The sequence below is a fragment of the Paenibacillus sp. FSL L8-0708 genome, from assembly GCF_038009325.1.
Classification (GTDB): Bacteria; Bacillota; Bacilli; order Paenibacillales; family Paenibacillaceae; genus Paenibacillus_AQ; species Paenibacillus_AQ odorifer.
Genome location: NZ_JBBPBC010000002.1, coordinates 1 through 115343, shown reverse-complemented (window position 1 = coordinate 115343; position 115343 = coordinate 1). Strand labels below are relative to the sequence as shown.

The 115343-nt window shown below is 37.2% G+C and carries 105 protein-coding genes and 5 pseudogenes (1 of these 110 running past the window's edge); 52 read left to right on the top strand and 58 right to left on the bottom strand.

Going from position 1 to position 115343, the window contains the following annotated elements; genetic code table 11:
- A protein-coding gene (locus NYE58_RS36550) for a hypothetical protein (RefSeq protein WP_341004406.1) crosses the window boundary here: on the bottom strand, positions 1–611 show its 5' portion. Its footprint begins 76 nt before the window's first position; 611 of the gene's 687 nt are visible here — the first part of the coding sequence; the start codon lies at positions 609–611; the stop codon falls past the left edge of the window.
- Positions 589–1014 (bottom strand): hypothetical protein, encoded by a 426-nt coding sequence (locus tag NYE58_RS36545; RefSeq protein ID WP_341004405.1) that lies wholly within the window; start codon positions 1012–1014, stop codon positions 589–591. Before NYE58_RS36545 ends, NYE58_RS36550 begins: the two co-directional genes overlap by 23 nt.
- A gap of 1058 nt (positions 1015–2072) precedes the next feature.
- Here NYE58_RS36545 and NYE58_RS36540 point away from each other — a divergent pair.
- Complete coding sequence (locus tag NYE58_RS36540; protein WP_341004404.1) at positions 2073–2708, top strand: DUF3238 domain-containing protein; 636 nt, start codon at positions 2073–2075, stop codon at positions 2706–2708.
- Between the two features lie 931 nt (positions 2709–3639).
- On the opposite strand, the gene NYE58_RS36535 is transcribed toward NYE58_RS36540, so the two are convergent.
- From NYE58_RS36535 to NYE58_RS36480, 12 genes are all read right to left on the bottom strand, one after another.
- Positions 3640–4053: a hypothetical protein gene (locus NYE58_RS36535; protein ID WP_341004402.1), complete on the bottom strand. Its 414-nt coding sequence runs from the start codon at positions 4051–4053 to the stop codon at positions 3640–3642.
- A gap of 292 nt (positions 4054–4345) precedes the next feature.
- Positions 4346–4810 carry a BC1872 family protein gene (locus tag NYE58_RS36530; protein ID WP_341004401.1) on the bottom strand — a complete coding sequence of 155 codons (465 nt, stop codon included), beginning with the start codon at positions 4808–4810 and terminating at the stop codon, positions 4346–4348.
- Positions 4811–4896: 86 nt separating this feature from the next.
- On the bottom strand, positions 4897–5970 hold the full coding sequence (locus NYE58_RS36525; protein ID WP_341004400.1) for a hypothetical protein: 1074 nt from the start codon (positions 5968–5970) through the stop codon (positions 4897–4899).
- 2 nt (positions 5971–5972) lie between these two features.
- Positions 5973–6362 (bottom strand): DUF6573 family protein, encoded by a 390-nt coding sequence (locus tag NYE58_RS36520; protein WP_341004399.1) that lies wholly within the window; start codon positions 6360–6362, stop codon positions 5973–5975.
- A 47-nt stretch (positions 6363–6409) separates the two neighbouring features.
- Positions 6410–6934, bottom strand: a complete 525-nt coding sequence (locus NYE58_RS36515) for a hypothetical protein (protein ID WP_341004398.1) — start codon at positions 6932–6934, stop codon at positions 6410–6412.
- 45 nt (positions 6935–6979) lie between these two features.
- On the bottom strand, positions 6980–8524 hold the full coding sequence (locus tag NYE58_RS36510) for an AAA family ATPase (protein WP_341004397.1): 1545 nt from the start codon (positions 8522–8524) through the stop codon (positions 6980–6982).
- A 15-nt stretch (positions 8525–8539) separates the two neighbouring features.
- Positions 8540–9214 (bottom strand): RadC family protein, encoded by a 675-nt coding sequence (radC, locus tag NYE58_RS36505; protein ID WP_341004396.1) that lies wholly within the window; start codon positions 9212–9214, stop codon positions 8540–8542.
- A 321-nt stretch (positions 9215–9535) separates the two neighbouring features.
- Positions 9536–9787, bottom strand: coding sequence for a hypothetical protein (locus NYE58_RS36500; protein WP_076179572.1), 252 nt, complete (start codon positions 9785–9787; stop codon positions 9536–9538).
- A gap of 39 nt (positions 9788–9826) precedes the next feature.
- Positions 9827–10384, bottom strand: a complete 558-nt coding sequence (locus NYE58_RS36495) for a hypothetical protein (RefSeq protein ID WP_341004395.1) — start codon at positions 10382–10384, stop codon at positions 9827–9829.
- 7 nt (positions 10385–10391) lie between these two features.
- Positions 10392–11018 carry a hypothetical protein gene (locus NYE58_RS36490; RefSeq protein ID WP_341004394.1) on the bottom strand — a complete coding sequence of 209 codons (627 nt, stop codon included), beginning with the start codon at positions 11016–11018 and terminating at the stop codon, positions 10392–10394.
- 259 nt (positions 11019–11277) lie between these two features.
- Positions 11278–11514 carry a hypothetical protein gene (locus NYE58_RS36485; RefSeq protein WP_229696535.1) on the bottom strand — a complete coding sequence of 79 codons (237 nt, stop codon included), beginning with the start codon at positions 11512–11514 and terminating at the stop codon, positions 11278–11280.
- 223 nt (positions 11515–11737) lie between these two features.
- Positions 11738–12109: a DUF4258 domain-containing protein gene (locus NYE58_RS36480; protein WP_341004393.1), complete on the bottom strand. Its 372-nt coding sequence runs from the start codon at positions 12107–12109 to the stop codon at positions 11738–11740.
- A gap of 802 nt (positions 12110–12911) precedes the next feature.
- Here NYE58_RS36480 and NYE58_RS37610 point away from each other — a divergent pair.
- Positions 12912–13019: pseudogene (locus tag NYE58_RS37610) on the top strand (hypothetical protein); the annotation flags it as partial.
- A 449-nt stretch (positions 13020–13468) separates the two neighbouring features.
- Here NYE58_RS37610 and NYE58_RS36475 read toward each other — a convergent pair.
- From NYE58_RS36475 to NYE58_RS36460, 4 genes are all read right to left on the bottom strand, one after another.
- A complete protein-coding gene (locus NYE58_RS36475; protein ID WP_341004392.1) occupies positions 13469–13861 on the bottom strand; it encodes a DUF4365 domain-containing protein in 393 nt (130 codons plus the stop codon).
- A 137-nt stretch (positions 13862–13998) separates the two neighbouring features.
- Positions 13999–14904 carry a DUF4238 domain-containing protein gene (locus tag NYE58_RS36470; protein WP_341004391.1) on the bottom strand — a complete coding sequence of 302 codons (906 nt, stop codon included), beginning with the start codon at positions 14902–14904 and terminating at the stop codon, positions 13999–14001.
- 250 nt (positions 14905–15154) lie between these two features.
- Complete coding sequence (locus tag NYE58_RS36465) at positions 15155–15448, bottom strand: barstar family protein (protein ID WP_341004390.1); 294 nt, start codon at positions 15446–15448, stop codon at positions 15155–15157.
- A 460-nt stretch (positions 15449–15908) separates the two neighbouring features.
- Positions 15909–16733 carry a hypothetical protein gene (locus NYE58_RS36460; RefSeq protein WP_341004389.1) on the bottom strand — a complete coding sequence of 275 codons (825 nt, stop codon included), beginning with the start codon at positions 16731–16733 and terminating at the stop codon, positions 15909–15911.
- A 233-nt stretch (positions 16734–16966) separates the two neighbouring features.
- Between NYE58_RS36460 and NYE58_RS36455 the strand changes: the two genes are divergently transcribed.
- Positions 16967–18094 (top strand): hypothetical protein, encoded by a 1128-nt coding sequence (locus NYE58_RS36455; protein ID WP_341004388.1) that lies wholly within the window; start codon positions 16967–16969, stop codon positions 18092–18094.
- 220 nt (positions 18095–18314) lie between these two features.
- Here the strand turns inward: NYE58_RS36455 and NYE58_RS36450 are convergent, their stop codons facing one another.
- From NYE58_RS36450 to NYE58_RS36410, 9 genes are all read right to left on the bottom strand, one after another.
- On the bottom strand, positions 18315–18755 hold the full coding sequence (locus tag NYE58_RS36450; RefSeq protein WP_341004387.1) for a hypothetical protein: 441 nt from the start codon (positions 18753–18755) through the stop codon (positions 18315–18317).
- Positions 18755–20587 (bottom strand): glucosaminidase domain-containing protein, encoded by a 1833-nt coding sequence (locus tag NYE58_RS36445; protein WP_341004386.1) that lies wholly within the window; start codon positions 20585–20587, stop codon positions 18755–18757. The genes NYE58_RS36450 and NYE58_RS36445 overlap by 1 nt, the downstream gene beginning before the upstream one ends.
- A 22-nt stretch (positions 20588–20609) precedes the next feature.
- Entirely contained in the window at positions 20610–24959 is a 4350-nt protein-coding gene (locus NYE58_RS36440; protein ID WP_341004385.1) for a CD3337/EF1877 family mobilome membrane protein, read from the bottom strand.
- A gap of 3 nt (positions 24960–24962) precedes the next feature.
- Positions 24963–27599 carry an ATP-binding protein gene (locus NYE58_RS36435; protein WP_341004384.1) on the bottom strand — a complete coding sequence of 879 codons (2637 nt, stop codon included), beginning with the start codon at positions 27597–27599 and terminating at the stop codon, positions 24963–24965.
- 31 nt (positions 27600–27630) lie between these two features.
- A complete protein-coding gene (locus NYE58_RS36430; protein ID WP_076179056.1) occupies positions 27631–28032 on the bottom strand; it encodes a TcpE family conjugal transfer membrane protein in 402 nt (133 codons plus the stop codon).
- A 6-nt stretch (positions 28033–28038) separates the two neighbouring features.
- On the bottom strand, positions 28039–28350 hold the full coding sequence (locus NYE58_RS36425) for a hypothetical protein (RefSeq protein ID WP_341004383.1): 312 nt from the start codon (positions 28348–28350) through the stop codon (positions 28039–28041).
- A gap of 29 nt (positions 28351–28379) precedes the next feature.
- Complete coding sequence (locus NYE58_RS36420; protein ID WP_341004382.1) at positions 28380–29531, bottom strand: conjugal transfer protein; 1152 nt, start codon at positions 29529–29531, stop codon at positions 28380–28382.
- 15 nt (positions 29532–29546) lie between these two features.
- Positions 29547–29927 (bottom strand): hypothetical protein, encoded by a 381-nt coding sequence (locus NYE58_RS36415; RefSeq protein WP_341004381.1) that lies wholly within the window; start codon positions 29925–29927, stop codon positions 29547–29549.
- Positions 29928–30134: 207 nt separating this feature from the next.
- Entirely contained in the window at positions 30135–31112 is a 978-nt protein-coding gene (locus NYE58_RS36410) for a replication-relaxation family protein (protein ID WP_341004380.1), read from the bottom strand.
- Positions 31113–31912: 800 nt separating this feature from the next.
- Between NYE58_RS36410 and NYE58_RS36405 the strand changes: the two genes are divergently transcribed.
- The 4 genes from NYE58_RS36405 to NYE58_RS36390 all read left to right on the top strand — a co-directional run bounded on the left by NYE58_RS36405 (position 31913) and on the right by NYE58_RS36390 (position 38396).
- Positions 31913–33229, top strand: coding sequence for a ParM/StbA family protein (locus NYE58_RS36405; RefSeq protein ID WP_341004378.1), 1317 nt, complete (start codon positions 31913–31915; stop codon positions 33227–33229).
- Positions 33230–33284: 55 nt separating this feature from the next.
- A complete protein-coding gene (locus NYE58_RS36400) occupies positions 33285–33746 on the top strand; it encodes a hypothetical protein (protein WP_341004377.1) in 462 nt (153 codons plus the stop codon).
- Between the two features lie 1093 nt (positions 33747–34839).
- The gene (locus NYE58_RS36395) at positions 34840–35850 is read left to right on the top strand and encodes a hypothetical protein (protein ID WP_341004376.1); all 1011 of its coding nucleotides are present in this window, start codon (positions 34840–34842) and stop codon (positions 35848–35850) included.
- 107 nt (positions 35851–35957) lie between these two features.
- A complete protein-coding gene (locus tag NYE58_RS36390; RefSeq protein ID WP_341004375.1) occupies positions 35958–38396 on the top strand; it encodes a type IV secretory system conjugative DNA transfer family protein in 2439 nt (812 codons plus the stop codon).
- Between the two features lie 114 nt (positions 38397–38510).
- Here the strand turns inward: NYE58_RS36390 and NYE58_RS36385 are convergent, their stop codons facing one another.
- Both NYE58_RS36385 and NYE58_RS36380 read right to left on the bottom strand, forming a co-directional pair.
- Positions 38511–38846 (bottom strand): hypothetical protein, encoded by a 336-nt coding sequence (locus tag NYE58_RS36385; protein WP_341004374.1) that lies wholly within the window; start codon positions 38844–38846, stop codon positions 38511–38513.
- Positions 38847–38965: 119 nt separating this feature from the next.
- Entirely contained in the window at positions 38966–39610 is a 645-nt protein-coding gene (locus NYE58_RS36380) for a helix-turn-helix domain-containing protein (protein ID WP_341004373.1), read from the bottom strand.
- A 456-nt stretch (positions 39611–40066) separates the two neighbouring features.
- Between NYE58_RS36380 and NYE58_RS36375 the strand changes: the two genes are divergently transcribed.
- The 20 genes from NYE58_RS36375 (at position 40067) to NYE58_RS36280 (ending at position 59288) form a co-directional block, all read left to right on the top strand.
- Entirely contained in the window at positions 40067–40687 is a 621-nt protein-coding gene (locus NYE58_RS36375) for a hypothetical protein (RefSeq protein WP_341004372.1), read from the top strand.
- A gap of 102 nt (positions 40688–40789) precedes the next feature.
- Positions 40790–41266 carry a hypothetical protein gene (locus NYE58_RS36370; protein ID WP_341004371.1) on the top strand — a complete coding sequence of 159 codons (477 nt, stop codon included), beginning with the start codon at positions 40790–40792 and terminating at the stop codon, positions 41264–41266.
- Positions 41267–41270: 4 nt separating this feature from the next.
- Positions 41271–42116 carry a S1 RNA-binding domain-containing protein gene (locus NYE58_RS36365; protein WP_341004370.1) on the top strand — a complete coding sequence of 282 codons (846 nt, stop codon included), beginning with the start codon at positions 41271–41273 and terminating at the stop codon, positions 42114–42116.
- Positions 42117–42127: 11 nt separating this feature from the next.
- Positions 42128–43033 (top strand): replication-relaxation family protein, encoded by a 906-nt coding sequence (locus NYE58_RS36360; protein ID WP_341004369.1) that lies wholly within the window; start codon positions 42128–42130, stop codon positions 43031–43033.
- A 19-nt stretch (positions 43034–43052) separates the two neighbouring features.
- Positions 43053–44558 carry a hypothetical protein gene (locus NYE58_RS36355; protein ID WP_341004368.1) on the top strand — a complete coding sequence of 502 codons (1506 nt, stop codon included), beginning with the start codon at positions 43053–43055 and terminating at the stop codon, positions 44556–44558.
- Positions 44559–44599: 41 nt separating this feature from the next.
- Positions 44600–45289: a hypothetical protein gene (locus NYE58_RS36350; RefSeq protein WP_341004367.1), complete on the top strand. Its 690-nt coding sequence runs from the start codon at positions 44600–44602 to the stop codon at positions 45287–45289.
- Between the two features lie 9 nt (positions 45290–45298).
- Positions 45299–46366 (top strand): hypothetical protein, encoded by a 1068-nt coding sequence (locus NYE58_RS36345; RefSeq protein WP_341004365.1) that lies wholly within the window; start codon positions 45299–45301, stop codon positions 46364–46366.
- On the top strand, positions 46363–47826 hold the full coding sequence (locus NYE58_RS36340; protein ID WP_341004364.1) for an ATPase, T2SS/T4P/T4SS family: 1464 nt from the start codon (positions 46363–46365) through the stop codon (positions 47824–47826). Before NYE58_RS36345 ends, NYE58_RS36340 begins: the two co-directional genes overlap by 4 nt.
- A 10-nt stretch (positions 47827–47836) precedes the next feature.
- Positions 47837–48877 carry a hypothetical protein gene (locus tag NYE58_RS36335; RefSeq protein WP_341004363.1) on the top strand — a complete coding sequence of 347 codons (1041 nt, stop codon included), beginning with the start codon at positions 47837–47839 and terminating at the stop codon, positions 48875–48877.
- A gap of 141 nt (positions 48878–49018) precedes the next feature.
- Positions 49019–49762: a hypothetical protein gene (locus tag NYE58_RS36330; protein ID WP_341004361.1), complete on the top strand. Its 744-nt coding sequence runs from the start codon at positions 49019–49021 to the stop codon at positions 49760–49762.
- Positions 49763–49850: 88 nt separating this feature from the next.
- The gene (locus NYE58_RS36325; protein ID WP_341004360.1) at positions 49851–50063 is read left to right on the top strand and encodes a hypothetical protein; all 213 of its coding nucleotides are present in this window, start codon (positions 49851–49853) and stop codon (positions 50061–50063) included.
- Complete coding sequence (locus tag NYE58_RS36320; RefSeq protein ID WP_341004359.1) at positions 50060–50203, top strand: hypothetical protein; 144 nt, start codon at positions 50060–50062, stop codon at positions 50201–50203. Before NYE58_RS36325 ends, NYE58_RS36320 begins: the two co-directional genes overlap by 4 nt.
- A gap of 24 nt (positions 50204–50227) precedes the next feature.
- Positions 50228–50608, top strand: a complete 381-nt coding sequence (locus tag NYE58_RS36315) for a hypothetical protein (RefSeq protein ID WP_341004358.1) — start codon at positions 50228–50230, stop codon at positions 50606–50608.
- 14 nt (positions 50609–50622) lie between these two features.
- Positions 50623–51120, top strand: a complete 498-nt coding sequence (locus NYE58_RS36310) for a hypothetical protein (protein ID WP_341004357.1) — start codon at positions 50623–50625, stop codon at positions 51118–51120.
- Positions 51121–51182: 62 nt separating this feature from the next.
- Positions 51183–51464, top strand: coding sequence for a hypothetical protein (locus tag NYE58_RS36305; protein WP_341004356.1), 282 nt, complete (start codon positions 51183–51185; stop codon positions 51462–51464).
- A gap of 90 nt (positions 51465–51554) precedes the next feature.
- Positions 51555–52121 (top strand): AbrB/MazE/SpoVT family DNA-binding domain-containing protein, encoded by a 567-nt coding sequence (locus tag NYE58_RS36300; RefSeq protein ID WP_076179781.1) that lies wholly within the window; start codon positions 51555–51557, stop codon positions 52119–52121.
- A gap of 30 nt (positions 52122–52151) precedes the next feature.
- Positions 52152–52787: a hypothetical protein gene (locus NYE58_RS36295; protein WP_341004355.1), complete on the top strand. Its 636-nt coding sequence runs from the start codon at positions 52152–52154 to the stop codon at positions 52785–52787.
- A gap of 15 nt (positions 52788–52802) precedes the next feature.
- Positions 52803–55079, top strand: coding sequence for a PKD domain-containing protein (locus NYE58_RS36290; RefSeq protein ID WP_341004354.1), 2277 nt, complete (start codon positions 52803–52805; stop codon positions 55077–55079).
- Positions 55080–55096: 17 nt separating this feature from the next.
- Positions 55097–58900: a hypothetical protein gene (locus tag NYE58_RS36285; RefSeq protein WP_341004353.1), complete on the top strand. Its 3804-nt coding sequence runs from the start codon at positions 55097–55099 to the stop codon at positions 58898–58900.
- A 106-nt stretch (positions 58901–59006) separates the two neighbouring features.
- On the top strand, positions 59007–59288 hold the full coding sequence (locus NYE58_RS36280) for a hypothetical protein (protein ID WP_341004352.1): 282 nt from the start codon (positions 59007–59009) through the stop codon (positions 59286–59288).
- 404 nt (positions 59289–59692) lie between these two features.
- Here the strand turns inward: NYE58_RS36280 and NYE58_RS36275 are convergent, their stop codons facing one another.
- Together NYE58_RS36275 and NYE58_RS36270 are read right to left on the bottom strand one after the other, a co-directional pair.
- Positions 59693–60661: a copper amine oxidase N-terminal domain-containing protein gene (locus tag NYE58_RS36275; protein ID WP_341004351.1), complete on the bottom strand. Its 969-nt coding sequence runs from the start codon at positions 60659–60661 to the stop codon at positions 59693–59695.
- Positions 60662–60827: 166 nt separating this feature from the next.
- Positions 60828–61919: a tyrosine-type recombinase/integrase gene (locus NYE58_RS36270; protein WP_341004350.1), complete on the bottom strand. Its 1092-nt coding sequence runs from the start codon at positions 61917–61919 to the stop codon at positions 60828–60830.
- Between the two features lie 558 nt (positions 61920–62477).
- Here NYE58_RS36270 and NYE58_RS36265 point away from each other — a divergent pair.
- The 12 genes and pseudogenes from NYE58_RS36265 (at position 62478) to NYE58_RS36210 (ending at position 77911) form a co-directional block, all read left to right on the top strand.
- The gene (locus NYE58_RS36265; protein ID WP_076179548.1) at positions 62478–62891 is read left to right on the top strand and encodes a hypothetical protein; all 414 of its coding nucleotides are present in this window, start codon (positions 62478–62480) and stop codon (positions 62889–62891) included.
- 94 nt (positions 62892–62985) lie between these two features.
- Positions 62986–64080, top strand: coding sequence for a hypothetical protein (locus NYE58_RS36260; protein ID WP_076179547.1), 1095 nt, complete (start codon positions 62986–62988; stop codon positions 64078–64080).
- Between the two features lie 66 nt (positions 64081–64146).
- On the top strand, positions 64147–64380 hold the full coding sequence (locus NYE58_RS36255) for a hypothetical protein (protein WP_341004349.1): 234 nt from the start codon (positions 64147–64149) through the stop codon (positions 64378–64380).
- A 353-nt stretch (positions 64381–64733) separates the two neighbouring features.
- Entirely contained in the window at positions 64734–65726 is a 993-nt protein-coding gene (locus NYE58_RS36250; RefSeq protein ID WP_076179545.1) for a helix-turn-helix domain-containing protein, read from the top strand.
- The gene (locus tag NYE58_RS36245; RefSeq protein WP_076179544.1) at positions 65723–66190 is read left to right on the top strand and encodes a hypothetical protein; all 468 of its coding nucleotides are present in this window, start codon (positions 65723–65725) and stop codon (positions 66188–66190) included. The genes NYE58_RS36250 and NYE58_RS36245 overlap by 4 nt, the downstream gene beginning before the upstream one ends.
- A gap of 740 nt (positions 66191–66930) precedes the next feature.
- A pseudogene (locus NYE58_RS36240) lies at positions 66931–67101 on the top strand (sigma factor-like helix-turn-helix DNA-binding protein); the annotation flags it as partial.
- Between the two features lie 65 nt (positions 67102–67166).
- Positions 67167–69197 carry a hypothetical protein gene (locus NYE58_RS36235; protein WP_340901330.1) on the top strand — a complete coding sequence of 677 codons (2031 nt, stop codon included), beginning with the start codon at positions 67167–67169 and terminating at the stop codon, positions 69195–69197.
- A gap of 126 nt (positions 69198–69323) precedes the next feature.
- On the top strand, positions 69324–70790 hold the full coding sequence (locus NYE58_RS36230; protein WP_256715954.1) for a GBS Bsp-like repeat-containing protein: 1467 nt from the start codon (positions 69324–69326) through the stop codon (positions 70788–70790).
- Positions 70791–70924: 134 nt separating this feature from the next.
- Positions 70925–71159: pseudogene (locus NYE58_RS36225) on the top strand (hypothetical protein); the annotation flags it as partial.
- Between the two features lie 457 nt (positions 71160–71616).
- Entirely contained in the window at positions 71617–77100 is a 5484-nt protein-coding gene (locus NYE58_RS36220) for an RHS repeat domain-containing protein (protein ID WP_076179541.1), read from the top strand.
- Between the two features lie 13 nt (positions 77101–77113).
- Positions 77114–77437 (top strand): hypothetical protein, encoded by a 324-nt coding sequence (locus NYE58_RS36215; protein WP_076179540.1) that lies wholly within the window; start codon positions 77114–77116, stop codon positions 77435–77437.
- 261 nt (positions 77438–77698) lie between these two features.
- Complete coding sequence (locus NYE58_RS36210; protein ID WP_076179539.1) at positions 77699–77911, top strand: hypothetical protein; 213 nt, start codon at positions 77699–77701, stop codon at positions 77909–77911.
- 536 nt (positions 77912–78447) lie between these two features.
- Here the strand turns inward: NYE58_RS36210 and NYE58_RS36205 are convergent.
- The gene (locus NYE58_RS36205) at positions 78448–78675 is read right to left on the bottom strand and encodes a helix-turn-helix domain-containing protein (RefSeq protein ID WP_076179538.1); all 228 of its coding nucleotides are present in this window, start codon (positions 78673–78675) and stop codon (positions 78448–78450) included.
- Positions 78676–78877: 202 nt separating this feature from the next.
- Positions 78878–79117 (bottom strand): type II toxin-antitoxin system HicB family antitoxin, encoded by a 240-nt coding sequence (locus NYE58_RS36200; RefSeq protein ID WP_076179537.1) that lies wholly within the window; start codon positions 79115–79117, stop codon positions 78878–78880.
- Positions 79118–79256: 139 nt separating this feature from the next.
- Here NYE58_RS36200 and NYE58_RS36195 point away from each other — a divergent pair, with 139 nt between their 5' ends.
- The 3 genes from NYE58_RS36195 (at position 79257) to NYE58_RS36185 (ending at position 81440) form a co-directional block, all read left to right on the top strand.
- Entirely contained in the window at positions 79257–80042 is a 786-nt protein-coding gene (locus NYE58_RS36195) for a response regulator (RefSeq protein WP_081383699.1), read from the top strand.
- A 355-nt stretch (positions 80043–80397) separates the two neighbouring features.
- A complete protein-coding gene (locus NYE58_RS36190) occupies positions 80398–80991 on the top strand; it encodes a DUF4238 domain-containing protein (protein ID WP_081383698.1) in 594 nt (197 codons plus the stop codon).
- Positions 80976–81440 carry a hypothetical protein gene (locus tag NYE58_RS36185; protein WP_076179534.1) on the top strand — a complete coding sequence of 155 codons (465 nt, stop codon included), beginning with the start codon at positions 80976–80978 and terminating at the stop codon, positions 81438–81440. The genes NYE58_RS36190 and NYE58_RS36185 overlap by 16 nt, the downstream gene beginning before the upstream one ends.
- 461 nt (positions 81441–81901) lie before the next feature.
- Here the strand turns inward: NYE58_RS36185 and NYE58_RS36180 are convergent, their stop codons facing one another.
- Positions 81902–82627 (bottom strand): hypothetical protein, encoded by a 726-nt coding sequence (locus tag NYE58_RS36180; RefSeq protein WP_143766891.1) that lies wholly within the window; start codon positions 82625–82627, stop codon positions 81902–81904.
- Between the two features lie 153 nt (positions 82628–82780).
- On the opposite strand from NYE58_RS36180, the gene NYE58_RS36175 reads away from it, so the two are divergent.
- From NYE58_RS36175 to NYE58_RS36145, 7 genes are all read left to right on the top strand, one after another.
- Positions 82781–83062 carry a hypothetical protein gene (locus NYE58_RS36175; RefSeq protein ID WP_076179532.1) on the top strand — a complete coding sequence of 94 codons (282 nt, stop codon included), beginning with the start codon at positions 82781–82783 and terminating at the stop codon, positions 83060–83062.
- A gap of 110 nt (positions 83063–83172) precedes the next feature.
- Positions 83173–83802: an SEC-C metal-binding domain-containing protein gene (locus NYE58_RS36170; protein ID WP_143766890.1), complete on the top strand. Its 630-nt coding sequence runs from the start codon at positions 83173–83175 to the stop codon at positions 83800–83802.
- Between the two features lie 466 nt (positions 83803–84268).
- Entirely contained in the window at positions 84269–85099 is an 831-nt protein-coding gene (locus NYE58_RS36165; RefSeq protein WP_076179531.1) for a hypothetical protein, read from the top strand.
- Between the two features lie 660 nt (positions 85100–85759).
- On the top strand, positions 85760–85993 hold the full coding sequence (locus tag NYE58_RS36160; RefSeq protein ID WP_143766889.1) for a hypothetical protein: 234 nt from the start codon (positions 85760–85762) through the stop codon (positions 85991–85993).
- A gap of 131 nt (positions 85994–86124) precedes the next feature.
- Positions 86125–86754: a hypothetical protein gene (locus NYE58_RS36155; protein ID WP_076179529.1), complete on the top strand. Its 630-nt coding sequence runs from the start codon at positions 86125–86127 to the stop codon at positions 86752–86754.
- Positions 86755–87818: 1064 nt separating this feature from the next.
- Positions 87819–88718: a hypothetical protein gene (locus tag NYE58_RS36150; RefSeq protein ID WP_076179528.1), complete on the top strand. Its 900-nt coding sequence runs from the start codon at positions 87819–87821 to the stop codon at positions 88716–88718.
- Between the two features lie 1139 nt (positions 88719–89857).
- The gene (locus tag NYE58_RS36145) at positions 89858–90565 is read left to right on the top strand and encodes a hypothetical protein (protein WP_076179527.1); all 708 of its coding nucleotides are present in this window, start codon (positions 89858–89860) and stop codon (positions 90563–90565) included.
- 213 nt (positions 90566–90778) lie between these two features.
- Here NYE58_RS36145 and NYE58_RS36140 read toward each other — a convergent pair whose 3' ends face one another.
- Positions 90779–91201, bottom strand: coding sequence for an AlbA family DNA-binding domain-containing protein (locus tag NYE58_RS36140; protein ID WP_076179526.1), 423 nt, complete (start codon positions 91199–91201; stop codon positions 90779–90781).
- A gap of 244 nt (positions 91202–91445) precedes the next feature.
- Between NYE58_RS36140 and NYE58_RS36135 the strand changes: the two genes are divergently transcribed.
- Together NYE58_RS36135 and NYE58_RS36130 are read left to right on the top strand one after the other, a co-directional pair.
- Positions 91446–92585: a hypothetical protein gene (locus NYE58_RS36135; protein ID WP_076179525.1), complete on the top strand. Its 1140-nt coding sequence runs from the start codon at positions 91446–91448 to the stop codon at positions 92583–92585.
- An 89-nt stretch (positions 92586–92674) separates the two neighbouring features.
- Positions 92675–93814 (top strand): SIR2 family protein, encoded by a 1140-nt coding sequence (locus NYE58_RS36130; RefSeq protein ID WP_340901323.1) that lies wholly within the window; start codon positions 92675–92677, stop codon positions 93812–93814.
- 684 nt (positions 93815–94498) lie between these two features.
- On the opposite strand, the gene NYE58_RS36125 is transcribed toward NYE58_RS36130, so the two are convergent.
- The 23 genes and pseudogenes from NYE58_RS36125 to NYE58_RS36015 form a co-directional block, all read right to left on the bottom strand.
- Complete coding sequence (locus NYE58_RS36125) at positions 94499–94705, bottom strand: hypothetical protein (protein WP_076179523.1); 207 nt, start codon at positions 94703–94705, stop codon at positions 94499–94501.
- A 361-nt stretch (positions 94706–95066) separates the two neighbouring features.
- On the bottom strand, positions 95067–95402 hold the full coding sequence (locus NYE58_RS36120) for a YolD-like family protein (protein WP_076179522.1): 336 nt from the start codon (positions 95400–95402) through the stop codon (positions 95067–95069).
- Between the two features lie 12 nt (positions 95403–95414).
- Positions 95415–95723 carry a hypothetical protein gene (locus NYE58_RS36115; RefSeq protein WP_076179521.1) on the bottom strand — a complete coding sequence of 103 codons (309 nt, stop codon included), beginning with the start codon at positions 95721–95723 and terminating at the stop codon, positions 95415–95417.
- Complete coding sequence (locus tag NYE58_RS36110; RefSeq protein ID WP_076179520.1) at positions 95716–95937, bottom strand: hypothetical protein; 222 nt, start codon at positions 95935–95937, stop codon at positions 95716–95718. Before NYE58_RS36110 ends, NYE58_RS36115 begins: the two co-directional genes overlap by 8 nt.
- Positions 95934–96134 carry a hypothetical protein gene (locus tag NYE58_RS36105; protein WP_076179519.1) on the bottom strand — a complete coding sequence of 67 codons (201 nt, stop codon included), beginning with the start codon at positions 96132–96134 and terminating at the stop codon, positions 95934–95936. Before NYE58_RS36105 ends, NYE58_RS36110 begins: the two co-directional genes overlap by 4 nt.
- 342 nt (positions 96135–96476) lie before the next feature.
- Entirely contained in the window at positions 96477–96998 is a 522-nt protein-coding gene (locus tag NYE58_RS36100; protein ID WP_076179518.1) for a hypothetical protein, read from the bottom strand.
- Positions 96999–97166: 168 nt separating this feature from the next.
- Complete coding sequence (locus NYE58_RS36095) at positions 97167–97406, bottom strand: type II toxin-antitoxin system HicB family antitoxin (protein WP_076179552.1); 240 nt, start codon at positions 97404–97406, stop codon at positions 97167–97169.
- Positions 97407–97526: 120 nt separating this feature from the next.
- Entirely contained in the window at positions 97527–97910 is a 384-nt protein-coding gene (locus NYE58_RS36090; protein WP_076179517.1) for a hypothetical protein, read from the bottom strand.
- A gap of 20 nt (positions 97911–97930) precedes the next feature.
- Entirely contained in the window at positions 97931–98797 is an 867-nt protein-coding gene (locus NYE58_RS36085; RefSeq protein ID WP_076315870.1) for a phosphoadenosine phosphosulfate reductase domain-containing protein, read from the bottom strand.
- A 405-nt stretch (positions 98798–99202) separates the two neighbouring features.
- Positions 99203–100048: a Shedu anti-phage system protein SduA domain-containing protein gene (locus NYE58_RS36080; RefSeq protein WP_076315869.1), complete on the bottom strand. Its 846-nt coding sequence runs from the start codon at positions 100046–100048 to the stop codon at positions 99203–99205.
- A gap of 182 nt (positions 100049–100230) precedes the next feature.
- On the bottom strand, positions 100231–101088 hold the full coding sequence (locus NYE58_RS36075; protein WP_340901320.1) for a ThiF family adenylyltransferase: 858 nt from the start codon (positions 101086–101088) through the stop codon (positions 100231–100233).
- A 1-nt stretch (position 101089) separates the two neighbouring features.
- Complete coding sequence (locus NYE58_RS36070; protein WP_076315864.1) at positions 101090–102424, bottom strand: hypothetical protein; 1335 nt, start codon at positions 102422–102424, stop codon at positions 101090–101092.
- 61 nt (positions 102425–102485) lie between these two features.
- Positions 102486–103181, bottom strand: coding sequence for a hypothetical protein (locus NYE58_RS36065; RefSeq protein ID WP_076315863.1), 696 nt, complete (start codon positions 103179–103181; stop codon positions 102486–102488).
- On the bottom strand, positions 103178–103822 hold the full coding sequence (locus NYE58_RS36060; protein WP_340901319.1) for a hypothetical protein: 645 nt from the start codon (positions 103820–103822) through the stop codon (positions 103178–103180). Before NYE58_RS36060 ends, NYE58_RS36065 begins: the two co-directional genes overlap by 4 nt.
- A gap of 78 nt (positions 103823–103900) precedes the next feature.
- A complete protein-coding gene (locus tag NYE58_RS36055; protein ID WP_076315861.1) occupies positions 103901–104236 on the bottom strand; it encodes a hypothetical protein in 336 nt (111 codons plus the stop codon).
- A 263-nt stretch (positions 104237–104499) separates the two neighbouring features.
- Positions 104500–104958: a helix-turn-helix domain-containing protein gene (locus tag NYE58_RS36050; protein WP_179086906.1), complete on the bottom strand. Its 459-nt coding sequence runs from the start codon at positions 104956–104958 to the stop codon at positions 104500–104502.
- Positions 104959–105370: 412 nt separating this feature from the next.
- Entirely contained in the window at positions 105371–105538 is a 168-nt protein-coding gene (locus NYE58_RS36045; protein WP_179086905.1) for a hypothetical protein, read from the bottom strand.
- Between the two features lie 305 nt (positions 105539–105843).
- Positions 105844–105984: pseudogene (locus NYE58_RS36040) on the bottom strand (IS1595 family transposase); the annotation flags it as partial.
- Positions 105985–105988: 4 nt separating this feature from the next.
- Entirely contained in the window at positions 105989–106717 is a 729-nt protein-coding gene (locus tag NYE58_RS36035) for a metal-dependent hydrolase (protein WP_076315859.1), read from the bottom strand.
- Between the two features lie 19 nt (positions 106718–106736).
- On the bottom strand, positions 106737–108683 hold the full coding sequence (locus NYE58_RS36030; RefSeq protein ID WP_076315858.1) for an ATP-dependent DNA helicase: 1947 nt from the start codon (positions 108681–108683) through the stop codon (positions 106737–106739).
- 747 nt (positions 108684–109430) lie between these two features.
- On the bottom strand, positions 109431–111236 hold the full coding sequence (locus tag NYE58_RS36025) for a hypothetical protein (RefSeq protein WP_076179514.1): 1806 nt from the start codon (positions 111234–111236) through the stop codon (positions 109431–109433).
- 969 nt (positions 111237–112205) lie between these two features.
- The gene (locus tag NYE58_RS36020) at positions 112206–112877 is read right to left on the bottom strand and encodes a hypothetical protein (protein WP_076179513.1); all 672 of its coding nucleotides are present in this window, start codon (positions 112875–112877) and stop codon (positions 112206–112208) included.
- 557 nt (positions 112878–113434) lie between these two features.
- A pseudogene (locus NYE58_RS36015) lies at positions 113435–113791 on the bottom strand (transposase); the annotation flags it as partial.
- A 289-nt stretch (positions 113792–114080) separates the two neighbouring features.
- On the opposite strand from NYE58_RS36015, the gene NYE58_RS36010 reads away from it, so the two are divergent.
- A complete protein-coding gene (locus tag NYE58_RS36010) occupies positions 114081–115022 on the top strand; it encodes a DNA/RNA non-specific endonuclease (protein ID WP_076179511.1) in 942 nt (313 codons plus the stop codon).
- Positions 115023–115343: the final 321 nt, after the last annotated feature.

Below are 115343 nucleotides of genomic sequence, written 5' to 3'. Positions count from 1 at the left end.
CAGATGCCGTTCTTAATATGAAGGTATCGAGTTCTACCCGAACCTTTGCATCGTTCACACGGCTCTGCATCAAGAGAAGCGGTACGCACCATTTGAATACTATTCTTCTTCTTCTGGCTAATTGAGCTGAACGTACTCGAAGTAGGTTTCATGATAGGAAACGGCGTAGACCGCACTATGTTTTTCTGAGTTTTTGATGTCAGTTTCACGGCACTCTCCACCACGACCTCTGGATCATAAGCTGGTTTCCCAGCATACTGAAGTGCAGCTCTTCTTGTCTCAATTCTCACAACCACTTCTTGTCCGGCTGCTTCTTTACAGAGCAAACCCCATGCTAACCCTTCATAAGTTCTCAGAAACATCGCTTGCGTTACTTCAGTGTCCCAAAACCAAACTTGCTGGCTTTTTACGCATGTATACCGGCGATAGTACCATCCGCCTTCTTCTGATCCTCCAAATGCCCGAGTGACAGTATAGACGTTCACCCAAGGGATAAGTCCGAAAAAGGTAGGTGGGCGGAGCATAGGTAACGACTGTCCTGAAGATGCCTCCTGATAGGACTCTGAGTTCTTCTCTATGCGTTTTTCGCTAGATTTGCAGACTTGCTGCATCTTTAGTCATTAATCTCTGCTGAAAGAGGATCTGCAGGTTCTTTAAGCCCCTTTGAATACGTAATGCACTCTGATAACTCCACCGCTTCACAGCTGGAATGGTTTTGTTTATTCGTGCACTAGATAAACAAATGCCGGCTTCTTCTGACTTCATATTTTTAAGGTCTGTAGATGGATCGGCTGGTTTAATTGGATAATGAACAGTAAGGCTAGAGAAGATGAATGACTGCAAACGATTCAGGGAGCGGGAGCAGAACTTAATTAGCCGCTCCTTTTCCGAAAATATTCGTCTCACGATCACTCTCAAAAGTCCTTCTGACTTTGCTATGTCCGCTTCTACAGCAGCCATCGCTTCCATATCCTCTATATAGCTAAGAAGATCCATTTGTTCGTATTGAGTCATATTTAATCCTCCTCGGGCTCCATAATAGTAATAATTGCTTCTAAGTTATCTCCAGGACCAATGATCCTCGTGTAAGTCTGCTCAAAGATTTAAGTTTATCCAATGATAGCCAAAATCAGGGCTACTACTTTCCGGAAGGAAAATCTAATCAATTCTTCATTTTAGGAGGTAATGGTATTTCCTATTTCGAAATAGTTGGTAATCACAGCGAAGAACTCTGGACTTCAAAAATCGATACTTCTACTAAATCATCGAGCAAACTATTCTTCTTACCATATAAAATAATTAATCAGGACGGAAAGTTGCCCACTTTTAACAGTAGAGTTGTTTATTATCATCTCATGCTTCCAATTATGGAAGCATCATATGGTTTTATAGAAACGAATGGTCAATCCACATCATTAGGACAAAAGGAGATTCAACTGAATCAATTTTTTGAAATTCCTGAAGAACATTAGTTGAATTCATCAATATAGTTCAATGCCAAGCAACGTTTCTTTTGCTTGGCTTTTTTGTCATCTTATTAATTAAATTTCCCACAAATTTTTTTTTTTGGCGGTTGTCTGAAAAAGTATTAATAGACTGTAATCTGATAACCTAATTTTATCCATATTTTTATTGCTTATGTATAGTTAAGACGCTGTATTACATAGCTGGGATTATCTTATTAATAATCCAAACCATTCTTTCCCTACTGGTTAAATTACTGAACAACAATGCAATTAGTGCCGTCTTCTTTTGATTAATAATCGGGTCGAACGATGCTGTCGCATAGAGAACTGCTGTAACCAACTTAAATTATTCAACTTATTCTTTTGCAGATTTAGTGAACTAGAAAGTTTCTTTTGCAAGAATTGCTTCAGTATTTGAATAATTGGTATAAACGACTAGGAGCGTTGAGTGCATTGCTTAAAAATTAAATTTTCTCGGTTGTATTCTAACCCTTTAAAACTCCTATTTTAGTGAAGGCAAGAATAGAAGGTTTGATTAGGGGTACTCAAATCTTCTCATTTTACCCCCTTGCCTAATAATTTATTTTAGAAAAGGAGTTTTTTAATATGGCAGTTAACTTTAACATTCGATTGGTAACATTTATCCCTCATGATAAAGTAGATTCTCCAGTACAGTATGGTTTACCCGCCTACGTTGTATCATTTAAAGGAGATAATCGAGGTTTTGACAAGAATACTGCAAACACCGAAAACTTTCGTACCGCACAGCAGATAAATGTACAATTTACGAATACTGGTGGAAGCTGGACCTCCTTTAAGAATATCGGAACAACTACTGCATATCACTTTAATAATACGACTTTAACCACAACGACTCACACTGCAAAAGCTTCTGATGCAGGTTTGACTGTCACGCGAACCGATGCAAGCTTGACAGGTAGTAGTAGCGATTACATGAAGTTTGTTTGCTCATGTAGTGTAGGCAATCCCTTCATTCCAAGTCCAGAAGTCTTTAACGGTAACATTGATTATGAATTTACTCTCTACGTTTATAAAAATGGCACCATCTCAATTCAGGGAAGCCACGATGGTTTCCCAGCTTACGAAGTATATGCTGAGGCCAATTCAGGCGGTTACCAAAATATCTATCTTTTCGATCCCCGTGATCACGGAAAAAATCAGCTCTCCTTGTTGCCGCCAATGGATGTTACAGGTGTATACAACTCTCGACAAATCTTATAATAAAAAAAGGCCTACATCTTGTACAAAATCATTAAGTTAAGATACAGGCCCTAAAACTAAAGAAAAGCGTAGGTTATCAAAAAGATAGCCTGCGCTTTTTTTGCACGTAACAATAAATAGAGCTTGACAAGAAGGTAGAAATGTATTCCGAAGCCCCTGAAAAATGAGGAGGCTACGCCAATGAATGAGTATGCGAATACTTTAAAAGAAACTCTAATATCACTAATGCGAGAAATGTCACCCACACCAGCACCTATGTCAAAAAGCCCAATAAAGATTTTACATGAACGAAGATGTTGCTCTTTGAGACGGTTAGGCAGTTTCTCATCTCCATGGGAGGTAACAGCATATATAATGAACTCTTGGATTCACAGGGTTACGATGTAAACACTGCAACGACTTCTGCTTTTATCCAGCAGAGAAATAAAAGTCTCCCGTCTGCTGTAGAGTCCTTGTTCCACGAATTTACAGTGTCTTATATGAATATCAAGCATGACTGAGGTGATCGATTACTCGCTATTGAGGGTTCTGATCTAAATATTGCTACCGACTTTGTGGATACGGACACTTATTTTCAATGTCGCTTAAACTAAAAAAGCATAAACTTTTACATTTGATTGCAGTATATGACTTATGCAACAGACTCTATGTAGATACCCTTGTTCAGCAACGACGGTTATGCAACGAGGGAAGAACGCTGGCCATGATGATTGATTGTTCCACGCTCAAAGGGAAAATCATGGGTTCACATGAAGATTTTTTTTAGCGAATATTCTATTCGCTTGTTTACTGTGCTCTTTTATGTATGTGCTCCCCGAAAAAAGCAAACGCCACTGGGCTTCTCCCCATGCCGTTTTGAATTCATGTTTAATTTAAGTCTTGTCTTTGAGTTATCTTAATGATATTGACATCTTGTAGGGCCATTTTTAAATTAATGAGTTTGAAGATTTTTTTTGAAGAACAGAAGATTATAAATAAAACCTAGAATAAACGCTGATGGCATGAAGAAGCACAACAATAACTGTCCTTCAGGGGACCATACATGTCCGGCAGTGAATAGTAAAGGGAATATAAGACCTACAATAACGGAAATTAAGGCAGTAAGAAGCCATTTAAATATATTATTTAATGATGTTTCATTGATTACATAAGCGCCTAAAAATATCGCAGGCACCATAATGAGTAAATACAAGCCGAAAAAAGAAATAACAAGTCCTCTATATTCACTTTCATGGATGGTTTGATTGAAAAAAACTTGACTTCCTTTCTGATAAAGCCAAGCTCCCACGCCATAGGCAAGAATGATGCCAATTCCTGCAAGTATATACTTTATTATTTTGATCAAGTGCTTCACCTCAATTAAAGTTTATAGATATTACATAAGACGTAAAAATTTGAGAAAAGTTTCTGTTTTCTTAATTTTAGTCTGCTTCAGGAACGAAGTGGCCGTCTTATTCTGAGGCGTATTCAAGCCATGTTTAAGAAAGCCAGCCGACACAAACTCTCCGTGGCGGTTTTCTTATGGTCAGAAATAAACAATAAGATTTAACATATCCTTATACAAATAGATAGTAATAAGACCGGTCAACTGAGTCTGATCGGTCTTATAAAGTATTTAATAATCTATGTCTGGCAGCTTATGCCGCATTAATTTTACACAGCAGCACATCATTAATAACGAGTGCATATTTACAAATAGCCATCTGAGGTGTTTTCCCAACCCCAATATAAATATCATCATAGTAGATACTCCAAAAGAGCCCAGCACCAGAACCGCAAGGAACTAGCCGAGTCTTATCTGCGATAAGGGTATACTCAAATACTTGCAGGGTATGATTCATGTCTTGAGAAGGTTTGAATGAACCCCTACAATAATGCACATGAGATAAAAATGCTGGCACCTCAAACGTATGTGGCTCCCATCCCATTACTTCTGCAGTAATAACATGATCTCGCTCTTCCGAAGTCATCTCATCAAATCTAAGGATCTGTGGCTCACAGAGAAGTCTGGAATTCCGCAAGTCTTCCTTATTTATATTTTTTAAGTACTTGGAGCGGGCTAACTCATACGCTTCTATTTGTTTTTGAATCTCAGTGTTCATATTTATTGACCCAACAAAGACCAGGGAATTAATCCTGGAGTCTGTCAGGTCACCTCCTCTTCTTTTATTTTGTTCGTTATAGGTGCTTATTCGTTTTCATCACTACGTAAAGGATGGTTCCGTATTAAGAGCTCTTGTTTTTGTCTCGATTTTCCCCCGCTTCCGCCGCATAAAAAACAGATACCGTTCTTAATATGCATGTATCGAGTTCTCCCCGAACCTTTACATCGTTCACACGGCTCTTCATCAAGAGGAGCGGTACGCACCAGTTGAATACTACTATTCTTCTTATGATTAATTGAGTTAAACGTACTCGGAGAGGTTTTCTTCATAGGCAATGGCGTAGAACGCTGTAAGGCACTCTCTACCACGATCTCTGGATCATAAGCTGGTTTCCCAGCGTATTCTAGTGCAGCTCTTCTAGTCTCAACTCTTACAACTACTTCTTGTCCGGCAGCTTCTTTACAAAGCAGCCCCCATGCTAATCCTTCATAAGTTCTCAGAAACATCGCTTCCGTTACCTCAGCGTCCCATAGCCAAGCTTGCTGGCTTTTAACGCACGTATACTGGCGATAATACCATCCGCCTTCTTCTGATCCTCCAAATACTCGAGTGACAGTATAAACGTTCACCCAAGGGATCAGTCCAAAAAAGGTAGGTGCGCGGAGTATAGGTAACATCTGTCCTGATGATGCACCCTGATAGGACTCTAGATCCTTCTCTATGCGTTTTTCACTAGATTTGCACACTGCTGGAGCTTTAATGATTAATCTCTGCTGAAAGCGAATCTGCAGGTGCTTTACTCCCTTTAGAATACGTAATGCGCTTTGAGAACTCCACTGCTTCACAAGCAGAATAGTTTTCTTTATTCGTGCACTAGATAAACAAATGCTAGCATCCTCTGATTTCATATTTTTTATGTCTGAAGATGGATTGGATGGCTTAATCGGATATTGAGCAGTAAGGACAGAGAAGATGAAAGATTGCAATCGATTCAGAAAGAGGGAGCAGAACTTTATTAAACACACCTTCTTCGATAACTTTCGTTCCACATACACTTCTAGAAGCCCTTCTGACCTCTCTATATCCGCTTCAACAGTAGCCATTGCTTCCATATCCTCTAAATAGCAAAGTAGATCTATTTGTTCGTATTGAGGCATCTTTAATCCTCCTCAGGCTCCATAATAGTAATAACCGCTTCTAAGTTATCTCCAGGGCCAATGATCGCTTTGAGCTGAACATTCTCAATATTCCCATGCTTATCAGCCAAAGGGACGGTGAATAGCAGCTCGTGATCATTAGTTGTGGAGGTTCTTGCCACAGAAGCAAGCATGCTTAAACATCTCCACAAAGCTCCACGTGTTCTAATATCGAATGGCTTATCTCCATCGATATCTTGTATGGCTCCGATCCATACCGCACTCGTAATGGCAACAGGATAGATTATACCAAGTTGTCTAGCTGGCTCTGAAACGTCAATTAAGCCGCCATCCTGGATTTTATCTGCTCGTGAGTAGGCATGAATTAGAGTCGTGCCGCAAAGTTCATTCATCTGGACCATCCTTTTATATTTTTTAATGATTGAAAAGAAGATTCAAATCATTCTCTTGTATCATCATGTTTTTGTGCTTCATTTAAGCTGAGTATTACATACTGCATTGGAGTACTCACTCTGACCCGCCGCATGAGATGAATGAATTGCCATTCTCGCTGATTGCGTTTACGGTAATTTGCTAGATTCATCAAAATGAGAAAGTAGTTCATTCCAATACCGATTACTCGCTCTACTCTATTTTGCTGTACCGGTGTACCGCTCAGACCTAATTTTGCATAATAGCCTTGTAAGGTCGAAGTTTCAGAGTGTAACTCGATATCCGGATACCCTGCTTTAAACTTACGTATAGCATCTTCCTGCAGCCTTGAATACTTCTCCCGATGTGCATAGTAAAAGCCAAAAGCGGGGCTATGATGAAGGGTGTAAGCACCCTTTCCATTACGACTAACTACGAAATATCGGTTTAAATAACGTCCGAATACCATTGATTTAGCCGTAAATAACATAGATCCAAGGAGAATAGCGAAAATGAATACGAGTACAAACGTTTCTATAAGAATAATTATCATTTTTAAATACCTCCCCATAACAAATGAAGAGGATTAACGGTTGTATTACACCCGTAATCCTCCTTGTTTTTCTTTATATGCAACAATGATTTCGTGAGACAATTCGGCTTGGGGAAGGTAAGAGGTCACGAAGAACTGAGTGCGCTCTCCGATGACTTCTTCAATCGATTCACCGTTATCAATAAAGACAGGAATCATCATCCCTAGCGTCATGGCCACTAAATCAGCAAGCTCAAACGAAACTCGATTTTTATCAGCACTGGATAGTAAATAATACTCTTTCTCTTCATACCGTAGGCGGTAATGGAAGGTGTAGTCCCCCTCTTTCCCACGTCTTGGAATAAACAAGATCTCAGTATGAGTCAACGCACGATTTGATGCAATCACTTGCATCTCAGCATACCGGAGCATGAATTCTTGTACGGAATCGACCTCTAGCAAAAGATTGTCCCTTTGTATTTTCGCATCAGTTAAATGTTTCTGATGTAGCGGGGTATCTTTGATAGAATGTCCATTCTTTTGTTTTAGCTCTATTTTCGCCTCGAGCATCTGAAGATCAAATTGAAGTTGCTGCAGCTCCTGCTCATTACGTGCTATAAATTCAGCCTTCTCTTCCTCGTAAAGAGCACGATTCGCGTCTATATCCTTCCGTAGGGCAAACCCCTCATTTAGGACATCATTACAGCGATTTGCGATTTGATCTAGCTCAAATTTTCTATTAATAAGTTCTCTCTCTCCACCATTAATCGGTGTATTGTTTAACGTTACCCAGCTTGCAACTTCTGCATCATATCGCTTTCGCAGTTCTTTAGATTCCAGTTCCCATACATTGATGTGTTCCGGAAATGCAGGTCCCGCTTCCTGCTCAAGATTCTCAATTTGTTGACGTAGATCCGTCATTCTCCGTTCATCATCCTCGATGACTGCAGAAGACCCTCGTAGCGCATTCTTGAGAAGCAGTTGAGCTATTTCTTTTTCTGTATCATGAATATAGTCGTTCCATTCATTCAGTTCACTTTTTAAGGACTGTAGATATTGGAGTGGATCTCTCAATCCGTCTATATTCAGACGTGCCTGAGTCTCCGCTGGAAGACTTTTCATGACTTGAGCGACATCTTGTACTGGAAGCATGGAAAGAACTACATTGTTCGTCCTAGCCGCTCCGATTCCACCGATATACCCCGGAAGAAAGATACTAAGTAATGTATCTGTTTCTCCAAACCATTCATCAAAATCATCTTGGCTAACCTTTTCATTATCCAAAAATAGACGCATGGAGCGGGCAGTACTAATACGGCAGAATGAATGCTTAACAAGAAGTCCCTCAGGGGTATGAAACTCCCAAGTAGTAACGACTTTCATTTCTTTAGTATTGGGATTAGCCAAACGTTTCTTGACTCCCTTTACATTCCCCGTTAAATCGCACCCTTTCAGGCACCATATGATGGCTTCGCTAAGGGCAGTTTTCCCCTGTCCGCGATCACCGGTAATATGATTACCCATTCCAAAAGAAAAGGAGTGCTCCGTTTCATAGAGTTTGAAACCAGAGATCTGGGTAAGTACCAGTTTCATCTTATATGCCTGATACATATTTATATTCCCCTCTCACATGAGTCCTCTTAGTTTCATGCTCATATTGGATTGACTAGCGATGATCACATGATCTTGTAGCTCAATACCAATAAGTTTGCTAGCCTCCACTAATCGATTGGTTAGTTCAATATCCTCTTCAGAAGGAGTGCTATCTCCGGATGGGTGATTATGCGCTGCAATAATAGAAACTGCACCACGCCGGATGGCTGCTTTAAACACTTCTCTGGGATGAACAAGACCACTGTTCACCGTACCTATGGAGATCGTTTCTCTTCCTATCACTTTGTTTCTTGAGTCTAAGAAGAGCAGAACAAAATGTTCTTTGTCGAGAAATTTGAGATCATTCAGGAATTCGTAACAATCGTCTGGATAACGAATCACCGTGATTTCCTCTTTCTTAACTGCATGTACCCTGCGTGAAAATTCAAACAAGGCAACGATCGGAAGACTTTGTTTCTCGTTAATACCAAACAGTACCGAAAGCTCGAATTCGGAAAGAGAAGCTAAGTAGTTGAGTCCCTTTTCCAAAATTTGATCCACCAAAACTGATACGCTTCTATCTGTCACTAAAGGTTCTAAGATTAGAATGAGTAAATCTCTAGTGGACAGAGAGTTGGTATTGCACGATTGATAAAAAGAACTCCGAACTTCACGCACCGCATATTGATTGGTATCTGTAATAGACATATTTTTCGCCCATGCCAATTGAAGGGGCAAAAGCCCCAATGCACAATGGCAGCGGGGCTTTCCTCCTCACAATTTGGTTTTTATAGGCATCCTAAAGGCATGGAATCTAGCTTCTAGACAGCAATTTTCCGATCACTGTGCATTCTTTCAGCTTTTTCCGTCTTTCTGCCTCGAATTGTAGTTTCATCAGTTGTACCTTAGTCATGTTTTTTGCCCATATGTATGTACTGGGGCGAAGCCCCTAATTACAACATAGCGGGGCTTCCTCCTTTAAATTAAATTATTTTTATGGTCTCCAGCTTCTTGCTTAACTAAAACTAATTACACTGCCACTGCCAGGTGAAGATGTCTTTTTAGCAGTTGCAGATTCAAGGCTTGTTGAACGCTTAGAAAAGGTTGACGCTCATTACTAGCTTGGATATTCGCACAAACTTGCGCTGGATGCGGATACCCATGAGCGGTCTCCCCTTTCAACCATTTTTCTGTACAAACAGAAATGTTCCCTTGAATATCCACTGGCATGGATTGTAAATAGGTTTCAATATTGATCTCCTGCAGAGGAGTTAGTGTCATAATATAAGTCATCCTCTCAAGCGCCGCAGCGGGCGATATTTATACAACTAGATCGAAGCTGATTTGATCATCAGGCTTCTGCTGGCCTTTCAAATTATGTTTCAATTCATCAAGCCAATGCGAGAAGCGCTGATGCGGGATCGAATTCCGAATATCCTCATTCCGGACTTCAAAATAATAGTGGTCAAGAATGGGATAAAACGAGAAATACAGTTGTTTCTCCGCTTTTGACCAAATCCTTGGATTGCTCTCGACAAATCCATAGATTGGGCGAAACTGTTCAATATCAAGAGCAACCTGCATCCAATTCACTGAAGTCACAAAGTGCTGACTCATCGTAAAGTACCAATCGGATAGCACTCGAGCTAGTAACTCCTTATCGGTTGGCCCATTCTCATTAGCGAAACGAATCCAAAAGTAGGAACGTTCGGGCGAACACATGTTTACCCTGGCCTCCACGGTGAGTGAATGCGTACCTATGGAGCGGGTCCAGCGTTGTTTTTTACCAGGAGTCAGCTTGACTTGCTTCAGGACAGTCGCAACCGCTTCTAACGGTGCTTCTACGTGCCATTTAAAAGCAATATATCGAAGCTTCATTCCGTACTCACGCCCCAATCCGTACATTGTTCCCGATGTTCATGCCAAGTGGAAGCATACCGCGATAATTGCGACCAGCCGCCAGCATGATGGTGTTATCAGGATCAAAACCCGCTTCTATTAGCTGATCGTTGATCATAGAAGACCAGACTTGCAGCTCAGCCGGTGTAAGCGCCGTTATATTCACGGGAACGAGTTGAGCTTTATTTATATCGACGAGACCATCACCAGTAAGGGAGTAAACGAATTCACCATAGGTTTTAGCAATAAGTAGGTTTTCAGACATCCGCTTTTCAAATCCTCCCAAATTGACCAAGAGACAAACTTGTTTTGTCGTCAGCTGTTTCATTTCTATTTCCACCCTCCGGTTCGATTGGTTGATCTCCTCTGAAATGGCATAGGTGCCGATCTTTAGCGGTATGTTATGAAAGGTGAAGAGTTCGAACAATTCTCTTTCAAATTGATCCGCCTCTTCCATAGAGATTCGCTTTTTTCGGCCGCCAACAATCACATTCGTCTGAGGTGGTTTTACAACGTCAAAGTCAATGCAGACGTCGCTTCCATCCAGATCAACAATCGCAAGCCCACTGCAAAGGATACCTAAGTCGCCTTGAATCATTACCTTTTTAATCATCTGGAGATCCTCCCTTTTTTAGGCACAAAAAAAAGGACACCGCAGTAGCAGCCTCCTTTATGCCATCCATATTTGATTTTTTATACACGAGTTACACCAATAAGGTATATATCATGTCTCCATCCCTGAAGGGATCACAGAAGCTGTGGACGTCCGTTAGTTATGATCCTAAATGATTTACTCCTAAAGGAATCATCTAGAAAAACAACATCGTTGTTCCTCAATAACATCTGTGCTATTTATAACTTCTAGGAAAAAATTAATGTTGTTGAGCTTCTTTAGGCAGGAAATCTTGGATTGTGAATTTCTGCTTTAGATCCTGCATGGATACAGTAATCTCTCCAATAATACTGCGATCCACGAGCAATCTTACATAACCCGCAATCAGAGCACTATCATTAAGAAGCATTTGTTCGTCACATTCGCATTTTTGAACTGGAACATCAGTAACTACTAATGTTCCTCCATCAAATTGGCGTTTATTAGTAATCAACATAGTATTGATCTCCTTTTTACACCGGCCACATTGAGACATAAAGCATCCCTCCTATGACCTTATTTTATCATGGTTTACTAAATTCAACAAAAAATAGATGCACTATTTTTATCCAAAAACTGCTCGACTAATCAAGACAAGTGTTCCTACGATGTAGGTAAGGATAAGCAAGGCATGTACTTTGTTTGCATCTTTAGCAGGTATCATTTCTATTCCTCTTCTCTCATGATTTAGGGATATATTTGCTGTAACGCTCCCTATCCACAGGAAATACTGTTTTTACGATAAACTGATCACCAGTTTTCATCAAGATAATCACGACAGCCCAATTACCGGATACTGCAGGACCGATAATGGTCCGCTCCGGTTCAGGATTTCTTCCTCTCTCTCCACTATCGTACCCTTCTACGATCTCACCATTAGCAATTGCCCATACGATATCAAGTTCGTCGAACACACGATCCGGATAATCCGAATTATGATAACGATCTTGCATGTAATGTGGACTAATCGTAGTGACGTAACCATCAAGATAATTTACGCCTTTTCTTATGCATTCCAGCTCTTTAGGCCAGTATTTCTTCATATGGTCCATCTCTATCTCCCCCTTTTCATGTTTTTGGACATAAAAAAAGCCTTGAAATGAAAAAAAAGGCATAACCAAAAAAATGGCCATACTTTTTCAACCTCAAGGCATATTCTATAAGTTGTCAATTAAGACAACAGCTCCTTCTCCAGCTGAATATAAGACAGCGAAGAAAATGAATGTGTTTCGTAATGAGGTAATTATATCCTAATCTATGAAAAGGGGCAATAGAGTGGGCATATTCATTCAATCGCCTTATTTGTCCCAAGTTTGCGGATATATCCATCACGGTAACAGCAGCATCTACAGAGAGCCTAATTCAAAATTTTGATTTTGTTAATTAATATACTTTCATAATTCTAAGTCCTTCAGCGAGAGTAGGTTTATCTTTTCTTGTTTTTCTGCCAGACTACAACCTTCACCGTAGAAGGATACGCGAATCTTATGCGGCTCACTTTTAATGTCAATATAATGAGAACGCTGTAAGGAGACAATCGTCTACCGTGCATATTGTTCTGAGCCTATAATTAGTCTTCTTACTGACAGTCCTTCCCTCATATCTGGAGGCGATCATCTCGGGCAAGTGGATGTCAGAAGAGATAATGTCGTCTAAATCAGTGACATTTCTCTGATGGAATTTCTTTATATATAAACGCCCTTCTCGACTAGAATTGAAGCTTTGATTTTCTAATGACTACCTCTTTTTAGCTTGATAAGTCATTACTATAAAGACTATAAACGAACATACACCAGGAGTTACATAGAGAGGAAAATTTACAGTGAGTGAAACTGCTAGAAGAAAGAATGGGAAGAGAAGACTTATCAAAGTGACTATTGTCGGCTTTTTTATATCAAGAAAAGACTCCACCCAAGTAATATTTACCTTCACAATAAACGATATAAGAGATATCGCTATTGAAAAAGCTAGAAGTAAGACATCTATACGCCCAGTTATATCATACCAGTTATGAGGATGCTGAGTGTACACATGTTTCGCTGATTGGCTTAAGAGAAAAGAAAACATTGCAAAAAAGTATATCCATACTTTAAAAACTCTTTTATGCTTTACATGATAATCTTTCCTTAATAATTGAATCTCCCTCTTCCTTGACATATTCCCACTCCCTTCAATAGGATTCTACGTAATAAGTGTAAACCTGTTCCTAAAATTCAAAAAAAATCGGCACTACTTATGATACGGTTCACCGTATCGGTTATAGGACGAAACTTTGGGCAATAGTTGCTTTGTTTGCTAGGTGAGCAAAGCTGCTCTTAAGAGCAGGTAAGGGATTTGGTCCATCACAGTTACTCTCCCTCATATGGGAATCTGCGCGGGAATTTGGCGGGAGCGCTAAATGATGGAAGCGACTATAAAAAGCTTTGAATAGAACTTTCAAAATTAAAAGCTTGAAGAATGCTGTAGTTTTTTACAGATATGTTGATGCCATACTCAGGCTTGCTTGTTTGATCAGGTTTGCTGTAATCTCGATCAACAAAAATCGCATCAGGAATTGCCCATGTCTTTGCAGGAATTAAAAAGAAGTCCAGCATCATATCTTTTCTATAGATGAGCAGGGCCATATACAAATTGGGATTACAGATATTAAACTTACTCTTTCGAGCAAAAACATACCCTGTTCCTCTCAGTGATTTGACTTGAATTTCCGATAAGATTCCCGCCTTATTCTTCACAATAAAATCGATTCCCCGATCATCAACCTCCGATGAAAATACCTCAAGTCCATAAGAGGCAAACTCCAACTTAGCAAAATACTCAGCATATCGTCCAAGTTGCAATGAATTGAGAAGCGAAGCGCCCAGTTTTTATTAAGCATTTTAAGATTCCTCCTAGTTATGGTCACAAGACTCGACGCTTTTGCTTTATTATCTGTCGTCACTTAAATAATAACTTGATCAGGGACCCATGAAGGCTTGTCTATTTTGGAATTAGATACAACAAGATCGTGAGCATAGGCCCAATGACGTTGATTGAATAACTCTACCTGTTTTCTGGTGATATCAATATGTGGAGGTAGCTCTCTCCAGGTTAAGAGCAACAAATGTCTAGGGGTAATTGGGAGGCTGATTTCGACCGTATCATACCCTATACCGCCTCTATACAGCCAATGTCGCTTGCTTGATTCGGGGTCAAACAACACATAACGATTATCGGAAGTCAAGAATCTAGCTTTACTTATTGAGTATAATATGGCTAGGTTCATCTGTAATAGCACGGACGTTTGCACTTTGATCATCGGAATTAACGTCTCCTGAAGAGGTTTCTCAGCAATCCGCTGCACCTCCTTCATAGAAAAATTAGGTCTGTCCTCGTTGACACGTTCGATACTGCTCATTCCCTCTTTTTGTTCGGGGGTTGCATCTTGATACTGTCTTTGCATATCCTCCATCAGGGAATAAGCCTCGCCCCATTGATGTTGCATGTGATCTCGTTGAAAGGGCGTTCTCGCCTGCATCGCGACGATGAACACAGAGAGCACTTCTTGATCGTCTGTAGTAATTGGTTCATTTTTAACGATTTTTGATACGACCTGACTATATGAGGTTTCGAGTTTGGACAACCCATTTTCAATGTACAGATTTCGTATTCCACTTGGCATATCGATAGTATATAACTCATTTTCTGCAAAAATATTCGAGGGTGCCTTTCGTTTTTGTATACTCCAATCCTTTGAGAATAGCCACACATAAGGCGTTTGACCTTTAGGAATGTCAACATCGCACCATTGCCGAAGATAACACTGAGGAACCCAATGTTGAACCTTATTCTCGAATTGATTAGCCATATATAGTCCTCCTTACCTCGATGATCTTTTATATCATCGTACCATTTGCAAGACACTTCGCCCAACCGAAAAAAGCGAATGCATTGGCAGCCGCCTTTTTATTACCAAAATTGATCAAAAGGATTCTGTTCCGTCTGAATGAGCTTTTCAATGAGTTTCTATTTGATGTAGTGCAGATATCTTCGACGAACCAGGTCAAAGTTGCGGTTTAGCTTTAAATGAGTCCAATCCATCTGATAAGATCGTTCTTTCATTCGTATTCCACGTTACAACCCCAGGAAGGGTACTGCTTATTCAAGTCATCCAATAGTTCTTGCATTATTTGAGCGTCATCAGGAAGATTGTTTTTCAAATTATTCCACCCTATAAGTCTTAAATTTTTAGGCATCTCTATAAGTCCTGTTATCGCATCCCAAAATGCGTCCCAATTCATACCATAGAAATCGGGAAATTGAAGTTGCTTTTTAAGCAGTAAATGGAGTTCTTTGTAGGTTTCAATATCTGAAACATCTATTAGCACGAGTTCGTTTCTTTCATCTTCCATACGTTTCCCCCATTAAATCATTCTTTCATTAACGCAATAATACCTTATACTGGAATAATTATCTTTGCCGTATCGCTTCAAATTTAACTCATAGTCGAGCGGTGGAAGTGCTATGCCCTTTTTACCATTCAAATAACTTCATCAGTATGCCCCCCTTACTACAAAAAACATCAGAACTCCTAGACAGCCTTCTAAGGCATGTTTAAATACCACTCTTACGCTGTTGCGCAGCACTCTGATGCTCTCTATAATACTCCTTTATTTAAAGTAGAGTTTTATGAACTGGCTGTCTCAAAATGGTCATGTATTTATTGCTCTGAATGATTAAAGAAAGTGCCTCAGGTTTGGTACCTGCGGCTTTATATATTATTTAAGATGTTTGACCAGCCCACTTCTGAATGAACCATAATATAATTCTCATCAGTTTTATGGTTGTTGTTAAGCAGATTGCGGGGACAAATTATACAGCACGTTCTCTCATACAATTTCGTCCTGCATAATAACCATAAATAAATATCATTAAAAAGACTAGGATGCCTCTGAACCATGTTCCAGTAAAAATAACCATCGAAGGTGCCCCAAGTGCAAACATTAACAGTAAAATCCAGTTTATATAGGAATGTTTGAATCGTCTTTTAAGAAAGCCTTCAGAAATAATATAGTATAGAAACACAAGGTAGGACAGTGCAACAAAAATCAAAGAAAAAAAGAAGATTTGTTCCTTTACGGTAGAAGCGCTAACAATTAAAGAGGTGAGCAGTATAAGTAATAACAAAAACACCAAATTAAAGTAAGTATAGATTAAAGGAATTCCAAAAGGTTCAATCTTCGTTTTTATGTAGTATTCAATACTTGCTACTATATTTTTATCACTCTTGAATGTTACTGTATCGAATTGTTTTAATTTTAAACTATAGATTTCCTTTTCTATATCATTATGAAATTTAAGCAACAATTCCCTTTTTAAAGACTCTTCAGTTGTCTCTTTAAACTTAATAAATAATTTCAGTAAATCATAGGGTAAGAGAGACGAGGCTTTGGATATCTTTTCAGCAACTGTTAAAAGGTCACTTTTTTCATTAAGATATTTATATATTTCAAATTCAATGTCAGAGTAGATATCAAGAGCCTTATCTACCCGTTGTTGATTAGATTTACTGTTTTCAAGAAAGTTGCTTCTTAGCTCTTTATACATCCAAAAAACTAATACTGTAACTATAATTGATATTGCAGCGGATGTTGAATCAGGAAATAGGGTTCTTAAAAAATCGATAAAATAACTCATTAAATCACTCCTTTTATTTACAATTACGCTTGATATATCGTTTAGTTCCACTGATACCATACCGACTAAAAGAGCGTATTTTAATATTCCATTATTTTACAATCCAATATGTGGTATAATAGGAAACGTATTTGTCAGCTCATTTTATGAATGTTTGTCTAAGAATACTATTTTAGAACATTCTCATCGAATAGATTATTTGAATTATTTTCTTACCTATAAGGAGTGTGAACATGGATATAACTCAAACGCTTTTAAATAATTTATCTGGTGGTGAATTACAAAAACTTGCAGAAGAGCTTTTAACGAGGATTAATAATTGGAATCACGTCTCTCATTATGGAGGATGTGAAGGGGGATTCCGCACAAGGAAAGGAACTCCTGATATATGGGCTGAAAATAAAGATGAAGAAATTACATATATTTGTTCTACTGGTGATTCAACGAAGGGGAAATTGCTTTCAGATATTAACAATGGAGTAAATAAACTTGTCCAATTAGGTATAAATAATAATGCAACGGTAATCTCATTTTTAAATTATGACCCAGATTCTGAAGAAGTCTTAAAGTGTAAAGCGGTTTGCCAAGCAAATTCGTGTAAATTCGAATTCTATACCAATCACGATATATCTGAACTATTGAAAAGTAATCATCAGGATCTGCGGAAGAAATATTTGGATTTAAGTATCGAAGATGACACAACAAAAATAGTTGTTTATGACAATGCTATAAACTCGTTTAGACATGTCGATGTTCTAGTCAATGATATTAACTGGATGAATGATGAAGAGCAGTTAAACACTGCGGCATTATTCAAAGAGTTCGTCTACAACTCATTTTTGCATGGCAATGCGAATTATGTAGAACTCTCTGTTAGGAACGGAAGATTAACTTATATTGATGACGGTGATGCTTTTAATTTCCTTGATTACAAGGATACAGGTCGGGGTGGAAAATACACATTACTGGAATATACACGTACTCATGTGGAGTTTTTAATTACATATAGGCGAACTGATCAAGGGATTAATATTTATACAATAAAGAATAATAAACCAGGGCCGTTTATTTTAGAAGTGAAAGAAGATTGTTCCCTTAATATTGATAGTTGGAGTCGCACTGATGCACTGAAATTACAGGCTATTAATGTCCCTGCGCATTGTAATAGAATCACAATCTCTGTTAATCCAAGTTTCTTCATGATGAGTCAAATCATTTCTCTTGCTAAAACCATTGATCAGTATCTTGATATGAATGTTCATGTGGAGCTTATCATTCCAAAGCATCGTGCTCGCATGTTTGACCGGTGGATTGAAGATTGGTCGGAATTAAGAGGAAATATCATTATATCCCAAAAATAAGGATAAGTGCAGTCACGAAAACGGAGCTGCCTCTTTCATTGTTCTATTCTGATGGATTATACTTAAAATTTTCATGAAATTCTGCCCGTTAACTTAACATATCGCTGCCTAGCGGAAGGCAACTAATATGAATACGACTAACACAACACCCTGCCCTCTTCCTAAGGCGGGGTGTTTAAGTCTCTTTGCATGTAGGAATAAAATCATTACAATTACTGCACTATGCGGAAGCGGAGTTACCCCACTTCACATCAAACAGATGATGTAGCGTAGGATATAACGGTGTATCAGCTTGACGATCTTGCTGCAGTAGTAAGTAAAGGTCTAGCTTCGTATTATCTTCACCATTAAGTGTGCGGCTGTTCATCATGCGAAGCAATAACTGATGCACGCTGTTCATTGTTGCTGGATGTTCCGGATCCGTCCAGTTGCGATTTGTTTGAAAGAAAACATCCTCGTATCTGTGTAAGATAATCCAGCACAAATCGGTCTGTTGGTCCGAATCTAATGATTCTGGGAATAACAAAGCTCGAAAAAGGGATGCATCATCCATGTTGTGGCCAGCCATAGACAACCAGGATAGAATTTCTTGGAAAGTAATCTCGAAATTGACCATGAGGTAAGTATCACTGAACTGCAGATTAACCAATTGTGTATTCATTAATAGGTCCCCTTTATATAGTCTACATTCATCACATAAAATTCTCGTTCATTGGGCGCGTAAATCGTTACTCTAATGGCTTCTGGAATGTCTTTAATCGAGATAATTGGACTTCTCGCTTCAGACGAGTGTACCACGCGATCGTAATTTTCCAAATTAATTATTGGATTTCCTGTTGTGGGATCATGTATGGTGTCATAAACGGTGTAATACTTTCCGTCCATATAATGTTCCTGGCGTGTTTCCACAGCTGGGGCTCCAAAATATTGATTGATCCCAAAGGTGAATGTAATTAATCCCCCAGAAGCCTCGCTTCCCCCACTACCCGCCCCGCTGCCTCCACCACCAACAAATCCTACATCTGTAAAGGCTAGGCCCGTTGCGGGGTCAATTCCTTGATTCATGTCTAGTGAGGCTAGGTTTTGTTTTCGGATAATCGATTTAAGCTTATTAGCATACTGACTATCCGTAGCATAACCAGCCCTTTGGAGCTCGTTAGCAAATTCATAAGGATTTTCTTTGGACAATGCATATCGGTAGCGGCTGTTTTTAAGTAGAAAATTAGAGTGATCAGCAAAAGATCCTGCCACGCTTGAGTAGCTCCGAAATTTTGAGGTCGTTGGTACTCGTTCTCCGTTCACTTCCTCGTGAGTTTTTGCTAAGCAATAATCACCTTTATATGATTTCTCTGCTTTGATACCAAATAAATTATAATTGCATACTGCACGGGCTCCTCTTGAAGATTCAAGAGCGGCTTGAGCAAGGGTGATACTTGCCGGTACCCCGCTCCTGTGCTCCTCATACTGAGCCATTACAGCGTACTGGATGAAAAAGGGATCGGTTAATGATCCGAGAGATGGGGGGATGTAAACCTCTTCTTTTTCCTCCTCTTCGCTAGGGTCTGGATCGGTAGGAACATTACCGTAACTAGTAAAGTTTGAAGAAGCGCCCCAACCGCCCCTAAGTAAGGTCCGAATATAACCGACACCGTTAGTATTGAAAGGAGTTACAGAGGAATCTTCAAAGTTAATATTGCTTAGATATAGCATTTTCTTGGAAGTATATTTTGGGTAACTCACCGGAAGGTCCCAAGCTCCAGGCGTTTCCCATTTCACCTTTTTAAAAGCCTTAAATGCTTGTTCACTTGCAACATCTGTCAGTTTTGAAATAAGCATGACATAAGGCTTAGGGTCAGTAGCTTCTTCTCCATCCGGAATAAGTTCGTAATGTAAGTGAGCACCGGTTGATTGTCCAGTATTACCCGATAAGCCGATAATTTCTCCTTTTTTCACAACTTGTCCTGTTGTTACAAAAGCTTGGTTGAGATGTAAGTAACGGGTGCTCATTGCAATTTCCGGATCACTACTTTGTACGACAACGTAAATCCCAGCATTTTTGGTGGAATCGGCATCATAGTCGGTTGGATAACTAACAGTCTTTACGACTCCATCAAAGGAACTAGCAACAGGAGTACCCTCTGGGATGCCGATATCTATCCCAGAGTGAAACGATGATACTTCTCCTGTCACGGGATGAACCCGCTTCCCAAAGTCACTAGTGATTAAATCCTCCATATCGGATGCATATATCTGTGGTGGAAGGATCTGATCACTTATGACATTTTGACTGATTACAGCATTAGAGGAAGATACTGCACTGGCAATGATGAAAAATAAGAGAAAGATGGCAATACATAAAGCGATTGCACCTAAAAAATAAGGATTGGTAAGGAGCTGAATGGCTTGCTTTTTCAGCATATCCTTACCCTTTTTTTTGAGTTTCTCTACTACTTGGCGTTTAGCCATATCAGTTAAAATATTGGAATTACTCATGACTCGCTCCTTTAGAACCTATTCAGCTAGGTTTTCCGGGTTGTTGTAATGGTGTTTGTCGAGCGGTTCTAGCTTTTTGTTGAACAGACTGACTGATACTTTCAGCTGCTTTGCTAACTGGAGCGGTTTTACGAGCACGTTGCATCGTTTTTAAGTGTCTGAGCTCGTCCTCTAATCCGCTTGAAATATTTGGAGAGATTTTTTGTTTAACCTCCATAGCCACTTTTTGTACTTGTTCGGTATTGATTTGGATCTTCAGATCTTCTACAGGTCCGGAACGATTTAATGCGGTTTTAGCCTCTTCCATTTTTGTTTTAAGAGCAGAATTCTTGATGTTAACAGTCTTAATCTCAAGTTTTGGCGTTACTTTCCGGTTCACTCTCACATTCTGAACGACCTCTTGCTCAACGGTTCGGGTAGAAGAGTTAACTTTAGGTAACGTAACGGACTCTGAAACCTTAGTGTTCGCATGTTGTTCTTGTTTCTTGATTTCGACATGAACACCACTACGTTGATCAATCCTCACCTTGTGCATCCTACGCTGACGAAGGGATTGCTCAGATACATTACTTGTAGACTGGAGCGGTAATATAGTCGATTTTGCCTGTTCCAGCGTTGCCTTCAGGTCTGGATTTTTGATATTGACTTGTTTCATATCCACTTGAACATCTTTACTGCGCTTAATGTTCACTTTATTCAGTGAACGTTGGTGAACGGACTGCTGAGATACATTGTTTGTCGATTGAATTGGTATGGAAGTACGCTTACTAGGTTCCATTCCAGTTTCCGATTGTCGAACATTCACAGTTTCTGCATGTACTTGTGTGCCTTTATAGCGCTTGATGTTCACTTTATTCAGTGAGCGCTGTTGAACGGACTGCTGGGCCACATCATTCGTGGATTGGAGCGGCAATATAGTCGCTCTAGCTTGTTGCATTCTAGTTTTCAGATCGGATTGTTGAACATTTACGCGTCCAACTTCCACCTTAGTGCCTGAATTACGGTTAAGGTTAACCTTATGCAGCATATTCTGTTGAACGGACTGCAGGGATGTCTTTCTTGTGGATCGGAATGGTGCTAATGCTTCCGCTCCCTGCTCCATCTTCGTCTTCAACTCTGGATTTTTGATGTTAACTTGTTGCATATCTATCTGAGTACCAGATCTGCGCTTGATGTTCACTTTGTTGAGGAGTGTTTGTTGTACAGACTGGCTAGCTACACTGCTTATTGCTTGAAGCGGCACTACAGCGGATTTTGCTTGCTGTAGATTGGCTACAAGATCCGCAGGTCTAACGTTCATTCGTCCCACTTCCAATTGCGTCCCAAACTTTCTTTGTACCCGCACCTTATGAAGCTGGCTTAGCTGGGTTGAAGTAGTCGTAGTCATGTTAGCAAGGGCTGCTGGAGTCTTCCCTACGTTTCCTTCTACGGAAGGGCTAACGTTAACCCGATACTTTGCTCGTAATCGAGAAGGCATGATTGAGTACGTATCTTCTGATAGTTTTGGATCCGCTTGGATTCTTCCAGTAAATAACCGTTTAATCTCCATTCGCTGAGTAACTTGTCTCCGCTTAAGGGTAATTGGTTTAGACTGTTCCTTTTGATCCAAACCACCAATCAACGACTGGTCTACAATTGTGCGGCGTACTTCTTGCTTCTTCGCAAGGTTACTACTCACGGAACTGTCTGGAAGCTTCGGTAATTTTGTGAGAACAGAAGCCTGACTTACGGGACCTACGATATAAGAAGGCGGAGGAATAATGATCTTATCCTGTTTCGCTTTAATATGAGTGACATTACTATCGAGCGATTGTTTAATATTTTGGTGTAGCTGTCCTTTACGCTCCTTCATTTGCGATGCGATAGCACTTCCTGGGATTTGAGGAACGCTAGTACGGAATGATTCGGTACTGATAGGAGCGGACTTATACAATGGAGTAACTTTGGTTTGACGGTCAGCCGCATTTTTTTGCTGTTTCTGTTTAGATAGGTAACTCTCAGGTAAAGCCAGTACTTTCGTATTTTTGTTTGTGATTGGATCAATCTTTTGGCCAAGTGCGATTTTACGATCGTTCATCTGACTCGTTATATTGCCAGTCGGAAGCTTCGGCATCTGAGAAACAAGGAAATCTGTGCTCACGGGTGCAGCAAAATGAACAACCGGTTCAGGAATATAAATACCTGCTGCAGGAGGAGCAATTTTACGTAAAGCTTCGTTTTCCTGAAGGAGTTTCATTTTATACTCATTAAATTCAGGCATTTCATCAAATATCGGAGCGATAGAAGTCCGGCTATTCCGGTGCATCATGGTCTCATTTACCTTTTGAGTGGTATTCAGCCCAGCAACTTTAAAACGTGAGTCCATGTTTTTAACGAAGTCAGTATGTTCGACTGGATTGCCTGTTACTTGTGAAGTATCGATTGCTCGCTTGTACTCCACTTTATAACGCTCAAAAAGTTGGATCATACAGAAGTCGTTCACTGAAGTCTGTAACTTATGGTTCTTATTAAGGGACTTCACTCGAGCCATTTGATTAACGGCTTCTTTCGGACGATTAACCATATGGGAAGCAGCCTGGCGGATCGCATTCTCGTTTCCGTATACAGTAGCGGCTACTTCTTGGTCGTTCATGCTTTCTTGAACACCTTGTGTTAAGACAGCCTGTTTCATATCTCCGCCATCGTCTTTAATTTCTTTGAGGCGGTTCTTTTCTTCCTTCCATTCTTTGTCCATGCCACGGAACGGATTCTTTGTGCCGTTACGTAGGTTCTCATTCACTCTTTGTACATATGGAGTGTATTGAACGTCTTCCCCTGACTCGTTGGCAATACTCTCTGCTGCTTGCTTCTCCCGCTGATAACGGAGCATCATACTAGAGCTTGTAGCGTCATTAAGGACAGTGGAAGCTTTCGAAAGTGAGCTTGGATTAAAGGTACTAGGTACACCTTCCCGCTCCTTGCTGTTAAAGATTCCGCTGACTTTGTTAGCGGCAGTATTATAAAGAGTTCTGGTTACGTTACGCTGAAAGGCATCCACAATCGTTGACTTTGTTTTAGGTATTTGTGGGATAACACCTGTAGCTTTAGAGAACACACTACTAATCTCTTCTCGGTATTTAAAAATAACAAAGATCATCACGGATTCTAGTAGGAGGCCAGTGAACCAGCCCTTTCCTCCCTTAACCGCGACCACATCATAGGTTACGTGACCCATAACGAGAGATAGATCTAAGAAAAACATAGTCATGGTGGTCGTTACTGCATAGCCGATCAGTTTAATAAATTGAGAACGAATGACGGCAATACCGGCTTCTCTACCAGGAAGTAATGAAGCTAATAAAGTAACGGACATAACAGCTGCGTGAACGATTAACTTCAAACGCATAAATATGGTCATCACTGCCCAGAAACAGAAGAAACCTAATATAAAGAGAGAAAAGATAAAATACACAAGGATGATGATCATTTGCTCCGCTGATCGAGCGGCTCCCACGCCGGGATACTTATCGGCTGCTTCGGCTAAAGCTATATCTCTTTCTTCCGAGAATGGTTTTGACGTCAGTACCTTATCAAATAGGACGGGATCTTTTGTTGAAATTTCAGTGCTATCGAACTGTAACATCGAATAAGGACGAATGACGAGTTCATTCCAAACTTGCTCGGAGATCACAGTAACTCCGTTCTCAGCGTTTGTGTTCAACCCAGTGGCTTTTGCTAAGCCCTTGTACATTGTATTTCCAACAGAACTGACCATTTGATTGGCCGTTTTTAAGAATGCACCGGACTGTGAAAAGAATGCTATACAAATAACCAGTGCGATTAAGAAGGATAGGGATTGTTGTAATCCATCCAGGAAGCGGGTACGCACCATTAACCAAAGGATGTAGGAAACGGTAATCATTACAGCAATACCGCCTAAGCCATCGAATAGTCCTCCAGAGGTGATAACGGCTCCATTTACACCTGTAACATTTCGGATAATGTCAGATACACTGTCTATCAGAGAGTCCATGAAGGAGAACGTAAATGCTTCACGGGCTAGAAAGTTAAAGAAGCGGGTCAATTGTACGGATACTAGAAAGCACATAGACAACATTTGGTCAAAGGCATTGACTAGACTATCCTTCGCGGCAGCACTTACTTGCCAAAAGTGATGGTCTTCAGAGACGGTTTGAAACGAATAATGAGAAACGCCATATCTGTTATACAGTGCATCTTTGTTAGTATCGCTTGGTACCATCGTATCAAGGGAATTTGCGTAAATTATGCTTGCAGGGATAGAGGCTACGATAAAAAATACTAGAACTAGACCAAGGATGATCGACAGCTGCTTATTTTTTTTGAAACCGAGCGTCGAAGCCTTTATTTTCATTGACTAGTCCTCCTCTTCCTCTGAAGATGCTGCTTCATCCATATACTGCTGGAACTGTTCCAACACTGTGAAATCAGACTCCTCAGTATCAGTTCTTGGTTCAGCAGCAACTACAGGTGGACGTGTATCGAAGCAATCGAACAGATGCTGGAAGACAACATCGATTTGTACAAGCCCAATACGACCATAGAGATCTTGCATTAAACACTGACCATTCGCTAGATTCTTGATCATATCGATATTCTCTTGGGTATCTTCCAATCCAAAATAGGATAAGGTATTCTTAATCTTCTTCGTATCCTGGTCACGGAAGGCGAACTTAACGCCAATATTCCCTGCTAGATCCCCGGCAACGTCAGTTGCGTTTTGCGTGACTATGATGGCTCCGCCTTTTAAGCTTCGTCCCGTACGAACAACCATATCTGCCAGCGCCTTACCCGCTTGTGTAGAGAGTAGTGCCCATGCTTCATCCATCAGTACGAATTTAAAGATGGATCGATCATGATAGATGAATTTAGTAGCGAAGCGGGCTATAGCAAACATTAAAGCTACGCTCATCTTCTCTTCCAATGAGTAGTTTTCAGGCAGTTTTTCTGGAGAAGGCATCTTCAGGTTTTGAACTTGTAATATATTAATGGCATAGTCCATTTTAATTGTTCTTTCTCCACCCGTACCAAACAAGAGTTTTGCAAAGGAGAGGGAGTGAAAACTTTCTAGTATTTCACCCAAGATTAAGGCATCTTCACGTGTTTTTCCCATTTCAAATAAAACCGTAATACATTTCGCGAGATAAGGCTCAGGTTCACTTGCAACTTTGTTTACTGCTTGTGAGATATAACTGTAACCACGTTCATTTGTTTTCGTGGAAGAAAGATACGCTAAAATCTCAACAGCCGCTTCTTTTGCTGTTTCAATATCGTCAAAAAACATGACAAAAGGATCAAGTTTCCCCATATCTTCTTTCGAAGAGGATAGAGTGGCGACCTGAATCTGTCCAGCTAGTTCAGGTAAATCCTCTGGCCAATTGGAGCGTTCCCCTTTCGGGTCAAATATTAAAGTCTTTCCTCCCAGTATGGCTGCATTCTGATATGCAAGAAGGTTAGCTAGGACGGATTTACCCCCGCCCAGTGTTCCAGTTACTGTCATACTTGGACTGCGGTTTTCTTGACTCGCAAGAGCGGGGTCAAAAAATACAGGATGATCTAGAGTACCGGTAGTTCCAATATATAATCCCTTACCATCTCCCAGTACTTGAGTAGCACCTATCATTCCAGAAGCTAGTTTTTCGGGTGGTATACGCTGTATATAGTCCGAAACATAGCGCGGTGAACCGGGAATAAAGTCATTAAACAAAAGCCACTGATCGCCTGCAGGTAGTTCTACTTGTACGTTACCAAAATCTCGGTAATGGTCCTGAAGGATTTTACAATTGCTCTTCAGGATGTTTAAGTCAGTATGATAAAGGCCATAGGTAACATGCGTGATAAATGTAGGGTTTTTACGCTTCTTGTATTCATCCTCTAAATATAGCGCCCGCTCTTGCTTTTCTTGCAAATCGATCGGTATATTAGCGCCTGCTTCGTGGATATTTTTGACTTGATTATCGATATCCATTTTCTTCTTACTGAGCTTTTTAATTGCCTCAACCGACTCCATAACCTCAACTTTGATACTCATTTCTACAGGGAACGGTAATGTGGCTGCACTGTAGAGCCACTCACTACCTGGCATCTCTGCACTTTCCGGTAGATCAGAAAGGACCATATATGCATGATAGATATACTGATCTTTTCCATCACAAAGTTGCTGTATTTTAATGCGTCGTGGGTGAGAACAATCCATTTCCCCTTCTGTGAGTGTGATAACCTGTCTTGAATCATAGAAGAAGGTATTTAAGCCACTGCGTATACCCTTAGTTTTTTTCGGAGACCAATGTTGTTCATCTGTTGACCGCAAACTAGGGTCTGCAATCCCCCACCAAAAGTTTCGTTTTATGAGCCACTCCGTTGTCATTGGTGTACCTCGTGTGATTTTAAGACGGCGGGATAGACGATCAAAAATTTGTCGTTCTTTTACGAGATAACTCTGAAACTCATGTTCGAAAATTTCAGGTTCATTCATTCCTGATATATTCTCAATGGTCCGCATCGGATGGCGTATGAGTTTCTTGAGTTCTACTGCGATACTACCCACTTGTTCTAATAAATCTTTATCTTCACTTTTAGGGAGATACACGGCGATGTACGGACGATAGTCCGCATTATTGGCTCCATTCTCAGTATTGTAGTTCCCTTGTAGATACTCTTCCATTTCACTTACTATTTGAGTCGCACGTTTTTTCAAGGGGCCAGAAAGTCTTTTTTCTTTTAGTAGTTCATGATGTCGATGGATATCATGTGTTTTTGGCAACCAAAGGATATGAAATTGATGTGTTAATAAAGATAAAAAAGATGTTTGGCTAATTAATCTATCTATTTTTTGCTGGTCACTTAGATGGTCGTAAATAAATGAACTGATTTCATAAATTGCCCATACCTCTTTATTGCGGTTGAAAATTAAGTTTTCTTCAAAATATGCGATTGGAAATTCAATGCTGACTTTACTAGGTTTCTTCTTCGCTGGTGTTAAGAGTGATGACAAATTTTAGCCTCCTTTGAAAACGAGAGCGTGACTATCCACGCTCTCGTTTAGTTCGAAACACAACTTTGCTTCGGTACACGTATTTTTTGTTGTGCTCTATCTTACGGTACCTATGTAGATGCTTAGGACGTATTGAGAAGAGGATCATACTATATAGCCATTTATGGGGCGCTTTCCCATCTAGTTTTTGTTTTGTGATTATCCAAGTGGATAACAATGGGAGAAAAACATAGATGTACGCTCCTGGTATGAAGAATAGTATTTTACCGAGGATAATCCAAACCACTTCAATAGCACAAAAGGTGAGAACAACACGTAGATTTGCGGGAACGGGTAACTTTTTGCCTTCTAACGCATAGATAACCCAATCCAAGTTCCAAATCTTTGTATAGTTAGATACGGTGATCCGTGGTGGATCTTGTTTTTCATTCATGCTGCATTACCCGAAGAACATAGTGAAGAATTTCCCACCCAAAGTCTTCATGGATTCCCAGTTCATGATCATCGCAAGTACAAGGGTCATACCAAAAAAGCTAATCATTTTCATCCAATCTCTAACGAACATAAAATAAGCACCTACACACAATAAAATGCCAGGGATAACAGCTCCAACATTTTTTGTTAGCCAGTTCCCTATGTTTACACCTGGATCAGTAGCAGCAAAGGCTGGCATCGCAGCAAACATGGATACTACCAATAGGAGAGAAACTCGGAGAGCTATTCTATGACTCGCTTTATTCTTTTGAAGCATTAATAAAAACCCCTCTCAGCGCTAATTTATTAATTTGGTGTTGAAGTCGAACTTGGTTCAGGAGCGGGAATTGCAGATGATATAGGTAAATTAGTTGGTGTCTGATCTTCATTTAATTGATGAGTTCCTACTGACAACACGTAAAATTTTCCATTTGTATCAGTGGCGTTTAATGTCCATGTATTAACAAATAATTCGCCTAGATCGTTTTTAACAATGACAGAAGCCTCAATACGATAGTAATCAGGCATGCCATCTTGTTCTATAACCTTATACATTGCTATAGATTCGACGGTATCTAAGGTGAAGTCAGATGGAATTAAGGTATCTGGAGATGAAGCATTATCTGAGTAATAGTACTTAAGCTGGCTAACATTTCCCTCTAAATAAGTTTTAAGAAAGCTTTCTGACAGTTCCTTCCCTCTAGAAAGCAAGGACTTATCAGAAACAATATTACTGTCGTCACCATCGATTGAGGCACCCTTTTGCTGATTACCAATAAAACGTGGGTACGTTTCAATTAGAGGACCATTATCCGTCAGAGTAATTGGAACAACCATGTATGTTTTTTTGATAATGGTCTTTCCACTTGTTGAATCAGTCTGTGCAGCTGCACTATTAGGGACATTTGAATCTGTCCCTATTTCCAAAGGAGCTTTAGTGTTGCTGATTTCAACTTCTCTTCTAACCAAAGTAGTAATATCAAAATGTGTAGGATCGATCATTTTGGAATCATAGATCTCTGCTGAGAGTACTCGTGACTCGCCTTTAACTTCAAAAAACTTTAAGCCGGCATCTTGATCGATGTTAATTATGAATTTGCTAATACGATCGATGCGGTCATTTGCATTAGTGGTATTCCAGGTAAAATACTCTGTGGCAAAATCTGTTGCGAAGCCTTTTACTGAGTCAGAGATTGTGGGTGAATTACTTTCAACGTTGGTTACTTTTTCTATGATTTGTGGTCCTCGTGCGAAAGATACCACTCCTCTAATCAGTATAAAAAAACAAAAAGTCCAAAAGAGAATTCGTAAAGCCCTCTTAGGTGCCATAGTTTTTGGTGCACGTGGTTTAATCGACTTGTCTGATTTTAATTTCTTTTTTTTCTCTTCTTTTGAGGCTTCAAGAATCTCAGCCTCATCAGACTCTGCTTTTTTTTTGTTTTTTGAGAACAATCCCAAAACGAGATCACCTGCCTAAGAGGATTTTTTGTCTTTTTTACCAAAACTTAAAGAAATAATAAATATCACTACAAACACAAGGATTAAAGCGTGTTTTGTATCTAAGACCATCAACCAGCGCCAACTATCTTGAATTCTCGCCCACAACCCGGGGATTTCATTTACGATTGCGTTTGAGGAATAATCAATGATCTCTGCTACTTTTTCATGAGAATCACTTGGGGTCGTTGGCTGCTCCGTAACAGTTGGAGTTGGTAACGGCTTAGTTGTAGCAATAGCGGGTGGATCAGAAGCAGAATTATCCAATTTGCTAGGACTACGAATTAGTAGTACTGCAGCTATTAGAATGAAAAGTACACTCACACAGGCAACAGCAACTTTTTTGTTTTTTGTCATTCATTCACCTCCGATTATAGTATATATATTAATTAACTAATATGATATCTAATATATATACTAACATAATAGTATATTGTGTTGTACATGGTAAATATAAAAAAGACGAGTTTGTCAACTGTAGACAATTCTCGTCTTTTTTATATTTACTCTTTTCGAATGGTTTTTAAAAAAATCAATTAATTTTTAATAGGTATCATTGATCCCCTATTCAGATGGAATTAATTTTTCATAAGAAGAAATTATGTCACCAATATCTCTACCTGTAAAAACCCTGTGCTTCTCTCCAAACACTTTTTTTGCAGCTTTCTCAATGTTATGGAGCCGGGTGTTATAGATGGCATCGGGAACAACAAATGCAATGATCCCCTCTCTTATTATTTTATTGCTGGAGATTTTTAGAACGTTATTATATCGAGCAAGTTTGTTTTCAATTGAAACTTGATCTGAAAAAAAAGGAGATCGTTGAACTGGCTCAGTAGATCTGTCTAATTCTACATAGAATAATTGCTCCCCTATTCTCAACACTGCATCTGGACGAACTGTAATTGTCTCGGCATCATCTTGAACGGCCAATGATGGGTACCAGTCCCAGTCATGAAACTGTTTTAAATCGCTTTCTTCATTCATCCATTTATAGCGGAGGTCTAGATAGACCTTTGCTAATTCCCAGAAGTGTTGCTTTTTCGCTCTCTCCATATCTAATTCATGTTTAGAAAGCCTATTCTCTTCTAATATCCCTCTTTTCATTTCAACAACTTTTAAACCACGGGAACTAAGATAATACCAAGACTCACCTAGAATTTCGTTTTTTCTTTTATGTATAGGTAGATTAGAAGAATCAGGGTTGAAATTTGAAGATTCTATCAATCCTCTATCTTTCAAACGTTTAATTGTTCTTCTAGTAGCTATGAGGGCTCTTTTTTGATTTTTTATATCCAACTCATTCCTTACTTGATTTGTAGCTAATGTGTATTCAGGATAATGAAATTGAGTTGTGTCTAGAAAATATATATTTATCGCTGTTGATTGGGGCATGCATCTGCAAAAGTAGAGATCAGTTAAGAGATTCCATTCTCGTGCTGTTATTAGATCAATTACCTCTCCTATTGATAAATCGCCCTTCGGTGTCCTTTTATTTTTCTGCTCATCTTTTTTTCCTGAGGACTCATTATTAGCTGCCATAATCATCTCTCCTTTATTTATCCATGAGTGGGCTGGGGTTGAAAATCATAAGGGTGGTTAAACCGTATTAGTCGCGTTTTTAAAATTGAGTTAAACCCTTATATGAAAAGGAATGTTTAGAAAATCCCTTAATTTAACTTGCCAACATATTAATTAACATACAACACAACATAAAGCTTTACAAAAACGAATTTTAAAAACATTAAAGGTCTTTACATTTGGTGTTTGAAAAATTATACATAAAGCATTACGTACGACACTTATTGAAATTGGGAAAATTCCTTTAGAATAGGTGTCTGTTAGAGCCTATTAAGTTAATACAAAAATAATTGAATTCGACTACTACGTGTTGAGATCTATCAAGACAAATTAGTATGAATTACTCGAAATTACTAATCGAAGTCTTGGGTTATTAATAACTCGAATTAATAGTAGTTTCTCTTCAATTAGCTGTACCTAATAATAGGAATTCAATACTAAGTAGGAGCGAAAGGTTCGGTATCGATTGATACTTACTAATCAGATTATTAAAAGATTATTATATGATACGAATAATTCAGCTGTTTCAAAAAAGATTTAATTAAATATTCACCAAATCGGATTGTATTCTGGCGGAGAGATCGTTAAATTGTTGTTACTTGATAAGTATAGAATTAATAAAAGATTAGTATCTTATTATGATAAAATTATTCTTGTATATGTACATTGGTATGACAACATCGTTATTTAATTTGACTAAAGGTGAACTTACTACTATAATTTTCTTTAGAGACTATGTAAATTATGGGAGGAATGATTATATGAAATTTCAGTTCAATGTGGGTAATGATCTAGGTAATAGCGAACAAGATATTTATGTAGATGGAAAGCTAGTACAGCAGCCCAACGTTTTTTCTATAGCTGGACAAATCCCTTGGGTAGATGACGATACTGATGTTGTGAAAAATTTGAAAAATATCTATGATAATCTAGCTGTTTCTATTGTTGCTACTGCGGGCATCCCTACGGGCCTTTACCTTATTGGGAAACATGCTTTGAAAACAAATGGAGAAAATGTAACTAATCTCTACGTAAAAGGAAATAATTCTAAAGCAAATCAAACGGTGCCTTATGTTAATACATTAAGTGTTATTGCTGCTCGTGCTGTAGAAAAAGCTAATGAACAAGGTGAGTTACCTAATGAGATCAATGTGGATGTTGATATGGCAACAGCCCTTCCCGTTAAGCAACATACACCATCGAATATCCAAACACTTCAGAGTAACTTCTTAAGTAGTACGCACAATGTTACAGTTCATTTAGGCCTTACTAAAAAAGTTCTTGTAAAGATTAATTTTATCTATGTACATGTATTGCAAGAGGGATCACCTGCAGTGTTTTCACTTCAGATGAACTCGAGTGGAGCTTGGCGGACAGCTGGATATCAAGGTAATAATGATGATGAGAAAAACCCTATTTTTTCTGAATTCGGAAATACATATAGCATAGAAAATATCGATGGCAGTTACTTTGATGGGAAAAACATCCTCCATCTTGATTGTGGTGATGGTACTACTGATACACCATTTACTAGAGGTGATTCGGTAGACAAAGATTTTGGTAGTGGCGTGAATCATGGAGTAGGACATGCAATCGATCCTGCGACTAACGATTTATTAGCATTAGCACCTCATGCTTTTAACTCAGTATCAAGACAGCAATATAGTGAGATATTGAAATCTCAATTCACATCAAGAAAACATAAGTTCTTAAATGAAGCCCTTCAAGCATTCGGGCCACATATAGATAATCAAGTAGCGCAGATCATGAAGCATGTTAGTGATCAAACTTTAATAATTGGAACAAATGATATCGATATTATTGTCGTTTATGGTGGTGGTAGCATATTAATGAAGGATAAACTTTATCCTAAACTTAAGGAACTCGCTGATAGATTGAGAATTCAGCTACTATATGTACCGAAAGAATATGCAATTACATTAAATGCTGAAGGTTTAGACTTCTTCGTAAAGAGCCCTATTTATGCAGCTTTAAAAGAAGCAAATATGAATACAGTTAAAGGTCTTAAAACTAATACAAAGAAATCTAACAAGGAAGTTGCGGCTACAAACGAATAGTTTGGGGTCCTCCCTACTTATAACATTGATTACTTCTTGAGGGGGTGAACCAGAGATGAGGAAAACAGATGCACAGAGAGGCAAAGCTGCTGCATTTAAGCTCAGAGAGGACGAAGAAGAATTGGTTCTTCAATGGATTAATGCACAGTCAGTATATGGAGATTCGATGCGTTATCTTATTCAGAAAGATATAGCCGAAAATGGAATTAGAAATCTCCAGCAGTTCGTTCCTCGTTCAAGAGATATTGAATCGATTAAAAGACAGTTGATGGAAAACAATACGAATCAATCCGGTTTAAAACCTATTGAATTGCCTTCTATTGAGAATGAGAATAAGGGTAATAATAATAATCTCACTTTAAGTAGTGAAATTGATAAGAATAAAGATAGTGATTCTTTTATAAAGGATACAAATTTGAATGAACCTGAAATCATTCACTCTACTAATACAGAGATTGAAAATCGTCCTGCAAGAAAAACTTTCAGTAACGATGTAATAAGCTCATATCAGAGTTAGTTATTTTGAAAAAAAGCTCTTCATCATAATGATGAAGAGCTTTTTGCTTTTCTAAAAATAGAAACCTGGGATTAATTCTTAAGAAAAGTAAACTAGGCCAAAAGTAGAAAAAAGGTTCGTTGTTTCATCGTAATTGATTTTACATTGCTGGTATCCTAATAAGTATTTCATAGAGATATCATTATCATTTTTTGACTAAGCTTAGAAAACGGCGGCAGCCATGAACGAGAAAATAGATTTATAGATTAGCGCTGTGCTGTTAACCACCCTCTCTGTTAGCGAAGTACCCTGAAAGTGTGTCATTGTCATCGCCCTTTGGCTGTTGCAGCAGGAGCTTGAATATATGCTCATATCGCTCACGGACCTTCGGTATTTACTCCTCGTGTAACTTTTTGAGCCTCTCAGTTGACAGACAAATTTCATATTCCTGCTCCGGGCTGACCTTATAAAGTTTCGTCGTTTTGATATCGCCTATTTCATAAACCGTTCTCGATTTCTCTAGAACTTGGTTCTCCTTATCCCATGTTCGATACGTTCTCCTACCTCCCTTTGTTAAGGGGGACTTTGTTTCTCTCTTTTCTATTATTTCGTCTGTCGTGTCTTACTATTTTCAACTGAATAAATTCAAACATATAGTCTCTTGTTTAATAGAATATACTAATTTAATTAGAATATGATACTAATACGATTATTACTACGTTATAATAAAGTGCAATTGAGTATTTACATAGATTTGATTTGATTGTTTTTATAGGTGGGGCTTTCAATTACTTTGAATCAGCCCTGCAATTCAGGGTAATTCAGCAAAATGACAAAACCTATTAAACTGTACTGAAGTAAATTAATATGAATTGATTTGGTTTGATACGACTTGAACTGCATTTTTGCGATGAAAAGCTGAATTAGTGCTATAATTCAGAGTAATTCAGGTATGTTTCAATTCAAATCAATACGAATTGAAATGAATTAATTTGAGTATGGTTGAATTGAAACATACTAATTTACTTTGAAATCTATTGGAAGTACCTATTTATTTGTTAATGGATATTGTAAAATGAAGTTATGAGAATTTGGGGGAAGGAGTGTTGTGTGAATGGAGTACGAATATAGTGATATCCGGACAAAGGAAGAAGTAGAAGAAGCAAGCAAAGAAGAAATGAGAGAGCTATTAATTGAAACATTTGACAATGTATCAGTCCTCTATGAGATTTATAAAAGAAGATCATGGTTAGATAAATTGTTTACAGATAATATCTTAAGTATGGATAAGGATGCGCTCTATGTATCCAATCAAGTAGCAACTATTTGTGAAACTCAAACTTATATGATTAATAACAGACGACGAGAACTGTTAGATTATATCAATCCCATTTCTATGGGAGAAGGTAGTAGTAAAACCTTTAAGCATAATTACATATCTGTGTTTAAGATGAAAATGATTATAGGTCTTACAGGGGAAGGATCTGAATATACGGTCCCACAATTAAAAGAAATTATCTATAGTGGGGGGAAACCAACAACTACGACTAATAAGTCTGAAGAAACAACCAGTAGTGATCAAATGTTTCAAATGATGCAGAAAATGAAAAGGTTTGATAAGTTTTTAGATATGATTGAGTCAGATGAGTTTTTTAAAGAAATAGATAGAAGAGTCCAAGTTACTACTGATAAATTATTGAAAGAATCATCAAGTGATGATGAAGTGCATGAAAAGATAATCGAACTATTTGACAAAATAGCATACGGGAACGAGTCTATACCTTTTAAAGAAGAGCTTTTTAAAGAGTTCGACTCTCTTTTGGAATTATATCCGAAGCAATCGTACTCAATAAATATGTACAAAACTGCTGCAGATGAAAAAATCGCGAGATTTAAACAAGATGAACGAGAATTACATGTGCAAAAAGTTAAAGGAACTATTGCTGATTTAATTGAAAAATACTCAATATCCAATAGTGATAACGAAAGAGATACTATAAGGAATCAATTATCAAGACTATCAGAACAAAATCCAGACATGAGTTTTGATATTAGAATGTGGTTATCTACACTTTCAAAAGAAAAAGCAAAAAAAGGCTTGCTGAGCCGGTTCTTCTCTAAATAAAAATAGCATCTATCCGATCTCAAGTTGAGTAATTGGAAAGGTGCTGTTTTTATTATATATATTAATATTATAATTATGTATTATATATACTAATTAAGGAGGAATAAATGTTGAAGTTTTTTGGAATGATCCTCGGAGGGATATTATCAGCGTTCGGTCATATGTTTGGGTTTATATTCAAAAATGTTTACATTGAGATAAGAAGATTCAGTATGGATCCTGCGAACAAAAATACATTATGGAACATCCAGGCGTTTTTATTACTTGGATTCTTGATGATCAACTTCTTTTGGTTAATCGGTAAGTACCAAGATCAATTTTATGGGCTATCGGATCCCGTATTTTACAGAGCAATCCCACTTTTAATCCCATGTTTCTTGGGACATATCATTTACTCATGTCCAATTTTATTTAAGAATAACTACTCTAAACCAATTATTCAAACATTTCTTAATGGATTAAGCAGCCTGGCTTTAGGACAAATATTAATGAGATTTCTCCCCTATACAATGGGTCTTTTAATCGCTGTGGTGATATTTATTGTCGTAATTATTTTTACTTTGTATTACACCTTGCATTTTAATGTGAAATCAACAACTTTTCATAAATTAACAGCTGCAGTTGAACAATCTGAAATAAGCTCCTTAAAAAATAACAGTAATAAGTCAGTTTTGAACATGGTCAAGAGGAGAGACGGAATTACAGAAGAAGAATTATATGAATTTGACGGAATTGATTTGAATAAGGAAGGGTGTTTGTCTCACTTTAGATACTATTCTGAAGAATGTCGTTTAGATTTATTCCATACAATTCCTACCAAAGATCGCCAGAGTCAGCTGATGTCCCTTAATAGGAATGATCGAGCGCAACATGAGCAACTATTAGGGGGAACTGGTGCTGGTAAAACGGTACTAGCAACAAATCTAATCGTACAAGATTTGTTGAATGATTACATTGGTAGTACGATCATTGAACCAAAGGGATCTCTTATCAATCGTCTAGCAAACTTTTTGACACGTGTTGGAAGACCATTTCGTAGGTTAGACCCACAATGCGAAACTACAGATTGTCTGAATCCTCTTTTTGTTCCAGAAGGAGAAGATATCGAGCCAATGATAGAAGCAAATGTATCAGCTTTTCATGGTTATCTCGGACCAGACGCTGAAATATTTTTCAAAAATAGATCAACTAATTTAATGAGGGTATGTATAAAAGCTCTTAAGTTAGCCTATGGTAATAATTGTGGGTACAATGAATTAGACCGTCTAGTACAACCTATGAACGATGATTATAGAGCAGAGGTCTTATCAGTAATTATAGAAAAGGGTTTTGAGAAACAAGTTGGCTTACTAAGAGAATATACTCGTAATATGGCTGCTAACGAAAAGACTAGAGAATACACAGAAAAAACGAACTCAAATCTTTATGATTATCTTACGATGTTAACTAGTAACAGGCATATACAAAAAATTCTTTGTGGTCCGTCTACTTTTAATATTGACGATGCAATAAAAAATGGTGAGGTAATCTTGGTTAATGGGGCTTATGGAACCTTGCAAACTTTGACATATACGGTTGGGCGATTGTTTATAAATCTCGTAAGAGCAAGTACTTTTAGACGGGATATTAAAGGTGAAATTCGACCACATCAAATAACGATCGATGAGATTGAAATGTTCGCAGACGAAGAATTCTCAACATTCTTGGAAATGGCAAGAGAATTCGAAGTTTTTGTTCGAGTAATACATCAAGGTAATGAACAGTTAAATGATGTAAGCAAAAGATTAGGCGCAATGGTAAAACAAAATGCAGTGCAGAAATACCTTCTAGCAGGGTTAGAGAATGAAGATGCAGATTATTACGCTAGTATGATTGGTGAATTTTATGAGATAGGACAGAGTAGTGGGACCGATGAGATGTCTACAACAGGGTTTAAAACACAAATAAAAGAGGAAAAGCGATTTAAAGTTCTACCGTCTGAAATATTACATTTAAAAGGATATAATCCGGAAACAGGTGAAGCAGGCGAATGCCTCTTCCGTCAGGTACATAACAATGTACGGTTAGATCCAGTTAAGGGATTATTTAAACCACTTCCAAAGGTATTATTTAGCCCTTTAATTTCTGAAAAGATCGCGGATGATAATAATTTGGAAAGTGAAGAGCTTACTTCATACGATGATTTTGATAATTTAGAGGATTTAAATGATAATGAAATGCCAAATGAAGAAAATGAACAACAAATTATTTTAGAAAAACTTAAGAAGAAGGCCAGTGAAAAGAGAAGAAATGAAAGTGAAAGTGTAAAAATAAATAATACCTTAAACATTGATGGTACTGAGTTGATGAACAAAAATGTAATTAGAAATCCTTTATGGGATAGTGAAGATGATGTCACCGATTCAACGGGAGAAGAAATTGTAGTTGAAAGTATTACTAAACAAAATATGATATATAAACCAGCTGGTATTGATGATAAAACTCTGTTAGTAGCACAGAAAATTAGAAAGATATCTGAAAAGGCTAGGAATAAAGTAAATGAATAAATACAATAGAGGATTTTTTTAAAATATTTATAAGTTAATTGAAGATTAGATTTTAATATTTAAATTAGTGTTTATTACAATAAAAAAAGCAAAGCGGAGTATTACTCCGTTTTGCTAATCTCTAGTTTCCTCTTTTAATGTTGTAAACAAGTCATTGAATTTATTATATGCTTTTACACCAAGAGGTGTTAATTGGTACAGTTTTTGACGGCCACTAGTTGAATATCCTACGAGACCAAGAGATTCGATCCAGTTAAGAGCAGTATTCAAGTCACCACGTCTAACTTTTGCTTGGAGTGATAAATCCTCTTTATTAAAGCTTTTGTTTGCCAGTGTTTGCATTACTAATCTTGAGGCATTTGGTATTTGTGCAATCATACGACTCAAATAGTCTTCAAGTGGAGAGTTAAGTTCGAAGTCGATAGTCGTATTATATTCCGTATTATACACGAGAGTATCACCACCTATATTATATGATAAATCAGTATATATATATATTAACACACAAGACACAAATATATCTCTAGAATTTAATTGAAGAACAAGAAATTTGAAGGTGATAGATGTACTTAATGAATAATTAAATTGCGAATAGTTCGAATAAAGGGTTTTAATGAATAGTCAAAATTTTGGACATTATTTTGCTCAACTGCTTTTAAAATTTCTTTTTTTACTGAAATTGAAAGAATTTTAGGGATCCTGATGTTATTATCTTCAAAATCCTCAGAAAATGATAGTTCTCCAGTGAACTCATCATAACTCTTTACCATTTTAAGATTAACATACCAACCACTTTTAATACGTAAATAACCATTTTTTTCTAATGTATGTTCGAACAAGGAAAATTCAAATAAAGATTTAGATTCAAAAAAGGTTTGTGTGGAAGAGTGATATGTAACGGTATCATTGATGTCTATCCGAATAAACAGTACTTTATTAAAATCGAGATCTATAAATTCAAATTCATTTGTTGGATTTGAGACTATGTGGCCAGCTATCCGCATCAATTCATTAAATGATGCGCTATATCCTAATGCAAACTTTTTTAATGTATCAGGTTTAGGGATGATTTCGAAATTAGAGAAATTTTTTCTTCCAAGCTCTACATCTCGAATATAGCCATGACTTAAAGAAGTTTTTTTTGCAGCAAGCCTTAAGCTGTATCCGCATGAATGTCTTAACTTTTCTAAATATCCCCCAATAGTTTCATCCATATACAATATAATTCTCCTTATGTCATAGTCTTCTAATGTGTGATATTTATTGCTCAAGTTTTATGGATTAAATAAAAACTTAATTGACTTTACTAGTAACAAAAGAAATGTAATACAAATCCAAACACAAAAATAATTTTACACGTTTGTAATTTTTTTTTAAAGATACGAGGTGTATATTTATAAGGGAAAATTCATATCAATTAGAACAAAACGGATTTTTTTGATTTTTGAAATTTATTATTCGTAAAATTATTTCACTACGGTTATGGAATGATTTGATGAAGAGATGAAGAAGAATAGGTGAGAACCTTTCCTTAATCATAAAATTATCAATGAAATCTTGAATAAATACAGGAAAGCATTACAATCATATTATGATCTTATTATAATTCAATTATAATAAAATAATAATTAAATACTGTTAATGTTAGTGCATTTCAGAGAGGTGATAGAATGTATCAATTTTATGATCCATCAATTAAACCTATACTAACAACTGATTTAGAAGGTGGATTTATTAAAGTTCGAACATGTGGGCTTTTTAATTATGGATATCCAGATATAATACTTAATGAATATATTGAAAATTATGAAGAATTATTTTTTTCAATAATTGACAGAATCTTTAGAGTTGAATTCGACATTAACGGTACCTGGAGTCATAATGGGAAATTATTTAATCTAGAATTAGGGAAGGATAATTTAGCGAATTTAGTTCTTGCACCAATAAATGACTTTGTGAAAATTATTACGATTAATAATCCACTTAATGAAAAGCCAGTAAAATATATAACAAAAGGATTAACAAATATTTATGATCACCCTGAATTAGAAGTACAAGCATCAATAATGTTTTCAAGGGAAATATTGGCTTTTGCAGTTGAAGAAATTAAGAAAGTGGGACCAATCAGTGAGGAATTCAGTATTGAGTATGAGAACCATCTATACTCATTTCATTTAACATCAGATAGGTATGGTAAAAGTCTGTTTCAGGTAATACACAAAGATTGCGGGTTAACTCGCATACTAAATACGAACAGTAAAGATAGAAGTCACTTGCAACGTATAAAATAGTGGCTTCTATTTTTTCAATTAATATAGTAATATACTATTATATTAATTAGATAGTATATTAGATAGATAGAAAGTGACTCGGAAGTAGAAGGGAGCATTAGTTTGCCTCATGACAATTTTATTAAGGAATTAGATTTTGTCTTAACTCATCCGTCGTGCAGTGTTGAAAATATAGAATCTTTTTATAACCAATGCCTATTTATATACGAAACAGTACCGCTGTTTGTAATTATCAATCATATGAAGGAAACAAAGCCTAAACTCTTAAAAAATTGGTCGAATTCAAACAAAACAGTGAGTAAGCTGCTTGAAGAGATGGAAATACAGAAAGATGATCTCGATAAGAAAAGAAAAGAAGAAATTCTTGTTGAGGTTGAAGATAGCTCATTACAAATGATTCAGAACGGTTGTTATGTATTAATTTGGGATACTGAAATTGAGAAATCTAAAATAGAAAGATGTATTAAACGGAAGACGTTAAAGGTGGTCTCTAAGAGTTTTAATAATCTAAAATTAATAGGCTATAAACTTGAAAAACCGAACCAATATATTCTATATCTGAAAATAAAGGAGAATTGATTATATGAATATGTCCATCTTAGGGAACAATATGCTAGAATACAAAACCTCTCTCCGCCGAAAGATGATCCATCAAGGTGTTGTGAAAAGTATTGAAACGCATAGTCCATTTGGTGAACCTATGCAATGCGCGATCATTGAATTGAAGAATGGTCTTAAGGGTATGATTCACGAGAATCAATTCGATAAACATAAATTTCGATCACTTGTTGGTTTTTTGGATCATAAAATTGACTACATGATTTTAGATGTTACTAAACAAGGTCTGGATCCTAATCTTGTAAATGTATTTGATGAAGATAAAGGGATAGTTTTACTTTCACGAGTACAAGCACTTGAAGAACTGCAGGAAGATTTTTGGGAAAATGCTGAAGTAAATCATGTATGTCCTGCAGTTGTATCCGGATTCGAAGAAGAACGGTTTTATGTAATGATCAAAGGGGTATCATGTGTACTCCCGATCAGAGACTATGAATATGACTGGACGCCTTCTGCACGTAACGTAATTCCACTAGGTAGTGAGATTACTGTGAAAATAAAAGAGATTGACCATGAAAAAAAACGTGTTATTGTATCGCGAAAAGAGCTGATGGAAGATCCTTGGACTCGCATTCATGAAAATTTTAAGATTAATGATTTCCACACCGGTGTGATAACTAGTGTTGTAGAGAATATAGGTATTTTTGTGAAATTAGCACCTGGTATTGAAAGTCTGGCTTGGTTTCCTAACCGCGTCCCAAGTCATGGGGATTTGGTGGGTATGACCGTTTCAGTCATGATTAAAAATGTGCAAGCGAATGGCAAAAGAATTCGAAGTAAAATAATTAAATTCCCACATGTCTTATATTAGGAGGAGATTATATGGAATCCCAAATATCTCCTCTAATAATTACGAATCAACCAGGGATTCGAATGCAACCTACTTGGGACGATCCCTTTGCTTTCGTAGTTTCTTTGGATCCACTTACTAGACATGAATTTTTTTATATTAACGGAAAGATAAAGGATGGGTGGATCACAGATCGAGATATAGAAATCATTCAATTTCTCGCAGTACATCGTTGGATTACATTGTCTCAATTGACTCGGTTGTTCTTTTCAGGTAGCGATAATACTACGGTTCGAAATAGATTGAAAAAATTAATGAAATTGGGATTGTTGAGAAGGATTCAATGGAAAACCTACTGTAATCCACTTCAAAATCGTCCAACAATTTATGAAATGGGCTCAAGTGCAGCTGACATTTTGAAATTTAGGTATGGAGCATTTTTAGGAAATAGAGATCCACGAAGACCAAAGGAAGTCTCTATGTTGTTCCGACAAAAGTATATTGTTACTAACGAATTTTTCATATTACTAAGAAAATCATTTGATGTTAAGCATTTTGAATTTCATCCAGTTTTAAAGCATAAAGAGGATCAGGTAGTACCAACTGCTCACTTCATTTTGGGAACACCAAAAGGAAAAAAGTTAGATTTTCATTTACTTTGCCATCGTGAAGAAGAAAACTGGCTTAAAACCATTCGCTACCAAGCAAAATTTTGTAAGGAGTACTTTGATACAAACGGAATAAGATCAACCCTTGTTGTCCTTGTGTCATCCGATGAAAAGGCTGAATTAGCTAGTAAAATATGCGAACAAGAGGGAACCAGTGAATACACTTGGTTTATAACTGATCAAGAATTAGAAGAATGTGCAGACGATGGATTAACAAGTAGTTTTTTTGTCTTTAAAAACGGAGAAAAGAATTATTACGACCTTAGATGATGAAAAATGAGGTGATTAGTTGCATCGTCTATTTTTAGTATCGGACGACGAAGATTTTACGCAGTGGGTTGAAAAAGAACTTTTTGATTACGGGCGTTTTGTAAGGAAAATAGATGATTTTGAGTTTTTTATACAACAGTGGAGTACTTCAGAAGCTGAGATTATAATCGCGACAGAATACGCAATAGAATCGGAAGATTCATTCTTTAAAATACTTAATCAACTTGAAACTCAAGATCCTTTTATTACGATAATGCTAATTTACTTTCGTGAAGAAGATTTATTTATTCAGAGCTTAAAGGATAAAAATGTAGTCTGTATTTCATGGAATGACCTGGACTTTGGGCTAATGAAGAAACGATTAGAACAATCACGATCAATTAAAGAACTGCAAACAAGAGCTGAGTCTTATCCTGAAATGCATACAGATAGTAAAAGTGAGTATGCAAGTGACGAAACAGATTTTGAAAATAAGATTGAACATCCTGATCTAACTATACAGTTAAAATCGGAAGTAGTTGATAAAGAATTTCCTCCGGAAAATTCTTTGTCCCTTAATACAGAAAAGCAGCATGTAAACTCACATTCACCCATAGAAAGTGATGACGTATTAAATGAAAAAATAGAAAAAAAAGATGAATATATTGAAGAAACCAATATCGAGTCACACCAAGAATCCCCAGATGAAACAGATCAAGATGAATCCCCACAATTAAGAGTAAGTGAAGAAGAGGTTGTTTTATCAAGAAGAAATCAAACGAAGAAACGTTATCCCAAGCTTCCTAGTCTTCCTAAACATGAAAATCAGATTATTTATAAAGATAGAGTGATTATAAGTGAAAAGATAATCGGAACTGTTCTAATTGCAGTAGCCAGTACTAACCGTAGGGCAGGTTCATCACATAATGCAATACAGATTGCACGTTATCTAAGCGGAGACTCTTTTGAAGTAGCTTGTGTTGAGTTACTGGACAATAAAGTGAACCCATCGGTACTTAAATTTCTAGATGATGGAACAAAAAAATCTAAAAAAATGGACGATGGTTTTCAATCAGAAGGAATTGATTTTTATCCAGCAGCTAACTATGAGAAGTACATAAAAATTTTAAATGCAGAGTACCAATATGTTGTTGTTGATTTAGGTCAGATAGTTACGAATCAAGGAAGGAAAAGCAAAGAAGGCCGATTTTTTAAAGAATTCTTCAGAGCGAATATTTCGATAATCAGTACCTTTCCAGCAATATGGGACTTTCAGTTCTTAGTTAACCTAGTTGATAAGCTGCTAAACAATTCCTGGAATAAACCATTTAATGTGTTGGTTAATTTTACAGATGACAAGAGGTATAAGAAATTTACAGATTCATTTACTAGTAGAGAAAAAAGAAATCTTCAGCTTCAGTTTTTTCAAAACAACTTTCTACCTGATCCCTTGAATTTAGAAGATGATACGGTATCTATTGTTCCTGAGATTTTGAGTTCAGTTATTCCTTCTAGCAAAAAGAAAAAGAAGTTTTATTTTTTTTAAACACTCGTTTTAAATTCCAATTACTGTAGGAGGTTTTTCATTTGAAATTTAAGTTACATTATTTTCTTTCAATTTTAGTTTTATTAATTGGATTTGGAGGGCTTTTTGGATATGACCTATATATAAAACCTTATGTACTCTCTCAGAAAGTTGTTAAAGTGAAGGTTGCTTCTGGAGGGTATCTCCCTAAGAATTATGAACTATCTACAAAAGATGTCTATCTTGAAGCTGTCCAAACAAAAGATGTACCTATAAATGCAATACATAGCATCAAAGATGTTGAAAATAAGATACTCAACGTGAATTTAACAGATGGAGTTATATTAACTGAATCTTTGGTTGATGTAGATGATTTGGAGCCAGGTCCAAATGAAGGGATATATCCGATACCAAAAGAAGCGATTTACGCAATTAACGGCTCATTGCGAAGTCGAGATAAAGTAGACATTTACCTAGTAAAGGATCGTACAAAAGAACAAAAGAGCGCATCATCTGATGTAATAGAAGTTCCAAGTGTAGATTCTGCTTTTCTAACAGCAGTTACAGTAAATTATGTAAGAACTGAAGACAATAACGATGTTAAAGATACTGAAAACGGTAATATCACAAACCGTACGACATCAACTGGTAAGGTTTCGGTACCTGAACTAAAAATATCTAACGAGAACGCAAAACAACTCAAACAATATCTTGAACAAGGAGACAAACTTTGGATTGTCAGAGTTGAATAGGAGGAAAAGATGAAAACGATATTCACATACGGAATAGATCAAATAACGGTTAACACGTTACGAAACATAGGCTATACAGTGATTCCACAGAACTTAATACCAACTTCAGAACAACTACAAGACAACATTTTAATACTTACTAGTGAAGTAGTAGATATACAAAACCTCTCAACTATAAAAAATGAAAATAAGAAAGCAGAGGTAGTTTACTGGTACTTAACAAAAGGAGTAAGAGGCTATCAAGCAATTCATGCTATCTGTGAATTGCATGGTGTTTATTTTGTGCCACCACGAGCAACTACTGCTAATCTAATTGAAAAAATTAAATACATTCTAGAAGAAGATAATGATGTAAATGGAAATTTAATAGGTTTTTTTGGATCAGCTCCAGGAGTAGGGTGTACTAGTAACGCCAAGATCTTTTCAAAAAGAATCGCAGCCAAAGGAAAAAAAGTTATACTCCTTGGTCTTGATCTCTATGATCCGGGGAATGAACGTCAAACAAGCATTAGTTTGGATTTATTACGCCCGCGTATAACTGGGAAGGTACTCCAAACAGAGGATATTAACCTACTACTCAAACAAGATGGATATCTTTACTTACCTGGTAATCATGACACGCTCAGTGCACTAGATTACCAAGAGGATGAAATCGAATATTTATTATCATGGTGTGAAGAGCATGCTGATATAGTTGTTGCTGATTTTGGATCAATCCCAGAGAGCGCAGCTTGGTATGTGGGGATGCAAAAATCAAGCTTAAGAATGATAGTTGCACATATGCGACATGAATATCGCTTAAAACAATTCATGGAATTGGCAAAACAATTAAGTATTAACCCACATGAGTTCTCTTTAATAATTAATCGATCGAATGTTGCAGATGTAGTTACTCCTAAAGCGCTTGCTATGCAAATTGGCTCTGAAGTTTTAATTGATATCCCTCAGTATCCGAATTATCCAGAGAATTTACCTCTTGGGAAGAAAGAGACGAACCGAATTGATGAAATAGTAGATGGATTTCTAATTGCTCTCGGTTGGTCAGAAAACAAGCAAAAGAAAGGACTCTTTTCATGATTCTTGATAAGAAAAATTCAGAATCTTTGTCACCCGTCCCATTCTCTCTTAAAGAACGAATGATGAAAAACCGCAAAACAAGTACTGAAGACTTCTATTCATATCTAAATAAAATGAAAAAAGATATTACTCCTGAATTGCGGCGCGAAGATGAAGACTATTATGTCCTCAATGCAAAAGCATTAATGGGAGATTTGCAAGCTATATCGTACTTCATGAATGAGATTGAGAAATATGTTCGGAAAAATCCATATGGTGGGAAAATTCCTGATGCATACAGTAGTATTACTGAAGCATTGTACCATGAGTGGAAGGGCTATGGACCAGCGTTCAAATGGATCACTGATCGCTCCTATAGCGATTCAACAGGGCTACAAATCATTGGTGAACAGATCTTCTACAATAACAAAGGCATGTTTAGTAAGTATCCCTATAAGATGCCTTCGTTAGATCGGGTAGAGCAGCTTAAACGTACATTGATGAAGGGCGCACCAAGTGCAAAATTGAATAAGGACAAGCCTTCTGCAGAGTTTAAAATGGACGATCCACTGTGGCCAGGGCGATTTATCCGGATAGCGATATGGGTTTCTCCACGTGTCTGGGATGGCTTTACTACTATTACTATGCGGCGACAAGTTGTAGAGTATATGAATTTTGATGAACAAGCTGGTACTAGCTCTATCCCGGCGGAAAGCATAGACCTTCTTAGAGATCTAAGTTACCTATTTAGAAACACTGTAGTAGCCGGACCTGTAGGGTCAGGGAAATCAACATTTGCTAATACAATCGTAGGTGAACAATTACAAGGATCAACCTTTTGCATGGGTGTAGTCATGATTGAAAAACATCCAGAATCAATACTGCCTTATCAAATTAAAGGACATCGTATTATCCCAATTCAAGCTGAAAATGATGAACTAATGGAAGTAGGAATTGAGTCACTTCGTCATGATCCTAACATTCTCTTTATGACAGAAATGCGATTCCATGAGTGGGAATTTTACTTTTTCAGTGGAGAAAAGGGATATAACGGTATAATCGGCACCTTCCATACTGTTGATTCTGAAGATATTCCATATCAAGGTGCGTTCGCTGTATTTACTCGTTTGGGAGGTAGTTTGAAGGGTCATTTAATCTCAGCGATGAAATCCTGTGAGATAGTTTTCATCATGGAACCTACAGATGCAGGTGAGAAAAAGTTAACCCGGATTTCAGAGGTCTTCTATGATGAAGCAAAAAACTCTGTATTTGCCAGTGATATCATGCGTTACGAACAAGCTACCAATGAATGGACTTATAATGATCAACTTACAGTGAGTATTGTCAAAAGAATGCAAAAAAAGAATCCGGTAGTTACTCAGCGATTCCTTGAAGAGTTGAAAAGGTTGACCAAACTCAAGCCAATGAAAAATCCATTGAAAGAAAGCTTAAAGGCAAAAATTGTACTCAACAGTCAGTGAGGAGGACTTTATGAACAATATAAGCGATTATGCTATTCGTCTTTTTTTTCACTTTTTAGTTGTTCTGGGTATCTGGAAACTAGTAAAGCCCCTCATTGATGAACAACTTCGTTATATAACGAAGAAACGTGAATATAGGAAGAATGCAAAACATTTTAATGAAGCATCTAAAAGGAATAAACGATTTATCTATCGACATTTAGATAATCTATTGTATCTAACTCAGGATAAGTATGAACCTTTTGTTAGTGTAACAAAATTCATACTCCAAAGCGCATTTCTACTGGTCGGTGTGTTTATTATTACTCTATTAACAATGCAGGAGCTCCCATCTCTGTTCAGTTCAGATCCCTTGTTCGATGGAAATCTGCAAATCAGTAATATAGAAACAATTAAGTCTGTTTGGAAGTTACCAATGTTATTGGCATTATTAGCAGGAAGTATTCCATATATAGTTATGCGCTATAAGTACACTAGACGACAAACAGAAGGTAGCTATGACTTATTAGATGTTGTGAAAATATACGCCAAATATACTTACTTATCTGTGGACGCTGCCCTGTATGCAACGTCAGACTTCCTTATGGATAACAATGTATTAAAACGGCCGCTGAGAATACTTGCAGATGAGTTTTCAAATTATAGCAATGAAACGATGCTGCAGGGCGAAGCTCAAAGATTTGCTAGTACCGTCTCAACGACCTTTGCTCGTATATTCATCAGCGATTTATTAGATGCTGAGAAAGAAGGCAATGTTAATCTCAATCTTTCATTACTTGAATTAAACGATTCAATGGAGCAACAAAGAGAAACAATTTTTACTGTAAAAGCAAACAACAGTGATGCTATTAAACTAGGTCTATATGGAAATCTCCTTGTATTTGTATTATCCATCGGTACATTCATGTTTATGCTAAAACCGGGATTGTATTTTAAATTACAATTTCAAACTCCGATTGGAGTCACGTTTTTTATGATTATTGTCATTAGTTTTGTTATAGCATTTCTATTCAGTGTCCTTCTTTCGAGACCAAAACTAGATTACCAGTAAGTGAGGTGAGAAACATTGGATAAAATATTTACTATAGTTTCAACAATTGGAATAGCGTACTTCGCGTTCTTGGTATTTCTAAGTACTAGCAAGAGCCATGAACGAGATCTATTTCGCAAACAAATCAATGTTAGAGCAGTAATGATGAAATTTCAGAGTGATCAATTTCAAGAGAAATTAGACAATTCTGGATATCCGATTAAAGCCCAAAATGTTAACTTTATTCGTTACGCAACTGCCCTGATATTTCTCTTATTCTTGTTCCTCAGTTCATACGTTAGAGAAATAACGCTGTCTTATAAAGAGGTTTTAATTCCAATTGTCATTTTATTAATTAGCAGTCCAATGAAGTTTTTACCGCTAGGATGGATTTTAAATAGTAAGTCTCAGCAAAATATCCTCCATAAGGATGGGGAGATCGTTTCATTTTTGAAACAATATCAGAATAATCGACTTAGAAATAGAGGCTATATTGAGTTTGGAGCTTTCTGCGCTCAAGTTGCTTCAACATTTGAATATCTCAAAGATGATTTAAATGAACTGGCAGAAAAGGCTACAGATGATGGAGTAGAGGAAGCTATCAAACATTTTTGCGATAAGTTTCCTGTGAATCATCATTTCATGTCTAATGTTCGTTCGATCCTACTTGCAACAGAAGGTATGGCAGACAATGATGAGGCAATTGAATATCTAAAAAAACAAAATACTGCAATCTCTAAGATTTCTAGTGATCACTATCAAAAAAAATGGACAAGGATAGGTGATTGGGCAGGCATCATTAATGTAACCCCATCTATTAGTACATTTTTGATGATCGTAGTTTTGTCCTTGCAATACATCATGTTGCTAAGAGGGAATTTTAATGGAGTTAGTCTATTCCGTTAAAAATAAATATTTATATTACGATTAGGAGGGATCAAAAAAAATTTTGCGGGATCTAAAATAACTCAAATTAAAAGGAGAGAATTTAATAATGAAAGAACAAACTATGGGTCATGGGCTTTATATCGCAGTAGGTTTTGTATGTGTATCGTTGTTGATTGCGTTTCTTTTTCCAATTGTACGTAATGCAATTACGGATGCAACTAGTAAATTGCCTGTTGTACCTTCCGCTATGATTGTTACTCCTGCAGAACACACAAATTTGATTATTACTCTTCCTAATGATGCAACTCAAGCAGCATGAAGAGTCAAACTATAGGTATAGCGATTTTTCTTGGTTTGGCATTTGTTGTGGCTACAATATTTCTTGGGGCAGCAACAGAAATGATTGGTGATGGGCAAGATAATGTTATCTCTTACACAAAAAAAGTTGAGCATTATTGACTATTAGGAAGGAGTTTTTGTTAGTTGAAAGAGACCATCCTCCGGGCATTATTCATGTGGCTTATCCTGTTTGTTATACTCCAGCCCATTTTTACATATATTGACTACCTGCTGGATCTTCAGGTTAAGGCAAACACTTCTTATATCACTCAGAAGGCTGCAACAGAGGGGATGGTCACTTCATCAATGAAAAGTGAAGTGATCGCTAATCTCACCGCTGTAGGGTTCAGCGCTTCCGCAATTTCTATAAAGAGCACGACTGAAACGGTTCAAGATCGTAAATCAAGACTCGATGTTTACATCACTGCTCCACGGATAAATTTGTTTCCATATAATTTCTCATCGAACACGGCATCGTCAAATTACTATGGTCACGGATCCATTATGAGTGAATACCTCGACTAAGGGATGATACTAAAATGGACTATATTATTAAGCTGGCTTTCGCATTTTTAATATTTATGTTTACTTGGTTCTTTCAGGTGCAAAATCAAGAATGGGATGTTAATCGATCATTATTAAAAGATGCTAATAATATGGCTGTACATGATGCAGCGCAAGAAATTAATGAAGATCAGCGTTCTCACGGACTTCTTATTATAAATCCATCTGAAGCTTATGCCACATTTAAAGAGACACTACAGAAGAATCTTGGTTTAGACAGCGAGCTCTCTCCACTAGAAGGGAGCCGCTTCCATGATAAAGTGAATATATTAGAGTTTGTAATCATTGATGAATCTTCAAGTCTGAGTTTCCCGTACCTCTACGAGGATCAACGTTATGGGATCACAAAATACATACAAGGACCGTCTGTGATTGCAGTAATTGAGACTAAGCACCCTCAACTGTTAGCTACTGGTAAGGTGCAGGAGCCTATACAGGTACCTGCTGTGCAGGAATATAAATACAATGAATGATATGCGGGGAGTTGAATCAGTTGGGTATAATTTGCCAAGAAGATGCCACTTTTACAAAGACCATGACAAAGGATGTTTTAGTACGTGTGGTATTTTCTAGCGATATCGCATTGTCAATAGAAAGAGATAATGGGGGAATTGTAAAAAGACTCGTTATAATGATGGGGAATACCTGTCAGTTCCTTGATTTACTAGATCATAATAAATCAGAAAACGAAATTATACAATTTATTGAGACGCAATATATAGGACTGAAAAGATCATTTGAATCTTCTGTTTTCGAAAAAAAATTCAATATAATGATAGATTTATCCTGGAAAATAAAATCTTATATAGAAAATTGAGCAAAGTTATTTATTTGAAAATATTTCTTTAATTAACTTACATTTCGTCTTACAATATAAATATAAGATGAAATGTAAGGAGGTAAAAACGTGAAAAACCACTCTGCGACAGTATCATCGAAAGGACAAATTGTTATTCCGATAAAGATAAGGAATGAGTTAAAAATCAAAACAGGAGATACGATCGACTTCATTCTTCAAGGCGATGTCATCACCATTCAAAAGGGGATTCGTTTTACTTGCCCCGCTTGCAAAGGTAAGAAAGATATTAATGATAAGAAATGCTTTGTTTGTGACGCTACTAGTGAAATAAACCCAAATGTATCACTTTTCCATGAAATTGAAAGAGTAGTTAGATACTCTATCTCGGTAAATGTGAACAATGATAGGAGTGACGATGAAAATCTATCCAGCTCTTTTCCAAAGATTCAGGTACATACAAAACGATATCCAAAGAATGTAATCGCTTGGTATCAAGATTACTTGCAAGCGAAAGCTGTGGAACAATTTGTTAATCGTGATGATATCGAGAACAACACTCTTGATATAACCGATATTGTTGATAGTTTTAATTCAAAAGAGGTCAAAGCTGCTATTATCAAACATTTACCTTCTGTTAAGAAGTTATCTGAACTTGTCATCACAATTAATGACTAAAAACTACTATAAAAAAGGGAGATTTAACTAATGAAAAAAACAATGATGAAATCTATTTTGGCAACAACGATGTTATTTAGTGTGGTCTTAGGAAATGGGGCAATAAACGCAGCTGCAACGGTCAAACCAGCTAATACCGCCAAACCGACAGTAACGGCCAAACCAACTGCTACACCAGCACCTATTATGAGGGATAACCTTAGTAAATATGGATTGAAGAAGGATGTTGAACTGCCGGTGACTGTGACAGCAGGAGGTCTTAGCTATACTTTGGAAAAAATCATGATCTATGATGCAAAGTCTAAAGATGCACAAGCACTGATTAAGAAGTTCAACTATTCCGGAGAAGGAAAGTACTTTATTTGGACCAAAATTACAGTTAAAAATAATAGTGGTAATACAATTAAAAAAGATTACACGGATGTAAGCGAGAAATGGCGTTTAGGATTCGGTAGTCAACTCGGCGCGTACCCGACTATGCCACAAAGCAAAGATACTTCTGTAAACGATAAAGAGGCTTTATGGGGTTGGAATTTGAAGCCAGGGCAGTCAATGACTAGCTACCAAGCCTATTACTATAATGGGGATTTTAAGTCTTTTGTTATTTGGGTGGAAAACAAAAATAATTTGGTTTCACAATATATCGTTAATCCTCCAGAAGTTTAAGAGGGGATGCAGCAGATGAAAAATAATAAAAAAATAAGGAAGTTCTCAATTTTCTTAATGATTTGCCTATTCTTTGCACCAAATTTAATGTATTCTGCTCAGGCTGCAGACGTAAAATCTGGATCGGTAAGTATACCGATCACAACTGGATTAACTGGATCAGGGAATGCCGCAAAGACTTTTTACTTAGATCCGCCTAGTGGAGTAAACAGCGCTGCAATTAAAGCAGGAACTTTTAAATATTCAGGTAATAACAGCGTAATTGGGGCAATCACCGTAGAAAACGGAAAAATAAAGGTTACTCTTAAAGGTAATGAAAAGGTCGAAACGTTTAAAGTCACAGGTGCAAACGGTAATAATTCTACAAGTGTTTTTAGGACTACGCCGGGTAACTCTATTTGGCGATATGCAGATGGTCGAAGATGGCAGATTAATGATTATAATCAAGATCGTGGAACGAACACAACCAAAAACGTAAACGCTACAGATTATTCAACTCCATCTGGCGCACCGCCAAAAACAACTGTTACCACAAAATCTGATCCAGTTAGTCCGAGTCAAGCAACGTGGTTTAGGGACAGTGTAAATACTGTCCCTTACAGTAATATTATTCAGTCAAGCATTAAAATGATAGATATGGAGCTTGAAGGGGACAAAGGTAAAGTAGGTCAGAAAGATGGGAAATTCATTATTACTTACCAGGTCCCATCAGCGCAATACTTACCCGAAAATGTATCGGATGCATTTGATAAAGGTGAATGGGTAACGGGTCGACTATATTACATTACACTACCATATTATTTTACGGCTGAAGCGAAAATGACCTCATATAGCTATGCGGGAACTATCAATTTTGATTATGCTTTGCCTGACCAAGTTACTTTGAATGCTTCAGCTACATTAATTCAACCCAACCCGAATCCCACAAAAATGACTGGTGAAAAAGTAGCGGTGAAAATTAATGTTAAAGGCGAATTGCTCTCCTATACGGATGCCCAAAATATTTCTGAGTGGGTATTTTATGCAAGGGAAAAAGAAAAAACTGATTCGTCTATGAAGAAAGAATATTCAAAGGTACTTACTGCCAATAAGGATTTTGATTTTGAAATTCCGGAAACTAAATTAAATGGAAAAAATGATTATAAACAAGATTATGTTTTAAAAGTAGTTGTAAGATTCAAAAATCCAGTAATAACAAAAACAGGACCAATTTCATCTTTGGAAGTTGGGCTCGAAACTTCAGCTGGAGTATATAAGAAAGATCCTCCTAACGATCTTTTCCCTCCGCCACCAAACCCACCGGCTAAACCAGAAGGTAAACCACCTATCGCACGAATAAGTGCTCCTAAATATATTAAAGCGGGCGATGATATGTTAGTTAACGGGTCAGGATCTTCTGATCCAGACGGGTACATTACGGATTATGCTTGGGGTACACAAGGAGCGCAGGGGGGAATCGGTAATACATCGAGAGGATATGTATGGTATACGAGAGAGGACGTAGGGCAGACGTTTCCCATTGCGCTCACTGTAGTTGACAATGATGGCCAAATTGGTAGTACGAGTACAGAAGTCACAGTCATAGAACCTATTCCTTCTGCCATAATTGATATAACTGGTTCATTAAAACAAAATCGTAAAACAACACTCACAAACCGAAGTCAAAGCCCAACTCGATTCCCGTTGGTGCCTTCGAAAACACAAGTTACAATAAGTGCCGTTTCTGGTGGAACAAATGCTGATATTAAATATGACGGTACATTAGCAGAATTGGAAACGAAGGATGTTCTATTTAAAAGTCCGGGGACTTATAAAGCAACGATCTATGTGGAAAATACCATAGGGTATTCAGCAAGGAGTGAAATCACATTTGATATTGCACCGGATGAAGTACCATTTGCATATTTTTCGGTGCCAGGGAAAGTATACCGTGATCCTAGTAATGGAAATAAAGCAGTTATTTCTATAGATGACATGTCATTTTCTTCAGATAAGGATCTAATCAATCGTCGGATTTGGGAGTATCGCTACGATTCTAACAATAACGGAATTTTCACTGATGAATCTTGGGTTCTAATTAATGAAGAAAATAAAACTCGATTGAATTTAGAATTATACCACGTTGGTAAATATGAAATAAGAGTTACGGTGATCGAAGAGTTTGGTCAACCGACGATTGAGAGCTTTGTTGTTGAAGAGGACCGTAAACGGGTTAATTCAGGAACGACTCAGAATGTTATTGAGCGGATAGTAGATGTTGATAACCGAGCTCCAGAAGTTGACTGGCAGTAAAGAGAAGGAGGGTTAGAATGAGATTTACTAAGAAGTTATTAGGTATTATTTTATCTTTACTATTAACTATCAGTATAATACCGGAGCACCTTCTTTTAAACTTAGGGATAGGTACCATAGCTTCTGCAGGAGAAGGTGATGATATTATTTACTATAGAAATATCGTTATTGGTCCTAGATCAGACTCTTATGGGGACTTTCGTGGTTCCATTAGCTATAATATCCCTGACCTGACGTTGTATAATCTGCAGTATAACAAAACGACGATGAAATTCAGCTTTGATATCAAGCCCAATGGAACAACCTTCCAAGGGAATGTAGGAGTTCCTGTTTATGCGAGCACTTCTGCTGGTCGCTCAGTGGCTGCACGACTAACTATGAATTTTGATATTGTCGAAGATCCAAATGATTATTATGGCGCTTGGTACGGGATGAGAACAATAAAATGGTATAAATACTTAGGAAGTGTACCTGAAATCGGTTATGAATTTCATGGACAAGCTTTATTCAACTTAGGAGTTGATACTCCAGAAGAAGATGTTTACGCAAAACCGTACCGGCTTTTTGAGCCTAAGTTTTTAAACACTTATTTAATGTTCGACTCTTTAATTAACGCAGATAACTTTGAAAAATCTTTATTTAGTCAAACTAATTATATACCTTTGATTCCCAATCACGCCCCTAATCTGTCAGTATTAACAGCAAACAATCAATTGTTAATAAACCATACAGGACTTAGTGGGATGAATATTGAAGGATATGTGAATGATCCTGATAACGAGGATGTTACAGTTACTGCAGAAATTCCGAATGTTTTTTACAAAAAAACAGTTATACCTCAAGCACAAACCTCTAAGTATTTTTCTATACCTATTGATGTTATTGAGGATTCATTATCTCCAGGGAACTATACAATGAATATTACAGCCTCAGACCCTTCAGGTATGACGAAATCAGCAACTCTTAATTTATCAGTAAAGAATCGTCTGAGGAATAAAGCGTTTGTCTTGATAAATACACCTATAGAGTCAAGTACTAAATACTCAGATACGGAAGGAGACCCTATATACGATAGTAGATTTAGGTATGACCATGATCCATATTTTTATGATAATTCAATGGGGATAATTGGAGATTCTGGTTTATGGAGAACTTCTGTTTATAATTCTTTTCCTTATACTGGCGTGTACACAGCAACATTTCAATCTAGAGACAACCCAAAAAATGATGATCGTTTTGATATTTACCGGAAGTGGAGTCGGGATAATTTGTCTTCCATGACTTTTCATGTGCATCGTAAACCCATAGCTCTATTTAGTGCGAAACTGATGAACGGATATCTTCAGATTGATGATACTTCCTACGACCTAGACCACATTAATGCTTCTAATAAAGGTCTAGTAGATCGGCAATGGCAGTATAAGAAAACAGAAGCTACCGTATGGAATGAAGGCCAGCCACCTAATCCGCTGCCAAGTAATGATCAATATGATATCAGGCTAAGAGTAAGAGACATGGATGGTGAAAATGGATTAGGTGTATGGAGTGATTGGTGTCAGAGGACAATCGGAGCAGCTGGGAATTTACCTCCGGTAGCACTATTCACAGTTGAGCCTAATATTGTTTCCTATCGTAAGGCAACAACGATTATAGATAAATCCTTTGATCCGGATAATGATCCATTAGATGTTTATTATTGGACTGTAATCAAAGATGGTTGGAATAAAGTATGGGAACATTGGGGTGGGGCAACAACACCACCGAATATTGCAGCGTTTGGATTAGGAAATTATCAAATTAATCTACAAGTACATGATAATCGTGGTTTATGGTCGGAATGGTACAGTCAAAGTGTACAAGTTATGAATCACCCACCTGCAGCCGCTTTTAAAATGCCATCTGAAGTATATCGAGATACACTTATTACGATGCAAAATCTGACACCAGATCCGGATGAAGATGGAGATTCGCTGTCATATGCATGGTACGCCAGACTTAATAGCAGCCCTTATTATTATTCGGGTAGCAATCGTAATCAATCCATGACAATTGGTAGCATCATGGCAAGTAGTGGAGTTTCACCACAACAAGCAATCTCTGATGGATGGGAAATGCGACTTAATGTTACAGATATACCAGTAGTATCAAATATCACACCACTGACTTCGTATGCTACACGTATGTTCACTGTTAAAAACCATATACCAACAGCAGGAATTAATGGTCCAAGTAGTGTTTATCAGTATGATACTATAACATACTATGGCGTGGATTCAGATGAAGATCCATCAGATATTAGTAGCCTGCAGTATTACTGGAAAGTAACAGATAGTGATGGCGCAACTGAAATGTACCGAACTCCTAATATTAAGATTGATTTTCCGGAGTCAGGTATCTACACACTAGAGCATTGGGTTGTAGACCAGATCGGTGACAAGTCTAACATCGCTACCCTGAAGGTAAATGTAGATAAGAATCTAGCACCTACTTTAACTCTTACAACTCCTGCTGGGACCGCGACTAATCCGTCCGTAATTGATGCGGAAAAAGAAGGAGATCCACTCATTAAGTGGACGTATACAGATCCTGAAAATGATCCACAGGAGAAGTATAGACTGGAGTTTTATTCGAAGGATGATCTCTTAGTTAAGAGTGTTGAAAATCCGGATAGCACCGGACTACTGAGACAATATCAAATTCCAAACAATACATTTGAACGCTTCAAATATTTCACAGTTTATGGACGTGCCTATTCAAAATTGTCTTGGTCAGAAATCTCTAACGAAAAGACGTTTATCATTGATAATCCCCCTAAACCGGGATTTACATTAGTAACGGATACAGGTAGAGATGCGACAAAGGTGCCAATTTACCGGACAGACGTTCTGAACATTAAGAGTACCGCCTCTGATCCGGACGAACCAAAAGGAGATACAATAAGCCACAAGTATTTCTTAAAACCATCAAGTGGAACAGAAGCCCTAGCAAGCACTCAAAAGGACTTCACAAAGCAGTTTAGTAGTAATGGTGTATTTACCTTTAGACAGCTTGTAACGGATTCTCTGGGGCTGTACCGTGAAATATCCCATAGTATAACAGTTGTGAATAGAATTCCAACAGTTAATATTACGTATCCAACTAGTACGGACTCGTCAAAACCAACGATCGCAAGTACACTCACACCGATCATTAAATGGGATTATCAAGATGAGGACGGGGACCTGCAGCAACGTTATAAGGTGCGAATTATTAACTTGGCCACTGGTGCAGTTAAGGTCCAATCCGGTGAGCAAGTATCAAGTGCTAAGCAATGGCAGATTCCAGCTGGTTCACTGATCGAGAACGAGAAGTATGCTGTCGAGGTTGAAGTTTTTGATGGATATAATTGGAGTAACGTCTCTGCACGTAAATATTTTATGGTAAATCTATTAAGTATAAAAGGTGCAGTGAAGCACACCGAAGAGTGGAACAATAACCGCAAAGGCTACAACCTGAAACAGAGTGGTAACGAGGAAAGTCCGAGAAGTTATAACATCTTCTGGGCTGGAGAACGCTTTGTCTTGCAGGGGATAGCAACAGGTCTGCCAGATACTGTTGAGGTAACAATGACAGGTGGTTATACCACGCAACTCATTCCAACCAATAGCGATAAGACTCTTTGGACTGGAGAACTCTATGATAGCTCTTTTGAGAAACTCCCAGATGGACCGGTTACATTTACTTTTACTGCTAAGAATGAATACAACACAAAAGTTGATACAGTATCTGTTATTATTTCTGGTGAATGGACAGAGTATTTCAGGAGTCATCGGATCAAGTGATTTTGTTTGTAATATCCACTTATTGGAGCTGCTTAGTGCAGCTCCAATTTTAAAATAGAGGTTAGGTTTTCTTTCGTATACATAGAATTTGAGGAGAATAATGAATATGAGCATTATTTATAAAGAGATTTCACGATATCAAAAGTACCTAATTAAAATGAACAAGAAAGCAAAGTTTTGGTATATGGTGCAATTAGAGATTCGGATAACTCAAGATGTGAGTATAGTAGATGCCGTAACGATCCCTAGTGAGAAAGAATTGAGTATAGAAGAGATAGAGGGGAATTTAATGAGATATATTAAGTTAAATCCCAGACAAAAGTTTTTCGAAGAATATAGATTACATTCATTTTCTATTGTAGAAGCATATCAACTTTATGCAAGTTAAAGGAGATATTAGAAATAAAAGAAGAACGGTCTAGTTAGTACAATCGCTAGGCTGTTCTTTTTCTTATATTCTATAAAATTACAGTAACCCCTATAAATATATGTCTCTTAGTTAGAGAGAAAATAAAGTCATAGACTGAAATTGTTGATTTTATGGATTTTAAGTTTTGAAAATTGTCAGAAGGAAAGAAATAAGTATTAGACCGATCCAAAGCATAATTGCGTGAAAGAGTAAAAACTAATAAATAAAGTATTAGACTATTTGTACAGGGTACTGTAGCTTATACTGCAATAGCAGGCCCCCCCGCCTGTAGCGAACGTCCCGCCCGGCTTCATTTTAATTTACTCCTTTATATTGAGAATTTTGGGTATAGAAAAACCCACCAGGAGGTAGGTTTGGTCATTTTATTGTGTAATATCATAGTATATAGTAACTGTGAAATCAGGTTTAACAATTGAACCTGAATTTTTTAATTGTACAGATATGGAGACATCTCTATATTCAAAATTAGTTATTAATACTAGGTCTTTTTGAAGCAATGCAGTACCTATTTTAGTATCATAGTCATTACCATATAAATCATCATAGATTTCTTCTGTATAGTCACCTTTCCAAAGCTGGTCGTCAGCATAATAGTCAGTAGTGGGCTTAAACGTTTCATTCATATCGGAAACTATTTGATTATAAAGAGTATATTGATCACCTGGGTATTGATCACCTTCTGTAACATAAAACATATTCTCTAACTTTCCGCTGGAGTCATGCATGTACCACAGTTGAGCTGGTAACTCATCATTCCCGAGATAAACCCTATACATAAGCGTTTTTGCGCCATTCGTACCAGTTTGTGTTCCCAATAAGGTTTTATTTTCAGCTTTTTTAACATCTAATATATTTCTTCCCCACTCAATTTCTTTGTAAGGATCTTTGGTGTTATAGTAAAAGGGTCCTATGTATATCCTGCTAGCATTATTATCTAGAACGAAATTATTGTTACTTGCTGTGGTTATAAATTTCAGGGGAACAAATGTGTAACCATCAATTATTTTTGGTGCAATAGTTAATGCAGTCTTACTTCCATTTATATAACCTGTTTTGCTACCCAAAGTAAAAGAGAAAGAAGTATTGGTTTGCGGATTAGTTATCTTAGTTGTTTTAGTGTTTTTATCGTAGGTAGTTACTAAGGCAAGTGCTTTCAATAGTGGTCCAGTCTGTACAAGAAGCGTACCGTTTTCATAAACTGGATCTTTATCAAATACTACCCTCTTATCATTAACGAAAATTATTTTTCTACTTGAATCGGCTGACACAACAACATTAAATGAACAAAAAATCATTATTAAAGAAATCAAACCTAAAATCATTTTTTTCATGAAATCACTCTTTCCATATTTTCCATAATATTATCATGGTCTTTATTATGAGTCTATAGAATCAGTGGAATATATAGTTAGTGGTCTAAAAGTAGCTTATTTATGAAATGAGAAAATTTTTTTGAGTGTGTGCAAAATATCTTGCTCTATTATAGCGTACAACGCATCACATCTTCGGCAAATGAATATCTACAACCTCACTTACATCATGCTCCTTCTTAAGTGAATTACGGAGATAATTGACCTTAGTAGTACGATCGAGTGTATGCCCAAGAGTCTCCGCAATGTGGCTTATAGGTGCTCCTGCAGCATAAGCAGTTTGTGCAAAAAAATGACGTAAGTAATGGGGAGTGGCACGCTGATTAAGAGTTGTAGTAAGAGAAGCCGCGTCCATCTTTTTCGATAATGAAGATGACAAACTGCTTAATGAATAATGCTTACCATATCTGTTCGGATAAAAGGGAGTTTGATCTGTTGGATCAAGTTCGCTACTTAGTCCTAGTCGTTTTCGATACTCTATTAATTCTTCTAAAACGTAATCTTTAATGTTTGCATGTCTAATCTTTCCACGCTTAGTAAGTGTCCTAAGATAGTAGCGATCCCGCTTACTATCAAAAGACAAAGCTCCCCAGGATGGTACTCGGACCTCGTTTAAACGTAATCCGGTTGTCGCTAACAATAGTAGAAGAGACTTTATTTTCGGCTGATCATTGTAATACATTATTGCGTTCTTCAGAACCTCATCATCGAATTCACGCATTGGGATTTCTTCTTTATTGATTCTTACAGTAGTTAGGCCCCGAGATAACTTTTTACTTATGTACTCTTCCTCGTAACACCAATCCAAGAAACTCTGAACAATTCCTATTTTCTTTGCTCTAGTTGTAGTCTTTTCATATTTGCGTTCCATCAAATCCTGAAAGTTCTCAATATCGGAGCGGGATAAATCACGGATATCCATCTTTCCAATAGCAGCACTAAATGACATAAGGTTGAGGATTTCTCTAATATAATCCTTTTTAGTATTTTGATTGCGATTTGTACCTTTTAGATGAATAAAGAGATAAAGCATCCCGTAATTAGAAATTTTTTCATAGTCGTAGTTTCCCTTTTCATCTTCTCGCTGAGAGGCATAGGACATGAGTCTCGAATAGGAAGAATCATCCAGAAGTAGGTCGCGAGTAGAGGGAGAATCCATATTATTCAAATTATTACCATTAGAAGTTAAAATTAGATATTCGGTGCTTAAGCTATTCATTTATGTCTCACTCCAATAGTAAAGTTTAAAAAAATGAAACGAATATATTTTTCGATAACATTATTATATAAGAAATCTAGAATTAATCTACAATCGAAAATAATGGTCTATTCTTTTTGATTAACTAATAAAATCGAACATTATTAATTATATTAGTGAAATCTAAAAGTATATTTAATGAAAATGACGATAAACTATTTAATTAATATACTAATATAGTATTATATATATTAGATAAAGAATCGAAATAATTGAGAGGGGAACCTAAACTGCTAATCCTTATTTTATTGATTCAGGTGCTATTGATCTTAACTGCATTTAAAAAGTCATATAGAAACGTTGGAATCAGTTTTTCTGTTGGTTCTCTCATTTACGTAATGTTTTTAGTATTCGATCCACCTAGCACTGAGAAAGATCTCCATTTTGAAGGTGTGTTCTTTACAATCATCACCATACTCATTGTAATCCCAATTTATGTGATTGGATCTGTTTGGTGGATAAAGGCATATCTGCAGAGGAGAAAGTCTGTATTACATAAAGAGAATGGAGAGAATCTTAATGGATAGTAAAGGGTGTTTGGAACCTATGCCGCTCCTAGTTTCAGCAATAGAGTTATCATTGGGTGTTGTTTGCGATTTCAAACCGGAAAGTCTCAAAGTAATTGAAACTGAGATTAATAGAGTATATCCAATAGGAAATGAACCAATGTTATCAACGATAATTAGCTATGGTGTTTATCTTGGTGAAGTCTTTGTACGAAATGTACCTGGAGCATTCTGGGGGCCATATACAGGGGATGATTTATTAGATCTTGATATCCGGATCGATCGCAAAGAGCATTCTTTTGTAGGTTATCCGCTTAAGAGAGTTCTGGATTTTTGGTTTGACCGTTCCCTAGCCCTCTCAGTTTATTATCAGATGAATCTTGATATGTTGGATGGCGTTATTCAACCTGAAGCTAGCAGCGCCTAGAATAGTATTACTTTTCGAGAGTCAGCAAACAAGACGAGGTTTTTAGTAAGTAAAATGAAGGACTTTACCATCTATATTTAGAGAGGTGCTAAAAATGGAACGTGAGACTAGTACAATGCTCTATTTTCTATCTAACCTTCATCCATTCGGTTTTAAATTAACGGAATCATTTATTATCCAGACGATTTTAGAACGTGCGAAACGAGAAAGAAAAGACAAGAGTAATAAAGAAATCTATTCTCAAGGGCTTAACATCTTCAAAGATAAGAAGAACAAACGAGTTTCCGACCTGATCGAAGAGGCTTTACAAAAAGGGTATCTCACTATTATAGGATGGCAAGACGATCAACGTATATTCACCATGACTGAAGAGGGACTGTTAGAGCTTGCTGTATATTGGACAGATGGATTCTCAGAGCAATATAAATCATTCGCTATAGAGGTTAATAGACTATTTGAAAAAGCAAAATCTCCAGCCCCACCGATAATTACTATAATGAAGCTATACAAAAATAATTATACCTTAGATAAGGTTTATTCTAATTACATCCAAAAAGTTGATACTAGAGGTCATATATCTAGGGAATACCATTCACACTTGTTAAATGAATTTGCAGGCGCATCGGACGTCCCGAACAGCTATTATATGTTCCATTTAGCACCTAAACTATATGTACCTTGTGAGTTGCAAGGAAAGAAAGTAACGTTGGAAATACAAGGTATAGACACTCCTGAAAACCTTGTAATATCAAGCCCTTTTCCAAACAAATGTGCAGGTTTAAAAAAGGGTCGTAAGAAGAGTTCTTTTGGATTTTATCCGATTATTGCTAGTAAAGAAACATTTCCTGAAGAATTAGAAATTCTTTTGCGCTGGAGAATAGAAGAAGAGCTACTGTTAGATCATCAACTAAATATAAAGTTTGATTTTATGAATCATGAGGGCAATCTTTTCTCATCAGATCAACAATTTTCACGTAGTGCTAAGATGAACGAATTTTCTCTGGTGAGCTCTGCGATTAATAGTGATATATTTTCAAAAAACCGAACAACAGATCATGTAGTTAAAGATATTTTCAATCATTTTGAACTTCGTGAAAGTATTAGTCTATCGAATTTCCCCGTGGAGCTGCATTCACTTTCTTGGTCAGGGTCTCATTATGGAAAGTGGCATAAACAAAGAAATTTGTAACTAATTCAATATGAAATGGAAGTGTGCGGAGTGTATAGAAAGATATTTAGGAAACAGGGTAAACCGTTGAGATTTGGAGACCAAATCATCACCACTTCATCTTTTTTTGCTATTGTTAATCCTGTAAAAACCAATTTTAAGAATCGTGACAAATTTTTAAATAACTTCGCAAAGCAGGCATACATACACGGACTGAGTACCGTTAAAAAGCCAAGCCATATTGGTATGACGGACCTATCAGGAATCAAGGAGTTGACCTTTGGAATGATGGTGCATATCATCGCACTCGAAAAGGAGTAGTTGGAATTTCCGCATTATTTCTAGCAGATTCTGAAGAGACAATAGAACTGGCAAAAAAAGCAGTTCATGTGTTGATCGAGAATAACAATCTAGTACTGTTACTACCAGAGTATGCCGAAGAATTTGAAATGTACAAGATGATGTTCCCAGATGCAGTACTATTGAACGAAGAAGCTGGATTAATATAATGAACCCAATTCCAATAATATTAAAACGCTTAGGCAGAAATACAAATATTAACCCATCAGCTGTAACGTGAGATTGGCGTTTGAAGGTGTCCTAGATCGCCACTCTCTTCTTCAGATGGAATTTGTAAGTATAAGATATGCAATAAGAGAAGAGGAGTCGAATTAATGGGAGAATATTTAAATATCAATCAAGTGGCCGAAGAACTTAAAGTAACCTTGTCCACTGTATATAAATTAATTGATCATCCTGATCCATTAAAGAAGCTTGAACCGGTTAATCCAGAGTCTTATCGGGGTGAAGGAGGTTACCGTTTTCGCAAAGAAGATGTGGAGCGGATAAAACCTTTATATATAAGTAAAGATCTCACTACAACTCAAGCTGCTGCACGTATAGGTAGATCCAAAACTTTTCTTCAAAATCTGATGAGAAACGGTGAGCTGTCGTATTACGAAGCATATTTTCGAGGAAAGAATACATTCTTTATAAAGGAAGAGGATCTTCTAGAGTATGAACAGAGCAAACCCTCTAACGTAAAGTCTAATACCCTTTATGATAAAAAAACAGGTGCATTCTTGTTCCAGCCCTACTTAAACAAAGAAAACGGTAGGATCGCTCGAATTATGGAAATGGAGCGGATAAGTCCTATGAAAATAAAGGCTAAAATGATAGACGAAGGTGGAAAGGAAATCTCATATGAGGAAGCGATCGCTACATGGAAGCCGCTTATTCAATTAGAACGCAAAGAAACTAATAGCGCGTATGGGTATGCTTGTTTCAATTTCCCCATTCCTACTTTTTTAGATTCCATGATTTATACGATAATTGAGCAATTCTATCAGCATGTAGGGGCTGCTAATATGCGTATTTCAAAAGAAGAAGCTTCTCTAGTAGTGGAAGTGAAAAAATGTGTGTTGAAAGGTATTTCCCCTTTAACGTATCCAGACTTCATAGATAAGCTTAAATTGTATATTAGATCCGGAGAAATCATATCTGAAGGGGAAGATACGGTCATTAACACGTGCTTTTCACCGATAACGTTCTACCTTCAGGAAAGTCGGAAATCCTTGATATTAAAACAAGCGGCTGAAAAAGGCATGACAATCCAGGAATGGCTCGAAGATCATTTTAATAACTATGAAAGGGGAGAAGACGTGTGATACAAATAAGAGTTTCATACAACATATATCTGATCAGCTTGCTGGATGAACTTGTATCCGATTTACAAGTAAGCAATCCTGAGTATCGTATGGCAGGAGATATTGGTGATAATCCGATAGTTAATACACTAAGTCGTGAGGTTGGCCACAATCCTATGTATTATGCCTTACCCACGAAACGAGGGGTGACGTTTGATCTAACTAAGTTGAGGTCATTGAGACAAGAGTTAGTTCAAATGAAGGAAGAATCTATTCAAATTGCTTTAGAAGTTATTACTTTTGAATTAAGCAGGATTAAATTAGATATCTATATAAATTGTTCAATAAAAGATGATGAATTTGAGCTACAGTATAAAGATTTTTCCTGGAGCGGCTCTGCAGAAAGTATCATTGCTGCGACTCTAAAAGTTGATGAAACTTGTGATGCTTCTGATTTCTGGATTGGAATTACTAGAATTTCCTGAAGATGTTGACTTGATTTGATTTATTGAATAGGTCGAACGATATTAGCAGAAATACCACCAGCTGAATAAAGAAGAACTAATGTATAAGTAGAGGACTGATACTTTTTGATTTCTACAAATTAATTTAATTTCCGACAAAATACCACTATTCCATAATATAGAAGATTGTCGTATGATTTATCTGCATAGTATAACTATCTACTGAATTGAGAGGGATCAACAATTTTAAGTGGTTTTTAGAGAAGGAGTTAATATAAACGAGTGGTACATTGATTAAAAAGTGGTTTATTTCACATTGTTGGTTACTGTTGTACTGGTTATAACCTTAGTGTTTCCCTCTAGTGAGATCTTAGCAGAAAGTAACGATCGAATCGTTTGAGTCAGGCACATTTAATGGAGGTAATTACAAGCCGTCGTCAGATAGTAATCTCTTTTTTTATTTTCTGGCACGTAGCAGCGATGGCAGAGAAGACATGAGTATGACGACTTAGGATGATGGATCTGGAAGTAAGAGATTAAACCAATCAGTTTTACAACAGGATCTAAAGAAAACTTTTATTTGATTTGGGGAATACACGCAGGTGGGGCACTTTCCTTAGTATGATATTCGGGATAGATTCCAGTCGCTACTTTTGATGTACTATTAGTAATTGTCCCAGAACCCGGAAAAAAGTTCGTATTCGAATAGGTTTTCCTCAAATGATTCACTTTTTTTTCCGCAATAGTTTTGACAACGTGTGGAAGAGAGGATGCAGGGCGAGATTTTGAGAAAGTTGGAAATCAGCCGCAGTTATGTGTCGCGGATTGAGAAACGGGCGCTCATGAAGCTGTATCATGAGATTTATTATGCTATTAGTTTCCGACAATGTTTGATTAACTTAAAGATGTTTTGTCCCACAGTATTACAATGACAGAGACCACTTTTTTTGAAAATTTAGAATAAACTCTTTTGATAACAATTCATAATTTTATAATTTTGGAGCTGAGAGTACTGAAAAAAATCACATTGCTTATTTTCTTATTTGTTATTATCAGTGATTTTCCACAAAAAACCTATGCGAATGAATATTTTTATGACAAAAATGGTCGATTAGAATCAGTGAAATCATTTAATAATGCTGTCGATTTTTATTATGATTCAAATGGGAATTTAATGAGAAAAAAATCGAATGGCAATTTAATAAGAAATGGGAGTTTTGAAATATCTGACACGAGCAGTGCTACTGCGAATTACTGGAACACGTATTCCGGACCGGGTTTTCAACAACCAAAAGGTGAAATAGAAGTGATTACAGTGGCAAGTGGTAAACAGTCTCAAAAGATAATAACCAACGGTGTAGGAGGATTGTATCAGGATATACAGGTAAGTGAGGATACATCGTATGAGTTAAATGGCCAAATATACCTAAGTAATATGCTGAATGGAACGGTGATGCTGAGGGTTGATTATTATAATGTTTCAGGTAATTTAATTAGTGGAGAGACTCTCACAGAAATAGGTGTACAGAACGTATGGACAACCATTGGAGGAGCAATAAGAACGCCAAAGGAAACGATTATGGCAAGGATACATTTTCACTTGGCCTCTTCATCTGGAGGTACATTGTTGATAGATATGGTTTCAATGCAGAAGAGTACATACGGTAATTTGCTAGCAAACGGAGATTTTGAGTCATCTCAAATGAATGGCGTGGGGGATGGCTGGGGGAAATACGGGGCTTTTGGTGAATATCAACTCATATCCTCAAATGTGACTTCTGGAGCTCAGTCTCAAAAGCTTACGATGACTAACATAGGAGGGTTGTATCAGGATATAGCCGTGAGTGGGAATACTCTGTATGACTTGAATGGTCGAATAAATATAAGCAGCTTGTCGAATGGAAAGGTTCAACTGATCGTCAATTATTTTGATATATCTGGAAAAACGCTCGGTGGGGAGGATCTAGCGGAAGTAAGTGTGCTCAACACATGGACTACCACTGGTGGAACAATAGAGACGCCAGTAGGAGCTCGAATAGCACGAATTCATATTCAAGTGACCTCTTCATCTGGAGGCACAGTATTGGTAGATATGGTATCCATGAAAAAAAGTATCGACGGTAATATGGTGGCAAATGGGGATTTTGAAGCGTCCCAAATCGGTGGTGTTGCAGATGGATGGGGAAAATACGGAGCTTCAGGAGTATATCAACTTATAAGTTCGACAGTAACCTCGGGTAAACAATCCCAAAGACTTACGATGACTGGTTCTGGGGGCTTATATCAAGATATAGCTGTGAGTGGGAATACTTTGTATGACTTAAATGGCCGCATAAACATAAGTAGTCTGCAAAATGGCGCGGTACAGCTAATTGTTGATTATTTCGATCGTTCGGGAAAAGCAATCAGTGGAGTGACATTGTCAGAAATAAGTGCTTTAAACGTATGGACAACCGTGGGTGGCACTATTAATACCCCAATAGGAGCCGTGATAGCTAGAATTCATGTTCACATAGCATCCTCATCTGGAGGTACATTTGTAGTAGATATGGTTAATTTCAAGAAAAGTACAGATGGAAGTATGCTGGCAAACGGGGATTTTGAGGCTTCTCAAATCGGTGGTGTTGCAGATGGATGGGGGAAATATGGAGCCTATGGAGATTATCAATTGACAACCTCAACCGTAGCTTCTGGGACTCAAGCCCAAAAAATAGTAATGACCGGCGTAGGCGGAATATATCAAGAAGTAGCTGTAATTGCTGAATCATCGTATACTCTGAGCGGTCTGATTAATATAATCAACTTGCCAAGCGGAAAAGTAAAGTCCATCGTAAATTATTACGATGTATCCGGAAGGTTGATCAGCGGAGTGACATTGGCAGATGTAAAAGCTTTAAACATATGGACAACTGTGAGAGAAACATTAAAGCCGCCAGTGGGGGCTGTGACAGCGAGAGTTCATTTTCACATAGATTCTTCATCTGGAGCCACATTTGTAGTTGATAATGTTACCTTTAAAAAGAGTTGATAAGGGTTAGAGCAGTTATATTTGATAAATGTCAGGCAAAAAAGATGTCATCTAAATGGAACGTGTTGTAAGAGATTTGCGGATATATGAACTGAAAATTTATGAGAAGAGGAAGGAGATGATCCTATGAAAAGTGTACACTATGAAAATTTATTGTTCGGCAGATCTCTTGTTTGTGCGATAAAACACCACCTATTGTACATACATAGTATTTTTCTAATGAGTAGTCTTTTTGTCTGTCTAGCATTTACCCACATTTCAATAGCCTCAGCTCAGGAAGTAAGCACTAATTATATTTTGGTGGATATGCCAGGAACTTCTCAAAATGAGAATGTGTATATTTATAATCAGGGTAGGTTAGAAACCAAGATTATGTCAGATAATTCTATGATTAATTATTCTTTTGATGGAAATGGAAATTTACTCAAGCAAATTAAAGGGTATTCGGCAAAACCTTATCTATTTAGTTCCTCAGCAGTATCTTACGATATTTATATCAAAGGTGTCCCTGAGAATATTCAACAAGTACATTTTCCAACATGGAACGAACTAGATACACAAGCAGAATGGATTGTTGGTGAGAAAATTACTAAGGGGGTCTGGAAAGGTACAGTTGTTTTTGCTAGACATACCGGACAAATAGGTACATACACTACACATGTCTATGCAGACGGAAAACTTGTAACAGATTTATTAGCACAGGTAAAGGAAACCGTAAAAACCATCGCCCCACAAGAAGCTTCATTAGTGGATGGATTTTATGAAGTGTATGTAGAAGGCATAGCAAGAAATGTTAGAGAGGTTCGATTTCCTACATGGACGGAGAACGAGTGGCAAGATGACCTGGTAAATCCATGGATTATTGGAGAAAAGGTAAATGATACTACATGGAAAATACGGGTACTCTTCAGCAAACATAACTTTGAGAAGGGCAATTATATTACTCATTTCTACTCTTTTGATAAATACGGCACTATGACTTTGCTAGGAGGGACTTCAGTTAATGTAGAAGGTGGTACTGGAGGCGCAAAAGAAACGGACATTTCCGGTGTTTCATATGATGTATTCATATATGGACTTGATAGCACAGTACAGGAGGTACGCTTTCCAAGCTGGACCGCTAATCTAGGACAAGATGATATTGAGTGGATTGAGGGTGTTAAGGTTGCAAACGGGGTCTGGAAAGGTACAATTGTCTATTCCAAACATAATTCAGAAATAGGTAAATATATTACTCACGTCTATGCAGATGGCAAACTTAGTGGTTCATGGGAATTTGAAGTGAAACAGGAATTGAAGGTAAAAGCACCGCAAGAAATATATTTTAGTAGTGGTGGTTCCTATGAGATTCTGGTTGAGGGTATTCCTTCAAATGTTATCGAAGTTGAATTCCCAACCTGGACAATAAATAATGAGCAAGACGATTTAGTATGGGGTAAAGGAGAACGAATGAGCAAAGATTCATGGAGAATCCGAATTCCTTTTAGTGCACATAACAATGAGGGAGGGTCATATGTTACTCATATTTACAGCCATGATTCATACGGAAATAGTCTAAACATTGCAGGGGTTGTAGTGAATGTGAAGAAATAAAGAGAATTCAAAAAAAGATATTTATGAGATAGGGATTTATTCCAAGGTTGAATAGAAGTGATTTTACATCAATGGAAGGTGGGAAAATATTATGGGATGAAAGCGAACGTGGCAGTTTAGAGTTTTATCGTGTCCACAACCTCAAAAAATTCAACAATACAGGTGAAGACATGGATGATTCGATCTTCATTGAGACGATTGATTTAATCAAAGCTATTGAAAGTCATAGACCATGCTAAGGAACAAAATTAGATATTTTGCTCCTCGTCGTATAGAAAATGAAACTTTAATGCACCTTCGCTCATTGAAAAGACCAACAATGACGTATCCTTACACAATCCGATCGGAATGGATAAGGAAAGTAACGAATTTTACATTAAGTTTTGCTTATAAATCCATTGATATGCAGCCAACGGATAACAACCATTATTTTTATTTGTCTGCCCGTGGCATCGATAATACTGAATTTAAAGGTTGGACTAGTTGGAATGAATGCTCAAGCTACCAAAGAGATTAAGAACATAACATTTACGACCGGATCAGGATAACTATTACTTGTTCTGAGAAATTCATGAGGGAGGAGCCTAACGGTTGTCGGAAATGTAACATCTCCAGCAAAAGCGACCGCCACACGAGTGCGCATGCACTTTAAGCGCCATAGCAAATAATGGGCAAGGTAAGGTATTAGATTTGGTAGTCAAAACACCAGCAAGTTGTCCAGCTTTCGACCCGGAAACAGGTTAGCACTAATTATGGATTTGAGGCGTTTTTTAGATTTGAATTTTTATTTTTTTGAATGTTAAACAAACTTAAGGAGGAATTAGAATTGAGAAATAACCCAGTAATTCAGAGGCTATTAATTATTATATTATGTATAATAGTACTCTTACCTAATTACCAGATAAATGTAGCAGCTGGAAATCAAGTAAACACAATCAGTGATAGTACTGAATTAACAAGTTTGTCTGATGAAAATACGGAACAAAATAATACTGAATTTACAATACCAGCCCCAAAAGATATTGTTTCAGCGGCCAGTGCTGTTTATGATTCTCAAATACCAAAAGAATTAGCAGAAATAAAGGCATTGTCAATTCAAAGAAAGACCCTGAAGGGATATAGACAAGATCTTACCTTTACTCCTAATAGAGTTGATGATTTAAAAAAGGAAGAAATTGAAAAACTCGTTTTGGCTGGAGCAAGTATAGTTGATGTTTATTGGATTAATTTAATTGTTAAAGAGTCCACTCTATCTCCAATGGATATACTGGAATTTAAAAAAAATGGGGAGAAGCCTTGGGAAGACATTGAGATCCAAATACGAAATAATGTTTTCGATTTACCGTCCTCGGTTGAAGATACAGTATATCAGGATGCTCTTGCAACTGAGTTCTCTTTGAATCCACTAACGGTTACGGATGATGTATATGACAAAACAATACTTAAAGGTCAACTCGAAAAAAAATCAGGAAATCAGTTGATAACTAGTTTTGATTCCATTGTCAACAGTGTGTTTTATGGGTTAGCAACTCAACAACAAATTAATCAAACTAACAAGCAACAATATTCAGATAGAAATGCTTCTAGTGAATTGATTGACCCTGCTTCTGGATCTTTAACATGGAGAGAAAATGAAATCAGTCTGCCCGGAAGAGATGGTTTGGATCTTAATATAGGACTAATGTACAATTCCAATCAGTCATTTTCGTACATGAGAGACTATGAATCTTATGGGCAAATCAAAAAATATAATTATCTAATTTCGCGCTATGATTTAGGCATGGGTTGGTCCTTTCAATTTCCTTCCGTTCAGTTAGCCGACGGCTATATATACTACCATGATGGACAAGGGGCTGTGTACCGGGTTGATTTTAACGGAAGTGATTCTTTAAGCAACTATACACATTTAGTAGGATATCAAGGAAAAGACATGCAATTCATTCAAGATAATGGAACATTTAGTAATGGTCTAACAAGTTCAGCTTACTATTTACAATACAGCGATAAAAAGCGAGAGTACTTTGCTAGCGATGGTCGCTTGTTAGGAATTGTCGACCGATTTGGAAATACTATTAAGTTCGAACATATAGATCGACTAACCTATGATGGACAAACTAATAAAGTTATCTCTGCCATTACAGATAGCTTGGGGAGAATAGTAACATTCAATTATGAAAGTAATCTAAATACAACGGATACGTTTTATGGAGAAAAAATTGTTATACGTGTTCTTAATACCAATGGAACTGAAGCGCAAAAGGTTACCTTGACTAAAATGAGAAGCGCAAATACTTTTAATGGTACTCCAGATGGATATGCACCTTATTTATGGAAGATAACAGACCAAATAAGTAAAGAAACATGGTTTGAATATGATAGTGTAACTGCGAAATTCCACTATGACCAAAAAGAACCAAGTACAGGTTTTAATAGTTATTACAGATTAAAAGGAGTCCATTATCCTATCTCAACTACTAATTACCAATATGAACTAGTTACGAGAAATCTGGGTGTCTACGGCTTCGGAGAAGAGTTTCGCATAAAATCAAGAAACGATATATTGAAAACCACGTATAATCAGGTCAATTATACGTATTTGGGGGATTACACGGGATACTCTACTTATTCTGATCCAAATAATTTACCTGAAACATATGGATTTTCATCTACCTCTACAGTGCAGAGCACTTCAGCATCCAATGGATTGTCAACAACTACACACTTTAATGGACTACAGCAGAATATAGCTACCATAACGCAAGCGCCAAATGGTGAACGAAAAGAGGCACGTAATAAAGCATTTCATTCATTATTCAAATATTTACCGACACGCACAACTAGCGCAAACTTTGCAGTTGGTGACAATGACAGCACTGCAAATACCTTGTATTCAGATATCACATATACCGACTGGGGAGCAGTTCAGAGTCAGACTCAACCCTTAACATTAAGTCAAATCAACGACTCCAATACTAAAAGTAAATATACGACGTCATTAGACTATGAACCTAACTATCATTTTATAAAGTCAAAATCTTGGTACCAGAACGATTCCACTTATGTCACTGAAAATTATGAATACTATGATAACGGTCGAATAAAAAGCTATACAAATCCTAAAACTGAAATAACCAATTATACCTATGAATCAGTACCTGGTGATGCAGGGAAAATCAGTAAAATTATTGAAGAGAAATCCATAGAAAATGGTCTAGTATCTAGAGCGACAACGGTTTATGGACCTGAGAGCAATTATGCTTACCCCACTGAAATAACTAACAATTTCACTAACATTTCCACTAGTGGTCAGGCAACGCCTTCTTTCATCCAAAAAAAGATGATATATGATATGAGCTCAGGTGCACTGAAAGAAGAAACTGATATAGATGGTAAGTCAACGAAGTACACCTATGATCTATTAGGTAGGGTCAAAACCATTTCCTATCCAACAATAACCAATCTAAACGGAGAAAAGTATGATGTTGAAGATCAATATAACTACAAAAATGATATGTTTAATTCATTATTTGATTCAGAAAATCAATGGGTTTTTATGCTTCAGATCAATTCCAAGCGGAAATACACTCAGAAGTCAAATGGAGCGATCACGTATTTATCCAATCAAAATCAGTATTACGATGGCTTAGGTCTCCTGAGACTAGAAGAAACAGTGGATACAGGGGCGAAAACCGAATACCATGTGGATGATTTAGCCAGAGCCATTTATGTAAAAGATCCTGTAGAGAACGTAACTACCGCAAAGTATAATGCGTGGGGTCAGCAAAATGAAGTTGAAGATACTTATGGTAATTTGTACATTAGTGAGTATAATTTGAATCTTCGTAAAGAGACCAAATACACAGTGGCGGCTTCTGGAGTTGAAACTTATCGTAGAACGAACGGTGACATACTAAAGAGCAGTTATTTAGAACAAAATTATGATCAATGGGGTCAATTACTCTCCAACGTAACTTATAAAGACTGGCCCAATAAAGAGGTGCCTAGTAAGATTTCCGAAGAGTATAGTTATGATATTGTAGGTAATGTATTGACCTATACAGATCCGAACAACAACAAAAACAATGAGGGAGTGACAACGAAGTATACGTATGATAAATTGAATCGCTTAAATTCTGTAAAAGATTCGATGAATCAAATTACCAGGTACCAATACGATCGCAGCGGACAGGTCATAAATACAACCATGCAAAATGGTATTAATGGGCCAGTGGTCACCCTAAAGAGTAAAGCGAATAATGAATTGGGATTACTCTATAACAAGAAAGATGCCGCGTCGCTCAGCGAAAACCAATCCTATAATCAACTAGGATTGCTTGCACAAAAAACTGATCGCAATGGTACTGTTTTTAATTATCAATATGATGGAAGAAATCAGGTAGTAAATTCTTTGCTCACGGGAACTGGAGGGAATACACAGCAAAATAAGAGTATCTTTGGGAGTAGTGGAATCAAAAATGACACCAATGAACTTTATCTAAATGGGACAAAGGTATCCTTGCAAACAGAAACTATAGATAATTTGAAAAGAGTAACAACATTACTCTCTTCAAATACAGCAGACTACTCGGCTTCGACAGCTTATGCCTATGATAAAGCAAATCGAACCACGAGGTTGACAGGTACACAAAGCGGAATAGGTAGCTTTTATGTCAATTATCAATACAGTAAGCAGCGACTAAATAATGTTCAAACAAACGGAAGTTCAACCCTTAATACTGCGGCAACGGTGAATGCTACCTATGAGTATTTTCCAACAGGACAGGTAAAAACTATTACCTATCCAACCTTGGCAGATGGAACTGTATTAAAAACAGAGTATACGTATAATAGTTTAAATCAGTTATGGACAATGAAAAATTCAAAAGGCACACAAGTTCTCTCCTCATACACGTATCTTTACGACAGAAACGGAAATATAACTACAGTGACAGAAACGTTAATTGATGACACGACTAAGACGAGAATTTATGCATATGACAAATTAAATAGAATTTACAGTATTACACGTCCTAATGGAGGTGGAACTACAACCTATGCTTATGATCTGCAAGGAAATCGACAAATTGTTTCGGACACGTCTTCTATCTCTTCTGAATATGCAGATACAAGCTATACCTATGACTTAAATAACACACTAACAGGCGTTACAAAAAATAACACCCCAATTTCAATAAGCTATTTACCTAATGGGTTAAGATATCAAAAAACGAGCGGTAACCTAAAAACGCAATATAACTATAATGGGAATAGAGAGGTGATCTCAGAGACCAAAAGTAATGGACAGAGAGCAAACTATGTACGGGGAGATCGATTGCTAGTTAAAAAGGATGTCACCACAACTACAACGAAGGACTATTATTATTTATACAATGGTCACGGTGATGTGGTACAAATCTTAGATACAAATGGGAACGTTGTTAATTCGTATTCTTATGACGCTTGGGGGAACATTACGAACCAGAAGGAAGGAATCTCTAACCCTTTTAAGTACGCTGGGGAAATATATGACGAAGAAACGGGGCTTTACTATCTGCGGGCGCGGTATTATGATCCCACTATAGGGCGATTTTTAAATGAGGATACGTATGAAGGACAGAATGATAATCCTCTGTCGTTAAACCTATATGCTTATGTACACAATAATCCATTAACGAATGTTGACCCAACAGGAAATTATTGTGTTTCTAGTAATGGGAAATACGCTCATGAAGGCAGATGTAGTAATTCAAGTAGTATTTACAAAGGTCTTGATGAGGATTGGAAAGGTGCACCGATCATCACGAATGGTGTTCTTAACACATATATAGATGTCTCAGGTCCATTTAAACCAGAAAAAATGAACTATTGGTCTTGGGAACAAAAACAAAATCAGATTGCGAATGAGAGACAGAAGAAGATTGACGAGATGTATGCAAATACAACTCAAATTCAACAGCCGTACCTTCTTCAAGCTATGCTTGGACAAGGTATGTTTCCGAATGACCCAAAAGCTCTTCAAGGTTTATATCGGGATATTGAAAATAAGAATATTTCATTATGGAACAAAGGATCTTTTGATACCGATGCAGATTCTTTGATTAATCATTTTATTAAACACGGAAAAGAGGTAGGAGCAACAAATGCAGCATCATATTATAATAAAGCTGAGGGGTTTGCTCAAAATTTAAGGAGATCTACGACAAGTCCTGTTGAGGGTGCAGTAGAGGGAGTTGTTCGCTATAAAAAAAATGGGAAATATATCGATCTTGCGCCTGATGGAACTATAATCTCATTTGGGGCAACTAAATAGAAAGGGGAATTTTATGAGTGAATGGGAACTGATTAAATCTGCGGGTATTGCTAGAATTGAAAAGTGTGTTGCTGAATTTCAAGTATGGGAGCTCTATAAAACTCCTTATGGGAAATTTAAAGTGAAGGTGTATCAAAGGACCCAAGGGGAATTTGTAGGATATACCAACATAATGGTTAAGAATGCATTCGATGGAACTCCCGAGTGTGGGGTTGGATATGGTAGCACAACTGCTGAAGCTTTGGAAAATACTATACAAAATCTGTTGGAGTTACTTAATTTCAAACAACAATTCAATGAAGAAGATTTTGAATGGTCAGATCCCCATGATTTTTAACTAAAGATAAGCCACATACGAGTCTACAAACTCTATGTGGTTTCTTTTTGTCTTCTAATATGTAGCAAGCCCCCAATACCGAATGTAACAGGTGGTTATGCTTCAAATGGAACTGCTAGTTAAGGAATCTCGAGAATCTAAAGATCAATCCGCTAAGTTGGTAGTTCTTGCCCAGGAAATGCCGAAAATGCGAACATTAAGGCAGCTGCTAACGATGAACTTGCTCTGAAAGCTAAGCAATATCAAGAGGAAATGCAAGAGATGAAGAGAGAGTTACAACAGATTAAGGATGAGGCTGAAAAGAAGGAACAGAATTTTATACGCGAGATTGAAAAGCTGCAGTTAAATGCTGAGATCGATAAAGAGCGTGCCGTATTGGAGACGCAGCGTAAAATGATGGATAAAGAGACTGAACTGCGTGATAAGGTGTCTGATCTTCGAGAGCAAATTTCAGAACTGCGAAGTGGAAAATAGACTGGAATTATAGATGGTGTACGGTTTGTTTTCGTTCTTGAATCAAGAGAGCCAGGAACTGATGGGAAAGGACTATAATGCTCTTTAATCAAAAACAGTAGGAGTTGGACGTGAAATTAAAGTCCTTAACTTCCGCTGTTTTTTTGTGTGGGGGAATGTCTTGGTTTGATTTCTCCCTCGGCTTTAGGAGGATCAATGAGTACTCTGCAACGGATTAGACGTTCGCATCAATATATAATTGCCTAAAAGAATCTAGTATGATTAGTGCGATGCTAGCTTAGTCGGAGATGGGGTATTATGGGTTTGATGGTTTAAACGCATGAAAGGCGAAGAAAATGCTTGTTTAGCTGATGAGCCAAGAGCAGTGAATGACTGAATGCTAATTGCTATGTGCGAAAATGGATTAATACGATACTGGAAGCTGCTAAGTAATACAGTTAGGATAGCCGATATATAATTATTGACAAATCAGGGGTTAACGGCATGGTTAACCATTCCGCCTGGGGGAGTAGTAAATTCTACTCCGGCCTGCTGCTTCATAGTGACCATTCGTACAGATCTGCTTCAGTACAACCCATGACTAGACAAATGGCTCTCATTTGTTCTGGTGACAATGGTCGTTTTGTATTTTCAAATTGAGAGATCATTACTCGTGACATAGAAATACCCGTCTTTTCAAATACCAAGATACTTAATTGATCTTGGGTCAATCCTTTTGAAAGACGAATAGGGCGCAACAGGCACATCCCACGGGATAATGCCATAATACCCTCCTACCATAAAAAGGGGTGAAGATGTTCGAGCGAATTATAACATATTAAACGCATTAATGTTACTCAATAAGTTTGTAAAATAAATTATTTTTATAAAATCTTGAATTTTCTTTAAAGTTTGAATAAATGGTTGAACGCAAAAAAAACCGTACCCTAATAAGCTGGCGGCCGGGAACGGTCTTTGCACTATCATTTAAATTGCTGTTGAAATGAAGGAGTTTGTGAATTTTGGAATTTCAATACGCATAACCTTAGTTGCATATAAATTCTGGGACGGATTGTTCGCAAGAGAGATTTCAATTAGATCTTTAGCACAGAGCAGTGCTTCTTCTTCCGTGTCCCCTACAGCGCTGAGACGAAGTTCTGGAACATAAATTGAAAAGTTATTTTCGGCATAATCTTCCTCGATTAATAAAGTTAAATCTTCTGACATGATGTATCCTCCCTAGGCATATGAAACTGTACTATTTATAGTACGATTATACCCTAAAAATTGTGACGGTGAGAGAAATTACCTAATCGGTTTTAATTTAGGCGTAGATGGTAAATTAAATGTCGAAATATAACGATATATGAAAGAAAAAAGAGGTGTTTGCGTAATGAATATGAAATTAACGGCAATTGTCGCTGAGAATAAGCTGTTGGACCGAGAAAAGTTAGCGCATTATGCTCATGATTTAGGGATTAAGGTAGTTAGTAAGGTGGCATCTGGGGAATGGCTTATTGATGAATGTGAGAAATATGAACCAGATATTTTGTTTTTAAATCTTAGTTTAAGTGGGATTGATGGCCTATCAGCATACCAGATTTTAATGGATAGAGGAATTAAGCCCTACTTAATATTGGTTACTAGTAATATGGATTCAGAGCTGTTATTGACCGGACTTAAATTGAACTGTTTGGATATTCTAAACAAGCCAATAAGATATGAGCAATTAATGGAAGCGGTTAGTAAAGCAAGGGAACTAGTGAAAAGAGACTTGTTGATTTCGAAATCAACTCCCGGCAGAATCATTAAAATTATATCCCTATACAAAACGATATACATAAATGAGAATAACCTTATTTATGCACATAAATTGAAGGGGGAACACAAGTCACTAGTATTTATAGAGGGTGAATTTAAATCGGGGATCAAAACAACCACTACATTAACAGATATTTTAAAACAATGTTCAAAACAGATTTTCTTATCAAACCCTTCTAATCTTATTAATCTTAATTATATTAAATCTGTATATGTCAGTGAAAAGTCGATGGGTACTTATATTATAAGACTTGCATACAACGATGTAGAAATTGAGTTGTCACGCAGGAAAAAGAGAGACTTTGATCAATTGTTCTCTACTATATACTAGTTTGACCTCGATTTCTCCTTATGTATCCCTTAGTTGGAACTAAAGTTCTCAGAATTCGAACTCTTCAGTTTTCCTTAACCATCGAAATCACCATAAATTTCAGGATATACATTGCCGCTTGGAAATGGGACATGTTGTCTTTTTTTAGTTCAATTACCTCAGAATTATGACTCTACTTCATATTAAACATCAAAAAAAGGGGAGTAATATCGCTATAACCTGCTATTGTTCCTTATTATTATCTTAGGTACACTTGTTAAGCCAGCTAATAGGAATGGAAGGAAGCGGGTGTAGTGCGAGATAAGATAGAAAGAGAGGGAAACTTTTTCCACAAGAACCAGGAGCAAAACAACACATTATCCCTGCAGCGCATATCGGAAGTTTTTCTAAAAATGAAGAGGTTGAAATCAAACGTAAAAGATCGATATGGTTTCGAAGAGATGGGATGCAGCAGGCGAAAGATCTATTAGCGGAAGCTGTAGGGGTACGAAAACATATCTATACACTAAACGATTTTCCCGAGCCTCGCTATGTAGATAAAACTTGGGATTATGTAGAACATCATTTAGGTGAAGCTGTAACCGCATTAGAGGAACATTCGAGAAACCCCCTTTTTGATGGGTCTCTATGGGTAACTGTTCTCGTACCGTTTGTTGCCCAGCTTTTCTGTCGAGGGGAGGAGTATGGCGGGCTCCTTCATGAGCGAGCGCCACATTTAGAGACATTAAATCAGGCTATCGGAGAAAATAGTATAGACAATATTAACATGAACCGCTTGATTGATTTTCAGATCAACTGCAGTTTACTATGCACCGCAGAATGGCGATTACTTCACAATCAAACTACGATTCCCTTTATCCTGAGTGACTTAGGATACGCCCTATTCAAGCCGAACGATATGGGTATGGCACGGGTAGAGGATACTTTATCCCGATGTCTAAAACATTAGCATTGGTGATTACTCAGCGCCTCCCGATTCGAGAGCCGAGTCATTCTCCCTATGGAAAGAAGATCATGCTGCTGAATAGCCCGTTAACAGATCGAAATAGAGTGAAGTTCTTTAATGAGCGTGTCGCCAAATGTGCATTTTCAGAGGTATATGCCTCCACTGAGGAAGTTTTAAAGCAAGCCTGGGGTGAACGTATCATCAGGAGAAAAGAAACGCCATTGGGTCCAAAACTTATCCAAAGCCCATTGATCGATGCTATCAAGGTCGAAATTCATTGGAAGTGGATGGACTTATTTGGCATTCCTGCATCTATTCGTAAAGAGCTCTATGGCGGCAGAAAGATTCAAGTGATAAATAGCGATTTTGAAAAACATAGTACTGTTGCCATAGTATACAATGAAAAGGCAAAGACTCAAATGATTTATGGATTGACCTACAAGGAATTATAAACATAGGAATTTGAAAAACGAATTAATTACGTACTGATATAATAGAAGGCTGAGAATCCGAATAAGGTTCTCAGCCTTTTGTATGCACCCTAGCAACTTTAGGTCGGGCGGAAATCTGGGCACAGCTGGGTTGGTCAGGCGGAACATCCCCTTTTGGCATTAGCAGCCGCGGCGGTTTCCGTCGGACTCGCCGGACTTCACCGGATGTTCCGGACGAAGACGGCAGCCGTGGCACCGATTAATCACCCCCGGCCGCAGCCACCCGGGTAGCACGTAACGGCAGTAAAGGAAGAAAGTCGGGCGTAGCTGGTGCGAGGTAACAGGGAAGGGCGGTGGGTGGCGACCACCGCCAAGGGGGGGCGGGCCAGTTGCTCCTTTTCTTTATCATAGGCTATCCGCGGGGACTTGGTGGTCTTTACCAGACGTTCCATACGAAGACGGCAGCCGGTCACTGGTAAGTCTTAATATTCTTTTCGCATCGCTTTTTCCAAACTAAGTAGGAAGCGTTCCATAAATTTGAAGCGAAAATCATATTGTTTCAAATCGGTATAGCGTTTTTTTTGAAGTTTCACAATGGAAAATTTCTTAGCAGGGGAGCTGCTCTCCTCCAGCATAAGAACCGTTTTTGGCTCAAATAGAAAAGGATAAAGTTTGGCTTCGGCTGCTGTTAATTCAAGCAACTGATGCATGGCATCAAGCATAAACAAAGTCCGAAGCCGTTGAGTCTCGATAAATGGTGTAGAAAGGAATTGCGACGAACTCTTCTGAATGGAAAGCACATATTGTTCGAGAAGCTTAATGGTTTCAAGAAGGCGAGCTTTCGTGATTTTACGTGTATCCTGAACACCCTTACGCTTAGGTCGAATGGCGCCGGTAATACTTTGTGTAATGAATTTGATGCATTCGATTAACAGTAACATCTTCTCCTCAGCTCGAGAGAGTACCTGAATTAAGTTATGATCCTCAATACCGTTGCGCTTAAATATCTCTTCAATATCCTCCTGGTATTCAACCTTATTATTCTCAAAGTTTTCTTTGTAACTTTCGAACACATCCTCAAAGGCACTTATATGATTTAGAAGATCTTCATAAAAAGAAAGAATGAATTCTAGAGACTTGACGCGTATTTGAGATGATTTTAGACTTTCAATTTCTCGGAAAATTTCATTGTTATTATTTTCATTCACAAACAATTAATACCTCCAAATAGTCCAATATGTACATTATAATGGACAAGAATAAATAAATTCAATTATATATTATGGCCCAGTTGGTGGGATTGTCTCCTTCATGAATCTCTGCTAGTATGAGCACACAGCTTACTCAAGGAGGAAATTGATATGTTCACAATCACAGAAATTTATAGAATCGTCAATGCTGAACGATTGGATTTGGATTGGGATACACTAGTTGAAGAGGCATTCGAAACCTACAGCAAATTATCCCAAAGTCGTCAATCAAAGTTTAACGCGTTGGTCAAACGAGCTATTTCCCAATGCCAAGCCGATTTCGACTCGTTTCCGGAAAGCTATCAAACAAAAGAGGATGTTGAGGATCTAGATGAGATTATTGGTGCGATAAGCGAGAAATTAGAGACAATCTTTGCTGACTTCCTCGAATAATTGAATGAATCAGTTATTCTCGGTTTCAAGTTGAACGGGAAATATCCGAAAGTCATTTACGAAGAGACCATCGAGCCGGTATTGTAAGCTGGCTGGGGAGGGAAATGTACATGTCCACAATTGGAAGAAATGATCCTTGTCCATGCGGAAGCGGGAAGAAGTACAAGCAGTGCCACTTAAAGAACAGTGGAAAAACGTGGAGTGAAGTCGCGGGAGATGTTGAATTCAGTAATTCACAGAGTGTCGCGATCCATAAAACGTTCTTCTTACTGAACGACAATTTCAAGAAAAATCCGAGTCCCGGAGGATGTCATCTTATTTCGTCCATCATGTATGTGCTGTTCACCGAACAAGGCATCTCGTCACAGCTATGCATCGGTGAAGTACAACGTCCAAATGGAATGTATTTTGATCATTCATGGGTAGAGATTGATGGAAAGGTATTTGACCTTTCAATTCAGCTGACATTGGATGGAGAACGAAACGCCCCTGTGTTTGCTGGATATGATTTAGATACTGGATCTTTGACGAAGTTTAACTACCTTTTCAAGTGCGAGGGGTTGGGAATGGTTGCTAGTCGCGTATTCAGAACTCCTTTTTTGGATTACTTAGACGGTGCCGATCTTGCTCAGAGTTGGGGCTTGATTGAAGACGTAGGTAATTCTTTGGGGTTAAATTTGAAGACGGCCATGCTCCGCAATCGCTACAAGGATACGAAGCGCGTTCTCATAACTCCCTAAGACAAATTGTCTTTGTCTCGGGTATACCATTGGGGAAGGATAGCAACCCAGCCTTGGTGTATCTATAAAACAAGGCGCACGAGCTGTAGAATCGTTGTGCAGTTGGGCCTACTCAGTTCGCCGGTGAAGCCGGTCCAATAGATATAGACTGTTCATCGCGTCTACCAGCAGCTGATGAAAAACAGGCCCGGTCGGAGTTAGCTCCCAAATGGGCCTGTTGTACTATTCAAAAATTTATGAACTACTTATTTATGAGAGTTCCTTTATAAAGTAGCATGTTATTAGTTAAAGAGGGTACCCCGAAATGGGAAGATAACCCAAGAAAATAAGACAATTATTCCTGCTAAGTTATATAATATAAGAGGAAAGTAATATGCTTCTTTTGCTACCTGCGACCTATTCATGAAATGTCTTAGCAAAATTGGTAGATGCTTTACTATTAATAATTAAGCGGGGATAAGGCTATATGAAACGAAAGAGTTGGATTTATTCGCTAATGCTAGCAATTATAGTATCGGTTGTATTTGGGGCTGGCAGTATTTATGCGGCTGCACGGAACATCACCGACATTGTCAAAGTGACCAAACCTGCTGAGATAAGAGTTGGGGAGTGGAAGTCATACGAAATAGCCATCACTGACTGGACCGATGCAGACGTTACGGAACATGACTTCACTCCAATCTCTTCAGATGAGAATGTTGTCAAGGTCGTACGAAAAACGCAATGGGTTTCTGAACTTCATGCAATAAATAAAGGGAATGCTACCTTAACTGTCAATATTGGAGAAAAGTTTGAACCTTATGTATTTACTGTTCAAGTGGTGGATGATTATACAGTCATTCCTGAACCAACTAAGCCGGTAGTTATAAAGGAACCTACACACGAAGAAATTATGTTACAGGATCTGGAAGATTACATTGAGCAGTTGCAGCCATTAGGAAGCTATGAAAAGAAAGCCATAACTACGTTAAATCAAAATAGACTCCTGAACGATTCAACCAGAAAAACACTCTTTCTTACTTTAAACAATACTGTATTGCCCAATTATACTAAATTTGTATCCGGGTTGAAAAACCTCAAAGCTAATAATGTAGAGTTGAAAGAAATACATACCTACTATCTGGCAGGAGCAAAACTCCAACTGGAAGGGTTCACTATAATGCGGGACAGCTTGAAGACGACCAAAATAAATTGGTCCAAATTCAATGCAGGTGAAAAAAAGAAGGCAGAAGGAATTAAGCAATTGAACAAATCCGAAATGCTTCTTGACAAGTATGCAAGTAAATATGTCAAATAAATATATTAATGAACAGAACACTTAAAGTGCTTTAAGGGTTCTGTTATTTTTTTTGAGGGGCCTGTGCCAAATATATAGACCGTTAAGGCATGCCGACAGGGAGCTGGGGCACGGATGCTTCAAGAATGTAGATTATGTCATAAAGATAAAGTTCTTATAAATTCTCACATCAGCACAAAGCTAATTTCAAAATGGCTTTTAAATACCAAGAGGTTAAAGGTAAGAACGCTGTAAGTATAAACTTTAAGATGTATTATGAGAATACAATCAACACAAGAATCACTAAATATCAATGCCCTAATCATAGCTTGAGAAAAAAGAAAGCTATTTCAAAAATGAAATCCTATGTACCACCATGGATATGAAGGCGGCAGCACGACATATTCAAATATCGTGCCACGCAATTTATTCGTCACAATAGCTTTTCAGGCTTACCGGGAGATTCTAAAAAGCGGAGCTGGCCAACTACAGAACGGGTATGTTAAAACATCGCATGTTTTGGATGTTATGAAATCAACAATTAGTGAGCTCAGCGATTATAAAAGTGAAAACTCAATCCGTCTACCGATTTACGTTACTTTTAAAGTTTTAGTTAAGGAAGGGTACTTCTCTAAGGAGTCACATAAATATCGACTTTCTAAGGGCAAGGAGGAAGGTTTTATGAAATTTTTGGATAAAATTGACCATGTTACGAAGCAAGAGGCTATTCGTCGGCTGCGTGTCGCCAATTATGAGGCTATGGCGGAGGCTCTGGAGGCTTACGAGTCCAGTGCACAGACATCCCAGGGCTGGGATGGAAGCGTATCTGGAGAGGATGGCGAACTATATAAACAATTTGGCTCGACAATGCGTGAGACTATTTGGCCCTACAAGTTCAAAAAAAGTGAGGATTGAGTTAAATGCCCAAGTCCTGGGGTATTCCCCTTTACTTCGCAAATAAACTTTTTGATGAAAATGAAAAATACATCTTATGATAAATAACCGGTTATTCACGACAGTTATAGAATTATTAGGAGGACTAATTAATGGCTAATAAAATGGAGCATTTTAAAACAGAAATTCGTGAATATAGATGTGCATGTGGAAATGGGAATTACACATTCAAATGGCATACTTACCGAGATAACTATTTCTCTGAAGATGTTATATCCCAGAAAGAGATTGAATGTCCTGTGTGCAAAGAAACACATTATATTCAAGATTACTCTTTAGTACCTAAAGCAGTAAGTGATAAAACGTCAGAAGCCTCCAATGCAGTAAAAGACTTGTGCCAGATAATTAAAGATTATGCTTTGGAGCACTACAGGGAGCCAATGTTTAAATATATCTCTAGTATTCCGGCTACAAGATGGCATAGTTTATGGCATATTGGGAGCCCGGCGATTGGTACATTCCGAAAGGATATAAACGCAACTAATGGTAAAGAGGCTACGTTTAATCGACATCTTTCTGGAAGCTATGAATCTACCATATATCGTATCATGGTAACTCTTGAAAAATGCAATATAGAAGACTTAAAGTTAGCAAACTGGAACGATGATTTACAGGTGTTAATTCAAAAGAGAAATGAAGTTAAAGAACTTGAAAATGGTTATTTGTATAAAGGCCAACTTCTCAGAGATTATACTTCATATCAAGATCCGAAACTCAGCTAAACTTCAGCAAACTTTAGAAATGCCAGGTTTAATAAGAAAATAGAGTGTTAGACCGGTAAATACCGCACTTTAATTGTCTTTTATGTATTGGGGGGAATAGTTCTATGAAACAGCGGCAGTCCAGGACTTTATTTTCTTGTCTATGGAAGTCGCTGTTTCAAATTTCAAAGGTTTGGTTCATTCTAAAACTAATTAGAGTAATCACGGCAACTCGATTCTTCTGACACCAGGGGACTTGACAAGTTAGGATCATGATCCTTTAACGGTACATGTTCTTGTCCTCCGACATGTGTAGGTGGACAAGAACATAGTCCTTTAAGAACCCGCGCCAGGCGCGGTTTTTCTGTTTTATGGGACCAAGTTCTTGTCCTTTGCTCAGGACAAGAACTTGGTCCCATTGCCGAAAATGGACAAGAACATGGTCTCATTGCCAATTAGATAGTTATTAAATCATATTTCGGTGGTAAAGTCGCACAGGTAAATTATTCATTCAGATGAAATATCGACACTTTAGGCGGCTACTTCACCAGTTGTAGCTGAAGATGATGATTAGCCGGACGCACCATGAAGAAGAGAAACTAGTTGATTTGTAAATGCTACGCAGGTTGATAAAGGAAAAAGCAGTCAGTATACCCCACACTGCATGGATTTAAAATTAAACAAGAATGTTTTCACAAGGTAGCGGAGTTAACCTGGGGTCTTTTGTACAGGCAGGATATGTTCATATCCCTATCGAATAATTCCCTTAAGGAGAATTCTTTCACATTTTAACAAATTGATGATTCATGATATGTTTTCATAAGAAACACCAATAAACAAACCTGATGAAGACTGACTTACTAGATAGGCATTGCAGTGCATTTGGCAAAGTCGGTTCAAGCATAGGATGGAAACGACAGCCTCGTAATATCATTAGACGGCGAGTGGAGCGGGTAAAAACTCGGTTTTCTAAAAGTACCAACACAGATTAAACAAATTTTCTTCTGATATTGGGCTATCAAGAAGGTAATAGGAAGCCCAGATGTAAGATATTAGACATCATTTTTAAGGAGAATGCACATACAATGTACTATTTAGAGACAAACTCACTGTATAGCTTAGCAAATAAATTAGAATTATTAAGTTCCATGGACTTAAAGGTATACACTTCCTATTTTACGGTTCTTGAGCTTTTAGCAGGAGTCGTAGATGAAAACTCGTACATAAAAAGAAAGTCTGTTTTGAGTAAATTACATAAATCAAAAATAGATATTTATTGGAAAACCCCAGCCAAAGTACTACATGAATCTTTTGGCTTACCATATGATGATAGTATAGATGTTAATACCATAATGGACTTACAAATGATGATTTTAGATTCAGCCTCATATGATGAATTTAAAAGAGCGTCAGATAAATTGGAAGATAGGAAGAAAATAGAACAAATATATCTGTATGATAATACATTGTCGAATTTTGGTGTGGAAACATCTCAAGTATTTATTGATTCTTTTTCAAAGAATAACTCAAAAGAAAAGAAGAGAGAATACAGGAAAGCAATGTTTGAAGATAAACTACTTCATGCACAAGCACAAGTTAACAGTGAAATTCTTATCAGAGATTACATTATAGCTATTACTGGAGTTAATCCCGCAAAAGAGTATGAACAGTATATTAAAGTTGCCCTTGCGTATGATCAATCCCTAAGAGTGTATTTTTATGTTGAGGCTTTTCATAGATTGCTGAGTACAATCAAAGGAGAACCATATGGTAAAAATGATACTGCAGATCATTTCCATCTCTTATATATCGATGAGTCAACTACGATTATATCAGATGATTGCTTGGTAAGAAATCTTGCTGAAGGTAGTCAAATGTATGTCTGCAAAAGTGCTGCAGAGTTTCGAAATAATATATACGACTTCAAACACCGTAATTATCATTCGGTTCCACAAGAAATTCGGGGTATTTCTAATGGGAACTAAACTATGACCAAGCCTAACGACATTGGATGGATTAGGAGAGTCAATGTTGTTAGGCTTGCAAACGTAATACTAATGTTAAATATGATTTAAACAAACCTAGATCTACATGTGAAGAAATAATAAATAATTAGGACAGAGTACCACTTCAAAGATGCCACATAATTGCCCATCAGTTTGGTGGAGAGGTATCCATATCATGGTCAACACTTCGGATATCCCTTTTCCTAACTAATCAAGAAATCATTCTGTTTATTTAGACGGCGGTAGGGAGATTAGGTGCAGATCAACTACTAACAACTCGTGAAGTGATTCGAGATTTTATGATTTACTCCAATTCTATATCAGAACCTGGAATCCTCCTTTAAAAACCTTGTTGGAGAAAGAATTATTTAACCGGCAGAGTATGAATTCCATTATATAGATTGGCACCATAAATATAAGAGTTTATTAATTATAGTAAGAAGGTATGTGCTATGAAAACAATTTAAGAATTTTTCTCTGATGTTATATCAAAAAGCTTAGATAGTGCCTCAAACGTATATTTGGATCTATTTTCTTCTATTGGATGGGTCCCTGATTCTTCAATAAATATTAAAGTTGTTAATACCGTGTACTTCTATTTACAGTCGGGAAACCCAAAAAAGGCTGAAATAATAAATCTCTAAATTCCCGAAAATCTATTTTACATGATATATTACATGCACACTTAATGGGGTTATACAACCTAACTATTCCCGTATTACTTGCTCAAATAGAGGGATATATTTGAAGTAAATAAACATATTGGAAACGTTAATCAAAGCAAACTAAGACAAAAATTAGAGAATGAAGAACATTTATTTATTTTTACAAAATCTATCTATGAATTTGTAAGTAAATCACTACTTACTTCATTCGATTGGGGAATACCATTGGAAGAGGGGGAGATTAGCCGAAATGCGATTTTACATGGATCTACTGAAGTAATTTTTTAATGACGATTTATGTAGTGTTGTAGATAAATCAAAACCAATAGCTATCAGAATGTAAAACAGACCCAACATCAGAATTATTTAGATCACGTTATGTAATAAAAGTGATGAAGTTGAATGATTACAGTGAATAACCATCAATGATGAGAAGAAAATGGAGTGAATAGGGTGTCTAAGAAAATTAGCGATGTGTTAATGCAAAGAAATGATATTTCTGACTTTTTAGTTCATTTAACTAAAGAAACAGAAGATGGCCAAAGTGCCAAAGATAATTTAATATCAATTTTAAACGATATGGAAATAAAAGCATTTAACCACCATTGTTATTTCTCTCCACGCTTACATAAGGAAGAGCAAAAAATACAGAATCGTTTTAATGTTGTTTGTTTTACAGAAACCCCGCTAGACAAGATTCATTTACTTACTGATATATCGGGAAGAAAAGTACGATTACAGCCATATGGCTTAGTATTTCCAAAAATATCGATAGAAGAAGCTAAAGGTAATCCGGCATTTTATGTTTACAATGAGAATCAATTGTTATTAGACTACTTAAATACCCAATACCATTCATTTATTACAGCCTATAAAGAAGACGGGGAAGTAAACAATTTCCAGACGCTCGGTTCATTAGTTAATATTGTAAGAAAAGGTCATGACTTTCATTGGGAGAGAGAATGGAGAGTCAGAAAAAAATTTAAATTTAAAATAAATGAACTATTTGCAATTATTGCTCCAGAAAAAGAACATAACGATATACGTAACAGAGTAAATCTAGATGATGTTGAATATTTTATTTTTCTAGATGCTACCTGGAGTATGCAAACCATTATTGAAAAACTCTCAATATATATGTGGAATGAATTGAGGGGATGAATAGACAATAAGCTGGACCTTGTTGTAAAACAGACATTACGTATAACATTCACCGGTGTCCTCCGACATAAGAAGAGAGGCTAAAAATATAAAGAATGGCTCATTCAATTTAATTTTTTCGTATGTGTTCCAGTTCTGCTCTAATGTCTCAGAAAGAACTTCTTTAAAAGCAACTGTATGGAAGAAATTTAGAGAAACCCCATTCTCTATATCTTACATAGTGGAATGAGTAATCTCAATATAATTATGGCGACCAATAAGCAATCTTCTGAGTTCTGATGTTCCAATAGGAATCTTGTTTCCATTAGTGCGAAGCATGTATTTATAATTATCTTTGACCATATGAGGAGCGTTCCAACTTCGTGGTGTATGAATAATAATAATATATCGTTTGTTTTGAAGTTGAATAGTACGTATACGAATCATATTATACTCCGGGTCTAATCCGCCACACAAAGATTGACTAAGTCTTAAAACCTCCTTATCAGCGTTTTCTAATTGCACACTAACCAATTGTCCAGGGCGGCCTACGGTTTCTTCGATGCCGATAATTAAATTACCGCCTTGCGAGTTCGCAAAAGCTGCTATTTCTTCTTGAAGTTGTACTGGACGAGTTATTTCTCTTTTATATTCCAAATGTTGGCCTTCTAATGTGTTTGTATCAATTAATAATTGTAAATCTTCTTCTGAAATCGTATCTAAGTCTTTGTGAAAAATTCACATGATATTCCTGCCCCCAATGAATTACAATTGATAGAGCGTTTTTTTTATTGTCTTTTCTGAGGAAAGAACAGTTCTCAAGTTCAAGATAAACTATAACCCGAGTTGATTATAAGTTTGGACTCATTTCAGAAAGAGCACAAGTAAAATGGAGGGCAATATGATTAATAAAACATTACTTGCTGATTTGAAAGAGGAACTAGAGCTTCACATTCCTGATTTCATGGAAGAATTTAGCTTCTTAAGTCTAGATGAAGAGAAGTTTGTCTTTGTTCATAAAGACACTAACATAACGCTGGCTGTAGATCACTCTCATACTAAGCGTGGTCATGATATATATTCCGCACCTCGGAAGATACTCACATCGATAGATAAAAAAAATATTGAACGGGAGAACAGATCTTTAGAGATATACGAAGATTGTGGTTTTGCTTCAAAAAAACAAAATTATTCAGAGTTCCTTTTAACATACGATTCTCTTTTCTATGAAAACCGCGAATATGAAGATAGTTTTAATATTGGAGGAATTGAAATAGTGATTTCTGAGCCAAGTTCACTATATAAGATAGTTTTTAACTCATTTACATATGATAAAACTTTCGATAGTTGGGGTGATTTTAAAACAATAAAATTAATAGGATGCCAATTTGAAGAGATAGAAAAAACAGCACAACAAGCGCTGTTTTTAATTGCTAAATTTGATGCACCTGAATTCGAGTTATTAGGTGATTATCCTAATATCATACCATTCCAATACCACGGAGAAGGTACACAATGGAATGATCCTGATGAAAGTGAGGAACTTGATGAAATCCTATATCAACCTTCAAAATATCTTGAACCTATTGCGTTCTATAATAGAGCAAGAAAGTTAGATGATCCTATTTTCTATTACCGAACAATTGAATTTTTTTTCATAATCAATAAAAAATCAGAGCTAAAAAGAAGTGTTGAGGCCTATAATGAATCAGATGATTTAGATAAATTTATTAAGGATTTATCCTCTTTATATGGCACAAAAGAAACAGAGTTGCTCAAGAATCTTATTAATAATATTGATAATGTTGAAGGTGTTATTAAGTATGCACAAAGTGAGGGAATTATTGATAATATGGATATCTCAACATTCGCAACAAAACTATACAACTATAGAAACAGCATTGTCCATGGGAAAGGGGATGCAAAGTTTTCCTTGAACATACCAACAATCGATGTTTTACATCCCAAGTCAAAAGATAGATATTGGACTGAAGTACTGAGAAGGTTGGCTGATCAGGTTATCAAGCAATTTTGTTTTTGAACCGTTATATTAAAATAACAATTCCGTTATAAAAGATGCCGCCTTCATTGTTTGATTTAGGCTATATAAAAAAAATAGGAGGTGTATTTTTGACAAAAATAGCATTGTTGACTGGAAATGGTTTATCTGTTGCTTTAAGTAGTGAGTTTTCTTTACCCAATATCACTAATAAGTTTTTTGAACGTCTAGAAATAGAACATAGAGCATTTATAGAACATCATATGCCAGATAAATATAATAGTTGTGATTTTGAAGAATGTATAGCTAATATCGAGAAATTTTATGATGCTCTTCACGTTCATCAAACATTTTATAATAGTAGCTCTCTCGGAGAAAAATTGCTTACTTCCAATAATTTAAATTTGTCAGAACTTTTAAAACACGAGAACTCTATTAGAGAGTCAATTCATACATATATGGCCTTAATTCTCGATATTATAAACTGGAATGTAAAAAAACATATGATAGATTCTAAGCTGAAAAACTTTGTAAATTGGCTCACCTCAATCATAAAAGAAGAAAATGAGGTCGAGCTTTTTACACTTAATTATGATCTTCTCCTTGAGACGATTCTGCTGGACTCATTAGGTCCAAATAAATTTATTGAATATTATCATCAAGCCGGGCCATGGTTTGCTGTTAGTAAAGAAGTACCCCGTTACTATTTCAATCCAGAAAAAGTTAAACAGCAAAGGCTTAAAAATAATTGTAATACAAAGCTCTATCATCTACACGGTTCGTTATCCTCTTTTAAAGATCTAAAAAACAATAAGACTTTTAAAATCAAGAATGAAGTAATAAAAAATCATAATGTATACAAAAGAATTTCTGAACTGATGATCGTACCCTCGATAATAACAGGAGGACAAAAAAGTGATAAAATTCAAGAAGTTCCTTTTAATTTTTACTACGAACAATTTGTTAATGTCATGAGTGATCTTGAGCAACTTTGCGAAGAACTAATTATTGTCGGGTACAGTTTTAGAGATGAACATATAAATAATGCAATATCAAAAAGAATTCAATTAGCATCACTGAACAATGACCCTTACCCACTAAAACTAATAATCATAGATTATGCCAAGACCGATGAAGATAAGGAGATCTTTATTAGACAAGTCAATGAAGGTTTAGGATTAGTAGAAGACACCAACAGGCGATTCACCATTAATGATGAAAGGATTTCATTTGAAGGGGCTAATAGTGTCTACCAATATTATTTCAAATAACTCTTCCTATTTTTGTAAAACTAGAATTGAGCAAATCCTGCGAAGGGGGAATTATTTGATCTAAGCAGTTTTGATGAAACAACCTTGGAGTTGATTTTTGGATTAAACATCAAAGAATTTTCTAAGAAATCAATTCAATTGTAACGCTTCTATTAAGAAATCAGAAATACCCAATCAGCACGTACGTTGGTGTAATCAATGCATTTCAACTGGATACCATAGTTGGTTCCACCAATTTAAACTATTAAAAATTTGTCCTTTTCATAATTGTGAATTGCTAGAAAAGTGCCCTGATTGTAACAGACAAATTCCATTTCTTTTATCAAACCAAAATATGGGGGAACCATTTTCTTGTAAGTGTAAATATAAATTGTCTGATTACTCTAAAACCCTATAGAAGAGCTGGGAGAATAAATATTCAATCAACGATCGTATATATTTATGTAGGAAGGGCATACTAATAAGTCGTCTGTACATATGCACAAAATACGGATTATGTGAGTATGTCAAAATGATATTATTATATAGAACATAAAGATTGTTCTTAATCCAACCGGCTTCCTATACTTAATAAACATGAAAAAGCCACTCCTAATGTTTTCAGGTAGCGGTTTTTTCATGTTTAGCTTTCTCTCATACTTATAAACATTTTTTTGAAGAAATCTCGATAACAAAGCTTACAAATCAATCCTCTTCGGTAATAATGAAGAATGACTCGTTGTCCACGCTGAAAGTGAGCTCTTTATTGTCGACTATTCCCTGGAACTTATAGGAAGCTGCTGAAGGCCCGATGTAGCAAATGTTGGTTGCATTTTCTTGATCCTCAATCCGCTTGGTTAAAGCTTGAATCTCTTGTTCTGTTAAATCACGATTTCCTGGATACATAGCCATGTGGTTGGCCCCTCTCATAGAATTTGATATTTCTTTGACTTTGACTTTCTTTGACTTTAGTTAGTATGCCATGTTATTCCTTTGATGTCAAATTCCTTCAAGATGATTCGTGCGAATTATCCTTGTCCTGATATTTTACGAATTTTCATTTTCTAATAACAAGAAAAATTGAATAGCTACAGAAAGAAACCCGCACTCATAAAGAGTACAGGTTTCTTTCTAGCAGTTTTATCCCTATTCATATAATAATATAAGCATTCATCTATTAAAATATACATTGTTATACTATTATCTTTCGAAAATATTATTAGATAATCAAGTTATAGGTATCAGAAGCATTCATTTTATTAATAAATATCTGCTATACATTAGCACTAATAATATTATCAATTTTGATCCAATCATAGTCATCATTTGGCCATCTCATTTTGATTTGATTCAAATCTTTATCGATCTTTGTAGCAATTCCTTCGATCACTATATTCTCAACAGGGTCGAACATAGTTAATGTAATCGCACTATGATCCTCAATTGACTTAGCCACTACTTGATGGATTTCATCCCATGCTTGTGGATCAAGCTCGGGTTTGTAGCGAATCTCTTGATTTCGATGATCTGCAATTATGCGTTGTCCGAGTTCAGGCATGATCATTCGGCTACTCTCCCAAAGACCATTTCCTTCTAGTTTTTTTCTCACTATTGCATCCTCCTAATACTTAGTCCAGTATTCGATATTACCTCCATCCAAGCCCCACCCTACCTCGTGTGCACATGTCTGAGAGGTTTTGAATCTCGGATCAGGACGTTCCCAGCCTTCAATGATTACGGCGCTCTCAAAGGCGGAGTGTGGCTCCCATTCGATATAATCTTCATCGACTAGTTCTTTAAATGCCTTATAAATCTTATCGGCAGTGCGCCCGCTTTTGATCTCTAGTTCTTGAAGAGTTGGCATATGAGAATGATGGACCGAAGAATGCCTCATAATCATAAGTAACTTACGAGCAGTGTCGCTAAGCATGTCGAAGCATCCTTAAGGCACTTAAAAGGTTATCTTTACGTTCATACGATCCTCTGGGCTCTAGCCTTACAACATATCTGTAGGTGGCTGAGATAGGCTCAAGGAGCTTCCCATCAGCTGATATTCTTCGGATAGTCCATGGGAACTTTAGAAGCTCATTAAATATAGTAAAGGTTGCAGAAGTTCCCATGATTCTTTTGGTAAATTCACTCATGCTATTGCTCCTCCTTTATTAACCGGTTGCCACGCCAGGATATTATTGTATAAAAACACTCTTGGTGCACCGTTCCTCAAACAAGTGGCACGTATTCGGCCGTTACGAATACCGTTCACATCTATTATTCGTTGCGTAATCTTCCCGCTTCTATCCTGATACACGATTTCAATTCTCTGGCCAATCTGTATTTGCATAAAGAGCGCCTCCGAATGGGAACGTTTGTTTCTATTATACACGAACATACGTTTGTTTATCAACGTTTTGAAATAATTAACTACTTTTCATTCAGGCTATGTGAGCATGTAGCGGCAGACTATTCTAATGCCGTAGATAACCAATCCGGAGCGATCCTAAGCCGCTCCAATATCTATTGTTGCTTGTCGTTTAAGTTAATCGTCGAATGCCTTAAACAACCACTCAGGCATGTTGTGCAGGGGGGGTAATTGATTTTGAAGCGGCTTAAGTGCTATTTATTGACTCGAGTATTCTTTTTCATACATGTTAATGTTACGGCTGCAGGAGAGTATCCATTCGTTTTAAGCGATCGATTCTCTATCGTATTCATGCATCATATCCTCGATCCACTCTACATCCGTAAGAATTTCATAACAATCTACAGTCATGCGACTGTTAATTCCAGCTGCAGAGTTATCGTCGGTATCGGTATCCTGGGAGTCAAATATAGTGAGGACTCTATACATGATTGCAAGCAGCTCAACTAATAAACCGCGATAAGTACTTTGAGATAAGCCAGGGAAGCATGCAGTAATAGATGGGTACGAAGCTTTAATTGCTACATCACTATCCCATTCACCTTCAAATGCCATAAGTGTGCCTTTTGCTGTGATCAGATTTTCTACTGACAAAATGTACTTTTCACCGGTACTTGTAAATAGCGCGAACGCTACAAAGCGTGCTTTAATACCACCATATTTCGGTAACATGATGGATACTTCTTGAGCATGCTGTCCTAAAACCAACCTATTAATGGACTGCAAATAATGTGTGGTTTGTTCACGAATTTCTAAATGAGTACATGTTAATGATTGCTGCTTCATTAATCGATTCCCCCTAAGTAAAATGAAAAGAGGAAACACTTCTCCCAGTGGTTACTGTGAGAGGTGTTTCCTCTTGAAATGGTAATTATTATGTTGTGAGTTAAAGATATCATTGGTCAATGATAAATTCAAATAGAATTTTATTTAATCGTCTTCGGATCGAAGACTCTATTTTTGAGCTACAACATCATCAAAGCAAATGGTCTCGATGATAGCAGTGTCTTTAGGGATGGCTCTACCTTGTTGTTTAGCTATTTCAAGCTCGGCTTGTACTAAATCAATAGCATTAGCCCGCGCTTCTTCTAAAGTATCTCCAAGAACACCAAGGCGAAATACTGGAATGTAGGCAGATACATTCCCCTCTGCTTTATCCTCTTCAAATAAGATCTGTAATTTAAGTGCTGTCATTATCATCATTCCTTTCAGAAAATTAGTAGTGTTTAATGGGGCGGCTAACACCTTGTCAGGCCACCTAATTGAAAAATAGAAGTGAGTTTCCCTTCTATCTCTCTTTAGGAGCCCGAAATATTATGAACTAGGGCTTAATTTGCTTAATAGATTTCCGTTTTTATAACTATGGATACGGGTCATATTACCTGTTCTCGTATTACAAACGTATAGGCGATCCGTACTCTTCGCTAGGTTGTTCGGTTTTAAATCATCGATACTGCAGATCCATTCATTTTCAAAAGAATGTATGGCATCCTCAGTTAATGGAATGAAATGTGTTCCACAATCATATACAAACCAAGCGAATTTGGAGCATTGCTCCATTGCTTTCAAGTCTTTTTTATAAAAGTCGCAGTGGAACTTAGAATGTATAACAACCTCTTCTAGGATTCTTTTCATGCGATTAATCAATGAAGGGTGTATTTGTTGAACAGGTTTTTCTATAAATATCGATGTACTCATGTAAAATTCCTCCCGTTTGGCTATATATATGCTAGTTCCGCGCTCCACATTATGCTGTTTAAAGAAAGCTGGTCTTCTTGGATGAAATCGCTAAGAGAAAGTGAACCTCCATTACGGCTTTTTAAAGTGTGACCTAAGTCAACCTCCATCTGCTTTAAGTACTCCCAATCTTCAGGGAATAGTCGCGAGGTACGCTGCATTTCCGAAGCGGTATTAAAGATGCAAAATTTACAGGAACAGCGGCTTACCCACTCATAGCAGGGATGTAGTTCGATTCCATAATCCGCGGCTAATTGGCGCACCTGGTGTTTAAGCATATCTTTAATGGGTTTCAACCAATGAACGGTGCGATTCTTTTTGTTCGTCGCATGTGCCGAATGAAGCATGAAAACAGGTTTCTTAGATCGTTCCTTAGATTCTTCAGATCGTTCACCAGTCAATAACAGGATCTTGCAATTATCGAATTGACGAACCCACTTCGCATAAACATCTCTTTTCATATACGAAGTACAGAAACGGCAGCTGGAGTCCGGAAACATTTTGCGGTCCCGAATTCTCTCTTCTAAACTTAAATCACCCCATATAATGATTAAGGGAAGATCAAGTTTTTCGCTTAAGTACTGAAGGTATCCATCGGTCTGCGGCCAATCAAACAATTGTCTTTTAGTCGTATCTTCTGGATCTCCATCGACACGCATATGGACAAGCTTGATTTTTTCTTTTGGAATATGATAGCCGTGAAGGGCTACAAGCGCCGTTGCGACACTATCTACCCCACCCGATACATTGACATGAACTTCATCATATTCATGAAGCGGGAGCATTTCTGAAGGCAACTCAGTAAGTACATACTGCTCAGCTGTACGACTAATATCTACCGGATCCACTTTATCTCCTCCTATAGGCACAAAAAAACCATGGAACGCAAAAAGACACCAAACAGGTGTCTATCGTCTCCATGGCAAAATAAGCCCTAATATTTATGAACTGGTCGTGTTCCAGTACAACTCCAACTCTGTCGAATCGCTAACGACAAGAGAAAATTCGATAAATCATAATATAATATATTTACCACATTTACAGATATTCGTCAATAAACTGCAATTTATAACAGAGGTGTTGGTTAGACTAGCATAAAAGCTGTGTCTGCTGAGGCTACTCTATGATAAGTCTCAATCTTCTAACCGGATAAACACGCTCGATGCGGTTCTAGGCGTTAAGAAAAAGTCTTATTCAACATAAGGTAGAAACTCATCCGATTGTTCAACTTTGAACTACAAGAAAGCGTAAAGTTATAATGACCTCCGAAAAAATGCTTCTCTTGCTTTCGTATCATTGAGAGAGTCCCACTTGCGGATGGATTCGATTAAGTCGTCCTTCTCCGATTTATTCATATAAACGTTCTCCATAATAGCGTTCTCTTTATTTAGGATGTGGCGGTGGCTATTCCGCTGATTATAATCATAGAAATAATTTTTTGGGAACTGAACGGCTTCTACACCGAATGATTTCTGGTGTACGACGGCAAGTCTTTTGCAATAAAACTCTTGATCATAGCGCAATCGATCGTAAGACATCACATATAGTGGGGCTTTGTTCTTTTGGTGGATCCTCTTTCTGCGGATTTGATTATTGCTATATTCTTCACTTCGGCCAATGACCAAAATAAACTCTGCGTCTACCTCTTTATCCATATCAAAACTTTTGTTCACTTTAGCCAAGTCTTGAATTAAAGTATTCTTGTGATCGTTGAACCAAGACCTCCAATCCTCTAGTTGCTGATAGGCATGGAAAAAGTGGTGATTTAATTGATCATCCTTGTTGAAAATTGTTTTTCCTGGATGTTCAATCTCAATGAACACAAAAGTGTTTGCTTGCGAGTGACTGGATACAAACAGAAAATCCGGTTCTCTTTTAAAATGACCGGCTGCAAGTTGATATTCTGTAAATATTAATGAACCTACCGGACCATGATGGCGATGGTTAGTATAACCATCCAAACAAGGTATCATTGCCGGGTTTTTCTCTAAAAATTCATGCATTGCTCTTTCCTTAAAATCAGCTGGTGCTGAGGTCATTTTTTCAAGTAATATAGTAAACTCTTCTTCAGTTCTTGCGGGTATCTCTAATTTGTCCATATTGGCCTCCAGGTAAATTTCTAATTGGTAAATCATTCATAACGTATTTATTTTCACTCGTCAAGTTCCAGACTAATTACCTTTCATCTAATATAAAGAGGGGAGCCTGGATTCACTCCTTCAGGCTCCCCTTTAGTTACATTGATCACCATAAATATTGCTTTATCACTTTTTTACTAGTTTCAGAAAACTTCATCTGCATAGATTGGACGACAACTGCCAAAACGAGCGTTAAAATTATTATAATGAACGACAATACTATTAGAACTAAATAACTCGTTAAGGACAGTAGATATCTGAAAAGCCGCCATTTCATTTGCAATCATTCGCTGTGGTTGATACGGCTCAAGCCCACAATTATGAGAAGGTGGAATAGCATCCTTCGCATCGATAGGGTAAACCGAGTTAAGAGCTGGCAAAATGACCTCTCCTGCTTTCTTAAGACCTACAACGACTTGACCTGAATACCCACTTTCCAAATTGTCTAAGGCTTCTTCCGGAGTCCACTCTTCCTCCGTCTTATCTTCTGGAATAAACACTCCTTCAATACCGGCATCGATGTAAATCAAATCATCGGTTTTATTGAAGTATTCATTCATGATGTTTCGTGAATAGTCGTTATCCACTGCTCCAATCAAGACTTTTTGAATATGCTGGTCATACCCATGACGATAGTCCGTGAGTGTAAATAACTTCTCAAGAGATTCAACTGACTCAATATAAGAATTGGAATAAGATCCAATCTTAAGTCCATAAGTAAGTCCGTATCTCTTGGCCAAGACATCTGCCTTTTTGAGTCCAATATCAGAAGAGATAAAAGGTTGCCGAAGCAAATTTTTCTCTTCGACTGCATCCGGATCCGCTATGAGCAAATAGGAATTTACTTTACTAAAAGCACTCATTATTTTTGTAATCCGCTGAATGGCATATCCGCCGGTCCCTCCGCTACCAACGATCACGATATAATACATCATCTTTGAGATTGAAGGCAGATGAGATTGTGATTTCTTTCTTTTATGAAAGTCGAATAATTGAATCATTTTAAAGGACCTCCTGAGTTGAGATCACAACGCGGTTTCTCCATTTTTGCGGATAAGGTGTATAAGGAATTAGATTCCATGAGTTATCTTGATTATCGTAGTTACCTTCTATCCAGACTGACGAGAGGAGCGGGAGGAATTTACCGGCTACTCCAGCACGAGTCTTGATGTCAAAACGAATAACGCCATCTCCTTTAATGATTCGGCCAATTACACCATATAGCATTGTGCCAATTTCATCTTCGTTATCAATAGAGCTGAAATATGCTCTCATCGTATTGTGGGAGTGAATTTCAGCAACACGGATGAGATTTGGTCGAAATTCGGTGTAATTCGGCTCAATTGATTCTTTGCTTACTTTTTGTTGAGGAACATTTAGAACATAATTTTTATTTAAACTATCCCAGTAGAGAACCCCCATAACCTCGACTTCTAGATCGGAATAATCCGCGAAGAAGGAGATTAGCTGAAGTATTAGGTGCTCAGGAATCTTTGGAAGAGATAGCTTAAAACCCTCCTGGCATTGATCTAGGGTATTTATCTCGGGAAGCTGTGTTAAGAGCTGCTGGAATCCTTCCCAATTTTGAAGTTCGCTAATATCCGATTTGGCAACAAAAATACCAATTGGATTCTCACGTACTTCATAAAACCCATCTTGAGCTGCCAAGATATTGACTACTTCTTTATTTTCAAATAGCTCCTTAGCTGTAGAAAAAAAACCGCGGGAACCTTCAATAAAGAAGGCTCCTTTCTTACCACCAGTGATAATCGGTACGATAATGTTCTGCTTCGCATCCCAGTCCATTTTTGTTCTACTCTTAGAACATTCTGGGTGATCCTTCTGCAGAGCTTTTCGTACATCGTCTAGTGTGGCCACGGATAGTTTATCTAGTGCAATGTATTTAGTGATAGGTCGGTTTATACCGGCATAGCAGATGAATGTCGTACTCGTAAAAACTGGTTTCTCCTCTGTTTTGCCTGCAGTAGACTTAGGTTCAGTAGATGGAGACTTCCCAGCAAGCTCATTTTCATCGGCATCTTTTTCGTTTTCCTCTTGATCTTCAGATAAGGCATCTTTCTCTTCTTCAGATAAATCGCTATCCTTCAGATCCTGGTCATCACATCCATCTTCAGAGCAAGAATCTTTTACAGATGGTTTACTCGGTTGTGAGGCGTTACGCTTTCCAGTCAGAAGAGTTGAGAAACTTTTATCGTCACTTTTTTTATCATCAGTTGATTCTGTATCCTTTGACTGCGATTCAAGGGGGCTGTTGAAGCTACCGTCGAAATAATCAAAGAGATTTTTACCACCAAAGCTATCATTATTAGTTGTCATTTTTATATCCTCCAGATTCGATCTATTTTTTTGTAATGTAATCTTGATCTTATCGCTAGAATTAGATCAATTCATTAACCCAATTGAACAAAGTTTTACCCGACTTTTTCAGGTATTCTTCAGGGAAATCTTTGCCTTTTAACGTTTCTAATAATTCTCTATACGGCAGGTTACTTGAATTTGCAGTATTGTAATAGCAATCAGAATTAGTAGAGTTAAAAAACAACTCTGGAATCGTTGTAAGTTGCGATATACGGGTCAGAATAGGACGCTCTGTTCCACCCCAACAGACAACGAAATCTGATCTTACATTAGAATAAGGAAAAAGATAGATTTCTGAATCTTCATTAAGAACACCGTAACTTTCACAAGCACCCAAAAACGCTCTAGTGATAACATACTCATCTCCTCGATGAAGTAGTTCAAATCCAAAGACAAGTCTCGGAAATGGAACTTCATCAACTAGGGCCTCATGATAGTATATTGATCTGCGATGAGGAGCTATCTCTAGAAAGCAAGTACACTTTGACCCATCAGTTACCTCTGAATAATATAAAGTACTGCGAGGCAATATCGGAGTTGCAAAGCTACCTAACTCTACTGGTGGTTTAAAAGCATTAGCGATCGCTTCATGGCTATGATATCCTTCTCCGGTTTTGATTCCATCTTGATAATCTTCAACGTACGGCAAATTAAAATCAGATATCTTAATGATTTGTACATTTCCTTCATCTTCTATGTTTAGGGACACGTTCATGCTACTTCATCAGCCTCTCTATGATTTTTCGTCTTCTTAGATAGGAATGTATCTTGCTGTACTGCAGATGAACTAATCGTGACATCCAGAGCTTGATCCTGGAGTGGATCTTTAAACCCTTCTGCCTTGATTTTAGTAGACTGCAACTCCTGATCTATCTTGTGAAGGAGAACACTGCGAAGACGTTGCACCAATTTTTCTTTTTTTGAATCTATTTGCTCCTGTACTGCATTACGGATTTTTAACAATTGCGCTAAGAAGGTGTGGTTATCCTCGGCGTATCCTAAAAACCTGATTACCAAACCATCGGACGAAAGTTTACCGGTCATTTCTCGATCCCCATAATTTGAGTCGATACGCATCATTTGATTAATGCGTTGGATAATCTTCGATTCCTCTTCTGGTGATAGTAGCGACAGTAGTTCCTTCATCTGAGGGAATGGTAGTGTTAGGGTGATAGATTCACCGCCAGTTTCCTCGTATTCTCCTTCGTCGATTTCATAGCCACCAAAAATGCGAGATATACACTCGTAAAAGACAGAGATCCGAGAATCGTAGTCATAGTAATAATTACTAATAAAATCAATCGGACTACTACAAATGTCGAATCCAGCATCATGAGTCATTTTTAGCAAGATCATTGAATCGAATTGGGATTGCAATTGTATTACTTCCTCACTAGAAAAAAAGCTACCCTCCATTTTTCATAACACACTCCCTTAAAAGAATTGAATGTCTTCAGTTTGCTTTACAGGATCGGATATTTTTAGACTTCTGATAGCATTTCTATTATGCAGATATTGATGAATCACATTATCCTTGTTTGGATTAATAAGGAGTTCTGATTCCATATACTCTTGGTCGCAATAACCAAGTGCTTCGTACATTGCGATCATCGCATCCTCTAGTGTGAAGGAATTCCAGTCCACACAATTACTTTCTCCTTCAAAACCAGCTTCAATAGCTTTAAATACACCAGGCTTAAATTTAGGTGAATTTGTGGCAGTACCTGATAGCTGCTGTCTGAAGCTAACGAGATTGAAACTAACTGTCATTTTTATCCTCCCTTGTTATAGGCACAAAAAAAGCCGTGGAAACTAAAAAAAGCATGCGAAAAATCGCATACTTATAGTCTCCACGGCTGATTTAGCCTACATTTTTTTAAGCAACACTACTGTTGCTCTTCTCACTCTTTCATCGAATCATTAACGATGAAGAAAATCAATTAAATCGGAATAAACTTATTATAAGCATAAGGAACTATAGTGTAAAGAAAGGAGCAGCAAATTAGAGTGTTATTGCTCAATCTTCTTATTTATCACTTATCCTTAAATGGAATAAATGGAGGGATTTTATTGGAAAAACGCTCCTCTATCATATTAATTAAGTTTTCTACAGGATCTACAGGCTTGCCTGTTTGCCTTTCCATCCTCAAACGTTTTCTTTCCTCTTCATCATGTTCTCTCTCTTTTTTCTCTTCAGCCCGCCGCCACCGCAAATAGGTCATAAAGTTTTCGATCTCGGTCAATTCCGATTCAGAATAATCTGTTAAGTCGATTTTCCGTCCACCCGTGACCAAATAGCGTTCAACTGGGGAGAATCCTATCAGTTCATCAATCTGAACACCAAAATACTGAGCAAGGAGGCTAACGGTGCTCGGAGCAATGTCTTTCTCCTTTCCAGTTTCCAAGCGGGATAAGATATCGTAGGGAATACCAGTTTTCCCTGAGATTTGGCCGACCGTCACATTTTTTTCAGCTCGAAGCTTCTTGAGCATTGCGGCAATATGGTTATAATTGTATGATTGCATGTCGCTTTCACTCCTATAGGGAAGTTATGCCAAAGATGAAATTAAATATAGATTAGATTTATTAATATTACTGACCAATTGATTCCAGAAGGAAGCTGGAACGTTGTTCAGCCGACCGTCATCTTCCGGTAACAAGCAAAGATCACGGAGTAATTGCCTACGCCGATCGTTCCGTACCGGCTGCATCTGGAAGCAACTTTTTTCGCTTAACCGCGGGCACTGAGTCAATCTTTTTTTAGTTTACTGCTATATCTATCAGTATGATACTCTATTTTTGTCTAACTCACCTATAATATTAAGTACGATTCGTTTGCTGTGCGAGGTTCCTTCACGAAACGAAAAAAAGAGCCTCACAGATGTGGAGGCTCTTTTCATAGAGTTAATTCAGTTTATTATTTCTATGACCCTTTAAACTACCATAGTTGTGAATATAGTATCCTTCCCAACCCAGCTTACTCAAAAGATAGGCTTTCAATTCTGGATCCGTAATATTCTCATGGATCCCCTTTAATAATTTGCGATCAATTCCTGAACCATGGTTAGGCATAGCAACGCCACCTCTTTCTGTAAGATAGCCAATTTCACTATATAGAGGGGTATGTTGTCAACCCTTCCCTCATAATTTTCCTCAATTTGAGCCAATCATCACAACGAAATTAATATAAGAGCTGTCCCATTAAAACCCTTATATTAATCTCGTTAAGTATCATCTTTCTTATTCCCTTCGATATCTGTGAATAACAGGGACATAAAAATAGAAAATAAAAAAAAGCAGCCCCAGGGTTCCCCAAGCAAAGACTTCCCCTCTTGGTAATCCCAGCATTTGCTTATTCCACCTTTCAATTTTAATGATTATTTGGAAAATTTATATAACTTAAGTTTATCATACGTCTCATATGTAGAGAACAGACAGCTTTCAACAATCATCTTATTAACAGTTGTGTCGTCATTACGATGCCTAATTTGGTCAAGAGATTTAAACCAACTCAAATGTATCTTAAAAAATAAAGTGCTCCAAATTTCCCCCGCGAAAGAATACGAACCATACGAGAACGAATGTGAGACCGATGCAGAGGTTTTCTATCAATGTGCCTTTCATAGTCCCAGTACTCATCAGGCGTAGCTTCAGACGAAAATCGAACGGTGGTAATGGGCGAATTCCGTGGTTTGTGAGTGCATCAGCGAGTAGATGAATTAGATAAGATAAGCCACCGGCGATCCATAGCGCATGTCCATAGGTATAAGTTGAAAAGTAAAGAAGTGCAGTCCATCCAAGTACACCGTATAAAGAGTGGGTAATCCCACGGTGAGGCACTAGAGCACAGATAATGAGCAGGCAGCCGATGATAGTGCTCCACGGAATATAAGACTGACCAAACAAGATCAGGCAAGCGCCAATCAGAATCATCATGACGTTCCGGAGTGTTCGGGTTGGCATGAAAGATACGAGTGAAGCTAGAATGGCGATGACTGTGTTCCATGGTGCGAGTTCAGTTCCATAGAAATAAACGAATACAGCAAGTGCGATAAGTACGCCCTGCAGAAGACGAAGCAAGGATGTTGGGAGTGCTCTTGATACTAAAAGTGAATTAGGTTCATCGATATCCGGAAGAAGAGAACTAACCACAGTTACAGCGACTACTGGTACTGTTATTTTATAATCGGCTAATCCTAAGATCGAAATTGTAACTCCAGTACTTATTGCTAAGTGAGCTCTTCCCATCATAAGAATCAACAACCTTTCTTTAGCAAGGTAGTATGTGAATGATATCCTCTAATTTCCTTGAATATTGACACTTAGGGAGGCTACGAATGACTCTCCCCCCATATTTCTTGGTTAAGATCCTGTTATCCAAAATGATAAAAGCACCTTGGCACTTCATGGATCGATTTAAACGCCCAAATCCTTGCTGAAGCTTTACCATCATTTTAGGGAACATGTAATCAAAGAAACTGCTGCGCTTGGCTTTTTCAATGACGGCGAGCTGGGCTTGGATTAATGGCTCATTAGGCTGCGGAAAAGGGAGTTTAGCAATTACTACTGTAGTTAATGCATCTCCAGGAACATCTACGCCGGTCCAAAAGCTTGCACATCCAAGTACTATTGTTCGTGGATTGGTTTTTAACTGATGAATGATATCCTCTCGATCGCATCCAGGGAATTGAACTAGAAGGTTTAACGAACGTTCACTGCAGTAATCTTCGAGACTACGAGCAACACGGTTCATACTCTCGAAACTGGTGAATAAGACAAGCATTCGGCCACCGCTATATAGTAATATTTCTTCAATTTTGTTTGGGAGGTATTCGTCATACTCGGGACTACTGGGGTCAGGTGCATCATCGGGGCAAATAATCATTGTTTTCTTCTCATATTCAAATGGGCTGTCTACTATAATGGTTCCGTACTCTTTAAGACCGAGTCGGCCAGCATAAAACGTGAATGTTTTTCCCTCTTTAGTACTCGTGGACATGGTAGCGCTCGCCAAGATTACAGGTACCTTGTCGAATAAACCTTTACTTAATATGACTTTTGGGTAAAGAGGAGCGGCATGGAGTATTACATTGCCTCTGCCTTGTATCGTAGCCCAATATGCCCACGAATTTTTCTCGTTAGAGCTGATGAATTCTAAATCATCATTACCTTCAAAGAGTTTTTCAGTTAAGTCTGATATACCTCGGACCTTTAAACTTTTGACTTTCTCAATGAAGCTAGTTAGAGTAGCACAAACCTCGGAAATTTCAATCTTGGTTGTCATAAGCTTGAAGGCAAGTAATCCCCCTTGATCATCTCTCATCTTCTTTCCTACTTGAGCGTACACTTCATCAATTTGCTGGTGAAAAGTTTGACGAAGCTGAGCAAGCTCGATTTGATTTCCATGATCGAGTTCCGAAAATGCACTTCGTTTGAAGATTGCTTCAAATAAAATTTCAAAACGGTTGATATCTACTTTCTTTTCGAAGACATTACAGCATACATCCTCTATTTCATGTGCTTCGTCAAAAATGACGGCATCATATGCTGGAAGAGTACCATTCCCCGTCTTCATTCTCATTTTTAGATCATTAAAGAAGTAAGCGAAATTTGTAACAATTATATGGGAGGTATACATCTTTCCTTTCAGGTCTTCTAACATGCAGTTGCTTGGTTTAGTAATGGCTGGGCAATTGGAAGCACTAATCTTTTTCCACACATTGTCTTCAACATCGAATCCTAGAGCCGCACGATCCCCAACCCGTTCTTGTTTTACCATCTTTGAAATCTGACGTACAAGTTTAGCTTCAGAATCATTACTGCGTAACTTTTCTTGCCAGAGTGTTTCTAATTTTGTATTACAGATATAATGATCCTTTCCTTTGACATGTTGGAACTTAAGTGATAACTTCTCCATCTTAAGGATGTTAACTACCCTTGGTAGCTCCACATTAACGATTTGATTCATTAAAGGGATCGTATGCGTACAGACAATAACTGTTTTCTTATTAACGACAGCCCAGCGAGCTGCAGGAGTTAAATATCCAAGTGATTTACCAGTGCCGGTGCCGGCTTCGCAGATTAAATGCTGTGAATTTTCTAAAGATTCGCCAACCTTTTTCGTAATCATTATTTGGGGGGCTCGTGGGATATATCCATTTACTAGCTTAGACAAATGTCCTTGAGCCCCAAAAGCCCGTTCAATAAAATCCTCCACAGCGAGTCCTCCAATTAATATAGTAATATAATATATATGTAATATATTAATATATTAACAAAAGCGTGACAAATATCAACGAAAACCATCATAATTATTTAGTAACAATGCTAATTCTTTCAGCACATATGATGTCTCCAGTCGCTGCCTATATTCAAAAAGTTAATGATAATACCATACACTAAACCATGAACACAAACGCCAAAATTCCAAATAAACAACAACCTAAGAAAGACTTCCATCGATCTAAACTATTCCCAAGCTTTATTGATCTAATGAAAGCTACTAAACCGGCCACGATTAGAATTAAATGTTGTGGTTTCTCAGGAAAAGAAACTATTCCAAGCATACCCCAGATTGAAATCAATAAATACTAAATGGTAAATGCTTTTGCAGGAAGCTTGCTAATAAAAGCCATGGTATCACTCTCCTACTTATTTATTCATCTAAAATTTTGGAAGCATCTGATGCGTAAAAGTATTCATTTTGTCGATCTTTATACTCCTTCGGAATTTCCTTCCCCCAATATTTTGCATACGAATGTAATGTCCTCTTGTTCCCTCCACGTCCAGGTTTCCCAACATAAAATTCGAAATAATTTGTGGGTAACACTTAATGTTGTCACTAAAAGGATCGGAAAAACACCTGATTTCTATCATGAAACGGCACTTTGAGTACAATGGTTTAGCACTTTCCCGTAAAGTAAGATGTTAAAATAGCACTTTCTTATATTCTAAGCGAAAACCCTTACTTTAGTGATTTAACCCAATTCATGGCGTCATCCGATGAACTGATAGCCTTAATTACGAAATTACAAACAGAATATTGTCCTAGCTTTAGTAGTGCCACATTATATGAATTGAATATTAATTCTTTAGAATTTTTAGACGGAAGCTTATTTAATCTACAAGCTTCAATAACTTCAAGTTTTTTATTACAGTACTGGTATTCACCAAAATATGGAATTTTAGGAACGCGGACATAATTCCATGAACTAGATGTATAACCTTTTGCTTTCATCACAGAACAGAATGCGTTAGAACTAGTTGTTGCATTAGATTTAATCAGATCTTCAGCAATAATAGCCTCCTCTGCCCACATTGTAATTGGCGGATTGCTCTCAAACGGATGTTCTCCACGCGATATTCCACAATCAAACTTCACTGCAAGAGTAAGTTTTTTATAGCAATATTGTATAACTAATTCTTGAATCATCTTAGGTAATGGAAGATTCTCATTCACTTTTAAAACATCAAATTTATCAAAAAGCTCCTTTAGAATCTCCACTCTGTTTTCTCTCACAAGTCTTAACGTCCGTAAATTATCATTGAATTTAACTCTATCATGTCTTTGAAGTAAAAAGGTTTCTACAAAAGTCGAATGCTCTTCAACAGGCGTTGCTACATTGTAGGTACTTAATGTTGTTTTGATAAACTCAATTATTTCTTCTTGAGAATATTCAGGATTATTTAGTACCTCCGCAATATCTTTTTCAGCTAAAGTATGGGGATTTTCATGTAGCACTTTTTTTAATGTTACTGATAATTGTTCATTAAATTTCTGTTCTGCATAATTGACTCTTCTGTCATGGAAACTGCCCATAGGAATTACAGTTGCAGCTGGATTAAGCACCTCAATTGAGGTACTTATAATTGATCCGCTACTCAATTTTGCCAAATCTTTCGAAAAATCGTGCATGGCTATTTGAGCGTGTTGCGTCATATCATCATAATCTGTTTCATCTTCTACACTAGTTCCCATATTGTAGATAAACATTGTTTTTGAGCCAGCAAGAACAGGAAACATTTTATTTATTGAGTCAGTAAATTCACTCCCATTGTCCGATCTCATTACAAATATGTAAACATCTGCATCACTTACATCTTGTAATCCTTCAACATCTCCTGATACTCCGGGAGTATCTGTTACAATCAGTCCTTCATCGGTACTGCTCATTATGCTGATTGCGAGGTCACTTGCTTCTGTAGTAATTTCAATAAAATCTTCCTTCGGATCTAGTTCCTTCTTTTCTCCAGCTTTTTCATGATTTCTTGAATAATTGTTATGATTCTTAATGTTATCAAGAAATCTAATTACCCCATCTTCATCAAAATTTTCTTGTATTCCGTTAATTGTAGAATTAGGACTAATAAATCTGATGTGATTGCCTTGATCAGAGCAGTTTTTTTTCACAACAAGTCGTACATTAACTTTTGTGAAGTCACGTCCTTGCCCTACAAAATACTTGAAGAACAGTTGCTGATAACGAATGAACCGTGCGGTAATCCTGCTTTTCCCTAGTCTAGCCCTTCCGATAAGCACTATTTTTTTAAACACATTGTTCCCTCCTTTAGTTTCTAATAATTCAGAAGTAATATTTCCCCTTCTATCAAGCCACAAGTCTATCTCCCATGCATTAAATATAGGGCCTGACTTTAACTCCGCTACCGCTTTAGGAAAATCTGAGTACCTTTTTCTCCAATTCGTTACGGCGGCATTCGTTACTTTTGCTATTTTTGCTATTTCGTACATGCCGACAAATTGGCCACTCATGATCCTCCGCCCCCTCTTGTTAACAACGTTAATGGCGTTGTTTATTTTATAAACAACTATTGTTTCGCATACATCATATCCCGTTTCTTTAATTAAAGCAAATACTTTGTTAGTGTAACTTATTTATAGTAAAAATAACCCTTCCCAAACCAATACATTCAAGAAGGGTTTCCTTTCGTCACAGTTTTATGAACAGAACATCATTTATCAACTTATGTGGAATGGTTAGCTCATACTTTTCAATTACCCTCACTTGTAATAAGGTTCAGAGTGATTGATTTTCAACTAATCTGCCCGTTAATTGAATAATTAAAGAATAGACTGAATTTTCCGGCCCAGGATTAGACAGAAACATCAACTGCAACTTCGCTTGTCGACTGGGTCCGTCGGCTAACCAATCGTCCTGAATTAGCGCTTTCGGAAGAACAGCCAGAAGCGCTAGTCGCAGCTTCGCATCAGCAGCTGGCCGCCGACGTAACAGTCTGTAATTTATTTTCTGAGTCTAATACTTTATATTCTTCGGCCAGCTGCTCTGTAAAAATAAAGTATTAGACTCGTGCCGTTGATTTAACAACGTTATAAATTAAAGAACCGTCAACTTTTGAAAGATACGGTTTAAATTGATCCATTAAAAAAACAGCGGCAGAACAAGACTTGATAAATAAGTCTTTGACTACCGCTGCTGTAGTTAACTAAAGTTTCCCTTAACTTAATTCATTAATGCACTTTATAATTTGTGACTCTATCTCATAAAGTTTTTTGTGCTTTTCTTTAATGTAAACCTTTCTTTATCTTAGTGAATGTCAGGAATCAATAACGCTGAATTCGACTTTAGAGATACCCAATGTACCCTGTATCGCCAGCAGCAATTGTAATTTCTACTTTTATATAATTCCAACGTGCTTTTATATTTTTGTAAACTATATGGTTTGAAGGTTTTTAATGCTTACAATATTGTTTTAGGTACGCTTAATTATTTGGTTTGTGTTCCAACCAATAGGATTTTTCAGGATTTCTATCCAATACAAAAATATCGATTGGCCCGCCTACTGTTTCGACTTGATTCATGACCTCAACAAAGCCTTTTTTATAGAAATCAACCGTTTCTTTTAAAGTCCAATTATCCGTATCTTCTTCGTAGTAAGGCATTATTATCGGATATACAGCATCGTCGCCTATGACTGCTTTTCTTCCACCAAATTGAAATTCATTAAAATGCGACTGATAGGTATGAATTTTTGGTTCTAATTCACCAGATTTATTTTCAACAAAACTTCCCAATGCAAAACAGTAACGATTCTCAAGACTAAGTGGATTTCGTTGCAGCTTTTCACTAAGTGTTCTGTTCCAAGTCCTCACGATACCTTCCAAGAGCTGTTCACCGTTTTGTTTCGAGAGCGTACTTTCGTTCATCTTTAAGAAATGATTTGTAACTTCGTCCATTTCTAAATATGCTCCATTGCCTAGATACGCCTTCCTTAAGCCGGCATGGCCAATAGAAAACCAATTTTGGACAGGTATGATTTTTTCATTATCGTCTTCGAACTCAATCATATTCCCATTTTCATCAGTTCTAGATGACCTACTGTCTGCCATCATGACGACTTTATCTTGCCATGCATAGGCAATTACCATTGTCATTTTGTATATCCCCCCGCTGTTAGTTTACACCTTGTATGTTAAAAGCATTATATGTCTTCATTGTTTGGGTACTTGGAATTGTGCTATAAATTCCTCCGAAATCTTACGACTAAAAACCATATTCGGTGAACTGGTTAAACTATCCTCCCTCTATGAGGAATCACTTTTCTCTTGAATGCTCGTTATATCTTAGGTTTCTGATTTTATTCGTTCAGTGCAGACGACTTCATGGTGGAATCAAGTTGAAATCAAAGAAAATGTTGGGACGAGGAAAAGCGCAAAAGAACATCTCCTTAACCACAGTCTGAAGAAAGTGGTTACTTAGGAAAAGTATGGTTGCACTTATGGATCTCCACATTCCTCATGGAGGTCAACCCTCCCAAGTCTCACAGAGTCTACGCTCCCACATTCCTTCATTCAACCTGTCCATGAGGTGGAGGTCAGATATGCTGCCCGACAGGATCTTCGTCCGTATGATAGTTTCGTTCCGACTCATCCGTGCTTCAGTTGTCTGTATCTCACTGCTTTGGTTCGAATGCTAAGAGGTTACTGTTTCATTATGCTGCCGTACTTAAAACATTGAATCGAGGGATATCCTGCAACATCTTTACTTCACTAAACTCATGGCCTTTTTTCATGATTCCGAATAAAACTCGAATTAATTTGTTACACAACGCGATTAACGATTGCATCTTTTTAAGCGGATTGTCTGGTCGTTTGGTGTAGTACTCATGTAAAGCCTTAAAAGCCCTATTCTTCGCCACCAGCGGCATTATGACTCGGAAAAGCAAAGCTCGAAGCTTTTTCCTTCCTCGCTTAGTGATCTTGGTCTGTCCTTTGTGCTTTCCAGATGTATTCTCTTTTAGGTTCAATCCAGCAAGCTTTATAAGCTGTTTGGGATGATGGTAGTTGCCGATTGTTGGAAGAAAATAAAGTGTTAGACTGGATTTGTTGATTTGACGCGATTTTAAAATTGAGAAATCGTCAGCTTTGGAAAAATAAGTTTTAGACTGATCCTTTAAACGAAGCAGCGGCGGATCAAGACTTGATAAATAAAGTCTTAGACTGCGCCGCTGTTATCATTAACCTAACGTGCTTTCGTTAGGTTAATGATTTTCGGTAATGATTTTTAGACCTAAGTACCTAGCATAAGTTATGATAGAAGTAAATACTCGCATCGATGTTTAAAGGAGAAATAATAAAATGAAAAAGAACTTCTTGATCTTACTTTTAATGTTTGTCTTACTGGTTGGTTGTAGCAATGTAGAAAATTCGACTATTGCCAATGGAGATAATGCCCCACAAAAAGTAACTACAGTAGATAAGGTGCAAAAAGAAAATGTTGCTGAGTCCACTGAAGAACCAGAATTAGAAAAGAAGGCTGTTGATGGAACAGTTATCAAGCAAACACCAAACCAGCCCCAAAAAGATCTATTCTCAGGATACAAACGAATTGAAATGGATAGTTGTAGTTTATCTGGGCATCGTGAACCTAAAGTCGTTGTGGATATTGGTTACGGTGATCGTAAATACTGGGCATTTACAAACGAATATGGGCAACTGGTGCGTGTCATTGCTGACAAAATCACTATACAAGATGACAGTAAGGAGTCTGTCTTGTCATCTGGAAGATATTGCAAAGATGAGGCAAAGGTCCCTGGTGTTGAAAGATCTGATTTAGACGAAGGACATATCATTGCTGATAGTCTTGGAGGGGTATCCAATGCTTATAATATCACTCCTCAAGATAGTACGCTTAACCGACATGGTGACCAAGCATATATGGAAGACGCTATACGGAAAGCAGGTGGAGCTACTTATTTTGAAGCAATCATTACCTACCCAAACACGGAAACGCAGATTCCTTCAAGTTATCAGTATACCTATACTTTAAAGGGTAATGTGATCGTCGATAAATTCGACAATAGAAATCCTGATAAAGTAAACGAATCTCTTGGTTTAACAGGGAAAAAGCATTCAGATTCAAAAAGTTCGGAAGATCTTTCAAGTGTTGATACAAATGGTAATGGGAAGGTAACGATTAAAGAAGCGAAAGATGCCGGTTATAGTATGCCAATAACGAGTGATCACTGGTTATACAAATATATGGATGATCGTGATGGTGACGGAATGGTTGGTGAATAACCCGATTTCTTAGTTGTTATTGATACACCCGCTCCTGGCTAATTCAGATATGAGTGGGTTATTTTTTGTTTACAGGATTATACGTTGTCCAAACTATGCGTTATCAGACCTCTCAGAAAGCCCGTAGAGCGATTCAAGAATTAGGATGATTTTGGCCCCAGATAAGGTGGATGAGTACAGAGTGTTGTACTGTTTTTGCATCTGAGGATTCAAGCAATCTAAGATTTAATCGGCTCGTTTCCACTCTTGGACCCATACTTCACCTCCTAAAAATAAGAAATTTAATTGGAAGTATTCTTCATGTAATTAAAACTATCCTGT

Coding starts and splice junctions, on each gene's coding strand:
- NYE58_RS36495 (WP_341004395.1), bottom strand. CDS start 10,384: ATGAAGCTTCGATATATTGCTTTTAAATGGCACGTAGAAGCACCGTTA.
- NYE58_RS36345 (WP_341004365.1), top strand. CDS start 45,299: ATGAAAACGATATTCACATACGGAATAGATCAAATAACGGTTAACACG.
- NYE58_RS36115 (WP_076179521.1), bottom strand. CDS start 95,723: ATGCTTAGCGACACTGCTCGTAAGTTACTTATGATTATGAGGCATTCT.
- NYE58_RS36150 (WP_076179528.1), top strand. CDS start 87,819: ATGTACTATTTAGAGACAAACTCACTGTATAGCTTAGCAAATAAATTA.
- NYE58_RS36335 (WP_341004363.1), top strand. CDS start 47,837: ATGAACAATATAAGCGATTATGCTATTCGTCTTTTTTTTCACTTTTTA.
- NYE58_RS36430 (WP_076179056.1), bottom strand. CDS start 28,032: ATGAATGAAAAACAAGATCCACCACGGATCACCGTATCTAACTATACA.
- NYE58_RS36065 (WP_076315863.1), bottom strand. CDS start 103,181: ATGAACGTGTCCCTAAACATAGAAGATGAAGGAAATGTACAAATCATT.
- NYE58_RS36135 (WP_076179525.1), top strand. CDS start 91,446: ATGATTAATAAAACATTACTTGCTGATTTGAAAGAGGAACTAGAGCTT.
- NYE58_RS36490 (WP_341004394.1), bottom strand. CDS start 11,018: ATGATTAAAAAGGTAATGATTCAAGGCGACTTAGGTATCCTTTGCAGT.
- NYE58_RS36215 (WP_076179540.1), top strand. CDS start 77,114: ATGAGTGAATGGGAACTGATTAAATCTGCGGGTATTGCTAGAATTGAA.
- NYE58_RS36070 (WP_076315864.1), bottom strand. CDS start 102,424: ATGACAACTAATAATGATAGCTTTGGTGGTAAAAATCTCTTTGATTAT.
- NYE58_RS36110 (WP_076179520.1), bottom strand. CDS start 95,937: ATGAGTGAATTTACCAAAAGAATCATGGGAACTTCTGCAACCTTTACT.
- NYE58_RS36480 (WP_341004393.1), bottom strand. CDS start 12,109: ATGGACCATATGAAGAAATACTGGCCTAAAGAGCTGGAATGCATAAGA.
- NYE58_RS36105 (WP_076179519.1), bottom strand. CDS start 96,134: ATGCAAATACAGATTGGCCAGAGAATTGAAATCGTGTATCAGGATAGA.
- NYE58_RS36280 (WP_341004352.1), top strand. CDS start 59,007: ATGAGCATTATTTATAAAGAGATTTCACGATATCAAAAGTACCTAATT.
- NYE58_RS36530 (WP_341004401.1), bottom strand. CDS start 4,810: ATGAACACTGAGATTCAAAAACAAATAGAAGCGTATGAGTTAGCCCGC.
- NYE58_RS36440 (WP_341004385.1), bottom strand. CDS start 24,959: ATGAAAATAAAGGCTTCGACGCTCGGTTTCAAAAAAAATAAGCAGCTG.
- NYE58_RS36450 (WP_341004387.1), bottom strand. CDS start 18,755: ATGAATACACAATTGGTTAATCTGCAGTTCAGTGATACTTACCTCATG.
- NYE58_RS36400 (WP_341004377.1), top strand. CDS start 33,285: ATGAGGAAAACAGATGCACAGAGAGGCAAAGCTGCTGCATTTAAGCTC.
- NYE58_RS36020 (WP_076179513.1), bottom strand. CDS start 112,877: ATGACAATGGTAATTGCCTATGCATGGCAAGATAAAGTCGTCATGATG.
- NYE58_RS36025 (WP_076179514.1), bottom strand. CDS start 111,236: ATGAGTGGCCAATTTGTCGGCATGTACGAAATAGCAAAAATAGCAAAA.
- NYE58_RS36160 (WP_143766889.1), top strand. CDS start 85,760: ATGAAATTTTTGGATAAAATTGACCATGTTACGAAGCAAGAGGCTATT.
- NYE58_RS36260 (WP_076179547.1), top strand. CDS start 62,986: ATGGAACGTGAGACTAGTACAATGCTCTATTTTCTATCTAACCTTCAT.
- NYE58_RS36100 (WP_076179518.1), bottom strand. CDS start 96,998: ATGAAGCAGCAATCATTAACATGTACTCATTTAGAAATTCGTGAACAA.
- NYE58_RS36205 (WP_076179538.1), bottom strand. CDS start 78,675: ATGGCATTATCCCGTGGGATGTGCCTGTTGCGCCCTATTCGTCTTTCA.
- NYE58_RS36050 (WP_179086906.1), bottom strand. CDS start 104,958: ATGCTCAAGAAGCTTCGAGCTGAAAAAAATGTGACGGTCGGCCAAATC.
- NYE58_RS36375 (WP_341004372.1), top strand. CDS start 40,067: ATGTATCAATTTTATGATCCATCAATTAAACCTATACTAACAACTGAT.
- NYE58_RS36410 (WP_341004380.1), bottom strand. CDS start 31,112: ATGGCAGCTAATAATGAGTCCTCAGGAAAAAAAGATGAGCAGAAAAAT.
- NYE58_RS36285 (WP_341004353.1), top strand. CDS start 55,097: ATGAGATTTACTAAGAAGTTATTAGGTATTATTTTATCTTTACTATTA.
- NYE58_RS36380 (WP_341004373.1), bottom strand. CDS start 39,610: ATGGATGAAACTATTGGGGGATATTTAGAAAAGTTAAGACATTCATGC.
- NYE58_RS36305 (WP_341004356.1), top strand. CDS start 51,183: ATGACAAAGGATGTTTTAGTACGTGTGGTATTTTCTAGCGATATCGCA.
- NYE58_RS36390 (WP_341004375.1), top strand. CDS start 35,958: ATGTTGAAGTTTTTTGGAATGATCCTCGGAGGGATATTATCAGCGTTC.
- NYE58_RS36010 (WP_076179511.1), top strand. CDS start 114,081: ATGAAAAAGAACTTCTTGATCTTACTTTTAATGTTTGTCTTACTGGTT.
- NYE58_RS36325 (WP_341004360.1), top strand. CDS start 49,851: ATGAAAGAACAAACTATGGGTCATGGGCTTTATATCGCAGTAGGTTTT.
- NYE58_RS36295 (WP_341004355.1), top strand. CDS start 52,152: ATGAAAAAAACAATGATGAAATCTATTTTGGCAACAACGATGTTATTT.
- NYE58_RS36170 (WP_143766890.1), top strand. CDS start 83,173: ATGTCCACAATTGGAAGAAATGATCCTTGTCCATGCGGAAGCGGGAAG.
- NYE58_RS36525 (WP_341004400.1), bottom strand. CDS start 5,970: ATGCCTCAATACGAACAAATAGATCTACTTTGCTATTTAGAGGATATG.
- NYE58_RS36250 (WP_076179545.1), top strand. CDS start 64,734: ATGGGAGAATATTTAAATATCAATCAAGTGGCCGAAGAACTTAAAGTA.
- NYE58_RS36035 (WP_076315859.1), bottom strand. CDS start 106,717: ATGATGGGAAGAGCTCACTTAGCAATAAGTACTGGAGTTACAATTTCG.
- NYE58_RS36470 (WP_341004391.1), bottom strand. CDS start 14,904: ATGGCTAATCAATTCGAGAATAAGGTTCAACATTGGGTTCCTCAGTGT.
- NYE58_RS36320 (WP_341004359.1), top strand. CDS start 50,060: ATGAAGAGTCAAACTATAGGTATAGCGATTTTTCTTGGTTTGGCATTT.
- NYE58_RS36330 (WP_341004361.1), top strand. CDS start 49,019: ATGATGAAATTTCAGAGTGATCAATTTCAAGAGAAATTAGACAATTCT.
- NYE58_RS36265 (WP_076179548.1), top strand. CDS start 62,478: ATGGATAGTAAAGGGTGTTTGGAACCTATGCCGCTCCTAGTTTCAGCA.
- NYE58_RS36545 (WP_341004405.1), bottom strand. CDS start 1,014: ATGACTCAATACGAACAAATGGATCTTCTTAGCTATATAGAGGATATG.
- radC (WP_341004396.1), bottom strand. CDS start 9,214: ATGTCTATTACAGATACCAATCAATATGCGGTGCGTGAAGTTCGGAGT.
- NYE58_RS36125 (WP_076179523.1), bottom strand. CDS start 94,705: ATGGCTATGTATCCAGGAAATCGTGATTTAACAGAACAAGAGATTCAA.
- NYE58_RS36290 (WP_341004354.1), top strand. CDS start 52,803: ATGAAAAATAATAAAAAAATAAGGAAGTTCTCAATTTTCTTAATGATT.
- NYE58_RS36465 (WP_341004390.1), bottom strand. CDS start 15,448: ATGGAAGATGAAAGAAACGAACTCGTGCTAATAGATGTTTCAGATATT.
- NYE58_RS36365 (WP_341004370.1), top strand. CDS start 41,271: ATGAATATGTCCATCTTAGGGAACAATATGCTAGAATACAAAACCTCT.
- NYE58_RS36500 (WP_076179572.1), bottom strand. CDS start 9,787: ATGACACTAACTCCTCTGCAGGAGATCAATATTGAAACCTATTTACAA.
- NYE58_RS36415 (WP_341004381.1), bottom strand. CDS start 29,927: ATGACAAAAAACAAAAAAGTTGCTGTTGCCTGTGTGAGTGTACTTTTC.
- NYE58_RS36090 (WP_076179517.1), bottom strand. CDS start 97,910: ATGAGTACATCGATATTTATAGAAAAACCTGTTCAACAAATACACCCT.
- NYE58_RS36405 (WP_341004378.1), top strand. CDS start 31,913: ATGAAATTTCAGTTCAATGTGGGTAATGATCTAGGTAATAGCGAACAA.
- NYE58_RS36310 (WP_341004357.1), top strand. CDS start 50,623: ATGGACTATATTATTAAGCTGGCTTTCGCATTTTTAATATTTATGTTT.
- NYE58_RS36045 (WP_179086905.1), bottom strand. CDS start 105,538: ATGCCTAACCATGGTTCAGGAATTGATCGCAAATTATTAAAGGGGATC.
- NYE58_RS36270 (WP_341004350.1), bottom strand. CDS start 61,919: ATGAATAGCTTAAGCACCGAATATCTAATTTTAACTTCTAATGGTAAT.
- NYE58_RS36210 (WP_076179539.1), top strand. CDS start 77,699: ATGAAGAGAGAGTTACAACAGATTAAGGATGAGGCTGAAAAGAAGGAA.
- NYE58_RS36185 (WP_076179534.1), top strand. CDS start 80,976: ATGTCTAAAACATTAGCATTGGTGATTACTCAGCGCCTCCCGATTCGA.
- NYE58_RS36195 (WP_081383699.1), top strand. CDS start 79,257: ATGAAAGAAAAAAGAGGTGTTTGCGTAATGAATATGAAATTAACGGCA.
- NYE58_RS36055 (WP_076315861.1), bottom strand. CDS start 104,236: ATGACAGTTAGTTTCAATCTCGTTAGCTTCAGACAGCAGCTATCAGGT.
- NYE58_RS36060 (WP_340901319.1), bottom strand. CDS start 103,822: ATGATCTTGCTAAAAATGACTCATGATGCTGGATTCGACATTTGTAGT.
- NYE58_RS36540 (WP_341004404.1), top strand. CDS start 2,073: ATGGCAGTTAACTTTAACATTCGATTGGTAACATTTATCCCTCATGAT.
- NYE58_RS36230 (WP_256715954.1), top strand. CDS start 69,324: ATGAAAAGTGTACACTATGAAAATTTATTGTTCGGCAGATCTCTTGTT.
- NYE58_RS36395 (WP_341004376.1), top strand. CDS start 34,840: ATGGAGTACGAATATAGTGATATCCGGACAAAGGAAGAAGTAGAAGAA.
- NYE58_RS36455 (WP_341004388.1), top strand. CDS start 16,967: ATGGATATAACTCAAACGCTTTTAAATAATTTATCTGGTGGTGAATTA.
- NYE58_RS36075 (WP_340901320.1), bottom strand. CDS start 101,088: ATGATTCAATTATTCGACTTTCATAAAAGAAAGAAATCACAATCTCAT.
- NYE58_RS36460 (WP_341004389.1), bottom strand. CDS start 16,733: ATGAGTTATTTTATCGATTTTTTAAGAACCCTATTTCCTGATTCAACA.
- NYE58_RS36425 (WP_341004383.1), bottom strand. CDS start 28,350: ATGCTTCAAAAGAATAAAGCGAGTCATAGAATAGCTCTCCGAGTTTCT.
- NYE58_RS36515 (WP_341004398.1), bottom strand. CDS start 6,934: ATGATAATTATTCTTATAGAAACGTTTGTACTCGTATTCATTTTCGCT.
- NYE58_RS36520 (WP_341004399.1), bottom strand. CDS start 6,362: ATGAATGAACTTTGCGGCACGACTCTAATTCATGCCTACTCACGAGCA.
- NYE58_RS36275 (WP_341004351.1), bottom strand. CDS start 60,661: ATGAAAAAAATGATTTTAGGTTTGATTTCTTTAATAATGATTTTTTGT.
- NYE58_RS36485 (WP_229696535.1), bottom strand. CDS start 11,514: ATGTTGATTACTAATAAACGCCAATTTGATGGAGGAACATTAGTAGTT.
- NYE58_RS36095 (WP_076179552.1), bottom strand. CDS start 97,406: ATGACAGCACTTAAATTACAGATCTTATTTGAAGAGGATAAAGCAGAG.
- NYE58_RS36510 (WP_341004397.1), bottom strand. CDS start 8,524: ATGTATCAGGCATATAAGATGAAACTGGTACTTACCCAGATCTCTGGT.
- NYE58_RS36340 (WP_341004364.1), top strand. CDS start 46,363: ATGATTCTTGATAAGAAAAATTCAGAATCTTTGTCACCCGTCCCATTC.
- NYE58_RS36175 (WP_076179532.1), top strand. CDS start 82,781: ATGTTCACAATCACAGAAATTTATAGAATCGTCAATGCTGAACGATTG.
- NYE58_RS36445 (WP_341004386.1), bottom strand. CDS start 20,587: ATGAGTAATTCCAATATTTTAACTGATATGGCTAAACGCCAAGTAGTA.
- NYE58_RS36080 (WP_076315869.1), bottom strand. CDS start 100,048: ATGGACAAATTAGAGATACCCGCAAGAACTGAAGAAGAGTTTACTATA.
- NYE58_RS36155 (WP_076179529.1), top strand. CDS start 86,125: ATGGCTAATAAAATGGAGCATTTTAAAACAGAAATTCGTGAATATAGA.
- NYE58_RS36360 (WP_341004369.1), top strand. CDS start 42,128: ATGGAATCCCAAATATCTCCTCTAATAATTACGAATCAACCAGGGATT.
- NYE58_RS36200 (WP_076179537.1), bottom strand. CDS start 79,117: ATGTCAGAAGATTTAACTTTATTAATCGAGGAAGATTATGCCGAAAAT.
- NYE58_RS36165 (WP_076179531.1), top strand. CDS start 84,269: ATGAAACGAAAGAGTTGGATTTATTCGCTAATGCTAGCAATTATAGTA.